Here is a 113,778-nt window from a genome sequence, read left to right as displayed (position 1 = left end):
GCCTTTTCCATGATTGCCTTTTTCCTCTGCGGCCCCGCGGCAGCCGAAGTCGTTGCAACGAAAAGCTATTCCTATTTCGCTATCAAGGGAAAGACGGCCGACGAGCTGGACGATGAGCTGAGCCGCCGCGGCCCGACGGCGAACGGCTCTTCCGCCCGCCATCCCGGCGCCACCAAGATCCGCTTCGGCGGCGAGGCGACTTATATTCAGGAAAATGGCCGCTGCCGAGTGGGCAACGTCAAGGTTACCGTCCACACACAGATCATCATGCCGCGCTGGGGCAACCGCAAGGGCGCGAGCCGCGAGCTGTCGATGATCTGGGATGCGCTGTCGAGCGATATCAGGCGCCACGAGGAGCGCCATGCGGAGATCGCCCGCACCCAGGCGCACGCCATGGAGCGTGAACTCAAGGCGCTGCCTTCGCAGAGCAATTGCGAGGCCATGCAGGAGCTCGTTTCCGATGCTTCGGCTCGCGGGATAGAGGAGCACGACAAGTTGCAGGCCCGATTCGACCGCGTCGAGGCGGTCAATTTTCAGAATCGCATGTTGAGACTGCTCACCAACAGACTCAAGGGCAAGGGCGGCGAAAGATAGGCTCTTTTTGCCTTCGAAGCGAGCAGAGATCGTTAGCTGCCCAATGAAACTTGTGCGAAGCTTGTGGAAGTCCCAGCCTTTTACCGGTCATTTTTCATTCTGGTGGACTCAACCGGAACGCGGTAATATGACTATATTCGAAAGTGCAGTAAGGCAGATGGCTTTCGTGACTGTGTTCTCCTGGCGCGTTCCAAAGCCGCGGGTGTTCCTCCCTCATCCGTAGGTAATGCGCCCGCCTCGCCTCGCCCGCCTCTGGCGTGCGAGGCTCTCTTTTTGGAAAGAGCTGCGATTTTGGGAGTTAGGGATCTTCCTGGTTGGACTGCAGAATTCTGTTGGCTCAAACGGAGTCGGATGGTCGCCGGCTGGCGCGCGTCCTAGCCACAGATCTACGGACAGGCCGGCCGGTCGATCAGGCGGCCCGTTTCAGCCAGCCCCGGTGATTTGCTTGCAGCTCTAAGCCTGCCGTTCCGGCACGTGCACGGTGAGGCCGTCATAGGCAGCCTTCATCCTGATCTGACAGGAAAGGCGCGAGGTCGGGCGCACGTCGAAGGCGAAGTCCAGCATATCCTCTTCCATCGCTTCCGGTGGACCGACGACCTCGGTCCACTGCTCGTCGACATAGACGTGACAGGTCGCACAGGCGCAGGCGCCGCCGCATTCTGCCTCGATGCCGGGCACGGAATTGCGGACCGCATTCTCCATCACGGTGGAGCCTTGATCGACCTCAAGATCGAAGCGCGTTCCGTCAAAGGCGACGATGGTAAGTTTGGGCATCGGGATTATTTCCGGTCTTTCGTAATAGGTGGGCGGATTTTCTTCCGACAATTCGGCGCATCAGTCAACATTGCCGACCCCCGCGAACCTCGCAGATCGTTCGGAGTTCCGCCGTTCTCAATGCGTCATCGAACAGGTCGCAAAAAGACCCGCCGTTCCCTAATGAAACAGCGGGCCTAGGTTCTTCCCGATCTGTCCTGCCTTATCCGCGGCAGAGTTTCAGAATGAAATTCTCGGCGTCGACGACGGCTGCGCCCAATGCCGCCATGGCGGCGACGTCACCATTGTTCTCCTCCACGGCTTCCGCCGACTGCGAAACCCGGAAGGCGCCGACGGAGCTTGCGGCTCCCTTCAGACGGTGTGCCGCAGCACCCACCTTGCCAGACTCGCCGCTTGCGATGTCTTGCAGGCAGGCGCGCGCCTGGCGTGCAAACATCTGGAGAACTTCGATTTCCACCGTCTTGTCGCCCATGGTTTGGCGCGCGAGATGGACAAGGTCGATCGGCCGGATCTTGGAAGGCGAAGGTCCCGCAGAGTTGTCAGGTGCTTCGAACGCGATACTCACTGCTGCCATTTTGCCAATTCTCCCGTCGTAGATCTCCGCGCTTGCTATCGTTGTGCGGTTGGAGAATGGCGATCCCGTTAAATTCGGGCGCATTCGAGATAAAAATCTGGCCATATGGTTAATGTCCCTTAAACATCGCTAAAATATCGGCTTTTAGGGCGCTTCCGAAATTTAAAGGTGTTAACAACAGGTTAAGAGAAGCGGAAACGCAAGGGTTCATTAATTGTATGGGAAGCCCAGATGTGTCACTACGATACTGTTGAGGCGGGCTCATGCCGCGCGCCTTTGCCGACAGAGTGGATAATGGTAGTGTTTTGATACCTTTCGTTTGAAAAATCGGCTATCTACTCTGAAATGACATGCTTATCCGTCCGTCTTGGATGGAAGGCTGGAATGGCGAAGGTTCTTTCCGGGCGCAGGCGGTGGCCCGGATGCGCTGCCGGACCGGCCGGGAATTACGAGGCATATCGGAATGGCGAATAACAAGTACAATGAATCGATCGAGGATAAGGCGTTCAAGGCATTGGACGAGGCGCTTCAGATCGATTTCGGCCAGGAGAACGTGCCGTCTCGCCGCGGCAACGCGCCCCATGCCCCGGAGGCTAATGTGACTGACCCATCCAATGCCCGTAATCAGTCCCAGGAAGAAGCACAACGCCGCCGCGGCCGCGCGGCCCGCACAGGCGACCAACAGGCTCCGCGGGCACCGGCCTTCTCTCCCGCCAACGATGCCAGCCGTAATTCGCCCGCTTCGCTTCTGAAGTCGCTGGAAAACGGCTCCAGCCGCCCTGCCCTGCGCACGGCCGCTCTCGTCTCCATCCTGTGGGTGGTCATCGGTCTTGGGCTGATGTTCATGCTCTATGCGCCGCAGATCGCCCAGATCCGCTCACTCACCGATCTTGCCGCGCTGCCGGGCGTAATCGCCGGAATCGTCGGCATCATCGTGCCCGTGATGATGTTCTATGCCTTCGCCATCATGATCGCGCGCGCCCAGGACATGCGCAACGCCGCCCGCTCCATGGCCGAAGTTGCCCTGCGACTTTCCGAGCCGGAAACCATCGCCTCCGAACGCATCCTGACGGTCGGCCAGGCCGTGCGCCGCGAAGTCTCGGCGATGAACGAAGGCATCGAGCGCACCATCGCGCGCGCTTCCGAACTCGAAACGCTCGTGCATTCCGAAGTGAATGCGCTGGAGCGTTCCTATGCGGACAATGAACTGCGCGTGCGCGGCCTCGTTCACGAGCTCGGCTCCGAGCGTGAAGCGATCGTCAACCATGCCGACCGCATCCGTTCCTCGATTGCCGGCGTCCACGACCAGCTCAAGGAGGAACTGTCGCTTGCCACCGAAGAGATCGCCATCCGCCTTGCGACCTCGGGCGAAGCCTTCGCCTCGCTGATCGATACGCGCGCTGCGGCGATCATGGAAAAGTCGGACAGCGCCATACAGTCGCTCGGCACGCTGCTGGCCGCCAAGACCGATACGCTGCTCCATACGCTGACCGCGTCCGGCCTTGCGATCGGCAATGAATTCGACAACCGCTTGGATGCGCTGACCAATACGATCAACGAACATGGCGAACGCCTGCTCACCCAGTTCGAGACACGCGCCTCGACGATGGATGCGAGCACCGAGCGCTTGAATGCCGCCCTTCAGGAGCGCACCCAGCAGCTCAACGAAATCCTGGTTTCCCGCACCCGCGAGATCAATCAGAGCCTGACATCAGGCGAACGCACGATCGGCGGCACCCTCGACGACGTGCTCTCCAGGTTGAACGCCGCACTCGACGAAAAGGGCGCAAGCTTTCGCCAGAGCCTGCAGTCGACGGCCGACGACGCCGTCATGGATCTCGACGTGCGGTCCGGCTTCTTCGAGGAACGCCTGCAGACGACTGTCGCCCAGCTTTCGACGGCCTTCGACGAACGTGTCGCCCAATTCACCGATGCCTTCGATAAGCGCTCCGGCTCGCTCGACACTAAGCTCATCGAAAGCCTCGCCCGCATCAATGAGACGCTGTCTGGCAACGCAGAGTCGATTGAAAACCTACTCAGCGCCAATATTGATCGCCTGGGCACGGCGGTGACCGACCAGTCGCTGGCGCTGGCAACCGCCTTTGCGACCGGCCAGGAAGTGCTGGAAGGCACGCTTTCCGGCCGCGTGGATGAAATCACCTCCACATTGACGGCCCGCGCCGGCGAGCTTGGCTCGGCGCTGAGCAACGCCACGTCGGAAATCTCGCTGGCGCTTGCAGCCGGCACTTCCGAACTGCAGAACAACCTCGCTGCCCGGACAGCCGAGTTCCGCGATACGCTGCAGACGACCACGAGCGAACTCGCCACCGCCGTCAATAGCGGCACCGAAAAGGTAACGGGGGCATTCGGCGGTCGCGCCGAAGAGCTGAGCGGCGTTCTCGCCGCCCGCGCCGCCGAAATCGCCGATGCGCTAAAGACTGCGCATGCCGACCTTGACGGCGTGATGGCCGAACGTGGCGGAGCGCTGATCGGCGCACTTGCCGACCACCACACCCGCTTCGAGAAAGCGCTCACCAGCCGTTCCGAAGCGATCATAAATACTGTCTCGGGTACGCATGACCGTCTCGCCGAAACGCTTGATGAAAAGGCGATGGCGCTGGCGATCTCGCTGAACGAAACGCAGTCGCGCATCGAAGACACGCTCTCGACCCATTCGGAATCGCTCATCAATGCGGTTTCCGGCACCAATGACCGCCTCGCTGAAACGCTGCAGCAAAATCAGGCTCGTATCGAGGATACGTTTGCGGCCCGGTCGGAGTCCTTCCTTAACGCGGTCTCCAGTACGCATGACCGTCTTTCCGATACGCTCGATGAAAAGGCAATGGCGTTGGCGATCTCGCTGAACGAAGGCCAGGCCCGCATCGACGACACGCTGGCGACCCGCTCGGAGGCGATCATCAATGCCGTCTCCGGTACGCATGACCGCCTAGCCGAGACGCTTGATGAAAAGGCGATGGCGCTTGCCATCTCGCTGAACGAAGGCCAGGCCCGCATCGACGACACGCTGGCGACCCGTTCGGAGGCGCTGCTAAGCGCCGTTTCCAGCACGCACGACCGTCTCGCCGATACGCTCGATGAAAGGGCGATGGCGCTCGGCATCTCGCTGAACGAAACGCAGTCGCGCATCGAAGACACGCTCTCGACCCATTCGGAAGCGTTGATCAATGCCGTCTCGAGCACGCATGACCGCCTCGCCGAAACGCTCGACGAAAAGGCCATGGCACTCGGCATTTCGCTGAACGAGACGCAGTCGCGTATCGAAGAAACGCTGTCGACCCATTCGGAAGCGTTGCTTGGCGCCGTGTCGGGCACGCATGACCGCCTCTCCGAAACGCTCGACGAAAAGGCGATGGCGCTTGCCATCTCGCTGAACGAAAGTCAGAGCCGGCTGGAAGACACGCTAACGGCGGGTACCGATGCTTTCGTCAAAGCGGCCACCGGCACGCATGACCGGATCGCCGCATCGCTCGGCGAAAGCCAGCTCCGCATCGATGAAGCACTCACCAGCCGCGCCGAATCCATCGTCAACGCCGTCGCGAACAGCGCCGACCGCCTGTCCGATACGCTCGATGAAAAGACCATGGCGCTCGCCATTTCGCTCGACGACGGCCAGAGCCGCTTCGAATCCGCGCTTGAAAACCGCAGCAATGCCATCATGGACACCGTTGCAAACGCCGAAGAGCGTGTTGCCGGGGCCTTTGCCGACCGCACGGAAGCGATCCGCGCCGCCTATACGGACAATCAGGCACGTCTGGAAACCGCGCTCGCGGAGCACACCTCCAACTTGTCCGAAGCCCTCGATGCCGGCAGCGTCCGCATGGAAGGCATCATCGGCAGCATGACGGGCCGCATCGAGGATGGTCTTACCGACGCTCAGCAGCGTATGGCCGCCCTCGCCAACGATGCCGCCAACAACGTCGAAGGCGGTCTCGCCGCCGCGCATGACCGTATCCGCACTACGCTTGACGACCGCACCAATGCCATCACGCTGACGCTGACCGAGGCCCATAATCTCATCAACGACACGCTCTCCGAACAGGCGACTTCGATCGGCACGTCGGTTGCGACGAGCATCAGCATGCTCGAAATGTCTCTGGAAGATCGCGAGGCTGCGATCCGCAATGCGATCGATAAGAGCGCACAGACGCTTGAGGATCGCATGCGCGAAGGTGCCGGCCAGATCGCCGGCCGCTTTCAGGAGGCCGCCAATACGATCTCACGTTCGGCCGCCGATTTCTCGGGCCGTCTCGACCACTCCGTCGACAACCTCACGGGCCGCTTCACTGAGACCGGCGCCCGCGTCGAAGCGAGCCTTGCCGCCATCGAGGCGCGTATTGCCGATGGCGTCGGCGGCGTGGTCGACAAGGTCGATGCCGCAGGCAGCCATCTCTCCGGCGTTCTGGATGACGGAATCTCCCGTCTGGGTTCGATCGGTGACGACGCAGCCGAGCGCATCGCCGCAACGCTCGGCACCAGCGCCGCAAACCTGACCGAGGCGCTCGACAGCCGTACCGCCAGCCTGACGGAGGCTTTCGACGGCCGCGCCGCCAGCCTGACGGATGCGCTGCATGCCGGCAGCGCCAACCTCACCAAGGCCCTCGACAACAGCAGCGCAAACCTCACGCATGCTCTCGACAGCCATAGCGCCAATCTCACCCAGGCTCTGGATAGCCGCAGGGCACATCTTGCCGAAACGCTCGACAGCAGCAGTGCGACCATGGCCCAGTCGATCGACGGCCGGACCTCGGCCCTGAGCGACATGATGGATCGCGGCACCGCGCGCATCGAAGAGCGCCTCTCCACCATGGACCGCGCCCTGACCGTCGGTCTCGATGCCGTCAACCGCACGATTGAGGGCAAGGCAGCTGGTCTCGCCGCAAGCCTGCGCAACGCCGTTGCCGAAGCCGCCGAAGGCATGGATGGCGAAGCCGCCAAGTCCTCGGAGCTGCTCAGCCGCACCGGCCAGCAGTTCGCCGAAGCCATGGACGAACGTTCGTCGCAGATCGTCAACCGTGTCGCCGAGGCGCAGAACCGCCTCGCCGGCCAGGCTGCCGCCGTCGCCCAGACCTTCTCCGAGGCCGGTAACGTCATCGTCAGCAAGGTTGCGGAAGCGGAAAACATCGTCAACAGCCAGGTCAGCGCCATCAATCATGCGCTCGCCGATGCCGGCCAGACGCTGGAAGCGCACGGCAATTCGATCCGCTCGACGCTGACCGACGCCGGCAGCCAGATCACATCCAGCATGGCCGAGGTCGACCGCGCGCTGGAGGCCCGCAGCAGCATCATCCGCTCCAGCCTGGAGCAGCGTGCCCGCGAAATCGACACCACCCTCAGCGATATCGACAAGGCACTGGAAGCGCGCGGCAATTCGATCCGCACAACGCTCGAAGAGCGTACCCGCGACTTGAATTCCACGCTTGCCGGCCGTTCCACCGAGCTGACCCGCATCCTGGATGAGACGGCACGGCCGCTCATCGACCGCTATATGGATGCCGGCCAGGAAGCCGCAGCCCGTATCACCGCGGCGGCGAACCTCAGCGCCGAGCGCCTGCGTGCCGAAAATGACGCACTCACCCAGGCTGTCGCCGCCCGTGCCGAAAACGTCGCCAATGCCGTCGCTACCATCGAGAACAGCCTGACGAACAATGTCAACGGCCTCGTCCAGCGCCTGTCGGAAAGCAGCGCCGTAATGGCTGACATGATGACGCGCGCCGCCGATCAGTTGAGCGGCGTCGACAGCCGCCTCGGCGACACGACCACACGCTTCACGGACTCTGCCGCCAAGGCTGCCGAAATGGTTTCGGCTTCGACCCGCCTTCTCGAAGGCAAGGTCGATCGCCTGTCGGATATTTCCGGGCAGACACTCGCCCAGGTCGGCGGCATCATCGGCCGCTTCGACGACCATTCGAAGGTTCTTGGCCAGGCTTCGCAGCTTCTCGCCGCCGCCCAGTCCGGCCTCGTTTCTACACTGGAAGAGCGTGAGACCGCCCTGCAGACGCTGGCAGCCGGCCTCGTGCAGCGTTCGGGCGAAATCGAAAAGACCATGCGCGGCCTTGGCGGAGTGATCGAAGCGGTCTTCGAGCGCGCCGAGCAGCGCTCCAACCAGGTCACTGGTACATTGCGCCAGAGCGTGCAGGCTTCGTTTGCCGATATCGGCCGTGTGCTTTCGGACACCGAGAAGCGCGCAGAGGAAGCCGCATCCAATATGCGCGAAGCGATCAACCGCGCCGGCGAGGAAGCCAATGCGACGATAGACAGCAGCTTTGCCAATGTCGAACGTCGCTCCGGCGATCTCACCAACCGCCTGCGTGGCGGCCTGACGGCCTCGCTGTCGGAAGTCGAGCGCATGCTCGGCGAGGCCGGCCGAGCCTCCGACAATGCGGCGCAAAACCTGCGCGAGTCGCTCCGCGACGCGATCGAGGAAGCAGTCGGCCGCTTCTCGGGCGCGACGGAAGATATCCGCCGCTCCGCTGCCGATATCCGCAACGAACTCGATGCCACCCGCGCGGAGCTGAAGCGCGGCGCCTTCGATCTGCCGGAAGAAGCCAAGGAAAGCGCGTCCGCCATGCGCCGCGCCGTCTCCGAGCAGATCAAGGCCCTGCAGGATATTTCGCAGATCGTCGGCCGCTCCAGCCAGCGTCTGGAACTCTCCGAGCCGGTCGCCCGCACGCTCGCCCAAGCCGAACCTGCACCGCGTGTCACTCAGTCGGTAATCCCGACGGCGCCTGCCCCGCAGCCGGCCCCGACGGCACGCCAGTCGATCGAATCCATGGGCCTGCGCGGCACCATTGCACCGACGCCGGCGCCCGCTCCAGCCCCCGCCCCCGCTCAGCAGCGCCCGGTCGCTCAGGCTCCCCAGCCGTCGCCTGCCCCTGCTTCAGTCAGGCAGGAAGCTCCGCGCACGGAAGCGAGCAGCGGCGGCTGGATCAGCGATCTGCTGCGCGGCGCATCGCGTGAAGAGGCCGAGGAAGCACCGCGTGCGGCCCCGGCCCGCCCGGCAGCGGAGGCCGCCGCTCCGGCCCCTGCTCCTGCCCAGCGCGCCAATGACAGCCGCAACCCGCGCCATGTCGTTGAATCGCTGAACTCGCTCTCGGTCGATATCGCCCGCGCCATCGATCACGACGCCTCAGTCGACCTGTGGCGCCGCTACCAGCGTGGCGAACGAGACGTCTTTACGCGTCGGCTCTACACGCTGAAGGGCCAGCAGACTTTCGACGAGATCAAGCGCAAGTACGACCGCGAGCCGGAATTCCGCACCGCCGTCGACCGCTATATCGGCGATTTCGAAAAGCTGCTCGCCGATGTCGCGCGCACCGATCCGAACCGCACCGTCACGCAGTCTTATCTCACATCGGATACCGGCAAGGTCTACACGATGCTGGCCCATGCCGCGGGCCGGCTGAGCTGAATTCCGGCCTGGAGGGGTGGAACCCAACACGGTGAGACAAAAGGGGTCATCTGTGGATGGCCCTTTTTTATTGCCCCGGCTCCTTCATTCCGTCACAAACATTCCGGATCCGCATTCGCTAAGCCGGATTGCCGGAAGATACGTCAGACCGCGATCCGCCAGACCATTTGCCAAGCCGGTTGCCAAAGCCAATCGCTTGCCACGACAGAGACAGCAGACATTGATGACCAAGACGACTCTCCGGCTCAGGGCCGCCGCCTTCTCGTCCGTATTTCTTCTGGGCGCGTTCTTTCGGGCCGAAGCCGGCCAGGCAAGCTTCCTCGTGGACGTGCAGTCCGGACAGGTCTTGGAAGCGTCCAACCAGGACGATTTGAACTACCCGGCATCGCTCACCAAGATGATGACGCTCTATCTCACCTTCCAGGCACTCCATGAGAAACGCCTGAGCTGGGATCAGAAGATTACCATGTCGGAAAATGCCGAGAGCAAGGAGCCCTTCAAGCTCGCCATCGGCGCCGGCCGCAAGGTCACGGTCAAGGAAGCCGTGGAAAGCATCGTCGTTCTCTCGGCCAATGATTCCGCTGTGGCGCTTGCCGAACAGCTCGGCGGCTCCGAGCAGGCCTTCGGCACGCTCATGACGGACAAGGCCCGCCAGCTCGGTATGGCGAACACCGTCTTCAAGAATCCGTCGGGGCTGCCGGATCCGGGGCAGGTCACCACGGCGCGCGATATGGCGACCCTCGGTGTATCGCTGATGCGCGACTTTCCCGAGGAGTTCAAGCTCTTCTCCATGCGCGGCTTCCAGTTCCGCGGCATGAAACTGCGCGGCCACAACAACCTCATGTACCGCTACAACGGCGTCGACGGCATCAAGACGGGCTTTACCGACGCTTCCGGCTACAACGTCGTCACCTCAGCCGCCAAAGATGGCCGCCGCGTCGTCGGCGTCGTCATGGGTGAAAAGACCGCTAGCCTGCGCGACGAGAAGATGGCCGGCCTGCTCGACAGCTACCTGCCCTCGGCCTCAAGCGCGACGGCGTCGGCAACGGGCGGCAGCGCGACGATGACGGATGCCCAGCCGACGAAGTAGGGCTGTGAGCCTAAGCTGTCTGACGTTCTAATTGTTCGCTGACAGGCGAACCATGTCAGTGGATCACTCCATCAGCCGTTTCGGGAAAGAAATCGCTGCTGTTCTTCCTGGAGTTCGTTCATCGGAATACAGCCGCGCAACCACCCGTAGCTCATGGCTGAGCCGGAAAACGTAGCCGTCTTCGATTTCAAGCTACTTTTTCGAACCGTCCATTGAAGAAGAGAGCCTGGAAAGATACCGCGTTTCTGGCAGCCAAATCGCACGCATTCGAATTGGATTGATTTGTCTACTAGAGTGCAGCTGAAACCGAGAGCGTGGAGTTTCGCGCCCATCGCGGCCTCGTTTCCCTTTAACTCGGTAGCAAGCCTTTCGACAAACGCCTCATACTCGTCCATGGCAAGAGGCAGTGGAGCGGATGCATTGTTGGTAGAATCCTGAGCTTGCACACCTCTCCAGCCCAGAGGGGAGGCCAAGAATACGAACGCCAGAATGCACACTATTCGAAGCTGCGATCGACGAGTCAACGCCCCACCTCCGGCTCCCGGCTATTTTAGATCGATTTCAGCGTCCAGCCGACGATTTGGTCGGTCACTGCCGCAAAGGCGTGGTCCAGCCCCTTCACGAAGCCCGCATTGTCGCCGCCGGCCGAAGACGTGGCGCGGAAGACCTGCTGGGCGCGCACCGTGCCGTTACGGTCGTTGAGGATCTTGACGGAGATTTCCACCACGGCCCTGTTGCCGGAGGAGGCGTCGATCTCGAAGGATCTGATGTCGCTGACCACCTGGTAGTCGATTGCCAGTCCCTGCCCCGGCTTTCCGACGCCACCGAGCTTGCCGGAATTTTCGAAGGCTTCGACGAGCTTCGACTGCACCATCCGCGGCAGCGTATCGCTCCACTGGGAACGTGACAGATACTGGATTTCCGAGGGCGAAACGCGGATGACGATCTGATCGCTGTTCAGCGCCTTCAGGGCCGTCGGATCAGCGATCAGAATCTGCTTGTTCTTGGCCGACGGGCCGGTGCCATCGACCGTGGCTGCCGAGAGATCGTAGGTGTCGTTCTTTGCCGTTGTTCCGCAGCCTGCCAGGAGTGCGGCCGTCAGCGGCAAAATAACCGCCGTTCCGCGGATCCAGGAACGGCGCGACATCACATGCGATAGACCCATATTACGCTACCCCTGACCTCTGTTTTTCTTTCCGCAATTCCGGACGTAAACCGCTACACACTTTTCCTGGAATTGCGCTAGCGCCGCGTGCGCCCATCATATTGCTTGACCGTCGGCCCGCCGAAGATGATCCGCTGCGGGTTCTGGTCGAAATTGGAAATGGCATTGTTCAGATTATTGGCCGTGCCGCGCAGCTCGTTGACGAGCGTCTGGACGTCTTTCAGGCCGCTGCCCGAGAAGCGCTGCAGATTGTCAGCGATCGGTCCGATACGCGAATTGAGGTTATCGGCAACCTTTTTGAAGGATTCGAGCGTCGCACGCGCTTCGGTAAAGAGCGAGTTCGTATTGTCGGAGCCGAGTAGCGCATCGACCTTGATGAGAATGCCGTCGACGCGGGTCGACGCAGAGTTCAGCTTGTTGGCCATCTGTTGAACGTCCTGGATCGTCTGGTCGATGTCCTTCTTTCGGCCTTTGACCGTATCGGTGACATCGCGGATCGAGGCGACCGCAGAGCGCGCATCCTTCGTTGCCTGGGCGATATCGTCGACCGAACCTTTGACCTTATTGGCGTCGATAGCCGCGACCAGCGTATCGACGCGATCAAGCGTCTGCTGGGCCTGCTTGCCGAATTCGTTGTAGGTCGTGACGGTCTGGTCGACCTTGGCGACGAGGCTCTTGAGATCGCCCGAGGCATCGGCCACATCGCGGCTGACCTTCTCGGCGTTGGACAGGATCGTATTGATCTTCTGCGCATCGACCGCCTTCACGAGATCCTCGACGGCGGCAAGCGTCGAGTCGACGCGGCCCGAGACGTTGCGCACCGTGTTGGAGAGGTCGCCGACGCTCTGCAGGAAATTGTCGATATTGCCGGAATTCTTGGCGAGCGCATCCGAGAAGGTTTCGGCATTCTGCAGGGTTTTGGTCAGCGGCCCGCGGGCGTCGCGCACGAAGCCCTGCACGTCGCCGACGGCATCGTTAGCGCGGTCGAGGATCTTGTCGGCTGTTGCGAGCAGGTTGGTCACGCTCGACTGGTCGGCGACGATGACGGCGCGTTTGCCGCTTTCCAGCGCCTGCTGTAAAATGTTCTTGTCTTCCTTGCGGCCGCCCGAAAGCTCGATATAGGCCGCACCCGTCAGGCCCTGAATTTCAAGGGCCGCCTTGGTGGACGGATAGATAGGCGCATCCGAGCGCACCTCGGTGAAAGCCAGCGAATATTGCGGATCGTCCGCATCGATGGAAAGCGTCTGCACCGAGCCCACCTGAATGCCGTTGAAGCGAACGGGGGAACCGACGCTGAGGCCGTTGGCGGATCCCGGGATGCGCACGATCAGCTCGGCCATCGGGCCACTCCGACCATATTCAGCCATCCAGTAGACGAAGCCGAATGCGGCCGCGATCACCAGAACGGTGAAAAAGCCGACGATCGTATAATTGGCTCTGGTTTCCATCGTCTCCGGTCACTTCCCGCTGTCATGCTGCGCCCTTACAGGCGCGTCTTCCTGCGGCACGATCGAACGCGCGCGCTTGCCCTTGAAATAGGCCTGAACCCACGGATCGTCGTAGGCCAGCATGTCGTCGATCGTGCCCTCCACCATTACCCGCTTCTTTCCGAGCACGGCAATACGGTCGCAGACGGAAAACAGGCTGTCGAGGTCGTGGGTGACCATATAGACGGTTAATCCCAGGCTATCGCGCAGATTGGCGATCAGTTCGTCGAACTCCGCAGCACCAATGGGATCGAGGCCGGATGTCGGCTCGTCTAGGAAGACGAGTTCCGGGTCGAGCGCCAGCGCGCGGGCGAGCGCTGCGCGCTTGATCATGCCGCCAGAGAGCTCGGACGGATATTTGTCGGCTGCGTCGGCTGCGAGCCCCACCATGCGGATTTTCAGATGCGCGAGCTCATCCATCAGCGTGACGGGCAGATCGAGATATTCGCGCATTGGTACCTGGATATTCTCCTTCACCGTCAGTGAGGAGAAGAGCGCGCCCTGCTGAAAGAGGACACCGAGACGCATGTCGAGCGCATTGCGCTCCGGCTCGTTCAGTTCGTCGAAATTCTGGCCGAGGATTTTAATAGTGCCGGATCGGCGTGGCAGCAGGCGAAGCACCGTGCGCATCAGCACCGATTTGCCGGTGCCCGAAGCACCGACGAAGCCGAGGATCTCGCCGCGGTAAATATCGAGATTGAGCTTGTCGAGCACCACCTTGGAGCCGAAGCCGACGGTGACGTCGCGTGCCGACAACACGACGTCGCGATTGTCGTTCTTCGTCGTCTCGATCGGTTGCTGATCCACGTCGCCCGCCATGTCAGAAATCGATCGCTGCATAGAACATCGCAAAAAGCCCGTCCATCAGGATGACGACGAAAATCGCTTTCACGACCGAAGCCGTCACATGCTGGCCAAGCGATTCGGCGCTGCCGCCGACCTTCAGGCCTTCGACCGCCGCGACAATGCCGATGACGAGTGCCATGAACGGCGCCTTGATCATGCCTGCAAGCACGGTGGAGAGCGTCACTGCCTCATGCAGGCGCGACAGAAAAGTGGCAAAAGTAATTCCGGAATAGGCATAGGCGACTGCAGCAGCACCCGCGAGCGAAGCGAAGTTTGCAATCACGGTCAGGAGCGGCAAAGCAACCGTCAGCGCCACCAGCCGCGGGAAGATCAGCACGCCGATCGGGTTGAGGCCCATCACCTTCAGCGCGTCGACCTCTTCTCGCATCTTCATCGAGCCGATCTCGGCGGTGATCGCACTGCCCGAGCGGCCGGCGATCATGATGGCGGTCAGAAGCACGCCGATTTCACGCAGCTGCAGAATGCCGACGAGGTCGACGACGAAGATTTCTGCGCCGAAATAACGAAGCTGAAAGGCGCCCTGCTGCGCGATGATCGCGCCGATCAGAAAGGACATCAGCAGGATGATCGGAACGGCCCGCACACCCATATGGTCGATCTGGTTGACGATCGAGGCCGGAGAAACGCCGCTGCCGCGGCCGAACTTCATCTGCGCGCCGCGCACCGCCGATCCCAGGATATACATGGAGGCGGCGACATTGTCCCAGACATCGAAGGTCATCCGACCGATCGGCGCAAAAATGCGCTCGACGACCGAGAGCTTCTCCTTCTGCTCTGGCTCCTGCTTTTCGGGCTCCTTGGAGAAGGTGGCGATCAGCTCGTCGATGTGCTGGTTCGTACCTTCAAAACGAACCGCTCGTCCTGCTTCTTCCTGCTGTTTCTTTAGCCGGCAAAGCAACCAGACGCCGGCCGTGTCGATATCGGTAACATCAGAAAGGTCAAGCGTCAGGTCGCCGCTATTGCTGCGCGCGAGCTTCTCAAAATCCTGCAGGACGAGATGGATGTTGGCGCTGCGCCAATTGCCTTCAAGATGCACATGCTGGCCCGAGCCCTCGGCTCGGTCGTCGACATGCAGCGAGGCGGCGTTGCGTTTCTCGGACTTCAAAATACTTGTGTCTTTCAATGCTTGCAGCGACAGTCGAGACTCGCGAACGTGATATTCGCCGCCCGGCGCGTTAATATACAGAAGCAACGCGCAATTTCCATGCTCGCAGGAGAGCAAATATGCCGCGCAATCTTGATATCCAGATGAATTCATTCCCGATTGCGGGAACTTTCACCATCTCGCGCGGGGCAAAGACCTCGGCGGAGGTGATCACCTGCACGCTGACGGAATCAGGTGCCAAAGGATGGGGAGAATGTGTGCCCTACCGCCGCTATGGCGAGACGACCGAAAGCGTGATGGCGCATATCGAAGCGGCCCGCCCGCTGATCGAGGATGGCATCTCCCGCGCCGCGTTGTTGCATGCAATGCCGCCGGGAGCGGCCCGCAATGCCGTCGATTGCGCGCTGTGGGATCTCGAAGCCAAACTATCAGGCCGGAGCGTTGCCGACCGGCTCGATCTGCGCAAGCTGAAGCCGCTGACGACAGCCTACACGATCTCGCTCGGCGAACCCGATGTCATGGCGGCACAGGCGCGTGAACATGCGCAGCGCCCGCTTTTGAAGGTCAAGGTCGGCACCGACGACGACGAAAGCCGCATTCGGGCAGTGCGTGCTGCCGCTCCTAATTCCACCATCATTCTCGATGCCAACGAAGGTTGGCCGGAAGACAGGCTGGAGCATCACCTTCGCATCGCTGCCGAAGCCAATGTCGCGCTGGTGGAGCAGCCGCTGCCGGCCGGACGCGACGACATGCTGGCCGAGATCGCCCGCCACATCCTCGTCTGCGCCGATGAAAGCGTCCATCACACCGGCGATCTTGCAAGCCTTGCCGATCGCTACGACGCGATCAACATCAAGCTCGACAAGACCGGCGGTCTGACCGAAGCGCTGGAGATGAAGGAGGAGGCCCAGCGGCTCGGCTTCTCCATCATGATCGGTTGCATGGTCGGCACATCGCTTGCGATGGCACCAGCGGTGCTCCTGGCGCAGGATGCCGATTTCGTCGACCTCGACGGCCCCTTGCTGCTTGCGCGCGACCGCGAACCTGGCCTGAATTATGCTGGTTCCCTCGTATTCCCGCCCGAAGGAAGCCTCTGGGGCTGAAGGTAATAGGCGATGATGACAAGGGCGAGCCCGAAGGCTGCGACACAGGCCATGACATAGTAGCTGTCGAGGCCGAGCGCGGAATAAATATAGCCGGAGGCGATCGTCATCAGGCCTGAAGCCATGCCGATATAGAAGAAATAGGCGCCCTGAGCCGAGGCCTCCTGGGTTTCCTGCACCGTCGCGACGATGCGCCGCTGCACGCCGGTATGCACGAAGGCATAAGTAAAGCCGTGCAGGCATTGCAGCGCAAAAAAACCGATGAAGCTTGTCTCCGTCGGGAAGAACACCCAGCGGCAGATGCTGACGGCGCAGCCGAAACGGATCAGCGTCCAGGCATTGAAGCGGCGGTTGAGGCGCCGCGACAGGAAGAAGACCGTCACCTCGGAGGCGACACCGGCGCTCCAGAGAATTCCGACCTCGGTGCCCGAAAAACCGAGCTGGTGCCAATAGATCGAGGAGAAGGCGTTGAGCAGCGCATGGCTTGCCTGCTGGATCGACACACCGAGCAGCAAAAGCAGCAGGTGCGGCTCGCGCAGCCCGCTGCCCGTCGTTGCCGGAAGGTTGATTGGCTGGCCGCGCCGCCGTGTCGGCCCGATACGCGGACAGAAGACCGCCATAGTAATGGTCAGCAGGAAGCCGAAGATCATCACGGGCAGCACCATGCCGCCGCCCCAGCGGCCAACCAATTCTCCGCCGATGAGCGTGGAAATGATGAAGGCGATCGAGCCCCAGACGCGCATCGAGCCGTAATCGAGGCCCCAGCGGCGTACCCCCGAAATCACGATCGATTCGACGACAGGCACATAAGGGGCAAAGGTCGCACCCTGCAGCGCAAAGACGATCAGCACCTGCCAGAAATTCGTCGTCCAGTAGAGCGCGATAGCCGTCAGCAGCGACAGGGCGCCCGACCACAGGAGGACATGCGCCCGCTCCTGCATGCGGTCGGCAAAGACTGCCACGATCGGTGCCACGAGAACGCGCACCACCATCGGCACGGCGAGGATCGTGCCGATCTGATGATCATTGAACTGGTGAGTCGCGAGCCAGACGGGGAAGAAGGGCAGGACGATACCGTTAACCAGTAGCGGCGCGCTGTAGCAAAGCGCGCTAAGCTGCCGGAAGCGCGGTGGCGCTCCCTCACCCGTTAAGGGATTTTGTGCGGGAATCATGATGGACCTGAAGGAAACTATTCGTTGCCTAACACATCCAATCCGACACGACTATTGCGAGAAATAGCCTCACTGAAACGTTTCGGAAATAGTTCGAAACGATTTAAAAAATAAATTGGGCCTATCGCCAAGCGGCAACGGCTAAATTCCTGGTGCACCGGCGGAAGTCGCCGATGCGGTAGGCGCGCATTATTCAGGCAGCCTGTGGGGTGAGGTTGCCCTCTTCAAGCAATTCGACTGATGTCAGCGCCGGCACGTTGCTGGTCAGCGCGCGCCAGGTGATGAGTTCGAACGTGCCGTCTTCATGTTCGGCGATCGCCGTGCAGCTTTCGACCCAGTCGCCGGTGTTGATGTAGCGGATGCCATCCATATCCTCGATCACGGCGTGATGAATATGGCCGCAGATGACGCCGTCGGCGCCGCTCTTGCGGGCTTCTTCTGCTACCACGCGCTGGAACTCGCCGATGAAATTGACAGCGTGTTTGACCTGCAGCTTGGCCCAGGCCGAAAACGACCAGTAAGGCATGCCGAGGTGGCGGCGCACGGCAGCGAGAACGATATTGATGCGGATCGCTGTGTCATAGGCCCAGTCGCCGAGATAGGCGAGCAGCCGGGCGTTGCGCACGACGACGTCGAATTCGTCGCCATGTAGGATCAGATATTTCTTACCGTCTGCGCCGTCGTGGATGATGCGGTCGACGACTTCGATGCCGCCGAAATGCGTGCCTGGGAATGCGCGCAGGAACTCGTCGTGATTGCCGGGGATATAGACCACCCGCGTACCCTTGCGCGCCTTGCGCAAGAGTTTTTGGACCACGTCGTTGCAGACCTGCGGCCAATACCAGCTGCGCTTCAGGCGCCAGCCGTCGACGATATCGCCGACGAGGTAAATCGTGTCGGCTTCGTGATATCTCAGGAAATCCAGCAGGAAATCCGCCTTGGCGGCCTTCGAGCCGAGATGCACATCGGAAATGAAGAGAGTGCGGAAGCGCCGAGGTTCCATCATGTCTATCACAAGCCTTTCCGCTCGTGTCCCATCGTTCTTCGTGTGGTCTTCCAAAATCAGACTCGTGTATCAGGAAGATGACAAACCGCAGGAAAGGCCTGCAAAGCCGCTCAATCCACCGGTTAGAGCCTTCCCGGTCCGAATGCTGCAATCTGAGCAGGGAAGGCCTTCCGTCAGATCGCTGTCGCCAGCAGGTCAAAAAGTTCCGCCGCAGCCATTTCCGTACTGTTCCGACCGGTCGATTGATGTATGGAGAAGTCTCCAAAAGACTTCGAACAACGCTGGAGGCGGCGATGGATCACCAGGAAAAATCCAAAACGGAAAAGAATTCGGCAGGCGGAAGCCTCGACGAACAGGCGCTTTTCTTCCACCGCTATCCGCGCCCCGGCAAGCTGGAAATCCAGGCGACAAAGCCGCTGGGCAACCAGCGCGATCTGGCGCTTGCCTATTCACCCGGTGTTGCCGCCCCCTGTCTCGCGATCCGTGACAATCCGGAACAGGCCGCAGACTATACGTCGCGCGCCAATCTCGTTGCCGTGATCTCCAACGGCACCGCCGTACTCGGCCTCGGCAATATCGGTCCGCTTGCCTCCAAGCCGGTCATGGAAGGCAAGGCTGTCCTCTTCAAGAAATTCGCCGGTATCGACGTCTTCGATATCGAAGTGGATGCCGATGATGTCGAGCAGATGGTTTCCACCGTCACCTCGCTCGAGCCGACTTTCGGCGGCATCAACCTCGAGGACATAAAGGCGCCGGAATGCTTCCGCGTCGAAAAGCAGCTGCGCGAAAAGATGAAGATCCCGGTCTTCCACGATGACCAGCATGGCACCGCGATTATCGTCGCCGCCGCCATCCTCAACGGTCTCGAACTCGCCGGCAAGAAGATCGACGAGGTCAAGATCGTCGCCTCCGGCGCCGGTGCGGCAGCCCTTGCCTGTCTCAATCTGCTGGTGACGCTCGGCGCCAAACGCGAAAACATCTGGGTCCACGACCTCGAAGGCCTCGTCTATGAAGGCCGCGTCGAGCTGATGGACGAGTGGAAGGCCGTCTACGCGCAAAAGAGCGACACACGCACCCTCGCAGACAATATCGGCGGCGCCGACGTCTTCCTCGGCCTGTCCGCTGCCGGCGTTCTGAAGCCGGAATTGCTGGCGCAAATGGCTGAGAAGCCGCTGATCATGGCTCTCGCCAATCCGACGCCAGAGATCATGCCGGATCTTGCCCGCGCCGCGCGGCCAGATGCGATGATCTGCACCGGCCGCTCGGATTTCCCGAACCAGGTCAACAATGTCCTCTGCTTCCCCTATATTTTCAGGGGTGCGCTGGACTGTGGCGCCGAGACGATCAACGAGGAAATGAAGATGGCCGCCGTGCGTGCCATCGCGGCCCTTGCCCGTGAGGAGCCGTCCGACGTTGCCGCCCGCGCCTATTCCGGCGAAACCCCGGTCTTCGGCCCCGACTATCTCATTCCCTCGCCCTTCGATCCGCGCCTCATCCTGCGCATCGCACCGGCTGTCGCCAGGGCCGCTGCCGAAAGCGGTGTCGCGCGCCGGCCGATTACCGATTTCGATGCCTATCTCGACCAGCTGAACCGCTTCGTCTTCCGCTCCGGCTTCGTCATGAAGCCGATCTTCACGGCCGCAAAGGTGGCCGAGCGCAAGCGCGTGATCTTCTCCGAAGGTGAAGACGAGCGCGTGCTGCGTGCCGCCCAGGTGCTGCTCGAAGAAGGCATTGCCGAGCCGATCATCATCGGCCGCCCGCAGGTCATCGAAACGCGCCTGAAGCGCTACGGCCTGCGCATCCGCCCGTTACAGGATTTCGATGTCATCAACCCCGAAGACGATCCGCGCTTTCGCGAATATGTTGATCTCTATCTGCAGCTTGTCGGCCGCCGCGGCGTCATTCCGGAAGCGGCCCGCACCATCGTGCGCACCAACGCGACCGTCATCGGTGCGCTGGCACTCAAGCGCGGCGAGGCCGACGCACTGATCTGCGGTCTTGAAGGCCGTTACGAGAAGCACTTGCGCGATGTGCGCCAGATCATCGGCAAGCGCCCGAACGTGCGCGATTTCTCGGCACTCAGCCTGTTGATCTCGCAACGAGGCGCGACCTTCTTCACCGACACTTACGTCACCTTCAACCCGACGGCTGAGGAAATCGCCGAGGCGACGGTTCTGGCAGCTGAGGAAATCAAGCGTTTCGGCATCACGCCGCGCGCCGCCCTCGTCTCGCATTCGAACTTCGGCTCGCGCGAATCCGAAAGCGCCACCAAGATGCGCAATGCGCTGCAGCTGGTGCGCGAAGCGGCTCCCGATCTCGAAGTCGACGGCGAAATGCATGGCGAAAGCGCGATCTCCGATGAGCTGCGCCGCCGTGTCATGCCGCACACCACGCTGCATGACGAAGCCAACCTGCTGGTCTTCCCGAACCTCGATGCCGCCAATATCACGCTCGGTGTCGTCAAGTCGATGACCGACGGCCTGCATGTTGGCCCGATCCTGCTGGGCACCGCGATGCCCGCCCATATCCTGGCGCCGTCCGTGACCTCGCGCGGCGTCGTCAACATGGCAGCGCTTGCTGTCGTCGAGGCATCGCAGCCGGCGTAACCGTCTGCGAAGCGAGACCGTTGGCTCTGGAATATCAGCGGCGCCGTATTGCTCGGCGTCCCTGATCCGACAGCTCATCCGCCCGTTCGTTGCCTTCGATGCCGGAATGGCCCTTGCACCAGGCAATATTTATCAGGGGATTCTTGGACAGCTCGCCATCAACGGCTTTCCAGAGTTCCGCATCTGATATCGCCCGGTTTCTGGCCTTGCCGTTCGGGTTGCTCTTCCTCCAGCCATTGTTCCTCCAGATAGGTCGCCAGCGGTTGCAGCCTTCGACGGCGTAGACGGAATCGGACCAGATGACTGCTGCTACGCCCGGTGCCGTGCGGCTGATCCAGATTGCAGCCTCGATCACGGCAGTCAGTTCCATCGCATTATTGGCGGTGTCCTCCAGGCTGCCGAAGCCGGACGCGATTTCCACACCGTCGCGATAGGCGACGAAGGCCCACCCGCCCTGCCCGGATCGCGGCTCGAAACAGCCATCCACGAAAACGTGAAGGCCGCGGGTTTCCGGGATATCCGGTGTCCTTCCGGAGAAGTGGGTGCGGTCTGAAATTTTTGTCATATCATCTATTTAGCTATCAACGATCTCCCGCGCGATTGCGGGTGAGGCGGAGGCGAAACATCTGTCTTGCTAGATAAGATCGCAAAAATGCGCTAGGAATTACTCTGAGCTTATTAAGGGAAATAGGTTAGGACAAAGCGCGGTGGATGAAGCCGCAATCGACCGACAGATACTTTTCTCATTCCGGGACGACGTCGTGAAGCGCCGAAACCTGTCTCTCCTCCTTTTTCTGGCTTTCGCGGTCCCGGCGGAGGCGCAGACCAATGCGATCTGCGAGGATCTGCGTGGCCGCCTTGCCGACCTGCCGCAATCGATCGGCAGCAATGAAGCGGAGATGCGCCAGTACGCAGGCGCGCTTGCCGAGCAGAATCTCGAACTGCGCAAGGTGCGCGGCGATCTGCGCCGCTATGGTTGCACGTCGGGCAGCGTGATCGTCGTCGGCGGCGAGAACGCCGGATTCTGCGAGGAGCTCGCGCAGTCCGAAGCGAAGATGGTAGACAATGTCCGCTACCTGCAGGATCGCCGCAACGCGTTGCGCCAGGGTGGTGCCGATCCGGCCCGCGAGGAGCTGATGGCCGCGCTCGAAGACAATGGCTGCAACAGCGACAGCTTCAGCGAACCTGTGCAGGGTGACGCCTATGCGCCGGCTCCTTCGATCGATGAGCAAGCTATGCGCGGCGACACGTTCATCCCGCTCGGCGGCGGTGAACGCTACGGCCTGCCGCGGGCAGAAATGCTCTCGCCGGTCAGCACGATCTGTGTGCGCACCTGCGACGGCGGATTCTTCCCGATCAGCAACAATGCCACCTCGGTCGATTTCGGCCGCGATGCCGCAACCTGTGCCAAGATGTGCCCTGGCGTGGAGACGGAACTCTTTTATCGCGACATTTCCAGCACCGAAGCCGCAAACATGATTTCGACGGCGACGGGCGCCCCCTATGGCGCAATGAAGAACGCCTTCGCCTACAAGACCCGCGCGCCCGGCGAAAAATCCGCCTGCTCCTGCAATCTCAGCGCCTATTACGAGGAAATGCGCAAGAGCCAGACGGCCTCTGCGCCGGTGCCCGAGCCGAAGGGTTCGATCACCACGATCCGCACCGAAGCCCCGAAAGCCGCAAGTGCCCCGCAGGCGCAGGTGCCGGATCGTCCCTATGATCCGGCCGGCAACAAGGTGCGCCAGGTCGGCCCGCAATTCCTGGCGGGTGATCAGGGCAAGATCGATCTCGCCAATCCGGCAACATCAGGCCCTCAGCCGCAGCAGCAATAATGGCTCAGGTCTTTATCTGGCCCCAGCCGTCATGGAAGATGAGTTCGTCCAGCGGCATCCGATGCCGCCAGCCTTTGACCGCCAGTTCCGGCTCGTCATAGAGCCGGTCGACGAACCCCGCGCAGAGCCAGGCAACCACCTCGATATGGTCGGGAATGCCAAGGATCTCCTTCAGATCGCCTTCGCGAAATATGCTGACCCAGCCGATGCCGACGCCTTCGGCCCGTGCCGCGAGCCACAGGTTTTGGACGGCGCAGACGGTGGAACAGCTGTCCATGCGCGGATTATGCGTGCGGCCCAGCACCACGCTGCCGCTGCGCGAGGGGTCGCAGGTCACGCAGATGCCAAGCGGCGCTTCGACGATCCCTTCGAGTTTCAGCGACCGGTATTTTTCCTGCCGCTCGCGCGTAAACATTTGCGCGGCTTCCTCATTGGCCTTGGCGAAGGCGTCGCGCACACGCGCCCTCACCTCGGCACTCTTCACCAGAATGAAATTCCACGGCTGCATGAAACCGACCGAAGGCGCGTGATGGGCCGCTGTCAGCAATCGCATGACGAGGTCGTCCGGCAAGGAATCGGGCAGGAACTGGCTGCGCACATCGCGCCGCGTCATGATCGCGTGATAAACGGCCTCGCGTTCGGCCGCAGAAAAGCTGGATGCCGGGCGAACGGCATCATCAATGGGTCGCATCGTCAAATCCCCAACAACGCAACCGCCCGCCGTCCGCGCGGGTTGGGTCTATCTCGTCAGGCCGGTCTTCTGACTTGGCGTCCTTCGCCTGACCGCAGCCTTCCCGGCCTCGCGGCCAGTGGCGTGATGAGCGGCAAGCGTCGGCCTTACAGCGTTGGGCACGTTCCGGCTTTGCACCGGATTCCCGATTCTCCCGCTTGTAACGGCGGGCACCTGACCGGCGATCTATGGCGTGGAAACGGCGTGGCGGCAAGCGGCACGCGACGACTATTCGAGATACCGGCTCCCGAAGCGCCCGTATGGGGTTCAATTCAGCGGTGGGCACCGGTATCCCATTCTACTTTATAATTTATTCACACATGAAATACACACTGCATCTGCGCGTTCTGGGTTGCAGTGAGGACATGGGCATGAGCGCTCATGATGCGGCCGCCAGCGTCGATGCCCGTATTGATACGCCGGTCGAGAACGTGTCCGACTGAGCCGCATTTCGAGGCCCCCGCGGGATGTTCCAATTTTTGAAGACGATGCCTCTGACAGCGAAGCTGGCGGCGATTATCGTTGCCGTCAATCTCTGCGGCATATCAGCCTTTGCGACGTACACCTGGTTATACGAAACCCGAGCATTGATCGATGGCGCCAAGGCGAACTGGTCCAAGGACGCGGAGCAGTTTGCATCTCTGGCCGCAGGCGGCGTGAAGTGGGGCAAGGCGAATGCCGTTCGAGATGCCTATTCTCTCTACCGCGACGATCCCTCGCTCGACCTTGTTCAATTCTCAGCATTCAATGCGGAACTCATCGCCGTCGATACGTGGACACGCGACGGCGTCAATGGTCTGCCTGCATCGGCAGATCTTGCAAAGCGCCTGAGCGCGAAGCCGGAAAAAACGACGATTGACGACAGCGGAATATCCGCCGGCGTCGTGACGATCACAGCGCCGCTTCCACTCGATAAGTCGGGCAAGGCCACCGGCTACGTCGTCACGAACTGGTCCGTCGAGAAGATCGCGTCCGAAGTCAGGCAGAAGGTCTTCATTTCGGTGCTGACGCAGTCCCTGATCACCGCTATTGCCATTGTCGCATTTCTTCTCGCCATGCGCAGTCTCGTTGGCCGGCCGATCAGGATCCTCAGCGAGCGAATCAGCGCCTTGCAGAAAGGCGATCTCGCCTCTCCCGTCACCTATCGGGAAAATGGCGATGAAATCGGCTTTCTGGCCCGCGCATTGGAAGTTTTCCGTAACGAGGCGATTGCAAAGGTCGAAAGAGAGCAAGCCGCTGCCGAGCAGAGTGCTTCGCTTAATTCCGAACGGGCTCGCAACGCATTGTTGACGGAAGAAGCCAGCAAAACGCAGCGACTTGTCATGACCGCTCTTGCCAATGCGCTGGAAAAGCTCGCCGCGGGCGATTTCTCGATAAATCTCGCCGATCTCGGCCCCGAATTCGATAAACTGCGGCAGGATTTCAACAATATGGTCCAGGCAGTCGCTGCCGCGCTGACGGAGATCAAGACCGCCTCCGTGGCTGTTGAAAGCGGATCGAGCGAACTGGCCTCTTCAGCGGATCAGCTCGCCAAGCGGACCGAGCAACAGGCAGCAGCGCTGGAACAGACCGCCGCCGCTCTGGATGAGGTAACGACGACGGTCAGAACGTCGTCGCAGCGGGCCGAAACTGCCGGAAAACAGGTCGAGGAAACGAAGCGGAGCGCTCATGTCTCGGCGACCGTGGTACGTGATGCCATCGGAGCCATGGACCGGATTCAGACCTCGTCGAGCCAGATCGGCCGCATTATCGGCGTCATCGACGAGATCGCGTTCCAGACCAATCTGCTGGCGCTGAATGCCGGCGTCGAGGCGGCGCGCGCCGGCGAAGCCGGCAAGGGTTTTGCGGTCGTCGCGCAGGAAGTGCGTGAGCTCGCACAGCGCTCGGCAAACGCGGCAAAGGAAATCAAGAACCTGATCACCGTGTCTGGCCAGGAAGTTGCAGCAGGCGTCGGGCTGGTGAACGAGACCGGGGATGCTCTCCTGAAAATCGAGGAGCAGATCAACCGCATCAGCGACAGCATCGCTTCCATCGTTCAGTCCTACCGCGAACAGGCGACGGGCCTGCAGGAAATCAATGGTGCGATCAACCAGATGGACCAGGCCACGCAACAGAATGCGGCAATGGTCGAGGAAACGAACGCCGCCTGCCAGGAATTGCTCACCCAGGGACGCCTTCTGCAGGACTCGGCCGGCAGGTTCACTGTCAGCGCGGCTGCCGCCAGCCTGTATGCTCCCGTTCAGCCGGTCCCTCGTCAACCTCGCCCGGAGCCGAGAGTTTCCGGGAAACGGCATGTAGGAAGTGCCGCGGTTGCCGCTTCTCCCGATGCCTGGGAGGAATTCTGACCCCATCGTCGTTCGATACGCTCATCCCATCAGCCAATAACCAGGAAGGAACAGTTATGAAGAAAGTCGTGACCGCATATCTTATGGCCTGCGCCGCATTTGCCGTCCCCATGGGCGTATCCATGGCGCAGGATGCCAAGCTTGCGCCGATCGCCGACTACGTGACGAGCGACGTAAAGCCCTGGCTTAACGACCCCGCCGTCATCGAAGCCATCAAGGCGCAAAATGCCGCGAATGCGAGCTTGGGGGCAGCCGATATCGACGCCCTCGATAAGAAGTGGCGTGCCGAGGTCGATGGCTCCGACCACACGATGATCGACCGCGTGCTTGGCAACGCATTGTCCAAATTCCTCCAGGAAAAGAAAGCTGCATCCGATGGCAAGATCGCAGAGATCTTCGTCATGGACGCCAAGGGACTGAATGTCGGCCAAAGCGACGCTACCTCCGACTACTGGCAGGGCGACGAGGCCAAGTTCCAGAAATCCTTCGGCGCCGGGAAAGATGCCGTTTTCGTCGATGAGATCGAAAAGGACGAATCCACGCAGGCGCTGCAGTCGCAGGCAAGCGTCACCATCTCCGACGACAAGGGAACGCCGATCGGCGCCATCACCGTCGGCGTAAACGTCGACGCGCTTTAATTTCCTGCATCTGCGAATTCATATCGCCCGGACGCAAGCGGTTCGGGCGATATGCGTAACAGGACCTCAAACACACCTGCTCAACAGCAGCAAATTCTGCGTGACAATTCGCATTGGCATAGTTAGATAGGCGCCATGTCGATTTCGTCCGTTTACGCACCGCGATTTTATTCGTACCGCTGCTTCCAGCGGATGCGGGTCTGTGCGTAACCGAAACTAACGCGACGACAACCCGAACAGCCGCTAGTCTACCTGGCGGCTTTTTTGTTCCGCACGGTATGACCAAACAGGAGAGCATACCGTGACTGACACCATTGATGATCTGCGCATCGTCGAGATCACCCCGCTGACCAAGCCTGCCGATATTATCAAGGAAATCCCACGCACCGCCGCGGTTACGCAGACCGTGACCAGCACGCGCGACACGATCCACAATATCCTGACCGGTCAGGATGACCGCCAGCTGGTCATCATCGGCCCCTGCTCCATCCATGATCCGGCGGCCGCCCGCGAATATGCCTCCCGTCTCGTCGAGCAGCGACGACGCCTCTCCGGCGATCTCGAAATCGTCATGCGCGTCTATTTCGAGAAGCCCCGCACCACCGTCGGCTGGAAGGGCCTGATGAACGACCCGCATCTCGACGGCACCTACCGCATCGAGGAAGGTCTGCGCATCGCGCGCCGCCTGCTGCTCGACATCAACGCCATGGGCCTGCCGGCCGGCTGCGAATTCCTCGATACGATTACGCCGCAATACATCGCCGATCTCGTCAGCTACGGCGCCATCGGCGCGCGCACGACCGAAAGCCAGATCCACCGTCAGCTCGCCTCGGGTCTCTCCTGCCCGATCGGCTTCAAGAACGGCACGGATGGCGGCGCGCGCATTGCGCTCGATGCGATTGTCGCGGCCTCCCAGCCCCACCACTTCCCGGCTGTGACCAAGGATGGCCAGGCGGCAATTGCATCGACGACCGGTAACGAGGACTGCCACATCATCCTGCGCGGCGGCAAGCGCCCGAACTACGAGGCTGCCGACGTTCAGGCTGTCATCGCAGAAGCAGTCAAACTCGGCGTCGACCCGCGCATCCTCATCGATGCCAGCCACGCCAACAGCAGCAAGGATCCGATGAACCAGCCGAAGGTCGTCCGCGACGTCGCCGGCCAGATCGTCGCCGGCAACCACCACATCAAGGGCATGATGATCGAGAGCAACCTCGTCGCCGGCCGCCAGGATCTCGTCCCCGGCAAACCGCTGGTCTACGGCCAGTCGATCACCGATGGCTGCATCGGCTGGGATATGTCGGTCGAAGTGCTCGATGATCTTGCTCAGGCCGTCCGCGACCGCCGCAAGGCTGCTGTCGCGGCTTGAGTGGCACCATCGGTTGCCGCAGGTAAACCCCGCCGCCCATTCACAGGGCGGTGGGGACGTTCGTCAGTGGCAGATCCCTGCTGACTGGCAGGAACGTGGATCAATACCGAAGGTGCCAAGCCGAAACAATTCAAGGCAGCTTAGATCAGAGGAATTGCCTATGCCGACATGGGCGATCCACTGTTGCTGTCCTCTCGTTGGATAATAATCTTTTGTGGAGTAGTAAAATCTCGACGAACAATGCGATGGAGGCGTTCCCGCCGGGAGAACTCCGGCCTTGAGCAATGTCTGCACCGTTTTTTGTTCAGCAGACATGTTCGTCTGAATAAAATTAGTAACGATCGTCTTGATGTTTGGATACTTTTCTATGCAGTCGCTAAACTCTCTGCTGCTATTATCATTGTCGATAAAGACAATGTAACCAGTACTATTTTCGGTCTGCATCTGTTCGTTTGGCTTATTCCCATCCAGGATCGTATAGCCGTGCAGCACGGCGGCTTTTTCGATCAGCGACCTATACTGCCTAACCTGTTCATCCGAATGCTCCGAACAAACTATGAGAGTCTTTGGCGTAGTCTCATCTTTCCAATCGGGCATATTCCATTCGATCGCCCAAGGAGCACTCGCGTTAAGAGGGGATTCGATCGGGGAAACTTCCTGCACCGCCGCAACGGCGTAAGAGTGAGATAAGAGAATGAAGATCGCAAAGATGCATCTAAAGAACATACACAGTCACCAATCCTGCTCGCCGCCGTCCATAGACGCGGATAACGCGATCGCGCGTCACGATTAGACATGATACGCCTAACGTGATTGCAATAGCGGGAAAAATCCGCGCCGCTCTAATATCAAAGGGCGCCACAGATTCCGCGCCGTCAATCCAAATGGCGGTGCGCCGCTCTCAAGATTTCACCGGAAAATACCTGACATAAGCGAATTCATCGCCTTCGGGCGACCAGTTCGGCACATTGATCGTGCCCTGCCCCCCGAAGAGCTCGAACAGCTCCGTCAGATTGCCGCCATCCATATCCATCATCCGCAGCCGCACATTGAGATCGCGCGGATGGTCGAAGACATCAGGGTCGTAGGAAAGGATCAGCACCTTGTCATTGTTGGGCGACGGATGGGCGAACCAGTTGCCGTAATTGTCCGATGTCACCTGCTCAAGACCCGTGCCGTCGGGATGGATACGCCAGATCTGCATCAGCCCGGTACGGCTCGAATTGAAATAGATCCACTGCCCGTCCGCTGACCAGTCCGGCCCGTCATTGCGGCCCTCGCCATGCGTCAGCCGCTTCTCCTCGCCGCCATCGACCGAGATCGTGTAGATGTCGAAGACGTCGTTGCGGATGCCGCAATAGGCAAGCTCGCGCCCGTCAGGCGACCACCCATGCCAGTAGGACGGCAGGTTCTTGGTGATCAGTCGCGGCTTGCCGCCCTCGATCGGCAGGATGTAGATCGCCGACTTGCCGAACTCGGTCTTGTCGGAAATGACGATCTCCTCGCCATCGGGCGAAATGCCGTGGTCGTTGTTGCAATGGACCGCCAAACCGGTATCGACCCTCTCGACAAGATCGCTGCCGTCGAGTCGCAGGCGATAGAGCAGCCCGTCGCCATTGATCAGCAGATAGGCTCCGTCGCGCGAAAAGTTCGGCGCCTCCACCAGAGCTTCCGTCTGCCAGACAACGCGGCTTTCGCCTCTCCTGACGTTGTAGATTTCGACAGAACTGCGCATCTCGCTCTCCCGGATGAGTTTCTAGCGATCCCGGAATCGGTTGGTGATCGGGTAGCGCCGGTCGCGGCCGAAATTCTTCTTGGTGATCTTCACGCCCGGTGCCGACTGACGGCGCTTGTATTCGGCGAGATAGAGCAGATGCTCGATGCGGTGCACCGTCTCGACATCATGGCCGCGCGCCACGATCTCCTCGACCGCCATTTCCCGTTCGACCAGGCATTCGAGAATGTCGTCGAGGACAGGATAGGGCGGCAGCGAATCCTGGTCCTTCTGGTCGGGCCGAAGCTCGGCCGAAGGCGCTTTGTCGATGATATTCTGAGGAATGACCACGCCCGAGGGGCCGAGCGCATCCGGCGGCACATTCTCGTTGCGCCAGCGGGCGAGCGCATAGACCTGCATTTTGTAGAGGTCCTTGATCGGATTGAAGCCGCCATTCATGTCGCCGTAGAGCGTCGCATAGCCGACCGACATTTCCGACTTGTTGCCTGTTGTGACGACCATCGAGCCGAACTTGTTGGAGATCGCCATCAGGATCGTGCCGCGCGCACGGCTCTGCAGGTTTTCTTCGGTAATGCCGCTGTTCGTTCCCTCGAAGAGATTAGACAGCGCCGAGGAAAAGCCCGTCACCGGTCCTTCGATCGGCACGATGTCGTAGCGGCAGCCGAGTGCCTTGGCGCAATCGGCTGCATCCTTCAGCGAGTCTTCGGACGTATAGTGGTACGGCAGCATGACCGTGCGCACCCGCTCCTCACCGAGTGCATCGACGGCGATCGCCGCGCAGATTGCCGAATCGATGCCGCCGGAGAGGCCGAGCACGACATTCTTGAAGCCGTTCTTGTTCACATAGTCGCGGAAGCCGAGCAGGCAGGCGCGGTAATCGGCCTCCTCGCTTTCGGGAATGCGCGCCATCGGCCCCTGCCCGCAATGCCAGCCGTTCTCCGTGCGCTTCCAGGTCGTCACGGCGAGCGCCGGTTCGAACTGGCTGAGCTGGAAGGCGAGCGACTTGTCGGCATTGAAGGCGAAGCTTGCGCCATCGAAGACGAGCTCGTCCTGGCCGCCGAGCTGGGCGGCATAGACCATCGGCAGCCCGGTCTCGATCACCTGCTTCAGCACCACCTGATGACGGATATCGACCTTGCCGCGATAATAGGGCGAACCGTTCGGCACGAGCAGGATTTCCGCCCCGCTTTCGGCCAGCGTCTCACAGACACCGAGATCACCCCAGATATCTTCGCAGATCGGAATGCCGATACGCACGCCGCGGAAATTCACCGGACCCGGCATGGCGCCCTGGTCGAAGACGCGCTTCTCGTCGAACTCGCCGTAATTCGGCAGATCGATCTTGTCTCTGATCGCAATGACCTTGCCGCCATCGAGCACGGCGATGGAATTATAGCGGCCCGTTTCGTCCTGGCGCGGGAAGCCGATGACGACGCCCGGCCCGCCATCGGCAGTGTCGGCCGCAAGGCTCTCCACAGCTTTCCAGCAGGCGCGGATGAAGGCGGGTTTTAGCACGAGGTCTTCCGGCGGATAACCCGAGATGAAAAGCTCGGTCATCATCAAAAGATGTGCGCCCTGCCGCGCCGCATCGGCGCGCGCCTCGCGCGCCTTGGCAAGATTTCCGGCGACATCGCCCACTGTCGGATTCAGCTGGGCGATGGCGATGTTGAACGTGTGGGAGAGAGCATTTTCCTGTGTCATGCCACTCATTTAGTCCGCCCCGTCGCGCACGGCAATAAGCCGCTTGAAAAGCCGTAGCCATCTGCCGCAAAAATTTGATGAAGGCAGAATGGTCTTTGCTCGATCGCGCAGTCAGCCTTGCGTGACGCCGATACGCATTGCAATTTGCAGCGACGGCGGAATACTGCGCCCAATTCGATCCATTCTCGGGGCAATGTCATGTCTAATCTTCCGAATTTCGTCCACCTGCATTTCGGCAAGCCTGCCGAAGAACTGGGCGATATCGAAAAGCGCGTGCTCGCCAAGACGCATGAGCGCAAGATCGTCTCCACCGACGTCAACGCTGCCTTTTTCGCCGAAGCCTCTTTCGGCGAGCGGCTGGCCGATGGCATCGCTCGCGTCGGCGGCTCATGGTCCTTTATCCTCGCTTTCCTCGCCTTTCTTCTTGTCTGGACGCTGATCAACACGATCATTCTGCTGAACAGGGCCTTCGACCCTTATCCCTTCGTCTTCCTGAACCTCATCCTTTCCATGCTCGCCGCCATACAGGCGCCGATCATCATGATGTCCCAGAACCGGCAGGCCGAACGGGATCGTTTCGAAGCCGCCAAGGATTACGAGGTGAACCTGAAGGCCGAGCTTGAGGTTCTGTCGCTACACCAGAAGATCGACATGCGGGTGCTGACGGAACTGACTGCGCTGCGTGAGGATGTCTCCCGCCTGAACGCCATCCTGACAGAGCGAGGTCAAGCCTGATCCCGGGAAACACAGCAGCCGTTAATTCCGCAAAGGAATCTTTGCAAAGATTCATTTGTAATGCTAGCCTGCCGGAATGAAGACACCTGTCCATACACCGGCGTCATCGACATCCCGCGATGTTAGTCAGGTCGTCCCCAGCGTCACTGCCCTGAAGGCAATCGCCCATCCGGTGCGTCTGCGTATGCTTGGCATGCTGCGCATCGACGGCCCCGCAACGGCAACGCAGCTTGCGACGCGGCTCGGCCTCAACAGCGGCGCGACGAGCTATCACCTGCGCCAACTTGCCCAGTACGGTTTCATCGAGGACGCACCGGGCCCGTCCCGCCGTGATCGTTGGTGGAGGGCCTGCCACGAGGTCACTTCTATACGACCGGCGGAAACTGAGGGCGAGGCTTTCGATGTCGACGTTGCCTTCACACAGGCGATCCTTTCTCAGCACGTCAGTCAGATGCAGAAGGCGGTGGAGGAATATGCGGAACTGCCGCTTGCGTGGAGGAACGCCAGCACCGCGAGCGACATCATCATCCCGCTGACATCGGAAAAGGCCGAAGCCCTGACGAAGCGGCTGAACGACCTCCTCATGGAGGCGATGCGCGAAGCGCCGCGCCTCGGCGAACCATTGCCACCGGAAACGGTGCCCTTCACGTTCATGCTGCACGCCTTTCCCTATCCGGGCAGGCTGCCGCATGGTGAGGAAGAGAGTGAGCCGTGAGCCGCCGCCCCTTCATCGCGCTCGCGATAGCCGAAACGCTCTCCATTTCGGGCACACGGCTCTCCGGTGTCGCCATCCCCTGGCTGGTCTTGAGTGCGACCGGCAGTCCCGTACTGACCGGTCTCGTCGCCATGACGGAGATGCTGCCCTATGTCGTCGCCAAGGCTCTCGGCGGCCCCTTGATCGATCGCTTCGGCCCCAGGCGTATAGCCATCATCTGCGACAGCGCCTCGGTGATCGCGGTCGGACTCGTGCCGCTGCTGCATCTTCTCGGCCTGCTCACCATGCCGATCCTGCTTCCGATCGTCTTTGCCATGGGCGTGCTGCGTGGTCCATCGGATGCCGCCAAGCAATCCATGGTCCCCGACATCGCGGAACTCGCCTCCGTGCCTCTGGAGCGCGTAACCGGCGTCGTCGGCGCCATCGAGCGCCTGGCATCGATCGCAGGAGCGGCCGGCGCCGGCGCGCTGATTGCCCTTGTCGGGCCGAGCCAGGCTCTGGCTGTCAACGCCCTCACCTTCGCTTCCGCCGCCCTGGTCGCCGCGATCGGCATTCCCACCTTGCCCCCTGCCCCGAAAGCCGAAGCGGCTGGCGTCTCCGCCTACGGTCGAGAGCTGGCGGAAGGCTGGCACTTCATGCGCCGAGATGCGGTGCTCGTCGCAATCGTGTTGATGGTTGCGACGATCAACCTGCTCGATCAGGCCTACTTTGCCGTCCTGCTGCCTGTCTGGACCCAGGATTCAGGACATGGCCCCGCCTTGCTCGGCAGCTTGTTTGCCGTCTTCTCCGGCGCATCCATGATCGGCGCAGCGATTGCAGCGCTGATCGGCGATCGCATGCCGCGTCTTCTCGTCTACGCCGTCGCCTTCCTGCTCACGGGCTTTCCGCGCTTTTTGGTCTTTGCCCTGGATTCACCCCTCACCCTGATCTTCGCAATCCTCGCCATCGGCGGCTTTGCCTCGGGTTTTCTCAATCCCATCCTCTCGGCCGTGCTCTTCGAGCGCACACCGAAGCCTCTGATAGGCCGCGTCACATCGCTGAATGCCGCGCTCTGCTGGGCGCTCCTCCCCTTCGGCGGGGTCGTCGGCGGCGCATTGGTCGATGCCTGGGGCCCGTCCGCCGCATTGCTTCTCACGGGCCTCGCCTATCTCGCAGCCACGATGGCCCCATTCGCCCATGGCAGCTTCCGCGGCTTCGACAGGAAAAAACTTGCGGATGACCTATTGTGTTCATGAGGTTCGTACAATCTTATGGCGCATCGCCGTCATTATAATTTTGCATCAATTTACGACGTTAACTCCTATCGCCGCCGGGATGGGTCAGCTTGTTCTCGGCAAGGCGGAAAAGCCCGCAAGGGGCGAGCATATCACATGGAGGGGATCATGAATGAACGCAGCATTGCACTGACGGCGGATGCCACGCGGCGGGATGTCCTTCTGGCGGGAGGTGCCGCGGTCGCGGCTTTCACCGTACCCAGAGCCGCGCTTGCCGCAACCAGTTCAACATCAACGGAAAATCGGAGCCAGACCATGCCTTTTATCAAGACCGCGGACGGAACTGAAATTTTCTACAAGGATTGGGGTTCGAAGAATGCCCAGCCGATCGTCTTCCATCACGGCTGGCCGCTCAGTGCCGACGATTGGGACAACCAGATGATGTTCTTCCTTGAAAAAGGTTTCCGCGTCATCGCCCATGACCGCCGTGGCCACGGGCGCTCCACCCAGACGTTCGAAGGAAACGAGATGGACACCTATGCGGCCGACGTCGCCGCACTGACCGATCATCTCGACCTCAAGAATGCCGTCCATATCGGCCATTCCACAGGTGGCGGCGAAGTCGTCCACTATGTCGCCCGCGCCAAGGAAGGCCGTGTCGCCAAGGCCGTCATCATCGGTGCCGTACCGCCTGTCATGGTCAAGTCCGACAAAAACCCGGGCGGCCTGCCGCTCGAGGTCTTCGATGGCTTTCGTGCAGCGCTCATCGCCAACCGCGCTCAGTTTTTCCTCGATATCCCGACCGGTCCCTTCTACGGCTTCAACCGTCCGGGCGCCAAGGTCAGCCAGGGCGTGATCGAAAACTGGTGGCGTCAGGGCATGATGGGCGGCGCAAAGGCCCATTACGATTGCATCAAGGCCTTCTCGGAAACCGACTTTACCGATGATCTCACGAAGATCACCGTGCCGGTTCTCGTCATGCACGGCGACGACGACCAGATCGTTCCCTATGCCGACTCCGCGCCGCTGTCCGCCAAGCTGCTCAAGAACGGCACGCTGAAGACTTATCCCGGCTTCCCGCACGGCATGTGCACCACGCATCCCGAGGTCATCAACCCCGACCTGCTGGCCTTCATCCAGGGCTGAGTTTTCTCTCGAAGACTTGCGAAGGCGCGTCCTTGCGGCGCGCCTTTTGTTTGTGGGGGTAGAGCCTACCTGTTGGCCACGTCATTTTCGGCCTTGAGCATACCGCGCCGGAAGAACGCTGGCCGCATGCTGCTTGCCTTCGTCAAAGCTTAAGCGCGGCCCGCATGTTGCGGAAGGCCATCGGCGATCTCGTAGAAATTGCCCTTGTCGGCACAGAAGATATGGTAGCCGAAGCTGAGCCCGTTCGGTTCGTCGAAAGCGCCGGCCATGATGGAAATGACCGGGCGGCCAAGCCCCTGCCAGAACAGCGCCGAGCCGCACTGCGAGCAGAAACCGCGCCTGGCCTCATCGCTCGACTGATACCAGCGCAGCTTTTCCTCGCCGGCAATCGTAACGGCCGAAACCGGTACGTCGGCCGCAGCATAATAAAGCCCCGTCTGCCGCCGGCACTGTGAGCAATGGCAGCCGACCACGACATCGGGTTTCTCCCGCGCTACGAACCGCACCGCACCGCACAGGCACCCACCCGCATGATATTCGCTCATTTCCGTTCCCCCTGAACTATTCGGAGAGCGACGTCCGTACACCCGGCGGTCAAATCGAAAGCGCTGATCAAAGGCTTCAGGAAAGCTGATGCTTTGCGCACCATCCGCCAATGCCGGCATCGATGCTGTGCCCGTGTCGGCTTAGCTTATCGGTGTGCCCTGATGGAACGCGATCTTCCAGCCCTCATCCGTGCGGCGCCAGATGCTGCACGGATTGACTATTGGCCGCAACGCCGAAAGCCGATTTGACAAGCGCCAGACCCGCAAGTACGAAGTTGCCATGAACTCCGACAGCGCGCACATCTCCCGTTTGAACCGCACCTGCCTGCAGGTTGCCGTTCTGCGCGCTTTTGGCGGACGAGGTCTCCGCGTCCAGCGGTAACGTCCGGATGCCTGTGATGCGTCCGGCGAATTGCTGGACGTAAAGCCCCCACCATTATCTCAGGGCTGCCAGGGAGACAGGCACCGTGCTCAATCTTTTCAATGTCAATTCGCTCGTCCACTGGGAAGAGCGCGAAATCAACATGCGCGACCATATGGTCCGTTTCTTTTCCGAAGAAGTGCGAAGCTTCCTCCGATCGGTCAACCCGGCCTGGGATATCAGACGGGTCGAGGCGCCGGCGCTGACGCCGCGGCCCCTCATTTCGGACGCCTATACCAATGCCGATATCTGGGCGCAGGAGCAACTGACCGAGACCGAAGCACCGCTGGTGCTGAGGCCGGAAACGACGCCCTCGACCTATGTCTACATGCAGCACATTCTCGGCAATCATTCGAGAACGCGTCTACCCCTCTGCGTCTGGCAGGCCGGCCGATCCTACCGGCGCGAACAGGAGCAGCCGACCAAGCACATGCGCCTGAAGGAGTTCTGGCAGCTGGAATTCCAGTGCGCCTACACGGCCGACAGCGGCAACGACTATCATGCCGCCTCGCTCGAGCCCGTGCGCCGCATGGTCGCCGCAATCATACCCTTCCAAACCCGTATCGTGCCCTCGGACCGACTGCCGGCTTATTCGCAGACGACTGTAGATGTCGAGGTGGATAACGGCGACAAGTGGATGGAGGTCTGCTCGATCTCGCGCCGCACGGATTTTCCCGGGCGCTACTGGACGCAGCCGAAAAAGGGCCCGGCTGTGGAACAGGATGTTCTCGTTCTGGAAATCGCCATAGGCCTTGATCGCTGCGTCTACAACTGGGATCTTGCAACGAACCTGTAAGGAAATGCGGACCAGATTCACCGGAATCCGGTCCGCATTGGAAACATAGTGTTAGTTATATGCATTGGCTCGTCTGAGGGAACGGCTTCAGCCCTCAGCACATGTCGCCAAGCAGAGACCGTTCCTTGTGCGGTGCCCTTGACCAGCAAGGCGCGGCTTTCCGGTGCATGCAATATCAGTGGTGCCCGCACGATGGAGGAAAGCAGCCCGTGGAAATTCCCCCGCAATTCCACGTATCCGAAACATCAGGCTGGCTGGTGAACCATCGCATCAATTCCGCCTTGCCCGGCTATCTCATGGTCAGTTCCCGAAGCTTAATCAATGACCTCTCCGAGCTATCGCCCGCAGCCCTTGGCGAACTCGGCCCATTGCTGGCCAAGGCGCAGAAGGCCCTTGGCACGGTGCTCGGCGCAAAACGCGTCTATATCGGCCGCTACGGCCACGCGCCGGGATATCCCATCCATTTCCACATCATTCCAGTCTATGACTGGGTGGAGGAGCTTTTCTGGCAGGACCAGCGCTATCGCCTGCTCCAGACCTTCGCCGAAGGCCCCGGCGAAACCCCGACCGATGGCGCAGAGCTGACCTTCTTCATCTGGCGGGAATTCTGCGAACGGGCCGAACCGCCACCGATCCAGGGACCCTCCGTGGCCGAAACCATTGAACTGCTGAGAAAGGCAATGCAGTGACGATGTTAGCAGACGAAGCCTTCAGCATCGCCGTCGACCATATTCATTGTCGCCTTGCGGGAGAATTTGAGCTTTCCGAAACGGTTGAGGCGGAACGGAAATCCGGTTGGGATCGCTTCCTTGCCAGACACCCCGCCGCTTTCGACGGGCGGCTCCTGCGCATGGCTGCCTATGGCATCGAGAATGGCCGGCTGAACATCACCGCTAACAGCACATGGTTTTCCGCTTACGTGGTGACGCGCCATGCCGGCTTTGCCGAGGAGCACCCCCAGGCCGAGCGCGCCGATCCCCTTGGGCTCACTGTCGTTCTGATAACTGCGGACCAGCAGGTGATTGTCACGAAACGCAGCCCCACCGCCGAGCAGAACCCCGGTGCCCTCTATTTCGTCGGCGGTTACGCGGAGCCCGCGGCCGGCGAAGAGATCGACCTCTTCGAAGAAGCTGCCCGTGAACTCGCCGAGGAAATCGCCGTCACCGATATCGAGCGCTCGGACGCTTTTGCAATCGGCCTCGCCTATGATCCCGTCTTCTGCCATCCGGAGCTTTTCCTGCTGGCCGCAAGCCGGTCGACCGCTGCCGAGATCGTCGACGGCGCCCGTCACGCGCCAGACCGTAACGAGGCGGCCAAACTCTTTGCATCACCGCTGAGTGACATCCTGAACGACGACGAATTTCTGCCCGGCGCTCCACGCACTTGGAGCTTCCTCAAGGCCCAGTCCTTCCTGCAGCACCATTTCCGTCAGCGTCACTCCCTGTAGCCAGGGAGCGGGTTCTGTTCATCACGCCATCGGCGGTGACGAATGGAGCCCGCCCTTGATTGCTTCATGATTCCGGCCGTAACAGCACGTGCTTCTTTCTGCCGACCGACAGGCGGATGACGCCGCCCTCCATATCCGCATGACCGAGCCGCGTGGTTTCATCGCCGACGCCACGGCTGTTGACCCGCACGCCACCGCCAAGGATCAGCCGGCGCGCTTCGCTTTTCGATTTGGCAAGCCCGGCGCTCACAAGCGCGTCCGGCAGCGGCAGGCCCTCACGAAGGGCCTGGCCAGTCACTGTGACAGTAGGCAGCCCTGCGACAGCCTCGCCGTCTTCGAACATGCGCCGCGAGGTTTCCGAGGCTTCTGTTGCCAAATCTGCACCATGGCAGAGCCGTGTCACCTCGTCGGCAAGCATCTTTTTCGCCACGTTGATCTCCGAGCCGCGCAACGCCTCCAAACGTGTGATCTCGTCGTGCGGCAGTTCGGTAAAAAGCCGCAGGAAGCGGCCAACATCGGCATCCTCGGTATTGCGCCAGAACTGCCAGAATTCGTAGGGCGACAGCCGCTCGGCATTCAGCCAGACCGCGCCTGACACGCTCTTGCCCATCTTCGCGCCCGAGGACGTCGTCAAGAGCGGCGCCGTCAACCCGAACAGCGTTCGACCGCCGGCACGCCGCCCGAATTCGACGCCGCTGAGAATATTGCCCCATTGGTCGGAACCGCCGAGCTGCAGCAGGCAGCCATGTTTTTCGGCAAGCACATGAAAGTCATAGCCCTGCATGACCATGTAGTTGAATTCGAGCAGCGAGAGCGATTGCTCTCGCTCCAGCCGCTGGCGCACGCTCTCGGATGTCAGCATCCGGTTGACGGAGAAATGCGGACCGACATCGCGCAGGAAATCCAGGTATTTCAGGCTGCCGAGCCAATCGGCATTGTTGACCATGAGCGCATCGGTCGGCCCGTCGCCGAAGCTCAGAAACCGTTCGAAAATGCGCCGGATGCCGGCGAGATTGCGGGCGATCTGCTCCTCGCCGAGCAAGGGACGCGACGTATCGCGAAGGCTCGGATCGCCGAGGCGCGTGGTCGCTCCGCCCATCAGCGCGATCGGCCTGTTACCGGTCTTCTGAAACCAGCGCAGCATCATGATGGGGATGAGATGCCCGACATGCAGGCTGTCGGCCGTCAGGTCGAAGCCGTTATAGGCTGTGCCGGTCCCTGCGTTGAGTCTGATGTCGAGCGCTTCGATATCAGTGCATTGCTGGATGAAGCCGCGCTCGGAGAGAACACGGAGAAACTCCGATCGAAGCTTGGTGGAAGGCTGAAAATTGATGGTCATAAGGGTCTCCATGAGGGCCGATCAGGCCGGAGACCTTTTGCTGAAACACACGCCGCCGACCGTGCGGCGTTTTTGACGTCAAATAGACGACCGTCGCCGCTCTATGAGAGCAGCGTGTAATACAGGCCGGAAAGGGTCGGTATATGGGTCATGCAGCTTGCATACATGGCGGGCGCCTTGACCACAAGGGCTCCGGTTCTTCCTAAGACTTCGGCAGACTGGGTCGCTATGCCAAGCGCGGAGATGAGGAGTTGGGTCCTCATAGGCAGAAAAAAGCCCGGCACGAGCCGGGCTTCTCTACTCGATTCTCGCTATTCGCTTTGCCTTACGCGTTGGCAGCAGCCATCCGCTTCTCGTCGCGGCCGCCCTTCATGCGCTCCGCCAGCAAAAACGCCAGCTCCAGCGCCTGGTCGGCGTTCAGGCGCGGGTCGCAATGGGTGTGGTAGCGATCCTGCAGGTCTTCGGCAGTCACAGCGCGGGCGCCGCCGGTGCATTCGGTCACGTCCTTGCCGGTCATTTCGATATGGATGCCGCCCGGATGCGTGCCTTCGGCGCGGTGGATCTGGAAGAAGCTTTCGACTTCCGAGAGAATCCGCTCGAAGGGGCGCGTCTTGTAGCTGTTGAGCGTAATCGTGTTGCCGTGCATCGGGTCGCAGGACCAGACGACCTTCCTACCCTCGCGCTCGACGGCACGGATGAGCTTTGGCAGGTTGTCGGCCACCTTGTCATGACCGAAACGGCAGATCAGCGTCAGGCGGCCGGCTTCATTGGCGGGGTTCAGCGCGTCGATCAGCTCGATCAGGTTGTCGGGCTGCAGCGACGGGCCGCATTTCAGGCCGATCGGGTTTTTGATGCCGCGGAAATATTCGACATGCGCATGGTCGAGCTGACGCGTGCGGTCGCCGATCCAGATCATGTGGCCAGAGGTCGCGTACCAGTCACCGGAGGTGGAGTCGACACGCGTCAGCGCCTCTTCGTATCCGAGCAGCAGCGCTTCGTGGCTGGTGAAGAAATCGGTCTCGCGCAGGCTCGGATTGTTGTCCGAAGTGATGCCGATCGCCTTCATGAAATCCATGGTTTCGCTGATGCGGTCGGCAAGCTTGCGGTAGCGCTCGCCCTGCGGGCTGTCCTTGACGAAGCCGAGCATCCACTTATGCACGTTGTCGAGATTGGCGTAGCCGCCCATCGCGAAGGCGCGCAGCAGGTTCAGCGTCGCGGCCGACTGGCGGTAAGCGTCGAGCTGACGCTCGGGGCTCGGGATGCGGGCTTCCGGCGTGAATTCGATACCGTTGACGATATCGCCGCGATAGCTTGGCAAGGAAACGCCGTTCTGCGTTTCCATCGGCGCTGAACGCGGCTTGGCAAACTGGCCGGCGATGCGGCCGACCTTCACGACGGGAAGCTGAGCGCCGAAGGTCAGCACGACCGCCATCTGCAGGAACGCGCGGAAGAAGTCCCTGATATTGTCGGCACCATGTTCCAGGAAGCTTTCGGCGCAATCGCCACCCTGCAGCAGGAAGGCATTGCCTTCGGCCACGTTGGCGAGCGCGCTCTTCAGGCGACGGGCTTCACCGGCAAAAACCAGCGGCGGATAGGTGGAAAGCACGGCTTCCGTCGCCGCCAGCGCAGCCGCGTCGGGATATTCCGGAACCTGTTGGATCGGTTTGCTCCGCCAGCTGCTCGGGGTCCAATTCTGTGCCATGTCGCTCATCTGCTTCCCCATCCGGTTTGATCCCGGATGCCTGCCCGTTAAATAATCCGGCGGCTTATAAACCTTTCACCTCCCCTTGCCTAGTAGGGCACTCGGGGCGCCCTCGGAGAGTTTCCGTCGGCCGCTCGCAGCGCCATTCCGATCACTCCAACATCATGCCGAACCGGCGTTAAGGCGGTATATACCATGCTATTTTCCAGCTAATTTAGATTTCTTATGTACAGAATACCCTAATAAACTAGGGGCATGACATGGGTATCCTTTCGTCCGCTTTCCTGTCGGACCGGTCCGGCAATTTCGGTATCATGACGGCACTGCTGATGGCGCCGCTGGTCGGGGCGGCGGGCCTTGCGATCGATTTTTCCCATGCCTTGAGCCTGCGCAGTGAACTTTACGCGGCGGCCGACGCCGCTGCGGTCGGCGCCGTCTCCCAGAAATCCAGCGCCGCCGCGGCCGCAACCAGCATGGTGCAGGACGGGACGGTCGGCGTCGGCCAGACCGAGGCGCGCGATATCTTCTTCGGGCAGATGTCCCCGGAACTTGCCGCGCTCAACGTCGACACCAGCATAGACGTCACCAAGACCGCCAACAAACTGCGTTCGCAGGTGACGTTCAAGGCGACGGTGCCGACCTCGTTCATGCGCATCTTCGGCAAGGACAGTGTCGATATCAGCGGCACGGCGACGGCGGAATACCAGACCGCCTCCTTCATGGACTTCTACATCCTGGTCGATAACACGCCTTCGATGGGCGTCGGCGCCACGCCCGCCGACGTCACCAAAATGGTCAATCTCACCGCGAACAACAAATCGAACGCCTCATGCGCCTTCGCCTGCCATGAAAGCGGCGCCAACAAGGGTAAGGACTATTATGCGCTCGCCAAGAAGAACAACGTCACCATGCGCATCGACGTGGTGCGCCAGGCAACGCAGGCGCTGACTAAGACCGCCAAGGCCGATACCGAGAATCAGTTCCGCATGGCGGTCTACACCTTCGGCGTCAAGGCAGAGGCGGCGGGACTGACCGAGGTCGTGTCGTTGACGAGCGATCTCGACAAGGTGGGCAACAAGGTTTCCGAAAAGACGCTGAACCCGCAGCCCGGCGACAGCGAATATGTCCTGGACCTGATGACCATTCCCCAGCAGGGCTATAATAACGACACCCAGACGAGCTTCGACAACGCCCTCACCCTGCTCAACAACAAAATCACCTCCGTGGGTTCGGGAACGAGTTCCGCCGACGCGCAGAAGATCGTCTTCTTCGTCTCCGACGGCGTCGGCGACAGCTACAAGGCCACGACCTGCACCGAACCTGTTACGGGTCAACGCTGCCAGGAACCGATCGACATCACCTTCTGCCAAAAGCTCAAGGACCGAGGCATCAAGATCGCCGTGCTTTATACGACCTATCTACCGCTGCTGACCAACGACTGGTACAATAAGTGGATCAAACCCTTCCAGGCCACGATCCCGACCCGCATGTCAGCTTGCGCCTCCCCCGGCTACTATTTCGAGGTCAGCCCGACCGATGGCATCAGCGATGCGATGAACGCCCTTTTCCTCAAGGTCGTCCGGGCGCCGCGCCTGACCGGCTGACCTGACCAGCTGATGGCCGCGCAGGCCTCACACCCGCGCGCCGTCCTTGATACGGTAGCTCGGCGCATACATTGTCACCAGCTCTTCGGCCGCCGTCGGGTGCAAGGCCATGGTGCGGTCGAAATCGTCTTTCGTGCAGCCTGCTTTCAGCGTGATGCCGAGAAGCTGTGCCATCTCGCCGGCATCGTGGCCGAGGATATGGGCGCCGACGACCTTGCGGCTTGCGGCATCGACGATCAGCTTCATGATCATCTTCTCGGCCCGGCCGGACAATGTGGCCTTCAGCGGCCGGAACTGGGCACGATAGACTTCCAGCTCCTGGTAACGCTTGCCCGCCTCTTCCTCTGACAGACCCACCGTGCCGATCTCCGGCTGTGAGAAGACGGCGGTCGGAATCAGGTCGTAGTCCGGCTTGGTCGGATTGTTCTTGTACTCGGTCTCGATGAAGCACATGGCCTCGTGGATCGCGACCGGCGTCAGCTGTACCCGGTCGGTGACATCGCCGAGCGCATAAATGTTGTCGATATTGGTGCGCGAATAATCGTCGACGATGACGGCGCCGCGCTCGTTCACCGCAACACCCGCCTTTTCGAGGCCCAGCCCTTTCGTGTTCGGATCGCGGCCGAGCGCCAGCATGACGACACCGGCATTGAGCGTCTCGCCTTTCATCGTCTCGATGACGAGGCCATTTTCGCCCTTTGTCACCTTCTCCATCACATCCTGGCAGAGGATGCGGATGCCCTTGCCAACCATGGCTTCGTGCAGGCCGCGACGCAGGTCCTCGTCGAAACGCGAAAGGATTTCGGCGCCGCGATAGATCAGCGTCGTCTCGACGCCGAGCCCGTGGAAGATATTAGCGAATTCGACGGCGATGTAGCCACCGCCGGCGATCAGGATCGATTTCGGCAGCTCTTCCAGATGGAAGGCTTCGTTGGAGGAAATGCAGAGTTCGTGGCCGGGCAGCGCGCCATGCGGGTTCGGCCTGCCGCCGGTCGCAATCACGATGGTCCTGGCAGTGACTGTTTTTCCCGTCTTCAGCAGCCTGATCGTATGCGCGTCGACGAGTTCGGCCCGGGTCTCCAGTATCTCGGCATTGGCCCCGGCAAGCCCCTTTTTATAGAGTCCTTCCAGCCGCGCGATCTCGCCGTCCTTGGCGGCCACAAGCTTTTTCCAGTCGAACGAGCTTTCGCCGACCGTCCAGCCGAAGCCGGCCGCATCCTCGAAGTGCTCGTGGAACTGCGAAGCATAGACGAAGAGCTTCTTCGGCACGCAGCCGCGGATCACGCAGGTGCCGCCGTAGCGATATTCCTCGGCGATCGCCACCTTCTTGCCGAGCGAGGCCGCAACGCGCGCACTGCGCACGCCCCCCGAACCGCCGCCGATGACGAAGAGGTCGTAGTCGAAGGATGGCATGATGATCTCCGGAGGGAATCGCTGGATGGGTGGTTCACATATAGGAGAGAGCAGCAGAAAAACAAAAGCCCGGACGAAGCCGGGCTTTTGCGAAAAGTGAGGGCGGCCTTACTGCTTGGCCGGTGCCGGTGCTGCGGCCGGAGCCGGCTGCACCGGGGTGTCGGTTGCCGGTGGCGGAGCCTTGATGACCTTGGAAAGCTCGGCATTGCTCTGCTTTTGGAGGTCGCGGGAAATGCCCTGTGCCCAGATGTCGGCAGCCTTGGCGGTTTCACGCGAAGCGACCGGGCCATCGCGCAACAGCTTCTTGCCGACGTCGGAATTGTAGAAATCGGCAATCGCCTTCAACTCGTCCACCGTGAAGGCCTTGGCATAGGTCAGGGCGGCTTCCTTCTCGAGGTCGGCGCGGCGCGGTGCCAGAGCCAGCGCCTGGGCATCGACGGTCGCGGAAATGACATCCTGATAGTTCGGCGAATCCTGGATGAGGCCGGCCTTCAGACGCTCTGCCAGACCCGGCAGGATATTGTCGTACTGAGTGGTTGCGCCGATGGCGTCCATGGCCGCGCGGGCAGCCTTCAACTGCTCCTCTGAAACCTCCTGCGCTCTTGCGGCAGAGCCGAAGGCAAGCCCGGAAAGAACGATGGTCGCAGCGGCAAGACGGCCAAGACCTGCAATGTTCATCATGAGTTTCTATGCTCCTGTTATCTGTTTGCCTGCAGCGTGCGGGCGCCTGCAGGACCGGCAATGATCGCAAGCGCCGCCATATTGATGAAAAGCCCGTGCTCCACGACACCGGGGATGGAATTCAGCTCCCTCGAAAGCGCCTCTGCATCAGGAATGCGGCCAAAAGATGCATCGATGATGTGATGTCCGCCGTCGGTGGTAAACTCTCCGTCACCGGACTGACGCAACGTCAGTTCGCCGGAAAGACCAAGGCGCGAGGCGGTCTTTTCGATCGCGATGCGCGTCGAAACGAGGCCGAAGGGATTGACCTCGATCGGCAGCGCGAAAGCGCCGAGCGTCTGCACCAGCTTACTTTCGTCGGCAATGACGATCATCCGCGTCGAGGCTGCTGCGACGATCTTTTCGCGCAGCAGAGCGCCGCCACCGCCCTTGATCAGCCGAAGCGCCTGATCGACTTCGTCGGCGCCATCGATGGTGAGATCGAGCTGCGGCAGCTCATCCAGCGATTTAAGGGGAACGCCGAGTTCGACGCAGAGCCGCGCCGTACGTTCGGACGTCGGCACGCCCTCGACCTTAAAACCGGCTGCAACTTTTTCGGCGAGCAGACGAACGAATTCTTCCGCCGTGCTTCCGGTCCCGATTCCGAGGCGCATGCCGTACTCGACATGAACAAGCGCGGCCTCGGCGGCCTTGATCTTCATTTCGCGGGCATCCATGCGCCGCCAGCTCCTGATATTGCGTTGGATGTGCTGTTTACACGGCTCGTATTGCAAACGAAAGCCAAAATCATTGTCTTGCGATTGAAAGCCACGCGTTTCGGCTGCGGCTTTTCTGTCTGCCGTCCAGACGTTGCTTTTCGCCCGTTCATCGCCTACTCCCTGAGAATCCTATCCCGCAAAGAGGCACCACTTTGACCACCGCTCGCGAAAATGCCGGCCAGGCTCTTCCCAAGAATAAAGGCCTCGTCGTCTTCGATCTCGATGGCACGCTGCTCGACACGCATGTCGATCTGGTCGAAAGCCTGAACTACACGATCGCAGCGCTGGATCTCAGGCCCGTCACCTATGACGACCTCACGCACCTTGTCGGCCAGGGTGCCCGTGTGATGATCGAACGCGCCTGCAAGCTGCAGGGAAAACCGATCTCGCAGGAAGAGCTGCCGGCGCTGGTGGAGCGTTTCATCGCTCATTATAGTGCAAACATGCCCGGTCATACCGAGCCCTACCCCGGCCTCGTCGCTGCCATGGACCGCCTGAAGGCATCGGGCTATCGCCTCGCCGTCTGCACCAACAAGCTGGAGGGCCTGGCGACCGGCCTGATCGAAAACCTCGGCCTGACGCATTACTTCGACGCCATCACCGGCGGCGACACGTTCGAACACCGCAAGCCCGATGCGCGGCATCTGACTGGCACCATCGAACGCGCCGGCGGGGATGTTTCCCGCTCGGTGATGATCGGCGATAGTATCAATGACATTGCGGTAGCGAAGAATGCCGCCGTACCCTCCATCGCCGTGCCCTTCGGCTATTCGGATGTGCCGGTGTCAAGTTTGGACCCGGATGTGATCATCACGCACTATGATGAATTGACGGTGGAACTGGTGGAAAGTTTGCTGAAGGGCTCTGCGGCGAAGGTTGCTGTTTGAGGACTGATAGAGCAGACCAAAGCGTTTGCGCTCTTGGCCCCCTCATCCGCCTGCCGGCACCTTCTCCCCGATGGGTAGAAGGGACTTGTGGCAACGGCTCTCCTATCCTATCCGCAAACGGTCTTCATGGAACTCAACCGTGCGGCTTGCTCCCCTTCGCCCCTGCGGGGAGAAGGTGCCCGAAGGGCGGATGAGGGGTCACACGGCACACCCTCTCATTCGCAATTCTCACCTCAAATACAAAACGGACGGCCCAACGGCCGCCCGCCAAACACTCATCCAACGCCAAACGTCAGATCTGCGCCTCACGTGACTTCGTCGTCACATCGAACGCCTTGTTCACATAAGCATCGCGGCCATAAACGTCGTCGAAATATTCGATCACGCCATCCTTATTGGGCCATGCCGTGAAATAGGACACATAGACCGGGATCTTCTGCGGCACCTTCACGGCATGGTTCTGGCCGGTTGCGATCTGCTTGGCAACCTCATCGACCGTCGTGCCGAGAACGGCAGCGGCCATGGCGCGCGGATCGGACAGGCGCACGCATCCGTGGCTGAGCGCACGCATGTCACGCTTGAAGAAGCTCTTCGACGGCGTGTCGTGCATATAGATGGCATGGCTGTTCGGGAACAGGATCTTCAATTCGCCTAGTGCATTGTCGCTGCTCGGCGGCTGACGGACCGAGATATTCTGCGTCGAGCCGTACCAGTCGACACTGGAGGACGGAACGGCATGGCCGCCGACTTCAACCTCGTAGCCCATCTGGTCCAGATAGTTCGGGTCGGAGCGCAGCTTCGGCAACATCTCGTTGATGATGATCGACTGCGGCACGCCCCAGAACGGGTTGAACTCGACCGTTTCGATCTCGTCGTCGAAGAAATAGGTCTGATTGTTCTTGCCGCCGACGACGGTGCGCATCGCAAGCTGTTGCTTGGAGTCGTTATAGTAATAGGCCATGAAGGCCGGCTGGTTGATCATCACATAGCGCGGGCCGAGATCCTCAGGCAGCCAGCGCGCCTGTTCCATGGCAACGACGAGCTTGTCGATCTTGGAGGCGTTGGTGTCGCCGCCGGTCATGGTGCGCACGGTTGCCTGGCCGATCACGCCGTCAGGCTTCAGCCCATGTTCCTTCTGGAAGTCCTCGACCAGCGACACGATCTCGGGCGAATAGTCGCTGCCGCCGGTATAGGCCGCAAACGTTGCCGCATGCGCGGTCTTCAGCTCTTCCGAACCATTCTTCTGGATCGCCTTGACGATGTTGGCGACTTCCGGCGAGCTGTCGCCTGGACGCAGCAGGCCATCGAGCGAAATCGTGATCGGCGCTTCGTTGCCGTCGTCGGCAGCGCGCAGCTTGGCAAGCTCCGCCTTCAGCGCCAGGAACTGCGTGCTGTCGGGGTTGCGGCTGGAAAGATAGGCGGCAACATCCGGGCTCATCCGGGAAAGCTTCAGCACTGGATCGAGCTTGACGACCTTGCGTTGGAAATCATGGTAGCCGGAGAGCTTGTTCGGGTCGACGCGGCCGCGCGTCGTGTCCTGCACATAGGCGAGAACCTTTGAGGAAAGCGCCAGTTCGAACTGCGTCAGCGCCCGGTCGCGAACATCGGGAGCCGGATTGGCCGGATCGATCCTCGGCTCGGAGACGGCATAATCGGCCGGATCGAGGCCGACGCTTGCCGCATCGGCAAGCACGGTCAGCGCAGCCTTGCCGCGCTCGTTGACGCCCTCGCCGGACACCCAGATGAGCGGGTTCTTGCCGTCGCCATAATAGGCCTGCAGGGCCTTGGCGACATCGGCATTGGCGCGAACCTTGGCTTCCGTTAGGAAGTGGCGCTGCGGAGCGCCGTCGGTCGTGGCCGAGCCGGAGACGTCGGCGACCGCGCCGGTGACGACAGGATCGGCAAACTTCGTCGTATCGACGAGCTGCAGCGTCTCAGCCTTGTAGGTGTAGTAGCGCGGGCTGGAAACCTTCGGCATCGCAGCTTCCGGATCGATATCGCCGCCAAGGCCGTTGCGATTGCCGGGATTGCCGCGAACCGGAGCCGAAGGGTCCATGATGATCGTGCTTTGGCCGCTTCTTGCCCGGTCGCCGCGCAGCATGTCCATCAGCGTATAGGCATGCGCAGGAACCGCGCCCATCACGCAGGAAAGTGCCAATGCGGAAACCGCGCTTTTCAAAACGAACTTCATCTTGTTTTCCAGTTCCAGTATCATGCTGTTGTCGAGCAAAAAGGCTCAGATCAATTCTTTCAGATTCCCGGCAGCCGCGGCCCATTCATCAGAAACCGGCCCGCGCAGCCAGCGCTTTCAGCTCAACTTTGTGTGACGGGGTCGAACGCAAGCGCCGCTCGTCAGTTCACACAAAATTATGAAATTATTAGTTAATTTTTTACCGAATTTTCCGGCTTGAGAAAGGGCACCTTCCGCTGCTCTCTGCATTAATTTTCCGGCGTGGCCGAAAGAACACGCTGAAATACGCCAATAAACATGACAATGGCTTTCAATATTTCGCACTGTGTCCGGTTTTCTTGGAGAGCTTTCCACCCTATAAGTCCTTCATCTTCAAAGACTGCCCTTAACAGCATGTGACAGGAAGGCACGAAGCCATGAGTTCCACCCGCACCGAAACCGATACATTTGGCCCGATCGAAGTCGCCGGCGACCGATATTGGGGCGCGCAGGCGCAGCGTTCTCTCGGCAATTTCAAGATCGGTTGGGAAAAGCAGCCACTGTCGATCGTGCGTGCGCTTGGCATCGTCAAGCAGGCGGCCGCACGCGCCAACATGGCGCTCGGCCAGCTCGATGCGGGCATCGGCAAATCTATCGTGGATGCCGCCCAGGAAGTGATCGACGGCAAGCTGAACGACCATTTCCCGCTGGTCGTCTGGCAGACCGGTTCCGGCACGCAATCCAACATGAACGCCAATGAGGTAATCTCCAATCGTGCCATAGAAATGCTGGGCGGCGTCATGGGTTCCAAGAAGCCGGTGCACCCGAACGATCATGTCAATATGAGCCAGTCGTCGAACGACACCTACCCGACGGCCATGCACATCGCCTGCGCCGAACAGATCGCCCACCACCTGCTGCCTTCACTGAAGCATCTGCATGCCGCCCTCGACATGAAGGTCACGGAGTTTAGCCACATCATCAAGATCGGGCGCACGCATACGCAGGATGCGACGCCGCTGACGCTGGGTCAGGAGTTTTCAGGCTACGCCGCGCAAGTGGGCTCGGCCATCAAGCGTATCGAAATGACCCTGCCCGGCCTTTGCGAACTTGCCCAGGGCGGCACCGCAGTCGGCACCGGGCTGAATGCGCCGGTCGGTTTTGCCGAGAAGGTCGCCGAAGAGATCGCCGCCATCACCGGCATGCCTTTCGTGACGGCGCCGAACAAATTCGAGGCGCTCGCCTCGCATGATTCCATGGTCTTCGCCCACGGCGCGATCAATGCGGCGGCGGCCGCCCTCTTCAAGATCGCCAACGACATCCGCCTGCTCGGCTCCGGCCCTCGCGCCGGCCTCGGCGAACTGGCGCTGCCGGAAAACGAGCCCGGTTCCTCGATCATGCCCGGCAAGGTGAACCCCACCCAGTGCGAAGCGCTGACGCAGGTCTGCATCCACGTCTTCGGCAACCATGCAGCGCTCACCTTCGCAGACAGCCAGGGCCATTTCGAGCTCAATGTCTACAATCCGATGATGGCCTATAACTTCCTGCAGTCGGTCCAACTCCTCGGCGACGCCGCCGTCTCCTTCACCGACAATTGCGTCGTCGGCATCGAAGCCCGCGAGGACAATATCAAGGCCGGCCTCGAACGTTCATTGATGCTGGTGACCGCGCTCGCCCCAAAGATCGGCTACGACGCCGCCGCCAAGATCGCCAAGACGGCGCATAAGAACGGTACGACGCTGAAGGAAGAGGCGCTGGCGAGCGGGATGGTGACCCCGGAGGAATATGACGCGATCGTGCGTCCGGAAACGATGATCAGCCCGAAGTGACTGGGCTGGCTGGACACCAGGAAGGCCGGCTCAGCCGGCCTTTTATTTTGGGAAGTATAACCACTGAGGCTTAGCGCCTCACCTCTCCTCCCATTCCTGTACTTGACACAGGAATGGGAGGAGGAGACGCGTCATTTTTGCCGCCGATCTCGCACCCTCCCCAATTGCTTTTACCCCGTCGCAGAATTAGACCCGTTCCAAACTATCCCACCTAGAAAGGTCACTTCGATGGCTGACGATCTCTTCCCCCTTGGCGCCGACACCACCCCCTACCGCAAGATCAGCAGCGACTACGTCTCGGTCGACAGCTTCAAGGGCCAGGAGATCCTCTCTGTCGATCCCGAAGGCATCCGCCTGCTCGCCGAAACCGCCTTCGCCGACATCAACCATCTGCTGCGCCCCGGCCATTTGAAGCAGCTCGCTTCGATCCTCGACGATCCGGAAGCGACCGACAATGACCGTTTCGTTGCCTACGACCTCCTGAAGAACGCCAATATCGCGGCCGGCGGCGTGCTGCCCATGTGTCAGGATACGGGCACGGCGATCATCATGGGCAAGAAGGGTCGCCGCGTCTGGACCGAAGGCGGCGATACCGCTGCCTTGTCGAAGGGCGTGCTCGACGCTTATGAAAAGAAGAACCTGCGCTATTCGCAGCTCGCCCCTATCACGATGTTCGAAGAGAAGAACACCAAGAACAATCTGCCGGCGCAAATCGACATCTATGAGGAAGGCATTGACAGCTACGACTTCCTCTTCGTCGCCAAGGGCGGCGGCTCGGCCAACAAGACCTTTCTCTTCCAGGGCACGCCCTCGCTCCTGTCGCATGACCGCATGCTGGACTTCCTCAAGGAGAAGATCCTTACGTTAGGTACGGCAGCCTGTCCCCCCTATCATTTGGCGATCGTCATCGGCGGCACCTCGGCCGAGATGAACCTGAAGACCGTCAAGCTCGCCTCCACCCGTTACCTCGATGAGTTGCCGACGGAAGGGTCCGAAAGCGGCCACGCCTTCCGCGATATTGAGATGGAAAAGGAGATCCACAAGCTGACGCAGAGCCTCGGCGTCGGCGCCCAGTTCGGCGGCAAGTATTTCTGTCATGACGTGCGTGTCATCCGCTTGCCCCGCCACGGCGCCTCGCTGCCGATCGGCCTCGGCGTCTCCTGTTCCGCCGACCGCCAGGCCAAGGGCAAGATCACCCGTGACGGCATCTTCATCGAGCAACTGGAGACCGATCCGTCGAAATACATGCCGGAGATCGACGAGGCGAAACTCTCCGAATCCGTGGTGCGTGTCGATCTCAACCAGCCGATGGCCGATATCCTCGCCGAGCTTTCGAAGCACCCGGTCAAGACGCGCCTGTCGCTGACGGGCACGATCATCGTCGCCCGCGACCTCGCCCATGCCAAGATCCGCGAGCGGTTGGAAAAGGGCGAAGGCATGCCCGACTATATGAAGAACCACCCGGTCTATTATGCCGGCCCGGCCAAGACGCCCGCCGGCTACGCATCCGGCTCCTTCGGCCCGACGACTGCCGGCCGGATGGACAGCTATGTCGACCAGTTCCAGTCCTTCGGCGGCTCCATGGTGATGCTCGCCAAGGGCAACCGCTCGCGCGCCGTGCGCGAAGCCTGTAAAAAGCACCAGGGCTTCTATCTCGGCTCCATCGGCGGCCCGGCCGCCCGTCTGGCGCAGGATTGCATCCGCAAGGTCGAGGTTCTGGAATATCCCGAGCTCGGCATGGAAGCCGTCTGGAAGATCGAGGTGGAGGACTTCCCGGCCTTCATCGTCATCGACGACAAGGGCAACGACTTCTTCCAGGAGCTGAATCTGGGCTAAGGAAGTGGTGAAGGGCGATTGGCCGCGTGCCGGATCGCCCCTCAAATCCCATATTCTACCGAACCGAAGCCGCCTGAGGCCCGTCGAGATTGATGGCCGTCATGGACGGGGCTGGCTGCTTCTCCATTGCGGCGATATCGGCAGCGCTCAGGACATCCTCTGCCTTCACGCTGGCGAGGATGTCTGTGCTGAAGATGCCGTTGAAAAAGCCGCTCTGCTGCAGAAGGAACGCAACGCCGAATGTAATGGCGAGAGCAAGAATGGCGGGCGAGGTGTGGCGAGACGGTTCCATGAACTCATGCCTTCGGCAGGGGGGCGCTATCTAGCGCCCGTAAATCCGGTTTCTTAAGACAAAATCTGTCACTTAACCCTGCCTGCCAGTAGACCAGACAACAGATACCGAACGTCAACAAAATCAAAACAATCCCTGAAAAGAGAAGAGGATTGAACTTTTTTGATACACCTCGCGCATAGGAGGTGCCTCAATTACAGTAGAACTTACAAATCTTTGAGAAAAATCATAGGGCTGATCGTAGTATTGGCGCTTATCAAACTTATCACATGTAATCTTTGGTATATGTCGCCTTAATCATTTCCCAAGAAATCTAGGATAACAAATAGAAGATTGCTTAAGAGGTGGACGAGGAGTTGCCGGAATGAATACGGCTGTTGTGCCGAAGGTGCAGGTTCCCGATGTCGCGGGTCAGATCACCTATGCCATGCGCTCCATGGGCGTTGCACCCATTCCCCGCAATTACGAACTCTTCTACGAAGCCTATATCGGCTCTAATCCCGCACTCACCCGCGACCTTGCCGCGCTCGGCAGCCAGGCGACGCAGGCCGAGCTCGATGCGCTCGGCGCTCAGCACTGCGCCCACACGGCACCGGCCAAGATATTCGACGACGCCCACAGCCGCATTGCTGGGGAACTGGAAGGCCTGCTGCGGGTGCTGCGCCAGGAGCAGACTTCGCTCGAAAGCTATAACCGGCTGCTCAACGAGACCTGCAAGCGCATCAGTTCCAAGAGCACGACGAGCGCGGACCTCATCGAAAACGCCATCGACCTGCTCACCCAGGCAACCGGCGATACGATCACCCACGGCGAAAAGACCGTCGAAGACATGGTTCAGCGCTCGCAGGAGATGGATCAGGTCCGCAAGGAACTCGACGAATACAAGCGCATCGCCAATACCGACTCGCTGACGCGCCTTTCCAACCGCCGCGCCTTCGACGACAGGCTCGCCGCCGTCTTTAATAACCCAACGTTGCGTCCGGTGACGGCCCTGCTCCTGGCCGACATCGACAATTTCAAGAAGATCAACGACACCTACGGCCATCCAGTCGGTGACAAGGTTCTGGCGACGGTCGCCTCCGTCATCCGCACCAATGTCCGCCGCGATGTTTTCGTCGCGCGCACCGGCGGCGAGGAATTCGCCCTCATCATCGACGGCAACACGCTGGACGAAGTGACGGCGATTGCCGAGCGCATTCGCCGGACGCTGGAATCCACCCCCTTCAAGAATTCCCGCACCCGCGTGAACTACGGCCCGGTCACGGTTTCCATCGGCGTCTGCATGGCCTCGCATGCCGGCGATGCCGGCGACCTCTATTCCAAGAGCGATATCGCGCTTTACAGCGCAAAGAACGCCGGGCGCAACTGCACCGTCGTCTATGAAGACGGCATGCAGAAGGAATTCTCCAAGAGTTGGCTAATCTACAAGTCGTAATATCGGGCGCTTTCCCGGCAGCCTATAGCGTCGTCACGCGCTGACTGGGCGCGCCTCACCCGTCAGCGCCAGGCGGAGGCCGAGACCAAGCATCACGAGCCCGGTAAAGCGCTTCTGCCAGACGAACAGATGCGGGCGGCGGGAAAGCCAGTTGCCGAGACCGCCAGCGCCAAGAGCCACAAGCGCAAGCACGACAAAACCGGAGAGTTTCTGCATCCCTCCGAGGATCAGAAGCTGGGCGGCGACTGGCCAGCCATTGTGCGGATCAACGAACTGCGGAAGAAAAGCCAGCATGAAAACCAGTACCTTCGGGTTCGTCAAATTGCTGACCATGCCCTGACGTAGTGCCGTCCAGCTGGAGACGGGATTGCGTTCGACGGTCGGATCTAGCGTTCCACGCGTTTTCAGCAGAAGCTTTAAACCAAGCCAGATGAGATAGGCGGCGCCAACCCAGCGAAGAATCGCAAAGGCGAGAGGCGAACTCTGGATGATCGATGCGATACCAAGTGCCAAAAGCGGAAGCTGGATCAGCCCCGCGGCAAGGGTTCCGCCGACGGCAGTCAGAAATGCCACACGCCGACCCTGCCCGATGCCACGCCCGATGACCAGCAGCATGTCAGGACCCGGCGAGAGCTGCAGGGCAAGAAGCGCCAGGAAGAACGGGATCAGCGTGCTTGAAACGAACATTCTCGAATTCCTCGGTGTTGGCGGTACTCCGATATCATGTTTGAGGCCTCACTCAAACAAGTCTGCGGCCCCGGCGTTACTCACTGCGACAAGATCCGCAGTGATGGCTCGCCTCACACCACCTCGACCCTGAAATTCAGCCCCTCCCAGCGCTGCGCATCCGTCCAGAAGATCGTGAAATCGATCGAGCCGGATGGAAGCATTTCAGTATGCAGGTCGAAAACGTAGGTGCCGAAGCCCCTGTCTTCGCATGGCGCATCCGAGGCATTTGTCCATTGATCGATCGACCAGCGCACCTTTGCCGGCGCAGGCAGTTCGATGCGAAGAACCCTGCCCGCCGGAATCCGCTCGCGCCGGTCAGTCAGCCGCCAGGAGAAAGGTGCCGGCGCAGGCCTTGCCGCGACATAGCGGGCAAAGGTCTGGGGCGGCATGTCGAAGACCACGCCGTCTCGGAGCGAGCGAAGCAGCTTGATATGTTCGGCATGCGCCCAGACCAGCGGCATGGCGCTGCCGGAGGGGCGACCCAGGAAAAGCTCGCGTTCCGGCACATCCTCGCTATCCCATATCTGTTCCGGCAACAGCCCGCCCTCGCTTGCCGAGGCTTCGAGCGCAGCCAGCATCCGCCGCGCCTCGTCCGCCCGCCCCGCCGCAAGCTCGTAATGAGCGCGCTCGCCGGTCAGCAGCGGCCAGAGCCTGCCGACGCCGCTGCCGGCAAAGGGGGCGCCGCCGACGCGCTCGCCATAGCCGTCGTCATTGTAGCGATACCAGTACGGCCCGGCCGGAAGGTCGCGCCGCAACTGCGCATCGATCGCCGCCACCGTGCCAAGGATGCGCGGGTCATCGGCGGCCCGCAGGCCGAAGCGCACCAGTGCCAGCGCATCCGGGCTTATCAGCAGGTCCGCTTCAACCACTTCGCCGAGATCGTCCCGATTGCGGATCGGAATAAAGTCACGCCACAGTGACAAGCTACCGTCGGTCGCCGAAGCGATGCGCACATAATAGCCTTCGACGCCGAGACGGCGCGACAATTCGGTATTGGTGGCGTAGGTCCACTCCTCGATGCGCTCGTTCCAGCCATCGGCCACCTCGCGCAGATAATGCGCCGCATCCAGCCGCCCTGCCGCTTCCACAGCGTCGGCCGCCGCGAGCAGGCCGGCGATCTCGACGGCAAGCGTGAAGGGCGAATAGCCGGCATCCTCCTCCCAGCGATCCTCCTGCGTGGCGGGACCGTTTCGAACGATATAGCCTGCCGCCGCCTCGATCATCGGCAGGTAGCGGCGGGCCTCCGAGGCACCGATTTCGCCTGACCGCAGCAGCATGTCGTAGAGCAGGATCGGAAAGGCCGTCTCGTCCATCTGGATGCCGTTCCAATAGGGCCGTCCGTCGAGCCAGGCATTCTGCACCCAATGGCCGTCCGCTTCCTGGATGACGGTGAGATAGTCGAGCACCGAACGTGCGTCCGCCGCCGCCCCGGCCGCCAGCAGCCCGCCCGCCGTCTCCACCAGATCGCGTGTCCATACGAGGTGATAGCCGCCAAGGTCGTCATCGCTCTTGTTGAAGCCCCAGGGGATGGAGAGGCTGGCGATGATGGCGCCGGAGGCATCGTCGCGATGGGTGGCAAGCACGCTGGTGCTGACGCGGTAGCGGTTAAGCTTGTCAGGGTCATGCGGTTCGTCGAGCGCCAGCAGACCGGCCTGCCACTCCCGCCAGCCGTTGCGGTAATGCTTCAGTGCCGGCTCCATACCCTGTTCCAGGCTGAGCAGCGTGCGCAGGGCAGCCTCCTCCGGCTGCGTGCCGAAGCCGATGGCGATCAGCGCCCTTCCCTCGCCAGCCTCGATATTAAGTGTTCCCGACAGTGCGATATTGCCCGACGTGGCGCAGCAATAGTCCTGCCGCAGTCCCTCGCCGCGCGACAATGTCTGCCAGCCGTCGGAAAAGCCGACATAGCCCACGGACCGGGCAAGCCAGGGCACCGACGCGGCAATGACGAGCGACCGCCCGGAACCCTCGGCAAAAAGCATCGGCTTGCGTTTGAAATTAGCGTACCAGCCGGTGTTGTCGGCGCCGCCATTGACGAGATGCGGGGCGACCAGCGCATGCAGCCGGTAATCGGAAAGACTGCCCGTCAACGCCTCGAAGCGGATGTCCTGCAGCACCACCTCGCGCTCCGGATCCGAAAAGATCGTCTTGGTGATACGATAGCGGCCGTCACGGGCGGTATTGATGAGCCGGAAGGCCGGAACACCGTCCTCGATCGCCTGCACGCTGTGATCGCAATCACGCTTCTCCTCGGAGAAATAGTCCTGCGCGGTGACGATGAAGCCGAAATCGCGCACGCAGGCCATGTCGAGCCGCGGCGCGTAGATCTCGTTGAGGATGCCATGGCTTGCCGTAAACCAGACGCAGCTCGCCGAACTGACGGATGTGCCGACCGCGCTCTTGTCGCTGGAGGTCCAGCGGGGTTCGATGCCCGGCGCGCCTGGTGGCTCGACGGAACCGGGTGGCAGTGTCGGAAAGGCCAAGTGCTGTTCCTCCGCTTGGGAATGTTCCCCTTGAATGCACTATCCTGGGATGAATTACAGCGATCCGCAATATACCGGCTTGACAGCCGCCGCCGATCTCGCGCCCGATGGAATGGTGCGGGAACGATTGAGGGCACAGCCCGGAGAGGAGCGCCAGCCATGGCTGACATGACGGAAGCACCCGATGCGACGCAGGCAGGCGAGCATGGCAGGAACGCGGCGGCCGCACCGGCGGGCCGCATCGTGCTCGCCGTCGATATCGGCGGCTCGCATGTGAAAGCAGAACTCAGCAGCGGCAGCGAGCGACGCTCGGTCGTATCGGGGCGTGCAATGACGGCGGCAAAGATGGTCGCAGCCCTCACAGATCTCACCGCCGACTGGCACTATGACGTCGTCGCCATGGGTTATCCCGGCCCCGTCGCTGCCCACCGCCCGGCGGCCGATCCGTTCAACCTCGGCCCGGGATGGAAGGACTTCGATTTCGAGGCAGCCCTCGGCAAGCCCGTACGCATGGTCAACGACGCGCTGATGCAGGCGATCGGCAGCTATGAGGGCGGCCGCATGCTCTTCCTTGGCCTCGGCACCGGCCTCGGCTCGGCCATAATTGCCGACAACGTCTGCCTGCCGCTCGAACTGGCGCACATGCCCTATAAGAAGGCGACCTTCGAGGACTATGTCGGCGAACGTGGCCTGGAAAGTCGCGGCAAGGGCAGATGGCGAAAATCGGTCGTCGACGTCGCCGACCGCCTGAGTGCCGCCTTGCTGCCCGACTACATCGTCATCGGCGGCGGCAATGTCGATAAGCTGAAGGAACTGCCACCAAAATGCCGTCGCGGCAACAATGACAACGCCTTCCGCGGCGGCTTCCGGGTCTGGCTGGACGATAGCCTGCGGCTGTGAGCTTCAGGGCGCCGACTTCAGTCCTAAAATCGGAATCGGCTTTCAAAAAGCTCGCCGCCCAGGCTTCGAAGAGTCGCGTGTCCTGCTGCAGTTCTAGCGTTCGGCTGCAACCGGGATCTGATGGACGGCATGGCGTTGCCCGCCTCTCGTCATGACGACGACCAGCGCTACCACAAGCAGGGCGACGAGGCAGCCGGCGATTACGTCGATCACGTAATGATTGGCGCTCGGGACGGCTGAAGCGCCCATTGCGACGTTCAGCATGAAGACTGGATAGCGCAGCAGTCGAATGTCCCACATCGCCCAGGCACAGAGCGTCGCGACTGCCGCGTGAACCGATGGGAACGTCAAGATGCCCGCACTTTCCTTCAGGCTCCAGACAAAACCCGGCTCGTCACGGACGCGGTGGAATTGAGTCAGGAAATGATAGCCGTATGTCTGATCGATATTTTCAAGCGTGTTCGCATCGAATTGGTAATAGGAATAGGTTCCAACCGCCGGCCACCAGATGGAAATTGCACTTGCGGCGAAACACAGGAGCCCGTAAGCGCTGACCATCTGATATGCCCTGACGCTTCTCTTGCACAAGATCAGAACGATCGGCCAGGCCAGCAGCTGATACGAAAACGTCCTGTAGGCCTTGTTGAATATCCAGGCCACAAGAGCATGCGCGTCCACCCATCGCATCAACGCGATCCAGTCCACACCGATCGCTCGGTCCCAAAATGCGAGCTGCTCGTCTGCGAGCGGCAAATTCTGCTGTATTGCCAGGTAGGTCGAAATCGTAATTGGAACGACCAGCAGAAATCCGCAGCCGACGCATTCCGTCAGGTTGCGGAGCTGATGCATTTGCCAGCGCGTGGCTAGAATGCTCACACAGCCTGTGAAGAGAGCAAAATACAGGACGAGGATCGAGGTATCGGCCATGCTGATACCCAGCTTGCTGACCCATGCCAGCAGCAAAACCAACGCATAAGAAGAAAGCGTGATGGCCAGCAGGAAAACTCTTGACCTCTCAGTGTCGTTCATGACCGTTGCCTCCCGGTCGGCAACGTTTAACACCGAGTTGATTGCAAACAGGTAAATTCCGCCGAATAGCGAGATTCATTGCTTTGTCTCTGAGGAATAAGCTCAACGGTTCGCCGGCCGCCATGCGCGCCGTGGCCGGCCATCGGGTGCTGCTTCCCGGCGAAACCACGCCCCGGTCGCGCCTTCAGCCCATGGCGGCACTGATACTGCGGATGCAAGGCCTGGCGAGCCGGCATGGAAGGCGGTTCGAGCGCTGCTATGAACAGGACCTAGATCGCCGGCTGAACCCGTTTTCGCTGAGGCAAGGTCATCGCGATCACACCGGCCATGACGCAGGCAAGCCCAACACCTGCGGTGGAAGACAGTGTTTCCCCGAGGAACAACACGCCGATCGCAACGCCGATCGGCACCCGCAGATAGGCTTGCGCCGTGGCACCGACCGAACCGAGCGTCTGCACGAGACGGAAATAGATCACGAAGGCAAGCGCTGTGGAAAAGACCGAGAGCGCAAGGAGTGCGAGGATGGAATGGAGGCTCGGGCTCAATGTCCAGGGGTGATCGACGGCGATGCTGGTCGGAATGAGGATCACCGCGCCGGAGAGCAGCGAGCCGGCGGCTGGCATGATCGGATCAAGACCCCTGAAATTCCGCCCGAAGACGGCAGCACCCGCATAACAGACCGTCGCTGCGACGATAGCGAGCTGCGCAGAAAGCGCATGTCCGATGCTGCCAAGTGCCCCGACACCTATAATCAGCGCGGTTCCGATCAATCCCGCGGAGACGCCGAACAGCTTGCGGCCCGTCAGGGCTTCGTGCCGGGTGATCAGCGCCGTGATCAAAAAGGCAAAAATCGGTGTTGTGGAATTCAGGATCGCCGCCAGGCCGGCATCGGTCATCCGCTCGGCCCAGGCGATCAGCGTAAAGGGCAGGACGCTGTTGAGGCAGGCCTGGACCAGGAAGTAAGTCCATGTCTGCCGGTCGCGAGGCAGTTTCAGGCCGCGCCAGCGTATGACGGCGAAAAGCAGCAGGCCGGCGACGAGCGTCCGCGCCGCCACCAGTGTTACCGGCGGAATGGTCTCCACGCCGATCTTGATGAAGGTGTAGGAGGCTCCCCAGAGCGTCGAGAGCACCAAGAGCAGCCCCAGTTCCCTCGTCATGCCAGTCTTCCTGTCCATCGCATTCCCCTCTCCGTTCATCCATCCTGCGCTTCTCTTTAGCCGCAGCGCAGGTGGAATGCTTCGATGCCGACCGAACTGTCGACGGAGTCGGCGGAGTGGCGGAACCTCTTTCGGAAATACGCGGTCGGTGTCATAGCTAGTGGCAACGGAGGACGATGGTATGGCTGAAATGACGGTTCTCGCATTTGCGCTTGTGGCATTCATCGGCATCGCCACACCCGGCCCGACTGTGCTTCTCGCCCTGACGAACGGCTCGAGATTCGGGGTGCGCCGGGCGGTACTTGGCATGATCGGCGCCGTCATGTCCGACTTCGTGCTGATCGGCGCGGTAGCTTTGGGTCTCGGTGCGCTGCTGGCGGCCTCGGAGTTCTGGTTCACAGTCGTCAAATGGGTCGGTGTCTGCTACCTCGCCTTCCTCGGCGTCATGCTGCTGCGCTCGAAGGGAACGCTTGACGTCTCGCTGCGCTCCGAAAACGGAAACCCATCCGCTTCATCGGCGGCGATCTCCCTCAAGAGCTTTCTCGTCGCCGTCACCAATCCCAAGGGTTACCTCTTCTTCTCGGCCTTCCTGCCGCAGTTCATCGATCCCTCGGGCGCACTGGTCGAGCAATATGCCGTGCTCGCCCTCGTCTTCGCCGGCATCGACTTCATGGTCATGTTCGGCTACGCGGCTCTCGGCTCACAGGCCGTCCGGCTGTTGCGAAAATCGGGCGCGCTCTGGCTCGACCGGATCTGCGGCGGTGCCTTGCTGACGCTTGCCGGCTCTCTCGCTCTTTATCGGCGGGCAAGTTCATAAGAGGCCGAACAGGCAGGCCTGACGGTCAGCGCGCCCAGGGATCAGCCTGGAGTTCGCCGCCCGCCTGCAAACCTTGCAAAATATCGATTAGCCGCGGCGCCATCTCCCGGATTTCCGTCAGATGAATGGCGGTGAGCCGCTTCAGCGCGTCATTTGCCTTTTCCGTCAGCTCCAGCGTCTGCCGCCGCTTATCGGCCGGATCCGTTTGGCGGGAGACATAGCCTGCGGCAACCAGACGGCTGACGAGTTCGGTTGCCGAATGCGGGGCGATCAGCAGGCGCTCGGCAAGGATGCCGATCGTCATGGCATCTTCGCCGCGGTGGCCGCGGATCGCCAGCAGCGCCTGGTGCTGCTGGGCTGGCAGTCCCTCCTCCTGCGCCGCCGAGGCGCTGAAATCCATGAAGCGGCGCAGCGTGTAACGCAGGTTGGAGAGCGCCTCGTAATCGGCGTCAGTCAGATCGTTCTTAGGCGTCTTCACTATGATCCCCCGCTCTCATTGCATCCATGCGGCCACTTCCATCTGCCGGTGATCCTGCAGCATGCGCAGCGCCTGCATGAGCTCCGGCGCCATTTCACGGATCTCATAGAGATGGGCTGGTGTCAGACGACGCAATAGCTCTTCTGCCTTTGCTGTCAACAGCACGGCCGGCCGCCGTTTCCGTCTCGCGTCGATCGTGACATGGCCGACCTCCTGCAGCAAACGACAAGTGCCGCGGCTTCCGCCGGCGTAAGAAAGAGCTTGTCCGCGAGTTCAGGCAGGCTCATGCGTCCTCCGACGCCGAGCCCCTTGATCGCGACTAGCGCCTGATGCTGCTGCCGCGTCAGGCCGAGCTTTTCGGCCGCCTTCCCGCTGAACTGGCGAAATTTGCGGATCCTATATCTGAGATTGGCAAGCGCCTCGTATTCGATTTCCGATAGAGCGCGGTCTTTGTTCGGCATGGTTCCAGCTCCTGATTTTGGCTGTTGATTTATATCGTACTACGATATATCTGCGGCGAGAACGAAGGCGTCAACAGGACCAGCAATGCCTCCTCAAAAAAACGCACACCGCCCCCATGATTTTATGGGCGGCCTCTCCCGGCGCGAGGCCGGGGATTTCACCACGGACAAGCGTGTCTTGGCTCTCGTCGGCATGGCGCTGATCGTCGGCACCGGCGGCGCCTTTGCCGCCTGGGTTCTGGTCAGCCTCATCTCGCTGGTGACGAACCTCGTCTGGTTCCACCGTTTCAGCATTGCCGCCGTATCGATGGCGCAAGCCCCGCGCTCCGTCTGGATGGTGCTCATTCCCGTCATCGGCGGCCTCGTCATCGGTCTGATGGCCCGCTACGGCTCGGAAAAGATCCGCGGCCATGGCATTCCCGAAGCGATCGAGGCGATCCTGATCGGCGGCAGCCGCATGTCGCCGAAAGTGGCAGTTTTGAAACCCCTCTCCTCTGCCATCTCGATCGGCACCGGCGGCCCCTTCGGCGCGGAAGGTCCGATCATCATGACGGGCGGCGCGATCGGCTCGCTCTTTGCCCAGTGCTTCCATCTGAGCTCGGCCGAGCGAAAGACGCTGCTGGTCGCCGGTGCTGCCGCCGGCATGACCGCGATCTTCGGCTCGCCGATCGCCGCCATCATGCTTGCCGTAGAACTGCTGCTGTTCGAATGGAAGCCGCGCAGCTTTATTCCCGTTGCGGTCGCTGCCTGCGTGTCGATCTGCTGGCGCCCCTTCCTGTTTCAGGCCGGTCCGCTCTTTCCCAAGCAGTTCCATATGGATTTGCCGTGGTGGGGCATCCTGCTCTGCGCCGCAATGGGCATTATCGCCGGGCTGCAATCCGGTATCCTGACGACGCTGCTCTACAAGATCGAGGATCTTTTCGAGGCGCTGCCGATCCACTGGATGTGGTGTCCTGCCCTCGGCGGCCTCTTCATCGGCCTTGGCGGCCTGATCGAGCCTCGGGTGCTCGGCGTCGGCTACGACATCATCGACGGCCTGCTGAACAGCTCCATCCTGCCGGCCGCCGTGCTGACGATCCTGCTGGTGAAAGCCGCGATCTGGCTTGTCGCCCTCTCATCGGGCACGTCAGGCGGTGTGCTGGCGCCGCTGCTGATCTTCGGCGGCGCGCTCGGCTGGCTGGTCGGCCTTTTCCTTCCCGGCGATCCCGGTTTCTGGGCGCTGCTCGGCATGGCTGCCATGATGGGCGGCACCATGCGCGCGCCGCTGACCGGCACCTTTTTTGCCGTGGAACTGACGGGCGATGTCTCTTCGCTGCTGCCGCTGCTTGCGGCAACCGTCTCCGCCTATGCGGTCACCGTACTGCTGTTGCGCCGCTCAATCCTGACGGAAAAGATCGCCCGTCGTGGCCAGCACATCACCCGCGAATACGGAATTGACCCCTTTGAATTTTCCCGCGCCCGCGACATCATGATCAGGCAAGTCGATACGTTCCCAGCCGAGATGACGGTCGGTGACGTGACCAATTTCTTCACGGCGACGCCGAAGACGCACCGGGTCTACCCGGTGGTCGACGGCAAAGGCATCGTGAAGGGTCTGGTTTCGCGCGGCGATGCGCTGAGGTGGCAACAAGATGGCACGCTTGCCGACCAGACACTAGGCGATTTCGTCTCCGACACCTCGCTGCCATTGGCCCATCCCGACGACACGGTCGGTTATGTCGCCGATCTGATGCTCGCAACCGATGCCGGCCGCATCCCGATCGTCGACGCGGAAAACGGAGAACTGCGCGGCCTCGTCGCCCGCAAGGATCTGCTGCGGCTGCGCCATTCGCTGCGGGCCACCGAGACGGAGCGCCGGCCCTATTTCGGACCGCGCCGGCAGGTGAACGAAGGAAACGCGTGAGATAAGCAGCGGTAGTATGAGTGGTGACCGTAACCGTTAGCTTCTGGCGGTTGCGGGCCACGCAAGACTAAGTTGATCCTCGGCATTCGTCTAGCTGGCAAAAATCCCAGGCATTGTCGCGTTGTGTCCTATCTATTGATCGACATGCGTCCGGATTCACCGCCATTTTTCAGTTGGTTACCAGTGAGCAGGCGGGCGATTGCGGTGGCGAACCAAGCCTAAAATAACGCGAAGCTTTTTACTTCTGATGTTGCATAAACGACGGCGCCGCTGGCGCCTCAGAGTGGTGCAAATTTCGACAGATCGACATATTTTGCAGGTAGCGACCATCACGTGCGCACATGATGGCCACACCGCGTTACCGGCCGAGCCAGCGATATTCCTCGATCGAGGCCTTGCCAGTCTTCTTGTCGTAGAGGCAGATCAGGTTGATGTTCTTGACCTTGTTTTTGCCCTTGCCCATCGAGCCGCGCAGCAGCACCGCGACCTTGCCTGTCGCATCGTCGAAGACAACAGGAGCTGTCGCCTCCGGCGTATCCATGCCTGACTGGCCGATGCAGGTGCCGTTCACCTTGGCGAAGAGTGCATTCCACGCGGCATCGCTGGATGCGCCGGCATAATAAGCCGAAAGCAGCATCGCGGCTGCCGCGATCGTGATTTTCTTGATCATTTTCAAGCCCTTGTTCAACGGAAAGGAATCGCCCATCGCATACGATCTGTTTAGTGACGGGCGAGCGCGGCCAAAACAAGGCGGGATGGTTTGCGAGGCGCGAGCCATCGCTTTGGCGTGTTTCTTCTCGGCAGATGCGAGAAGGATGACGATGGAAAGGGCATGCGAGGGGGTACCACACGGCGCGCCTTCTCCTACCTTTTCCTCGGAATGCCTTGCGCCGTGGCACATAGCGAAATGAAAGACATCTCCCATGTTCCAAAAAGTCGATTGCATCATCCTCAGAGTTCCCGACATCGACGAAGGCCTTGCTTTCTACTGCCGCAGCCTCGGCCACAAATTGCTCTGGCGCACGCCCGATGCTGCCGGCCTTGCCATGGCCGATACGGATGCCGAACTGGTGCTGCACACCAAAACCGGCCCGGAGGTTGATCTTCTCGTGCCCGAGCTTGCCCCTGCCTTAGAGCGTTTCGAGGGAGTTGGCGGGAAACGGATCTGCGAACCCTTTGAACTGCCGATCGGCATCGCGGTTGTCGTGCGCGATCCCTTCGGCAATGTGCTGACCATGCTCGATCAGAGCAAGGGCACGTTCACGACCGATGCCGCGGGCAATGTGACGGGTGTGGAACCCTAGCCAGGGCTGAAGGTCCAGACATACCTGAGCTCCGGGCAGTCGTCGGCAGGCGAGAAACCAGCGGAGGAAGGTTGCCGGCGCAATCCGACCGTGCAGCGCCGCGCGCCGGCCGAATCCATTATTCAAGGTTGTGCTCGTGCTTTTCCCGTGCAAGGCTGTTGCAAGCGGGAGGAAACGGCCATGAATGGTGCAGACAGCCTGTGTGATACGCTGCTGGCAAACGATGTCAGAGTGTGCTTTGCCAATCCCGGCACGTCGGAAATGCATTTCGTGGCAGCACTCGACCGCAAGCCCGAGATGCGCTGCATTCTCGGTCTCTCCGAGGGCGTCGTGACAGGCGCCGCCGATGGCTATGCGCGCATGACCGATCACCCGGCCGCGACCTTGCTGCACACCGGGCCGGGCCTCGCCAATGGTCTTGCCAATCTCCACAATGCCCGCCGCGCCAGGATACCCATGATCAACATTGTTGGCGATCATGCCTCTTATCATCTTCCTCTCGACGCGCCGCTGACATCCGACATCGAGGGCCTGGCAGGTACGATGTCCAATTGGGTGCACCGCATCCGCAGCCCGGAAGATATTGTCGGCGCGACGGAGGCTGCCTACCGCGCCTCCTTGTCACCGCCCGGTGTGGCGACGCTCATCCTGCCGGCAGATGCCGCTTGGGGGGATGTCGAAGCGGATCGACCGATCAGGCTGTCCCGGCCGGAGCCTCATGCCGCAAACATGGACAGCGTGCGAGGGATTGCCGCCACCATCAGAGATACGCCCGGCGAGGTCGGCATTCTTCTCAGCGGCGCGGCTGCCCGTGCAGACGCGCTGGAGATCGCGGGTGCAATTGCGGCCGCCAGGGATGTGCGTCTCTTCTGCGAGATGCAGCTGCCGAGGGTCGAGCGCGGACGCGGCCGTGTCGCCCTCACCCGCATCCCCTACCCGATCGACGCCGCGCTGGATCTGCTGGCCGATATCGATGTGCTGGTACTGGCGGGCGCGCCCGAGCCAGTCGCCTTCTTTGCCTATCCGGGAAAGCCTGGACGGCTGGTGCGCAAAGGCTGCAAGGTTCTGACCCTTGCAAGGCATGGCGAGGATCTCAAAGGCGCGCTGGAGGCATTGCGGGACGAACTCGGCGTCCGGCAGTCACTGCCTCCGTCGGGATCGTCAGCCCTTTCCGACGATATCGTTCCTTTCGGACATCTGACCGAGGATGCGATCGCCGTGATGGTGGCGGCGAGACTTCCCGATGATGCCATCGTCTGCGACGAAGGCGTTACCTCCGCCCGCCGCTTCTTCGACCTTTCGGCTGGTGCGGCGCCGCATGATTACCTGATGAACACAGGCGGCTCGATCGGCTGCGGCATTCCGCTTGCAACGGGTGCTGCGGTCGCCTGTCCCGACCGCAGGGTCATCAATCTGCAGGCAGACGGCAGCGCCATGTATACGGTCCAGGGCCTGTGGACGCAGGCGCGCGAAAATCTCGACGTGATCACGATCATCTTTGCCAACCGCGCCTATGCCGTGCTGCATGCTGAGATGCGCAATGTCGGCGTCAACGGCATCGGCGAGAATGCCCGGCGGATGATGAACCTCGATCATCCGGCCTGGGACTGGGTGTCGGTCGCCAAGGGCATGGGCGTTGATGCCGCGGGTGCCCATAGCTGCGAGCAATTTGCCGATCTCTTCGAAAGCGCGCTCAGGCGCCGCGGACCATTTCTCATCGAAGCGATCATCTGAGCTTTTAGGCAAACCGGTTGGCAAGCCGGCCTTTGAGACGTAGCATTCCGGCCTCAAGCCGAAAGCAGAGACCTTGCGACTGCCGATCTATAGCGCGTCTCAATCACTTCCCCATACATCGATCAGCATCTTGAGAAATCGCTCCGCTGCCGGCGACAAGGTGCCGCCGCGACGTCGAACCACGCCGATAGTGCGTGATATCTCGGGATTGCGGATAGGGCGGGTGATCAGAAAAGGATGGTCCTCTCGCGGGGTTGCCATGCGTGGCAGCACAGAAATTCCAAGGCCTGCCTCTACCAATCCGAGTGAGGTGGACAGATGGGTGACCTCGTAGAACCATCGAAGCTTGATGTTCGATTTTGCCAGCGCCGCGTCGAGCAGCGTTCTGTTGCCGCTAGATCGGTGAACTGTAATCAGATGATAGGGCTCCAGTTCCGCCCAGCCGACCCATGGTTTTGCTGCAAGAAGGTGATCCTTGCGCGCTGCAAGCACGAACGGGTCTTCCGCAAGCCGCTCGAAGGTCAGATCCGGATCCGAAGTGCCCATGATATTTATGCCGAACTCGACTTCCCCGCGTGCCACCGCTTGAAGACCGTCGGTTGCCGGCAAATCGAGGATACGAAAGCGGATGTTCGGATACTCCTGATTGAACTGTCGAATGACGGTAGGCAGGAAATAGAATGCTGCCGTCGGGAGGCACGCGATCGTCACCAACCCGCCTCGATTGGCTCCAAGGTCGCGGACAGCAAACAGAGAGCCGTCGAACTCCTCCAGCATGCGTCTGACGAGCGGCACGAGCTCCGTGCCGAGAGCCGTCGCGGAGACATGCCTTGTCGTCCGCTCCAGGAGCGGCGCTCCGATGACCTGCTCCAGTTTTTGAATGCGGCGGCTCAACGCAGGCTGTGACAGATGCAGCGCGTCGGCGGCACGATGAAAGCTCTCCAGTTCCACGACGCTGAGGAAGGCTCGAAGGTCAAGGATCTCGCAATTAATGCTCATTCTGCATCAATCCTCCGATTTTTAGCATTTCACAAATAAACGCTTCTTCCGATAATTGGATCAACTGGAGCCGATTGATACGGCGATGACATAATTCGGATGGAAGCACAAGCGATGAACGACCTGTTGGCGATCCCTTGCGTACTGATGAGAGGCGGCACCTCGAAAGGGCCGTTCTTCTTGGCAAGCGATCTGCCTGCGGCTGCCGATCAACGTGACGAGATCCTGCTCTCCGTCATGGGCTCGGGTCATCCGTTGCAGATAGACGGCATCGGTGGCGGCAATCCCGTCACGAGCAAGGTGGCCATCGTCGGACCTGCCAGCATCCCCGGCGCTGACGTGGATTATCTCTTCGCCCAGGTGCGGGTCGACCAGCAGAATGTCGATACCTCCCCGAACTGCGGCAACATGCTGGCCGCGGTCGGCCCGTTTGCCATCGAAGCCGGACTTATCCCGGTTCGTGGCGAAACGACACTCGTCCGGATCCATAACGTCAACACGGGCAAGCTGATCGAGGCCGAAGTCCCCACTCCAAACGGCAGCGTCTCCTATCTTGGCGAAGCTGCAATCGACGGCGTGCCCGGCCGCGCAGCGCCGATCGCGCTGACCTTCATGGACGCAGCAGGGGCTCGTACCGGACAGCTCTTTCCCACTGGCAAGCCAGTCGATTTGATCGGCGGTGTCGCTGTCACCTGCATCGACTGCGCAATGCCGATGATGCTGATCGAGGCAGGTTCGATCGGAGCGACCGGCTTCGAGTCGGCGGCAGAACTCAATGCTGATAAGGAATTGCTGGGGCGACTGGAAAAGCTGCGCATCGCTGCCGGCGAACGGATGGGCCTTGGCGACGTGAGCAATCAGGTCACGCCGAAGCCGGTGCTCATTTCCCGGCCAAAATCGGGAGGTGACATCAGCGTACGGTATTTCATGCCGCATCAATGTCATCCGTCGCTTGCAACAACCGGCGCCGTAGGGATCGCCACGGCCTGCATCAGCCAGGATACAATCGCCTCGCGTCTGATCGGCCGGCGTGCCCCTCCGGTTGTTCTTTCCATAGAGCACCCAAGCGGCCATCTGGACGTCAAACTATATGAGAGGGACGGCAAAGTCGTCGCCGGAATCCTTCGCACCGCGCGCCGGCTGTTCGAAGGACATGTATTCGCAAAACCTGTCACGCAACTCGGTTGCGCGGCATAATAACCGTGGCCGCCGGGAGGGCGCCACCAACAGGAGGAGAATATCATGCGCAAGCTCATGCTCGCCCTCGCGGCAACCGTCGTGTTTGCCGGTTCTGCGTTCGCGGACCCGGTACGCATCAGCGTTGGCTCTTACAACCTTAACAACCTCCCCTTTCCTGTCGCCCAGGGGCTTGGCCTTTATGAAAAGGAAGGCCTGGAGGTGACCGTCGAAAACTTCGCATCGGGCGGGTCGAAGACGCTTCAGGCGCTTGTTGCCGGTTCGACGGATATCGCCGTCGGTTTCTACGACCATACGATCCAGATGCAGTCGCAGAAGAAGGCTGTCGTGGCGTTCGTGCAGCTCGCCCGCAATTCAGGGCTCGTGCTGGCCGGCGGCAAGAACAGCACTTTCGACCCGGCTAAACCGGAAACGATCAAGGGCGCAAAGATCGGGATTACCTCGCCGGGCTCGTCTTCCGATTTCTTCGTCCGCTATTACCTGCAGCGCCACGGCTTGTCCGCCGCCGACGTCTCACTGATCGGCGTTGGCTCGGGATCTGCCGCCGTCGCGGCCCTTGAGCAGGGCAAGGTCGACCTCCTCGTCAACTACGATCCTGCAGCGACCTTCATCGAGGCCAAGGGCGTCGGCAAGATCCTGATCGACGGGCGCAGCGACGAGGGTGCGAAGGCGATCTATGGCGGGATTTACCCGACCTCCGTCCTCTATGCCACGCAGAGCTATATCGAGGAAAATCCGGAGACCATCCAGAAGGTCACGAATGCGACCGTCAAGGCGCTTGAGTGGATGAATAGCCACTCGGCGGAGGAGATCGTCGACAAGCTGCCGAAAGAGTTCATTTCCGGCGATCGTGACACCTACGTCAAGGCGGTCGAGAACGCGAAGGCGATCTTCTCGAAGGACGGGCGCATCAACGAGGAAGATATCAAGATTCCCCTCGCCGTCCTGAAGAGCTTCAACGAAAAAGTCGCCGCGGCCGAGATCGACCTGACGAAAACTTACACGAACGAATTTGTCGGCAAGGTCCCGAACGTCGCAGCCAACTGACAGGAGGAGGTCATGGCATTGACCGTAGTGAAAAAAACCGCATCCCCGACGGACAGTCCGTATCAAGCAAAGCCGATGGTTTCCATCGACGCGGTCACCATGGCCTTCGGCGCCTATGTGGCCGTGCAGGGTGTGAACCTGAAAGTCTCCGATGGCGAGTTCCTCGCCATCGTTGGTCCAACCGGCTGCGGCAAGAGCACAATACTCAATGCAATCGCCGGCCTGCTGAAACCTGCTGATGGCACCGTATCGATCGACGGTCAGCCGGTACGCGGCGTCCAGAACGACATCGGTTATCTCTTTCAGCAGGATGCCTTGCTTCCGTGGAAGACCGCGATCGAGAACGTGGAGCTCGGACCCATGTTCAAGGGCGTCGGCGCTGCAGAACGTCGCGAGCAGTCGATGAAATGGCTGGCGAAAGTCGGGCTCAAAGGGTTCGAGCACCGTTATCCGCATCAGCTTTCAGGAGGGCAGCGCAAGCGCGTGCAGATGGCCCAGGCGCTGATCACCGGCCCCAAGGTCATCCTGATGGATGAACCCTTCTCCGCGCTCGATATCCATACCCGCCACCTCATGCAGAACGAACTGTTGCGGCTTTGGCAGGAGGAAAGGCGCGCAGTGGTCATGATCACGCACGACCTCGAGGAGGCAATCGCTCTCGGTGATCGGGTCGTGGTGCTTGCCGCCGGACCGCGTTCGCGCGTGATCGACAGCTTCCCCGTCGATCTCGAACGCCCGCGCGATGTTGCGGAAATCAAGCTCGATCCGCGTTTCATGGATCTTTATCGCAACATTTGGTCATCGCTGCGCGGCGAAGTGGAGAAAAGCTATGAACGCCATGACTGAACGCCTCATCCAGATCGCGCTGCTGGTTGCAATTGTCGGCGGCTGGCAGGTCGGTGTCGCGGCCGGCTTCATCGATGTCTTCTTTTTCCCGGCTCCGGTCGACATCTTCAACCAGGTGGTATCCTGGGTGGCGGACGTCAGCTTTTATAGCCATGTCGCCATTACCCTGACGGAAACCGTGCTAGGCTATCTGGTCGGAACGGCATTTGGCGTGGCGGCAGGCGTCTGGCTCGGTCTCAGCCGTTCGACCGCGCGCATTCTGGACCCTTTCATCAAGGGTTTGAACGCGATCCCCCGAGTCGTGCTTGCGCCGATCTTCGTACTCTGGCTCGGCCTCGGTCTCTGGTCCAAGGTGGCGCTTGCCGTGACGCTGGTGTTCTTCGTCACCTTCTTCAACGCCATGCAGGGTGTCAGGGAAGTGAACCCGGTGGTGCTATCGAACGCCCGTATTTTAGGGGCCAGGAGGTCGGACCTGCTCCGCCACGTCTACTTCCCTGCAGCCGCGAGCTGGATCCTTTCCTCCTTACGCACATCGGTCGGCTTTGCCGTCGTTGGAGCGATCATCGGTGAATACCTCGGCTCTTCAGCTGGTCTCGGCTACCTCATCGCTCAGGCGGAAGGCAATTTTGATGCAGTCGGCGTCTTCGCAGGCATCCTGATCCTGGCAGTGTTTGTCTTGATTATCGACAGCATCCTGGACGTCGCCGAGAAGCATCTCATTAAGTGGCGAACGGGCGTTTCGGAACGGCCCGCGTGACGATCTTTAGCAGCGACAGAGAAATATGTTCCAAGCGCTCTTCCTTTACCGAAAAGGGAGAGCGCAGGCGTTCTGCGCAGCCACTGGCAGGGATCGGCTTTCCAGTCGTTAACCGTTTCTCATCGAAGCGATCATCTGAGCTTTCAGGCAAATCGGTTGGCAAGCCGGCCTTTGAGACGTAGCATTCCGGCCTCAAGCCGAAAGCCGAGGCGGATCATGACAGCTTCATCCCTGCAGACCCCACCGCAGATCCTGCTGACCAGCGCCGGACGGGCGTGGAGCGGGCTGGCGGCCGAATTCCTGCATATTCCGCGCGGCATCTCCCGCGTTCCGGGTGGTGACATGCATCGTCTTGGCATTCACTTCGGCCCGCCCGTCAATGCCGATTGCCGCTGTGGCGGCCGACGCATGCGCCGCGTCCAGAAGCCGGGCGATATCGACGTCATGCCGGCCGGCCTCGATGGTTCCTGGGAGGATGATGCCGATTGCCGGATCCTGCGCGTAAGTCTCGATCCCTCGCGGCTTGAACAGGTCGCGGAAGATCTCGGGCGGGATGCCGGCAAGATCGAGCTGCAGCCAAGATTCCAGCTGCGTGACACCGGCATCGAGGCGATCTGCCGGGCGATCAAGGCGGATCTGGAGGCCGATATCCCGTCCGACCCGCTCTATATCGATCTTCTCGCCAACGCGCTCGCCATCCGGCTGATCGAGACGTCGAGCGATGGCGCTCCCCGGCCCGAGATCGGTCGTGAACAAAAACTCTCGGCCCGGCAATTGCGGATGCTGACGGAATTCATCGAGACCCATCTGGACCGGAAGCTGCATCTGACGGATCTGGCTGTCGTTGCCGGCGTCAGCGTCACAAGGCTGAAGAGCCTGTTTCGCAACAGCACTGGCTTTTCCGTGCACCAATATGTCATCCGCCGCCGCGTCGAATATGCACGTGCCCTGATGACGACGACGGATATGGCCGCAAGCGAGATTGCCGTTGCCGCAGGCTTTGCCCATCAGAGCCATATGGCAACGACCATGCGCCGGCTCATCGGCCAGACACCCGGAGAGATCTTGCGCGGAGTGAGCGAATTCCGCCCGAAATTGCAAAGACCAGCCTGAATTTGTGCGACGCCTTCGGTGCGGCCCCCTAGTCCTTGCGCGTCACCAGCAAGGAGAAAGACATGATTGCAATCCTTGGAGCCGCCGGAAAGATCGGTTATTCGACCGCCAAGGCCCTGCGCGAGGCAGGGGTGCCCGTGCGCGCCATCCTGCGCGATCCGACAAAGGCTGACCGCCTGAGCGCCATCGGCTGCGAAGTCGCATTTGCCGATCTGCAGGACGCCAGGGCGCTTGCCGGAGCGATATCGGGTGCCGACAGTGTTCAGGTCATTCTGCCGGCCGACCCGCGGGCCGCAGACATAAAAGCCGATATGCGCCGCTCGATCGAAAGCATTGCCGGGGCATTGGAGGAGGCGCGCCCTGCCCTCGTGCTTGCGATTTCCGATTACGGCGCCCATCTCGGCGAAGGCTTCGCCATGCCGAGCATGTTCTACCTGTTTGAACAGCGCCTTCGCCAGCTGGTTATGCGCCGGATATTCCTGCGCTCGGCCGAGCATATGGAAGGCTGGGGCCGCGTTGCGCCGATAGCGATCGCAACCGGCATTCTGCCGAGCTTTCATGACCCTGTCGAAAAGCAGATCCCCAACGTCTCGGCACAGGATGTCGGCCGCATCGCCGTCGATCTCCTGCTTCGGCCCGACATCGAAACGCGCGAGCAGATCGTCCACGCCGAAGGCCCGCGCCGCTATAGCGCAAGCGACGTGGCCGCAGCGCTGAGCCAACTGCTGGGGCGCACGATTACGGCTCAAGCCCTGCCCCGCTCGCAATGGCGGGAAAGCCTGGGCCGGGTGATGAGCGCCAGCGCTGCCGATCTCCTGACCGAGCTTTACGAGGTTCACAGCCGAGGCGGCCTCATCGATGTCGAGCCGAATGCGCGCGATGTCCGCCGAGGCTCCACCGAACTAATCGACGCGCTCAGACCTGTTGTCGCCGTGCGGTGACTTTAGGAAAGACCCCGCAAGCCGGAACCGGGTGAGGCTGAGGGGATTTACCCCTCAGCATAGGAGGTTCCGATGATCCGCAAACTGAAGTCTGGCGAATATCGTCTCTATTCCCGCAAACCCGATGCGAAGACGCACAAACGCAAGAACCTGGGCACTTTCAAGACCCGGGAGGCGGCTGAGAAACACGAGCGCGAAGTGCAGTACTTCAAGCATCACTAGAGCAACTCAGCAAACGTGCGTAGCGGCAGCAATAGCGCCGTTGTTGCGACAACTGCTCAACATGTTCAGCAGATCGGCTTCGCGTCAGCGGCCCGCCATGCCTTTCGGGTCACCCTGATAAGTAGCACCGCGGTTGGGGTCGCTGTAATAAGTCCGATAGCCGCCGCTCGAATACGTCTCTCGATAGGTGCCATTGAGCTGCTGATGCGTCTGCGAATAGAGATCTCCGTTTCGATAAGTGTTGTAGCCGCCGCCGAGATTCTGCTCTCTGATATAGGTATTGCCTGAACTGTCGGTAGAACACGGAGCCGAGACCAGATCGCAGGAAGCAGATGCGTTCCCGGCGGCCAGCAAGAAAATCCCAAACAAAACTGCTTTCATGCAAACTCCCTTTTTGCGAAAATGAATGCCACGCATGAGAGCAATGTACCCGAAGGGCGAAAGAGAACAAATAGAAAACATTTGGGCTCTGCCTCGCCCCGTCAACCGTTCGGGCCTTGTGACGATCGCGATCATCCGGTTGCTTGCAGCTTCCCTTTGCATCTGGCTTGCGTGAGACCTGTTCGTCGCTGAAGCGAGTTTTCGCCAGCTATTCCCGCACGAAGGCGCTGCGCAGCCAGTCGAGGAAATGACCCGCTGCCGGCGAGAGCGCTCGGCCAGGCTGAATGACGGCCACGAAACCGTTCTGGTAGGTCAGGAATTCCGATCGTTCCACCAGCTTGCCGCTTTTCAGCTCGTTCAGCGCAAAACGTCGCTCGACAAGCGCCACGCCAAGGCCGCTGACGGCGGCGCTGACGCAAAGATACATATGCGGAAAATAGAGCTCCGACTGCGCCGAGATCCTGTATCCGGTCGCCGCCTGCCAGTTGGTCCATTGTTCGCTCAAACTGTCGGGCGAAATGCGGGTCGGGAAGCTGAACTCATCGCCAGTGGCACTGAACGGATAATCCGGTGCAGACACCAGGCCAAAGGAGACCGAGGCGAGCGGGATATGCTCGCGCCTGAACTGCGGCCGCGACAGGCGATCCCAGCTCAGCATGATATCAACCCCGTCTCTCGCCCGGCTCGGGCCGGCGTCGCGCGCGCTCGACGACATCGTCAGCTGCACGCGGCAATTTGGATAGAGGCTGTAGAATTCCGCCAGACGCGGCACCAGCCAGACCATGGCGAAGGTGGCGCTGCAGGAAAGATGCACGCTCGCTTCGTTCCGGCTCGACTTCAGCTCCTGATAGCGCTCCTCCAGAAGATCGAAGGCCCGCGAGACCGTGGTGAAGAAGGCCGCTCCATCCTCATTCAGCCGAAGTCCTGTTCCCGATTTCTCGAAGACGGGAAGCCCAAGCTGCTCCTGCAGAAGCTGCAACTGCTTGGAAACGGCCCCATGCGTACGCCCCAGCTCGTCGGCCGCGCGTGTCACCGAGCCGAGACGTGCAGTGGCCTCGAAGGCCCGGAGATAGGAGAGAGGCGGCAGATGGCGGGCCATGGTTTTCTCATGTGTGAGTTTTTCTAACGGATGAAGTGAGGATAACGCGCTTTTGGAAATTCAGATACTGCCATAAAAACATGATATCCTAGCGAACAGAGCAAAGACCCTCGCATAGATATCCGTTAATAATAGGTGAGTTTTGCCAACAGAGAAAGGAAATTTCATCATGCATATGACAAATACGCTCCGCCTGTGGCGCGAACGCTGGACCGAGCGACGCATCTTCGCCCGCGAACTGGGTACCCTGCCCGACGAAACGCTCCGGGATTTCGGCATGACGCGTGAATCCGCCTACGAGCAGAGCCACCGGCCCTTCTGGCGCGCATAAGCCGTTGATAGGTTCAGCCTGGCAACTGCCGGTGCCATAACAGCTCGACCGGATGGAAGCGCACGAGCGAGATCCGGTGCAGGCGTGCGGCCACCGGTTGCCAGAGGCCCGTCGCACCGCTGATTGCCGCTCCAGCCTCCTCTGGGTTCAACTGCTCGCCGAGCGTGACATGCGGCACCCAGTTATCCGGCAGGTAATGCGGCCAGCACGCCGCCCCCGCAGAGGCGGCCGCGGCATGGAAGTTCCGATGGAGGAGGAGCAGCTCCTCGGAAACGACAGGTGCTGCGAACAGAACTGATGCCGGTCCGGGAAAAAGACCGATGGCAGAAAGTTTGACGCTGGGAGCGCGCATGTCAACGCTGAAGCGGTCGAGCACGTGTGTGAGAGGCTCGGGGTCGAGCCCGTCATAGACGGCAAGCGATATGTGCGGCTCAGCCTTCAAGCGACGAGGAGTGACGACGTCGGGTGAAATACGCTCCATATGCTCGATGATCGGCTGAAGCTCTGCTGCAGCATACGGATCCAGCTCCATGTGAACGGCAAACGGCAAGGCATCACCTGCTGTGTTTGCGGTACTATGTCAGGCGAATGAGAGAGCAACAATACCTGTTCCGGCGCATCCTTGACGCAAAGTCGGGACGCCCGCTTCACGCCGGCGGCATCCTCTCGAATTTCGGCACGGCCGGATCGAGGTGGTCCCAGCCATATCCGGCCGCAGTCCAGGATACCAGTTGCGGCTGGTAGCGGCTTGGATCGTCGAGGCTTGCCGGCGTAACGATGAAGACCTCGGGCATGTCGGGAAAGGTCATGTAGACGGCTGAACCGCATGTCGGGCAGAAGCCGCGCTGCTTGACTGTTCCACCATCGCCGGCGGTCTGCCAGAGGGATGCCTCTCCCTCGACCTTCACCTCCGCTGCCACGAAAGTCAGATGCGATTGATGTCCGGTGCCGCTGGAGCGCTGACACTGCCGGCACTGACAGTCGACCATGACGGCCGGCTCGCCTGATATCTCGTAACGGATCGCGCCGCAGGCGCAGCCACCGATATAGGACTTGGTCATGTCACTTTCCTCCTCGTTCAATGCCGTGTCTGTGAGGACGCCTCTTCGGCGACGACAGCGTCGAGCCGCTCGACAACCTTCTTCCAGCCTTCGCCCATGTTGCGATAGGCTATATCGTTCTTCGGAAGCACGAAGCCGGAATGGACGAGGCGCAGGCGCGTCCCTTCCTCGGTCCTGGCAAGGGTGAAGGTGACAACCGTCTCCAGTTTGGAGCCGTAGCCGTCAGCATTGCTCTCATGGCCGCCCTTCCATGCATAGGACAGGCGCTCATTCGGCACGACGTCGAGCACCTCGCAATGGATGGTACCATCCCATTCGCCGGCCGGTTTGGTCTGAAAGGTAAAACACTTACCGGGCACGGGCGCAAATCCATCAGGCGGCATCAACCAGCGGCCGATCAGCTCGCCGCTGGTCAGCGCCTTCCAGATGATGTCAGGCGCATGCGGGAAGACTTCATCGACCACGATAGCCTGCGTGTCGGAGGCGTGTCTTTCGGGATTCATGGCTTGGTTCATGGGTCGATTTCCTTCAAGAGCTTTCTGAGATCAGTGAAGCGTTCGCGCCAGAAGATGCCGTAATGGCCCATCCAGTCGGCCAGCGGTTCCAGACCGCTTGGCTCGGCGCGGTAATAGACATTGCGCCCCTCCGGGCGCTCGCTGACGAGGCCGGCCTGTTTCAGGGACTTGAGATGCTGGGAGATGGCGCCCTGCGTGACATTGCTGCCGCGGGTCAACTCGACCACGGTGATTTCCTTGGAATTGACGATGCGCTCGAACACGGCCCGCCGGGTGGGATCGGCAAGGGCACGCATGACAGCGGTTATGGCTTCGGCTTCGATCATGAAAAATCCAATAGCAGATACTAATCAATTAGTCAACACTATTGCATCTGAGCGCAATCAAAGACGGGTAATGCAACCCGCATGACGCCTTACGATCTGGTATCGGTAAGGGGCGAACGGACCTCCACACAGGCATCGCCGAACATACCTGCCCTCACCCGTGCTGTTGCCGGTGCCTGGCGATATCAGTGGACGGAACCTCGAACCGGTAGGCGCAGTTATACAGGCGAGCATCTGCGAGATTCACCCCATGTATGTCATCCTTGGCGCATCCGGACATATAGGCTCAGTCGTCATCGACGCCTTGCAGGCGTCGAGCGAGAAAGTCATCGCCGTCGTTCACAGTGCGCAAAAGGCCGCCGCCATAAAGCATGGCGGCGTTGAACCCGTCATTGCCGATGTGGCCGACACCGGGCAGCTTCGCTCCATCCTGCAAAAAGGGCGCCGCGCCTTTCTGCTGAATCCGCCGGGGGATATCAAAGGCGACACGAATGCCGAAGAAATGAAGACCGCCAGGAGTATTGCCGCAGCGCTCGACGGGTCCGGGCTTGAGAAACTCGTCGTGGCATCGACCTAAGCGCTTGATGGCGCCGGCATCGGCGATCTCTCTGTGCTGTATGAATTCGAACGCCTCGTGAAGGCAAGCGGCATTCCGACCGCCGTCAACCGCGGCGCATATTACTTCACCAATCTCGACATGCTTCTGCAGTCTGTGAGGGAGACCGGGCGCCTGCTCACGCCCTTCCCCGCTGATCTGAAGATGCCGATGGTTTCGCCAAGGGATCTCGGAGAGGCAGCCGTCGCTCGCCTCAAAAGCCCGGTTGACGATATCGGGATAGACTATGTCGAAGGTCCCGAGCGCTATTCCTTCGCCGATGTCGCCAACGCGTTTTCATCGCTTCTCGGCCGTCCCGTCACGATAGAGACGATCCCCCGCGAGAAATTCGAGGAATATTATCTCGGGCTTGGCTTTTCATGGGCAGCCGCCCGTTGCTATGCGAAGATGACTGAAGTCACCATCGACACCGGTTTCGAAATGTCCGGCCGTCCCCATCGGGGCGGGACGACGCTGGATAAGCATCTCGAAGCGCTTTTGGCAAAACACTGACGAGTCTCGTAGATACACGGCGATACAAAAAACCCCGTCTGCTGAAACATTTCCTATTCATCCCTCTGTTCAGATAGGCCCGTCGCCCTGTTACGGGTTCACCAGTCTGAGGGAAAGATAGTTAGATGAAGACCACCATGATCATGGCAGCAGGCGCTCTCATCATCGCCGGCGGAACGGGCCTGACGTCGGTTTATGCCGACCAGCCCATCCGGCGCACCGACCTCGTCAAGAACGACATCGACGTGCCCGGTCACGAGGCCTCACAGGTCCGCGTTGATTTCGGCCCCGGCGCCTTTGCGCCCAAGCATCACCATCCGGGCGAAGAGATCGCCCATGTCATCGAAGGCACACTGGAATATCAGCTGGATGGCCGAAAGCCTGTGACGCTCAAGGCCGGCCAGTCGCTGTTCATCCCCACGGGCGTTGCCCATTCGGCGCGGAATGTCGGAGATGGCAAGGCCTCGGAACTCGCCACCTATATCGTCACCAAGGGTTCGCCGCTCGTTGTACCGGTGAAGTAATCAGGCGGAAGATACGAGCCATCGCGCGATTGGCGGTGGCCGGCGACGGCAGACGATCCGCCCGCGACGAGGGTTTCAGGCTTTCTCGACGATCGCTCCCTTTAAACTGACCGCCTGATGACGACTGGCCCAGCTTACTGACTGGACGAAGCGGGCTCATTCTCGTCGTAGAGCCGGACACCCGGGATAGCGGGCAGCCAGGGCTCGCGTCTGACAGTCCATACCTCGACCATGGGCCTGATATTATCAGGTGCCGTATCCAGGGTTCCGACAAAGACTTCCACGCCGTCGTCGAACATGAAGAACAGCCGCGAGCCGCAGATCGGGCAGAAGGATCGCTTGTTGTAGGTGTTGATCTCGCCATCCATCTTGAACTTCGAGCGCCGCCAGTTGGCTGTCGCCGAGAAGATCGAGCCGGTGAGCTTCCGGCACTTGGTGCAGTGGCAGAGCCCTGATTGATACGGCTCGCCTTCGACTTCGTATCGGACTGCGCCACAGGCACAGCCGCCTGTTCTGATAGTGTCCATCGCCCTTGCCTCCTCCGCACCGGCACATGCATCACGCAACATAGCCGATATAGGGCCGAATGCAGCCTGCTTGTCGCCAGCCGTTACCGGTGATATGAGCTCTGCATGGACAGGACCGTGATCAACACCGTCGCGATGATGATGCCGCGCTCATAGCGTGGCGGGTTTCGTGCGTCCATAATGCACCAGTGACCGCCCTCGAGGCGGTCTTTTCATGGGTCGATCCGTCTCGCGGGCGAACAGCCTTCGGAAGGATCAACCGATGAACGAGCCCGATACCTATATCACCACCTCCATCCCCTATGTGAACGCCGCCCCGCATGTGGGTTTTGCGCTTGAACTCGTGCAGGGCGACGCCTATGCGCGCCATTTCCGCCTGCTTGGCCGCAACGTCCGTTTTCAGTGCGGCACCGATGACAACAGCTTGAAGAATGTTCGCTCGGCGGAAGCTGCGAGCGTGCCCGTAGCGGATTTCGTGAACGCCAATGCCGACAGGTTCGAACGGCTCGGGACGCGCCTCGATATTTCCAACGATGAATTCGTGCGCACCTCGCGCGACCCGCGGCATGTCGCTTGCGTGCATGCCTTGTGGAACGCCTGCGCCGACAATGGCGACCTCTATCGCAAGGCCTATGAGGGCCTCTATTGCGTCGGCTGCGAGCAGTTTTACGAGGCGTCGGACCTCGTTGACGGCTGCTGCCCGGAACACCGTGTGCCCCTCGAACTCGTCAGGGAGGAAAACTGGTTCTTCCGCCTCTCACGCCACGGCAACCGGCTGCTGCACCTCATCGAAACCAACGAGCTGAAGATCGTGCCGCCCCACCGGCGCAACGAGGTGCTCGCACTCGTCAGGCGCGGCCTCGACGACATCAGCGTCTCGCGCAGCGCTGAACGGGCGCGCGGCTGGGGTGTTCCCGTGCCTGATGGTGATGAAGTCGTCTATGTCTGGTTCGATGCGTTGGCGAACTACCTGACGGGACTCGGCTACGGCACCGATCACGAACTCTTCGACCGCTACTGGACCACCAGCGGTGAGCGCACTCACGTCGTCGGCAAGGGGATTTCCAAGTTCCACGCCATCTATTGGCCGGCCATTCTGCTTTCAGCGGGTCTGCCGCCGCCGTCGTCGATCACTGTACACGGCTATGTCACCGTCGATGGCCGGAAGATCGGCAAATCGGCTGGAAACGGCATCGATCCTGATGACATCATCAAGGCTTACGGCACGCCGGATGCGCTGCGCTATTACCTGCTCCGGCATGTCCGCTCGGGAGAGGATGGGGATTTCTCGGCCGAGCGTCTGGAAGCTGCCTGGACAGGAGAGCTCGGCGGCCAGCTCGGCAACCTCGCCAACCGGGTGCTGGCACTTGTCTCGTCGGCCTTCGGCGGGGTCGTTCCGCCACTGCAGGAGAGTGATTTCACGGAAGAGGCGGCGCGGCTTCCTGCGAAAGTGACTCAGGCCTTCGATGCTTATGAGCTGCATGTCGGCCTCGCTGATATCTTCGCTCTTGTTGGAGAGGCGAACCGGCGTTTTGCCAAACGCGCGCCATGGGCGGACGCCAAGGCCCTATTGGGTGACCTGACGCCCACGGAGAGGAAGGAGACGGGTGAGCGTCTCGGTGCCTGCCTTGCAGAGCAGGTGTACGGGCTGGCGGTGATTGCGCGGTGCCTTCTGCCCTTCCTGCCGCGATCGGCTGCGGCGTTGCATAGCAGGCTTGGGGTTGAGGTGCCTGATGTTTACAGCGCCCCGCTTGTCGTCGACGGGGTCAGAACGGCCTCGGACACGGTGCTCTTTCCGAGGAGAGTGCCGGGTCAAGCTGACGAACTGAGCGGCTGATTGGGCCGTGAGCCATTCCCAACACAGATGAGGGATGGTGAGGCATCACTACAGGGTCACACCCTCACCTCACCACATCGTCTTGGCGGCGCGCGCCGGCCATTCGCGGTCATAGGTCTCGTGGTCGAAATCACCGACTGCATCCTTCAGCATCTGTCCGGGCGTCGGCAGGTTTGCGGGATCGACGAAGTGGTCGGCGTTCCAGAGTTCGGCGCGCATCACCGCACGGGCGCATTGAAAATAGACTTCGACGATGCTGATGACGACGACAGTGCGCGGATGCTTGCCGTCCATCTCGAAGCTCTCAAGCAGCGCCTCGTCATTGGAAACGACGCCGCGGCCGTTGATGCGCATCACCGTGTTGGAGCCGGGGATGAGGAACATCAGCGAAAGGCGTGGATCGCGCACGATGTTGGAAAGCGAATCGACGCGGTTGTTGCCGCGCCAGTCGGGAAGATGCAGCGTCGTATCGTCAATGATGCGCACCACGCCACCGAGATCGCCGCGCGGCGAGCAGTCGAGACCTTCCGGGCCGACGGTCGCAAGCGCCACGAAGGGCGACCTCTCGATCATTCCGCGATAGAGCGGCGTCAGCGCCTTCGTTACCTTGTCGACGGAGGCCTGCGACAGGCCCGCGCCATAGATTGCGTTGAGCTCTTCGATATTGCTGATGATTTTCATCCGTATCCCGCCCGAGAGCGCCGTGCGTCCGTTCGGACGCACAAAGGACGCTCTAACCTCTTTGAATCTGCGCATCAGGCTGTCCGAAAATCGACTCGGATTTCGCGCCGATGCTGTGGTGCCGGCCGTCTGACCTGCGGCCGGGCGGACGCTACACCGATGCGCGACGCGCCGGAAGCTCAAAAATCGGAATGATCTCAGCATCTTTTTTGATGTCTTCCTCTGCGAGGAAAGCCGCGATCTCGCTCAGCACCGGCTCTGCCGAGATGATGCGCCGGTGGCCGAACCCATTTGCCCAGGACAGGCGCACATGATCGCCGGAAGCCGCATAACGCCGCGCGTGGTCGGCACTGACTTCCTTGTCGTCCTCGGCATGGATGACCAGCACCGGCTTGCCGATGGCTGCGGCAGTCTTTCCCGCATCGAACGCCTCCAGTCTCCGGCCGGTGACGCGCTCCACGACATCCTCGAGCGCGGCCTGTGCGGCCGGTTTCAGCCGCAGCATTCGGCCGAAATCGGTAAACAGCCATTGCATTTCACTCGGCGAGCCGATCAGCACCATACGCTCGGCCGAGACGGGCTTCACATCCGGCAGCATGGCGGAGGCAGAAACCATCAGCGCCGCGCCGCCGAAGGAATGGCCGATAACGGCATCGAAGTGGCCGAAGCGGGCTTCAGCCGCCGCAATCGCTTTGACCGCCAGCCCCATATGCAGGAAACGCCCGCCGGCCCGGCCGTGGCCGGGAAAATCGAGCGCGATCACTTCCGCACCGGTGTCTGCCAGCATCGTCACGAGGTCGGCCATATAGGCCATGCCGGATCCCCAGCCATGGGTGACGAGGTAACGCTTGCGCCGGCCGAGCGCCCCGCCGTTCAGCCTGTAAGCATGAGCGCGCGTACCCTCGACGGGCAGCAGGAAGCGTTCTGAGCCCGCGAGCCTCGCATCACCCGCCGCATGCGTCGCCTTTGCCTTCTCACCTTTCGGCCTGGCGGATGGCGTTCGGCAAAACAGCCGGAAGGCCGCTTCGCCGGCAAGACGCGGGGAGACGGCTTGCATGAGCGAAAATCCGAGGCGGGTGACCTTCAGCGTAAAGTTTGCCATGATGGGATTCCGTTAATGTTCAACACTGAACAATAAAGTACAACGATGAACAAAAATCAATCCCTACCCTGGGATCATCCGCGTTTTCGCAGCTGGATCGCGGTGGCTCGCGCCTGCCAGCTCATGCAGCAATCCCTGGCGCGCTCGCTTTCCGATCTCGACATCAAGCCGCCGCATCTCGATATTCTCGTCAACCTCTATCGCTTCGAAGGCATTTCGCAGCAGGAGCTGGCACGCAAGCTGCTGGTCGGCCGCTCCAACATGAGCATGCTCTTGCCGCAGATGGAAAAGCGCGGCCTGATCGTGCGGCGAGATGACGAACGCGACAAGCGCGTGCTGCGCCTGCATCTCACACAAGAGGGCCGCAAGCTCGCCGAGGAAGCCATGGCCATCCAGACGAGCCTTATCGAACGCACGCTGTCGGCAGAGCCGATCGAGCAATGCATGGCAACAGCCGATTCGATGGAGCGCATTATCGGCGTGTTGCTGCGGGATCTGCGCGACGAGGATTGATGTTTATATTCTCCCGATCAATCTGCCGCAGACGTCGGAGATGGCTCGAGCATAGCCCCTGCACCGCTGCGAGATTGTGTCGGCGCGCTGACGGGTATGGCTGCGGCGCTTCCTCCAGAGCCTATATGTTAGCAGAGCGCTTACGACCATCACTTGTCTATTGATTTCCGTTGCGGTAAATTATGCAAGATTTAGTTGTATCCATTGTGCCGGATCGATAGGCCAATGGCTGCTGAAGCGGTACCTTCGGATGACAACATGATCTGGAACCATCGCATCACACGCATCACTGTCGGTCTGCTGCTGCTGGCACTCATTACTGTCGTCGCATTGCCAGCGATCACCGGCTTTACGAGCCTTGACGGTACGGTCAACGCACGTTTCGCTCTCGTCAATGCACCAATCGACGGCACGATTGCAGAAGAGCCCCTCAAGGTGGGCAGCCCGGTCAAAGGGGGACAGTCTCTCGCAGAGATCAAAAATACGCGCGTCAATCGCGCGATCCTCGCCTCGCTCGAAGCAGATCGCAACACGGCGCTCGACCGCGTCGCAGCGCTGAAAAAGGAACGGGCGGAACTCTCTCAGCTTCGCGAGGAGCTGTCCGCCAGATTGGAAGTCTACAGGCAGACCACCATTGCCAATCTTGAACGCGAAGTCGAAATCCTGCGGAAGAAGGTCGAGGTGTCGCAAGCTCAGGACCTGGTGGCGCAGGTCGACCTCAACCGCCGGATGGAGCTCAAGTCGAGAGGCATTCTTACGCAGAAGCTGGTTGAGGTCGCGCGCGCCGCCGGTGCTGCGACCGGCGGCGAGGTCGAAATCAGCAACTTAACTGTCGATCAATTGCAACAACGGCTCGATGCTGTCCGCCAGGGCATCTTTGTCTTCGGTGACGGACAGAATGATGTGCCCTATTCACGTCAGCGCGAAGACGAGGTCATTATTCACATCAACGACCTGAACTCGCGCATAGCCGAAAATGAGACGCGCGCTGCCGAAGCTCAAAAGCAGTTGCTCGAAGAGAAAAACCGCGTCAGCAGCCTTGAATCCGCAACCGCAATAGCACCGTTCGACGGTGTTGTCTGGAGCAGGAGTATCGTCAACGGTTCGAACGTGGTGCTTAACAACGAGCTGATGCGCCTCCTCGACTGTCGAGAACTGTTTGTCGATATCCTTGTTCCGGAGGTCGACTATGACGACATCTATCCGGACCTTGCTGCGCAAGTCCGCCTGTTCGGCCGCAGTGATGTCTTCAAGGGTACGGTCATTTCTGTAAGAGGCAGCTCGGCGGCTGTCGAAACCGATTCCTTTGCAGCCAGTCTGCCGCCATCGACACAGCGTAACGCCCGCATTCGGGTCCGCCTCGATCCATCCTTCATGAACGGGGATTTTGCGAACTTCTGCCAGGTGGGGCGCACCGTGCAGGTGCGGTTTTCCAAACACGGCATCAACCTGTCAAACTGGGTTAAAAACCTGTGGTTCAGTATCTTGTAGCACTGGTTCCGACCTTTCTCGTTCTGGCCTTCTTCTTCCTGGGGCCGTTCAATTGGTCGCGCCATCGCACCTGGACGCGGACGGTGACCTGCGTGTTTGTGGCAGCAGTCCTACTGCGATACATGTTCTGGCGCTTGACCGAGACTGTTCTTCCCTATCCCAACGACGGTCTGAATTTCTATTGGGTCTGGATCCTGTTTGTGGTCGAGATTCTGGCCTGCGTCGAAGTGGTCCTTTTTTTGATATTGATGAGCCGCTACGTCGATCGGAGCGCAGAAGCCGACAGGCTGGCTCACGTTTTCTTTGCGCGCGACAAGCGTGAACTGCCAACTGTAGATGTTTTCATTCCTACCTATAACGAGCCGCTCGACGTGCTCGAGCGAACCATCATCGGTGCGCGCGCGCTGGATTATCCTGCCGACAAATTAAACGTGTATGTGCTTGACGACCAACGTCGGGACTGGCTCAAGGCCTATTGCGAGGAGAAGAACGCCATCCACGTCACGCGCGGCGACAATAAGCATGCCAAAGCGGGCAATATGAACAATGGGCTGAAGGTCAGCTCGGGCGAGTTTATTGCGATCTTCGACGCGGATTTTGTTCCCTATCGACATTTCCTGCGCCGGACACTGCCCTTCTTTAGCGATGAAAGCATCGGCATCGTCCAGACACCGCAACATTTCTTCAATGTCGATCCGGTGCAATCGAACCTGGGCTTGGAGAATATCTGGCCGGACGAGCAGCGCCTGTTCTTCGACGAGATCGCCCCGAGCCGGGACGCCTGGGACGTCAGTTTCTGCTGCGGGTCATGCTCGATTGCGCGGCGCACGGCCGTCGACGCCATAGGCGGGTTTCCGACGGAGTCGATCACCGAGGACCTGCTGACAACTCTTTCGATGCTCAACAAAGGCTACAAGACACGCTACCTGAATGAGCGGCTATCGATGGGACTGGCCGCCGAGAACCTGACAGGTTATTTCGTGCAGCGCGAGCGGTGGTGTCAGGGGGGTATTCAAACTCTTTACCTGTACAATGGCCCGCTGCGCGGACCGGGATTGACGCTCTTTCAACGGATCATGTTTCTGCCGATGTCATGGCTGGTACAGTATCTGGTCCGCTTCGCGATACTGCTTGTTCCGATCGTCTATCTCTGGCTCGGCCTGCTCCCGCTCTATTTCACGGAGATATCCGATTACGTGTCGCATCAGGTGCCGCTGCTGGCGGCGTATTTTCTGCTTATGCTGTGGATCACGCCGACCCGTTATCTGCCTGTGGTTTCCAGCGCGGTCGGGACCTTCGCGGCATTCCGCATGTTGCCTACCGTCGTCTCCAGCCTGGTGAGGCCATTTGGCAAGCCGTTCAGGGTGACGCCGAAGGGCAGCGGCAACGAGTCGAACCTGTTCGACCGTTACAGTTTCGCCTGGATCGCAAGCCTGATCACGGTCACCGTCCTCGGTCTTGTGGTCAATATCGTGCCGGAAACGTCGCCTATACAAGGTCAGTTTTCGCCGGTCGCCGCCGTTTGGTCAGGTATCAATATCATCGTCATGCTCATCGCCTCCCTGATCTGCTTTGAGAAGCCCCGGCGCCTGTTTCATGCGTTCAAACTCGATGAAGCCGCTAAGGTCGACGATGTCCCCGGTAAGGTCGTAAGTTTGGCCCTGGACAAGGCGGTCGTTGCGGTCCCCGTCACGGCGCGATTTCAATCAAAATCGGTCATGCTGAAGCTGCCCGGCTTCGCCCCGTTCGAAGCAGAACTCGGACAGGTCACTCAGCGAGGCAGGAGCATAAGTCGCGGCGGCGATAAGCAAGCTTACTATCTGCACCTGTATTTCGAACTCAGTGGCGCTGCTCGCGACAACATGATTGTGAAACTCTACACCGGTCAATATTCGCGGGACATCCGCGACATCGACAAAGTCGCCGTCTCCATCAATCTTTTGATGCGGTCCTTCGGGCGAACGCGCACGTTGTAGTAGGCTGGCGTTCGTCCCGACCAGCCGATCTTAGTGCAACGTCGCCGCCGCAGGCCCACGCGTCAGCGATTTGTATTCCCAGGCGGCCACGATGATCAGCACCAGCGCAGCTAGAATGCCCATCACATAGACCTGCATGAAGGGCGCGAGGAAGGCTGAGAGCAGCAGGATGACGATACCGGCAAGGTGGGAGAGCGGCAGGCGCCCGCTGGTGGCGCCCTTGAACCAGAGATTGCCGATCAGGAAGAGCCCCGATCCGCCGAGAACGGAGGCGGCAATGGCGAGATTGCCCGTCTCATGCGGATGCTCGAACATGAATTCCACCGCCACGGCATGGACGATGATGCCGGCAAGGATCGGAATATGCGCATAGGTGAAGGCCTGCCGCGCCAGGCTCCCCGGCGTATCGGCATGCTCGATCCGGTGGGCCGCCCGCCCATGGCCGAAGCGGAAATAGAGCCACCACATCGCGACCGTGCCGATGAAGCCGATCAGGAAGACCGCGCCGGTCATGGTCGAGAATTCCATCTCCGAGAAAGTGCGGCCGGAAACGAGTATCGCCTCGCCGAGGCAGATGATGACAAAGAGCGCGCAACGTTCCGCCATATGCGCGCCGGAGACGTCCCACTCTTCCGTCCTGGATTTGCCGAGGCCCGGCACCGCAAAGGCGAGCGCCGGTCCGCAATATTCGATGGCGAGAGCGATTACCCAGCAGATCAGCCGTGCCTCATGCTCCAGCAGCCCGCCTGATATCCAGAACACGCCGGCAACAGCAAGGTAGGTGGTAATGCGCACGAAATTGATCGTCGCCGAACGGCCGGCAGCCCGCATCGCATAGGTAGTGAAGGCCGAGCGGCCGACCTGCATCAGCACGTAGGCTGAGGCAAACAGCGGGCCCTTCTCACCGAAGGCCTCGGGAATGGAGGCCGAGAGAACGAGGCCGAGCAGCATCAGTACGATCAGCATCGTTCGTACCGGCATGCGTTCAGGGTCCAGCCAGTTCGTCACCCAGGCGGTGAAGATCCACACCCACCAGACGGCAAACATCATCAGCGCTGCCTCGGCGGCACCCAGCAGCGTATAATGGGCAAAGAGCGCGTGCGACAGCTGCGAGATGGAAAAGACGAAAACGAGATCGAAGAAGAGCTCGAGGAATGTGACCCTGCTGCCGGTGTGCCCGTGGGCTCGCAGCCAGCCCTTTTTATGTGTTTCCGTCATGTGCCCCTCGTCTGCCCCTCAGTTTACTGCGATCAGCGCGGCTTTTCCGCCACGTCGCGGCTCATTCCCTTGGCCGCGAGTTCTTCCTCATAGGCCGAGAAGAGCTCGAAGCCGCGCTCGCCGAGTTCGCGCAGATACGTCCATGTATAGATGCCGGTATCGTGCATATCGTCGAAACCGATGCGTACGGCATAATTCCCCGTCGGGATGACGGAGACGATGGCGACGTTGCGCTTGCCGGGCACAGTGACCTTCTGCCCCGGCCCGTGTCCCTGCACTTCGGCAGACGGTGACAGCACGCGCAAAAGCTCGGCCGAGAGATCGTAGCTCTGCCCGTCATTGAAATTTACCACCAGCCTCTGGCGGTCTTTCGAGACCCTGATTTCGGTCGGCCAGATATCGCTCATCATGATGTCCTCTTCTGATGCGAGGAGTAGGCGCTGATCTTTTTCAGCGCAAGCTCGAATTCGCGTGGCGCCGCGGCCTGTTTCCCTTGACGCCACAATAGCATATGCCCACATTGGGACGAGTACGGAGACAGTCGTGAACACAAGAGTCGGAACGATAGGCAATGCCGCCCCGCTGGTAGCGGATGCGGCCCCGATGATCGACCCCTTCGGGCGTGCGGTCACCTATTTGCGCGTCTCCGTCACCGACCGGTGCGATTTCCGCTGCACTTATTGCATGTCGGAAAACATGACCTTCCTGCCGAAGAAGGATCTGCTCACGCTGGAAGAGCTCGACCGGCTCTGTTCCGCCTTCATCGCCAAGGGTGTGCGCAAGATCCGCCTGACCGGCGGCGAACCGCTGGTGCGCAAGAACATCATGTATCTCGTGCGCCAGCTCGGCCGCCAGATTGGTTCAGGTCTCGACGAATTGACTGTTACCACCAACGGTTCGCAGCTCGCCCGCCATGCCGAGGAACTCTATGATTGCGGCGTGCGCCGTATCAATGTTTCGCTCGACACGCTCGATCCGGAAAAATTCCGCAAGATCACCCGCTGGGGCGATTTTGCCAAAGTCATGGAAGGCATCGATGCCGCCCAGAGGGCCGGGCTGAAGATCAAGCTCAATGCTGTGGCGCTTAAGGATTTCAACGAGGCGGAAATGCCCGACATGCTGCGTTTCGCGCATGGCCGAGGCATGGATCTGACCGTCATCGAAACGATGCCGATGGGCGAGATCGAAGAGGACCGCACAGACCAATACCTGCCGCTCTCCAAGCTGCGAGCGGATCTCGAACAGCAATTCACTTTCAATGATATCGATTACCAGACCGGCGGCCCTGCCCGTTATGTCCGCGTTGCAGAGACCGGCGGCCGTCTCGGCTTCATCACCCCGCTCACCCATAATTTCTGCGAGAGCTGCAACCGGGTGCGCCTTACCTGCACCGGCACGCTCTACATGTGCCTCGGCCAGAACGACGCCGCCGACCTGCGCGCCGCACTGCGCGGCACCGAAGACGACGGCCTGCTTCACGCCGCGATCGACGAGGCCATCACCCGCAAGCCCAAGGGCCACGATTTCATCATCGACCGCACCCACAACAGGCCGGCCGTAGCACGACATATGAGTGTCACCGGGGGGTGAGTAACAGCAGCGACCTTCCGGGCCTTTGGCACGGCGCTCCCTCTCCGCCCTCATTCTTGTGACAAGCACAGGAATTGTCTCTCAGGTCCGCGCTTAAATGAGGCTTCGGCTTCGAAGACCAGGTCATACTCCGCCGATTTTTCCGCAGTGCTCATAGCTCGTCAATCCGTTGCGCGTCGTTCCAGAATGTCCAATGGAGATTAGGATTCGGCCAGAGCCTCAACCCATTTTGCCGCAGCTGATCACCGGCACGAAAAAGCCCCGCCGAAGCGGGGCCAAGTCTTCTGATGTCGGATTGTTATCAGTGCCAGGTCTGGTTGTCGTACCAGGTGTCGATGTCGCGGCGGATACGATCCTTTTCGTAACCGTAGCGCTCTTGCAGCTTGCCTTCGAGCTGTTCGCGGCGGCCGTTGATCTGGTCGAGGTCGTCGTCAGTGAGCCTGCCCCACTGTTCCCTAACCTTGCCCTTCATCTGCTTCCAATTGCCTTCAACACGGTTCCAATCCATCACGGTCATCTCCTTCGTTGGACATGATCTGGAAACGATTGGACTGCCTAATTGTTCAAAAGAAAAACCCGCGATCCCGGAGCTTTCCCGGCCGGAATGATTCAATCTAACCAGGAAAGTCTCTCAAACCGCCGGTCTCTCGATGTCATCCTTTAAGCCTGCTTACGCAGCCCTGCCCGCCCAGCGTCCATCGGCACGGCCGTAACCATGCGCCTCGCCTTCGTCGCCGGTGCGGAAGCGATTGACCTTGTCGGAGAGCATGTCGACGCGCTGGCGCAGGCCCTGGATTTCGGCGTTGTTCTCTTCCACCATCGCCGCATTCTGCTGGGTAATCAGCTCGACGTCATGCACCGCCTTGCTGACCTCGTGGATGCCGGTCGACTGTTCGCCGGTTGCCGCTGAAATCTCGGCGACAAGACGCTGAACGCCACCGACATGGCTGATGATTTCGGCAAGCGCCCGGCCGGTTTCCTCGACGAGCTGCACGCCGCTCTGCACCTGGCCGGAGCTTGCCGAGATCAGCTCCTTGATTTCGCGGGCGGCCTTGGCGCAGCGCTGGGCAAGTTCACGCACTTCCTGAGCCACGACCGCAAAGCCGCGGCCCGCCTCGCCTGCACGTGCAGCTTCGACCCCGGCATTCAGCGCCAAAAGATTGGTCTGGAAGGCGATCTCGTCAATCACGCCGATAATGGTGGCGATCTTGTCGGACGAGCGGTTGATTTCGCCCATCGCATCGACGGCTTTGGCAACGACTTCGCCGGAGCGGGTTGCGAAAACCTGCGTTTCGTTGACGGACTGCGCCGTCTGCTTGGCACGGTCGGCGGTGGAGCGCACGACGTCGCTCAAATGCCGCAGCGCCCGTGAGCTTTCCTCAAGAGCGGCCGCCTGCTGTTCGGTGCGGCGCGCAAGATCGTCCGCCGAGGATGCGAGGTTGCCCGTACCGCCCTTGATCTCCACGGTAGCGCCGCGCACGTCGGCCAGCGTCTGGCGCAGCGCCTCGACGGCGTGATTGTAGGTATCGGCCATATCGACGAAATCGGCGGCAAGATCGCGGCGCATGCCGATTTCCAGATTGCCCTCGGCGAGCTGTTGCAGCACGTCGGAGAGTGCGTTCAGCGCCTGCTTTTGCTCAGCCTCGATCCGGGCGCGTTCTGCTTCGCGGCGGCTTGCCTCGTCGGCAGAGAGCGCACGCGCACTTTCGGCCTCCTTCTCCAATCGCACGTTTTCGACCGCAGCGTCGCGGAAGACGGCGACCGAGCGCACCATGTCGCCGATCTCGTCGCCGCGGTTGCGGCCTTCGATGGCAACGTCGAGATCACCATCGGCAAGCCGCGTCATCACGTCGGAGACGCGCTTCAGCGGGCCGCGCAGCGTCTCGACCAGCATCAGCCCGCCGATAATGGCGAGCAACGTGCCGAGGATCATCGCAAAGACGGAAACATTGGCCGAACGCTCGCTGTCCTCCTTGCCGAGTTCCTGCGCCTGGCCGACGAACTGGCGAAGCGAGGCCATGGCGCCGGAAAGGATTTCCGAAGATTGCTGGCGGGCCGCCTTCCAGTCCGCCGCAACCTTCAGCATGTCAGCCGAACCAGAGGTCAGCGAAGCCGCAGCCGGGGCAATCTTGTCCGCAAAAGCCTTCATCACCGCATCATTTGCGCCGAGCGCCGAGATCTTTCCGGCGGTTTCGGTCAGAGCCTTGAGGTCGGCAAGAACCACATCCCGGGCGGCGGCATCACGTGCGCTGAGCATCTGGCTCACATGCACCTGCAACCGGTCGGCACCGTCGCGCACCTGGTCGACGGAGGTCAGAAGCTCGCGCTGTTCGGCAATGCTCTTGTCGAGGCTGACGAAGCGAGCGGACGCCGTATCGCTGTTTTTGGCCGATTGCAGCGTCATCTGGCCCTCGGTATTGACGAAGCCGGTGAGCAGCGGCGCCATGCCGGAGGCTTTCTCATCCGGTGTGCCGTTGCCCTTCAAGAGCGCATCGAGCTTGCCGGCTGTTTCGGCGACCTGCGCGATCAGCGGCTGGCCATCCTTGGAGACCATGGTCTTGGCGATATCGAGTTGTTTTAGGATTTCGGCAATATGCTGCTGGGCGGCCTCGATCTGCTCCTCGGGCGTAAAGCCCATCTGGATGTCGACGCGCATCGCGCCCATTATGTCGGTCAGCGACTTGAAGGCTGCGGAATTGTAGAGAAGCGCCTTGGCGAAGACTTCCTTGTCGGTGAAATCCTTGCGCACCAGATCGGTCTGGCCGCCGGCTTCATCTGCAGCAGCCGAAATCGCCTGCACCGTTTTGTTAATGGCCGCGACGCTTGCATCTTCGCTCTGGCGCAGACCCCACAGCGTCTCCTGCTGCTTGCGCATGGCGGCGGCAAGGCCGCTGACCTCGGCTAGCTGGCTGCGCTGGTCGTCCGTCTTCAGCAGCCCGTTGAGGCGCAGGACGCCGCTCTCCTGCGCATCGATCGCCTTGCCGAAACCGGCCTTGCTCGCATCCGACGGATCGGAGACGAACTCCTGAAGTGCGGCCTGCAGATTCTCGAAATCGGAGATGTTCTCGATCGTCGCGCGCGTCACCGTCATGTGACCGTTCAGGATGTTGGCCGTGTGGTAGCCGAGGATGCCGACGCCGGCGATCAGCACCACAAGCGGGATGACGAACAGCAGGACCTTGGTGACGATACGACGGCTTTGCAGAAGTCGGTCGATGAAGTGCATGGGAAGCGGCGCCTTGAACTGATGGAACCGTCCACTCCGCAATCATTCCGGATGGTTCGGCGGCATCCTCCATCATGGAGAGTGGCCGCATCTTTCGCCGAATCGGTTGATACAACCTTAATCGGTAACCGGAAGATTTGGGAATTATCCTTATATTTCTAATATTTGCCGCAGCTGCAAAAGGATTTGCTTTACCTAACGGCAGGTTGTGGCGCACTGCAGCGTCGAATTATCCTTGGGTGTGACATTCCTTCGATACCCTTTCCGGCCTTTCCCTTCTAAAAGGGCTTGCAAGGGAAGGGAATCTCCAGCATGCCGCGATCACGCAATACCGAAGGCGCCATCTATATGAGCATGGCGATGGCGGGCTTTTCCGCAAGCGACGCACTCTCCAAATCCGTTATAGCCTACATGAATGCCGGCGAGATCATGTTTCTGCGCGGCCTCTTCACCAGCATTCTCGTGTACCTGATCGCCTGGAAGCTGGGTGCACTGCGGCCCTGGCGCGTCATGCTCAAGTCCGTCATTGCGCTGCGCATCGCCTGCGAGATCATCGCTGCCGTCACTTACATTACCGCCCTTGGCATGATGCCCATCGCCAATGCTTCGGCAATCCTGCAATCCCTGCCGCTGGTCGTGACCTTCGGCGCAGCACTCTTCTTCAAGGAGCCGGTTGGCTGGCGGCGCTGGATGGCGATCCTTGTCGGCCTTGCCGGCGTCATGGTCATCATCCGCCCCGGTCCGGAAGGCTTCACCGCCGCCGCCCTGCTCTGCGTGGCCAGTGTTGCCTCCACCGCGGGGCGCGATCTCGCCACCCGCGGCATCAGCAAGGACATTCCCTCGCTGATGATCACGACGGTGACGGCAATCTCGGTGGCAATCTTCGGCGCGCTGATGATCCCCTTCCTCGGCGGCTGGAAACCGGTCAGCGTCACCTCGCTCTCGCATCTGCTGCTCGCCTCCGTGCTTGTTCTGGTCGGCTACCAGTCGGTCATCCTCGCCATGCGTACCGGCGAAATCTCCTTCGTGGCGCCCTTCCGCTATACGAGCCTGATCTTCTCCTCCGTGCTCGGCTTCGTCTTCTTTGCCGAAGTGCCTGATTTCTGGACGCTCGTCGGGGCTGCCATCGTTATCGCGTCCGGCCTCTATACGTTCTATCGTGAGGCCAAGCGCCACGTGCCGCCGGTCGCGCAGGAATCGGCGCCCCGTTCACCCGTGTAAGAGTTCGCCCGTGTGATAGTCCGAGGTATCGCCATGACTGATTTCGTGCTCGACCCATCGACCATTCCGGGCGTCATTCTTGCTGGCGGACGCTCGTCGCGCATGGGCCGCGACAAGGCGGGCGTCACGCTCGGCGGCCGCAGCCTGCTCGATCATGTCCTGTCCCGCCTCTCGCCGCAGACGGCTGAGATCGCCATCAATGCCGACGCGGCCGACGGGCACAACCTGCCCATCGTTCCCGACCGCATTCCCGGCAAGGCGGGGCCGATGGCCGGCATTCATGCGGCCATGATCCATGGCACCGGCTTGCGCGCCACCCATGTCGTCACCGTCTCCGTCGATTGCCCCTTCTTTCCGACCGATCTCGTTAGCCGGCTTGCCGGTGCTGTAAGCCACTCCGAACAGATCGCCATCGCCGCCTCGCAAGGCCGCAGCCATCCGGTCTTCGGTCTCTGGCCGACCGCGCTCGCCGGCGATCTGGAACAATGGGTCAGGATCGACGAGAAACGCCGTGTTCGCGACTTCCTCTTGCGTCATGACGTAACGGAAGTGGCCTTCCCGCTGCATCCGACCCGCGCCAGTGTCCTCGATCCCTTCTTCAACATCAACACGCCTGATGATTTAATGGAGGCCGAACGCTGGCTGGAGGCCCTTCGTGCATGAACAAGATCGGTGGATGAAAGAAGGCGGATGACACAGAAAATCTTCGGCATCGCCGGCTGGAAGAATTCCGGCAAGACTGGGCTCGCGGTTCGCCTCGTCGAGGAATTCACTCGCCGCGGCTACCGCATTTCCACTGTCAAACACGCCCACCACGATTTCGACATCGACAAGGTCGGCGCCGACAGCTACCGCCACCGGCAGGCCGGAGCGCATGAGGTGACGATCGTGTCGGGCACGCGCTACGCCATCATGCACGAGCTGCGCGGAGAGCCGGAACCGAGCTTCGAAGAGATATTGGCGCGGCTGGCGCCCTGCGATCTCGTGCTCATCGAGGGCTACAAGCGCGAGCCGATCCCGAAGATCGAGGCCCGGCGGCTGGAGGCGGCAAGGCGGGATCCGCTTGCGCCTGACGATCCGCATATCGTGGCGATTGCGGCGGATCATGCGGTGGAGGATGCCGGCAGACTGGCGGTATTCGATCTCGATGATACCGTCGCGATTGCGGATTTCGTGGCGCAAACGGTTGGGCTTGCTCCGCCTTCTCCCCAGCGGGAGTCCTGAGGACGGGTCGAGACCCGCGGCTCGACCCTGGTGATGCCTGATAGGACAGATGAGGGGTTGAGCGACAAAGGAGGGAAGGTCTGAGCGGATAGCGAAGACGGTATCTGTTTTTCTGTGCGGCCCCCTCATCCGACCCTTCGGGCCACCTTCTCCTTGCTGGAAAGAAGGGAAGAAGCCGCGCCGCCGAACCCACAAAATAAAAAAGGCGAGGCCTCGCGGCCCCGCCCCCTTCATGACACTCCGGCACTCACTTACCGGTTCTGCGCCACCGGCCGCACCAGCGGCGTCACACGCCTGATGGTCACGCGCCGGTTCTCCTGGTTCGGTCCATCCGTATTCACCTTCAGATAGCGCTCGCCATAACCCTGCGTCGCAAGGTTTTCCGGCGGAATGCCATAGACATCCGTCAGGACATTGGCGACCGATTCCGCGCGCTGGTCCGAAAGGATCAGGTTGCTCTGGTCGGAGCCGACGGCATCCGTATGGCCCTCGATCAGGAAGGTCTCGCTCTTGTCCTTGTCGAGCACTTCGTTGATCGCATCGGCCACCTTGCGCAGCGTACGAGCCTGGCTCATCGGAATTTCCGCGCTGCCGGTCGCAAAGGTCACAGTATCCAGGTCGATACGGCGCACCTTGTCGCGGATACGGGCTGAATATTTCACCTCATTCAGCGAATAGACACGCTCGACGGGTTCCACCGGCGGCTCGCTCAGGAACTCGTAATAGTCACGGTCCGGATCGGTGCTGGTATCGATGATATACTCGTTCAGCGGCACGCGCAGGCGCATCGGCGGCAGGTCGGCGCCCGGGTCCTCGAAGTAGTCGCGATCCGGATCCTCATAGAGTTCGGGCGAATAATAGAGCACCTCTTCCCGGCCGCGGGCATCGACGCGCGAGCGCTGGATAATGTCGCCGTAGCGGTTGCGGATCGTCACGATGCGATAGCCTTCGGGCCGGATGATCGTTTCGCGGTAGCGGTCGTTCGAAAGTTCCTCATAACTCGGCCGTTCGCCATCCCGCAGGAACCGGCGGTCGTCATCACTGCGGACGATGGTGCGGTCGCCGAACTGGATGATGACGCGGCTGTCGTCCGTACGTTCGCCGTAGCGCACGCCATCCGGCTGGGCGAACTGAGGACGGCGGTCGAGGCGCCGGCCTTCTTCACGCGTAATGGCCTCGATCTGCACCGGCGCACGCTGTTGGGTGGCGCTGAGCGACTGGGCCTCGGCATCCGATGTCGGCAGCTTGAAATCCTGGCTCTCGGCGCGTTGGCGGTCGCGGTCGCGACGGCTCTGCCTGCCCTGGCTGCGATCGGCATCCTTGTCGCTGTCGAGGACGGCAGCCCCGTTTTGGACAGGCAGAACGATCGTCTCATTGCTCTTGGCCGGATCCTGGGCGATCTCCTTGCGGCGCTCCAGTTCCTGCGGTGTAACCTTTTCAGGTGCGGGGATAGCCTGTTCGGCCTGCTGCGGCGCACCGGCTGCCGGCTGTTCACCGGATTGCGGCACGATGGCGGCGGGCTGTTCGGGTTGCGGCTGACCGGCTGCGGGCTGCTCGGCGGCAGGCTTTTCCGCGGGCGCAGTCCCTTCGGCTGCAGCGGGCTTTTCAGCCGTGGCGGGCTTCTCCGTCGGAACGGGCTTCTCGCCTGCCGGCTGTTCGGTCGTTGCGGGCTTCTCTGCCGGCAGGGGCGCCTCGCCGGATGGCGCCGCCTGCTGCTCGGTGGCTGCGGGCCGTTTGCCGCCGGCCGGACGCTTGCCGCCCTGCTGCTCTGCCGGCTGTTCCGTGTTCTGCTCGGCGGGCTGCTCCGTCGTTTCAGGTTTCTGGCGCTGCGGGCGCTGGCGCGGCTTTTCCGCGGGCTGAGTAGCCTCGCCGGCAGCCGGGACCTCAGCCGCGGGCTGCTGAGCCTCGGGCGCTGACTGCTCGGCATTCTGCTTACGGTCGCGTTGGCGCTTCGGCTGCTCTGGTTCCGCTGCCTGGGGCTGTTCGGCTTTAGGCTGCTCGGCCTGCGGCGCAGCCGGCTGCTCGGGCTGTGCCTGACGCTGGCGGCGCGGACGCTGCGGCTCCTCGGTGGCTGGCGCCTGCTGGTCAGGTGCCGCCTGTTCGGGCTGGGCCTCACGCTGGCGGCGTGGCCGGGCGGGCTCTTCAGCGGCCGGTGCCTGGGCTTCCGGAGCGGCCTGAGGTTCGGGTTCGCGCTGACGCTTCGGCTTCTGTTCAGGTTCCGGAGCAGCCTCGGCAGGTGCTTCGCGCCGCTGCGGCTTCTCGGCTGGCGCCTCCTGCTGCTGTTGCTGCTCTTCGGCCTGCTTCCTCTTCTTTTTCAGAAGTTCCTCTTCCGAAGGTGCGTCCTGCGCCACCTGGTAGCTACCTCCGGCGACGGCGCCTGCAGCACCGTGCTGGGTTCCGCTGACCGCGGCGTAGGCGCCTGCCGGAGGCACCACGAAGGCAAGGGAAAGCAGCGGAAAAGCCGCACTGGCAAACAATCTGGATTTCATGCCCATCGGGGGTTTCCTCGTCCTTATTCTGACTTCGACCGGAGCTCACTGCCCCGCAAACACGGCTTTTTGTGCATTGCGCGAAACCACAATCGCCAAAATGCCGATTTGTTCCGGAAGCTAGGAAGATCCGCATTAACCTCGCCTGAACGCGGTATTCCGCCTTGGTTCATACACGCCGCCATGCCGGCTGCTGGTTGCACCGCACAATAGCGGGCGGGATTCCTGTTGCAATTTTGCGAAAAAAGGTTTGATTATCGCGGCAAGACGGTGGTGGCACCGTCTAAGTATCCGGCGGCCGGCGAACAACAAAAAGACCCGGAGCCACCAACAGAGAGGATCCTCATGCGCATTTCCACCAAGCTCCTTGCTGCAGCCTCGCTCGCAGCAATGTCTCTTTTCGCCGGCGCGGCTCTCGCCGACGGTGAAAAATACGTGATCGGCACGGACTCGACCTACCCGCCGTTCGAATTCGTCGACGCCAGTGGCACCATTCAGGGCTTCGACATCGATATCACCAAGGCGCTCTGCGCTCAGATGAAGGCCGAATGCTCTTTCGTCAGCACTGACTGGGACGGCATCATCCCGGCGCTGAACGCCAAGAAGTTCGACATGATCGTCTCGTCCATGTCGATCACGCCGGAGCGCCTGAAGCTGGTCGACTTCTCCAACAAGTACTACAACACCCCGCCGGCAATTGCCGTGCCGAAGGACTCCAAGATCACCGATGTTGCCGGTCTCAAGGGCAAGGTGATCGGCGCGCAGACCTCCACGACGCATGCCAACTATGCCGAGAAGCACCTCGCCGATACCGAGCTGAAGCTCTACCCCACGGCTGACGAGTACAAGCTCGACGTTTCCAGCGGTCGTGTGGATGCTGTCATCGACGACGTCGTCGTTCTCTCCGAATGGGTCAAGTCGGACGCCGGCTCCTGCTGCAAAATCCTGACGACGCTGCCGGTCGACAAGGAAATCAACGGCAACGGCGCCGGTATCGCCATCCGCAAGGGCGACCCGCTGAAGGAAAAGCTGAACACTGCGATCGCTGCGATCCGCGCCAGCGGCGAGTACAAGAAGATCCAGGACAAGTACTTCGATTTCGACGTTTACGGCGAATGATAAATTCGCTATCTGGCCGATGAAGGAAATGGCGGAAGGCTTGCTCTTCCGCCATTTTTGTTTGACAAAGGTGGCAAGATCAAAACGGCAAAAGCCGTGAGGGGAATTCTGGCATGGGCGGATTATTTTCCGCGCTCGGCTCCTTCTGGAGCTTACTTGTGCACATTTTCGATCCGCTCTGCGGACCGGTTGGCATCTTCACCTGGTTTGGTCAGTCGACGATTCTTGCCTGTGGCGACACCGGATGGGGCGATGAAATAGCGCTGGGCCTGCAGGTCACCGTTTCGGTGGCGGTCGTCACCTTGCCGATCGGCCTCGTCATCGGTTTCCTCGTGGCGCTCGGCCAGCAGTCGGAAGAAAAGTCGCTGCGGCTTGCCGCCGGCGTCTACACCACGATCTTCCGCGGCCTGCCGGAGCTTCTCACGCTCTTCATCATCTATTACGGCATGCAGATCCTCATCCAGTATCTGCTGGATCTCGCCGGCTACAACGGCCCGCCGGTCGAAATCAACGCCTTCCTTGCCGGCGTGATTGCGCTCTCGGTCGTCTTTTCCGCCTATTGCTCTGAAGTGCTGCTCTCGGCCTTCCGCGCCATTCCCAAAGGCCAATATGAGGCGGGAGACTCGCTCGGCCTGCATTGGGGCCGCACACTGCGCCTTATCGTCCTGCCGCAACTCGTGCGCATCGCGCTCCCCGGCCTGATGAATCTCTGGATGGTACTGCTGAAGGACACGTCCTACGTTTCGATCATCAGCCTCGCCGATATCCTGCGCCAGACGAACGTCGCCGTGCGCGTCACTAAGGAACCATTCTTTTTCTACGGCATCGCCTGCTGTCTCTATCTCGTGCTCGCAATCCTCTCCTCCTTCGTCCTCGCCCATATCGATCGTTGGGCCAGGCGTTCGGAGGTCCGCCGATGAGTTATGCCGAGACGCTCATCCCGCCGCAGCCGGCACCCCGCGCGGTGGCAAAGCCGGTGACGGCATCAAGGCTGATCGGTTACCTGCTCGTCGCCTTTTGGGCGCTCCTAGCCGCGCTGCTGATCTTCACCGTCGTCGCGGGCTGGGATCCGGACAAATTCACCCATTACGGGCCGCGTTACCTCCATGGCCTCTGGATAACGCTGAGCCTGGTCTTCATCTCCGTCATCTGCGGCGCCGTCCTCTCGCTGCCGCTTGCCATGGCACGCCTGTCGAAATACCGGGCGGTGAATTGGCTTGCCTACTGTTACATCTATTTCTTCCGAGGCACGCCGCTGCTCGCACAACTCTTCCTGGTCTATTACGGCCTCGGCGCGTTCCGGCCGCAGATGGAAGCCGTCGGTCTCTGGTGGTTCTTCCGCGATGCCTGGTATTGCGGCCTCTTTGCCATGACCATCAATACCGCGGCCTATCAGGCGGAAATCCTGCGTGGCGCAATCGAAAGCGTGCCGCACGGCCAGCATGAAGCCGCTGCGGCCCTCGGCATCCACAAGGTCATCGCCTTCCGCAAGATCATCCTGCCGCAGGCCTTCATCGTGGCGCTGCGCCCCTATGGCAACGAGATCATCCTGCTCATCAAGGGCTCGGCGGTCGTCGCCATCATCACCGTCCTCGATCTGATGGGCGAAACGCGCTACGCCTTCTCGCGCACGTTCGATTACCAGACCTACCTTTGGGCGGCGATCTTCTACCTTGCCATCGTAGAGGCGCTGCGCCATCTCTGGAACTGGATCGAGCGCCGCCTCACACGCCATCTGAAGCGCTGAGAGATTTGGCAGCACTCACCTGATGTCGCTGCCAACTGATTGAAATTAAATTGAATAGCTCTTTGCTGCAGTAACTGTAAAGCTTCCGTTAACCACTGCGTGGTCTCATATCATGCAGCGCTAATAAGCGCGGAGTGGGAACGAGAAGAAGCGACACACAATGCACAAGGACATGGAAAAGCAGCTTCGGGGTTACGGGCTGACGACCGCCCAGATCCTCTACCGCATGCCGGATCATCCGGCCTTGCTCCAGACCTATATCTGGCAGGACTACGACCTCGCCCCGGACTTTCCAGAAATGCGCAGGTTCCTGAAGTTCTGGCAGGAGAAACTGGACGGGCCGCTGCATTCGGTGCGTTACATTCACCGCAGGCTCATTTCGGCAACGGAATGGCGCTCCCTTAAGGGCGAATTCATATTGCACTGAAATTGCAGTTGCGATGGTAAGCTGTGGGCTCTAAAACGCCCGCATGAACAAAAAGAAGATCGACGAAGAGGCTCTCGCGGAAGCTTATAACCGCGCTCTCGCGCTTGAAAAAGCCGGTGATATCGACGCGGCCGTCGAGGCCTATCAGGACGTCCTGGCAATCGATCCCGACGACCACGGCGGCGCTGCCGTTCGTATCGCCTCCATGGGCCGCGGCGAGACGCCTGTTCGCGCGCCGGACGCCTATGTCGAAACCCTCTTCGACCAGCACGCCGAAGTCTTCGAGGATGTGCTGGTGGAGCAGCTCGGTTACCACGTGCCGATGCTCGTGCGCCAGCGCCTGCAGGATCTGAAGCTCGGTCCCTTCAAGCGCATGCTCGATCTCGGCTGCGGCACGGGACTCACCGGCAGCGCGCTCAATGACCTCTGCGAAGAGATGATCGGTATCGACATTTCGGAAAACATGGTCGTCATCGCCGATGAGAAGGAAGTCTATGAGACGCTCTTCGTCGCCGAGGTCGAGGATTTCCTCGACGACAATGATGAAGAGCCCTTCGATCTGATCACTGCGACCGACGTGCTGCCCTATCTCGGCGCGCTGGAGCCGCTGTTCTTCGGCGCTGCCGAAAACATGAATGCCGGCGGCATCTTCATCTTTTCCTCGGAAACCCTGCCCGAAAAGCTGGCCGACGGCCGCCCCTATATGGTCGGTCCGCACCAGCGCTTCATCCACACCGAGACCTATATCCGCGAGCGGCTGGCTGCTACAGGCTTCGAGCTGATCGAGATCATGGAGATCAACGTGCGCATGCAGGAAGGCCACCCGAGCCCCGGCCATCTGGTGACGGCGCGGTATAACGGCTGAACGCGCCATCTGGCATTTGTCTTTCGTGCTGCTAATTATAGAGCGTCCTTAGCGCGTGCAACCGGCACGCGGCGTTCGTTCAGCACGAAAGGTCATCGCATGGCGCTCGTTCTCTACCAGCATCCGCTTGCTTCCTTCTGCCACAAGGTGCTGATCGCGCTCTACGAGAACGGGACGCCCTTTGAAAGCCGCTTCGTCGATCTCGCCGACGAACAGTCGAGCGCCGATCTCCTGCGCTTCTGGCCGGTCGGCAAGATTCCCATCCTGCGCGACGAGACGCGCGACAGCACGGTTCCTGAAACCAGCATCATCGTCGAATATCTTGATAGCCACTATCCAGGCCCGGTGCCGCTCGTGCCCGAGGAAACCAATGCCGCCCTTCAGGTCCGCCTCTGGGATCGCTTCTTCGATCTCTACGTGCAGGTGCCGATGCAGAAGATCGTCATAGACCGGATACGCCCGCAAGGCTCGGCCGATCCGCACGGCGTCAATGAAGCGCGTGGTCTGCTGTCCCTCGCCTATGACATGGTGGAGAAGCAGATCGAGGGCAAAGCCTGGATCACAGGCGACGCTTTCACCATGGCCGACTGCGCCGCCGCTCCCGCCCTCTTTTATGCGAGAACGCTGGTGCCCTTTACGGAAAAACGGCCGGGCCTCGAAGCCTATTACAGACGCTTGCTGGAGCGCCCCTCCTTCGCCCGCGCACTGAAAGAGGCGCTGCCCTATTTCAAGTTCTATCCCTATAAGGAAGAGCTGCCCGAAGAGTTTCGGCCGTAGACCTGAGCGGCGGGCGGATTAGGCCTTCAAAAAGGCAAGCCGCTCATCGACACGGCCTGGAGCGATCTCCAGGATTTCAGCGCTCACGATACCTTCGGCAACGAAAGGGTCGTCATTCACACGCATTTCAAGCTCCTCGCGCGCAATGCCGTGGGCAAGAATGGCACCGCCTGCATTCGGCTGAAGACTGCCCACCAGCTGAAATACACCGTCATCGAAACCGCGCTTGATCCAGGCATTATGCCCTTCCACGTGCCGCGGCGCTTTGCTCTTATCGGCGAATTTGAGCGTGATGATAAACATCTGAATATCCCTCGGATTGTGTGATTATGATGAAAGAAGATCAGGCGGCGCGTGCGCTACCGGCAATTTGCGCCTCCAGCCAGACGTTCATATCCGCGACCTCGCGGCGTATGAAATTTTCGTCGCGAAAGGCCGTCGCAAGCGACGCGACGCCCTGGCTTCGCATCAGCACATGCATCGAAAGCGAATCGGCGTCTGCCCCCCTGCCGAGCGCAGCAAACTGGCGCGTCAGCCAGTTGCGAAAGAGCATGAAGAGTTTCGCCGCATCGGCTTGGGCCGCATGATCGAGCTTGGCAAGCTCGTTGCAGAGCGTGCCTACCGGACAGCCATAAGCCATGATCTTGGCGCGGTTCATGATGAGGATATTGAAAAAGCTGCGGATACGATCGGCAGGCGTCCCATCTTCGGTTTCCCAAGCGTCAAGCATGACCTGCGTATTCGCCATCCGCAGCGCAATGACGGCATCAAGAATCTCGTCCTTGGTTTTGAAATGATAATAGAAATTGCCCCGCGACAGGCCAACGGCGCTTGCGATATGCGCGAATGACGTCGCCTCGAATCCGCACTCGTAAAAAAGCCGATCCGCAGCCTGCACGATCTGCTCGCGGGTATTCTCAGCGCTCATCGTGATCCCCATCAGTTCTAGGTCAATTGTCCCAGGTGGTTCTAGGACAATTGACCTACGGAAATCAAGCGACTTGTGGAGAAGACGACGGCTGCCTAATGCCCGCCATCGCTGCCGAGGATTGCGGACAGCAGCCTGCCTTCCAGTTCCGCCAGAGCCGGATTGCCGTGACGGCGCGGATGCGGATAGGGAATGGCGAGATCGAGCGCGATGCGGCCCTCCTCCAGCACGATCACCCGGTCGGCGAGATGCACGGCCTCGCTGACATCATGGGTGACGAGCACGGTGGTGCAGCCGAGTTCGCGCCAAACGCGGTTCAGCAATTGCTGCATGCTGATGCGGGTCAAGGCATCGAGCGCGCCGAGCGGCTCGTCGAGCGCAAGAATGCCGGGTTTGCTGACGAGGGCGCGGGCGAGCGCCACACGCTGCCGCTGGCCGCCGGAGAGGCGCGCCGGCCATTCGCCGGTCTTTTCGGCGAGTTGCACTTCGCCGAGAACGGCCTTCGCCTCCTCCAGCGCGCGTTTTTTGTCGATGCCTTCGCCGAGACCGACCGCAACATTGTCGGCGACGTTGAGCCAGGGCAGAAGGCGCGGCTCCTGAAACACTATGCGGGCATTGGGCTCTGTCTCGCTGCCATCGGCACCTTCGAAACGCAGTTCGCCCGCCGTCGGCTCGTCGAGACCCATGAGGATGCGCAAAAGCGTGCTCTTGCCGCAGCCGCTTTTGCCGATGACGGCGACGAACTGGCCGGCAGGAATATGCAGGTTGATGCCGCGCAGCACCCGATTGACGCCGAAGCTCTTTTCGAGGCCGGAAAGGGTAATGGCCGCGGCGCCCTCGCCGGCTGTGGTCGGCCGATGCTCAATGTACTCAGCCGCTTCGACAGGGTGGAAACGCTCATGCGTGATGACGGTCATGATATCTGTCCTATTTCGTGTAGACCGGGTTCCACTTGAGCGTCTGGCGCTCCAGCGCGCGGGCGATGACATCGGCGAGCTTGCCGAGCACCGCGTAGATGACGAGCGACAACACCACCACATCGGTCATCATGAATTCGCGTGCATTGTTGGCCATATGGCCGATGCCCGAGGAAGCGGCGATCGATTCCGAGACGATCAGTGTCAGCCACATGATTCCGAGCGCATAACGCAGGCCGACGAAGATCGATGGCAGCGCGCCGGGGAAAATCACCTTTCGGAACAAGGTCCAGCCGCTCATACCATAGACCTTGCCCATCTCGATCAAGTCGCGGTCGACATTGCGCACGCCGTGATAGGTGTTGAGATAGATAGGAAAGAGCACGCCGAGCGAAGTCAGGAACAGCTTCGATTCCTCGCCGATCCCGAACCAAAGAATGACGAGCGGGATCATCGCCAGGTGCGGGATGGTGCGCAGCATCTGCAATGTCGTATCCGTCAACTGTTCCGAAAGCTTGGAGACGCCGTTGGCAATACCGAGCAGGAATCCGATCGAACCGCCCACGAGAAGTCCGGCAAAGGCGCGCGCTGCACTGACCAACACATCCTCGGGCAATTGCCCGGAAACCGTCGCCGTCCAGAAGGCCGTGGCGACATCGGCCGGAGATGGCATGATGCGCGAGGAAATCCAGCCAGCGGAGCAGCCGAACTGCCAGAGCGCGATGATCGCAACCGGCGCCAGATAGGGCAGCAGCTCGTCGCGTCCGGGCAGCGGCAGGCGGAAACCCGTCCTGCCCTTACCGGCCTCTCCGGCAACCCGCGCAAACGGCGTATCGAAAGTCGACATGGATATGTTCCTCACGCTTTGCTTTAGGCCAATGCCGGCGGGAGATATGCGGTTCCCGCCCGGAATTGCGTTGGGAAACCGGTCCCGATCAGGAGCCGGAAACGACCTTCAGGTTGCCGCCGTGGCTGCCGCCGGCGAAGACCTTCCTGCGGCCGAACTCGTTGTTGAAGCTGAGGCGCTGTTCATCCCTCTCGATACCGAGTTCTGGGAAAAGCAGTTCGGCAACGCGATAGGCCTCTTCCAGATGCGGATAGCCGGAGCCGATGACCGTATCGATACCGACTTCCTGATATTCCCTCAGGCGCGCGGCTACCGTCTTCGGCGAGCCGACGAGCGCGGTGCCCGCACCGGCGCGCACCAGGCCGATACCGGCCCAGAGGTTCGGCGAGACTTCGAGCTTGTCGCGGCGGCCGCCGTGAAGAGCTGCCATACGCTTCTGGCCGACAGAGTCGGATTCCTTGACGAAGCGCTCTTGCGCCTCGGCGATCGTCTCGTCATCGAGATGGCGGATGAGGCGGTCAGCCGCTTCCCATGCTTCTTCGTCCGTCTCGCGCACGATGAAGTGCAGGCGGATGCCGAAGGAGACGTCACGGCCCTTGCCGGCGGCGGCGGCGCGCACCTTCTGCACCTTTTCGGCAACCTGTACCGGCGGCTCGCCCCAGGTCAGATATTTGTCGACACGGCCGACGGCGAAATCGATGCCGGCGTCAGACGAACCGCCGAAATAGAGCGGCGGGCGCGGCGTCTGCACCGAGGGGAAGCCGAGGCGGGCATCGGTCGCCTTGATATACTTGCCGTCGTAGCTCGCGACACCCTTTTCGAGCAGCTCTTCGAAGACATGGAAGAACTCGTCGGCATGAGCATAACGCTCGTCATGCTCCAGATGGATGCCGTCGCCGGCAAGCTCGGCAGGACTGCCGCCGACCACGATATTGAGAAGCAGGCGGCCGTTGGAAATGCGGTCGAGCGTTGTGGCAAGGCGGGCGTAATAGGCCGGAGACGCCGTGCCGGGGCGGATTGCCACCAGGAACTGCAGCTTCTCGGTTTTGGCGGCGAGAGCCGAAGCCATCACGAAGGATTCTTCGCAGGCAACGCCGGTGGGCAGCAATACCCCAGAATAACCGAGACGGTCGACCGCCTGAGCGATCTGCGTCAGATAGCCGATCTCAGGCGCGCGGTTGAGATCTGTGGAGCCGAGATAGGTGCCGTCACCGGATGTCGGGATGAACCAGAGGAAATTGATCGGGTCGGATGAAGCGGTCATGAGCGCGTTCCTTTCTTATAACTGTCTGAAATCGGCGGGATGGCCCGATTGGCGGCTGTTAGCTCGCCTTCGGGTGCCAAACGATATCGCTGACCTTGAGCTGCTTCGGCACGATCTTGAGCTTGTAGAAATCGTCGGCGAGCGCCTGCTGGTAGGTGAGCGCGGCATCCGGAACCAGCGAAACCTTGCCGAGGTCGGCCTGGCTGCGGGTGAGCGTGACGCGGGTGATATCGGCGGGGACGCCGGTGATCTGGGCGAGCGCTTTCACGGTGTCGTCGAGGTTGGTCTGCGCGGCCGCGCCGACTTTGGCGAGCTCATCGATCACATCGACGATCACTTCCGGATTAGCGCTGGTAAAGGTGCCGTTGCCGAGGAAATAGCCCCAATTGTCGAGCAGGCCTTCCGAGGTCGTCAGCACCCGCGTCTGCGGGTCGGCTTCGGTCACCGCGAAGAACGGATCCCAGATCGCCCAGGCATCGATGCTGCCGCTTTTGAAAGCGGCACCCGCATCCGCCGGCGGCAGATCGACTTCGGTAATATCCGATAGAGAAAGCCCTGCCTTGGCGAGAACCTTGAGCGCGAAATTGTGGGCGCTGGAACCACGCTTGTAGGCGACTTTCTTGCCCTTGATATCTTCCAGCTTCTGGATCGGCGAATCCTTTTGCACCAGCAGGCCGTGGAAAGCGGCCGGGCCGCGATAGGCGCCGACATAAAGAAGATCGCCACCGGCGGCCTGCGCAAAGAGCGGCGGCACATCGCCGGATACGCCGAAATCGAGTGCGCCGGCGCCGACCGCTTCGAGCAACGGCGGGCCGGAAGTGAATTCGTTCCACTCGACGGAAACCCCTTTGGCCTCAAGCCGCTTTTCCAGCGCGCCCGAGGCCTTGGCAAGCGGCAGCACGCCGAATTTCTGCCAGCCTATGCGAAGTGTCGTGGCCGCAGCCTTTGCAGAGCGAACCTGCGGCAGGATGGCGGTGGCAGCCGCAGCACCGAAAAGGCCGAGCGTCTGTCTGCGTGTGAACATGAAATCTCTTCTCGTTCCGGTGGTTTTCGGCCATTCCCTATTGCAAACCAATGTCGCGAACCGGCGCGCCTGATCATGCGGAGATACTGACATAGACTACTAATTAGATCGACAATATCAATTTGCTATTCTAACGTAATCTGGAGAATAATTTTGCCCGGTTCCGCGGCATGAGGACGTTCCCATGCCGCAGTTCGTATCACCCTGCCCCAGTGTCCACCCTAAGCTGTGGGACTAGCTCGCCCTTGGATGCCAGACGATATCGCCGGTGATCAGCTTCTTCGGCACGATACCGAGATTGTAGAACTCGTCGGCCAGCGCCTGCTGATAGGCGGCGGCCGCGTCCGTCACAGTTGTCACGCTGCCAAGATCGGCGCCGGGACGCTGCAGCGTCACCCGTGTCACGTCGGCGGGAACGCCTGTTATTGCCGAGAGCTCCTTGATCGTCGCGTCGAGATCGTCCTGCGCCGCGCGGCCGACCTTGCCGAGTTCATCCAGCACATTGACGATGACGGTACTGTTAGCGTCGGCAAAATCCTTGTTGGCGAGGAAGAAACTGTAGGAGTCGACGATGCCTTCCGCCGTCGTCAGGACGCGCGTATCGGGATCGGCTTCCGCGATGGCCAGATAGGGATCCCAGATCGACCAGGCATCGATGCTGCCATTCTTGAAAGCCGCCGCCGCATCCGGCGGCGCAAGATCGACCTGCTGCACATCGTCAGGCTTCAGCCCCGCCTTGCGCAGGGCTTTGACCGTTACGTTATGGGCGCTGGAGCCGCGCTTGAAGACAACCTTCTTGCCCTTCAGATCCTCGAGCGTCTTGATCGGTGAATCCTTGCGCACCAGAATGGCGGAGCCCGCCGGGCTGCCCCTGTAGACGCCGACATAATAGAGCGCACGCCCTGCTGCCTGCGCAAAGAGTGGCGGCACATCGCCAGTCGCGCCAAAATCGAGCGCACCGGCGCCAAGCGCCTCCAGCAGCGGCGGGCCTGAGGTGAATTCCGACCAGTTCACCGTGATCCCCTGATCAGCAAGCCGCTTTTCCAAGGCGCCGCGGCTCTTGGCGAGCGCGAGCACGCCGTTCTTCTGCCAGCCGATGCGGAACTCCGTTGATGCGGCTCGTGCCGGCCGGACCGATGGCAGAATGGCGGTGGCGGCTGCGGCACCGAAAAGCCCGAGCGTCTGTCGACGTGTGATCATCTTTATCCCCTTTTCTGGCAGGCTGGCGCTCCTGCTGCGCCCGCCGGTTCGTTTCGATAGAGTGATCATGATTTAGTCTATAAATTAGATCGACAACTAAATTTATCATATTCGCGATATCTGAAACTTTCCCGACCCCGTTTTGTCGGGCGCGGAGAAATTTTGTTCCAGGAGCGGTCGCTTCTCCTTTGTCAGTGGCTTTCCGTCATCAGCCGTTTCCGCTAATCCTCTGACCCAGTTTGCAAGCGGTTATGGAGGACAGCATATGGCGAAAGTCGCTTTCATCGGTCTCGGCGTCATGGGTTTCCCGATGGCGGGACATCTGAAGACAAAAGGCGGCCACGATGTCACCGTCTATAACCGCACGGCTGAGAAGGCCGCCGCCTGGGTGGAAAAATTTTCCGGCAAATCCGCCCCCACCCCGGCGGAAGCCGCCGAGGGCTGCGATTTCGTCTTCGTCTGCGTCGGCAATGACGACGATCTCCGCCAGGTGACCTCAGGTGAGAACGGCGTGCTCAAGAGCATGAAGCCTGGCTCTGTGCTGATCGACAACACCACGGCCAGCGCCGAAGTCGCCCGCGAGCTCTATGAAGCGGCCAAGGCAAAGGGCGTCGACTTCATCGATGCCCCCGTCTCCGGCGGCCAGGCGGGCGCTGAAAACGGCGTGCTGACCGTCATGTGCGGCGGCGATGAGGCCGCCTACGAAAAGGCGAGGCCCGTCATCGACGCCTATGCCCGCATGGTCGGCCTGATGGGTCCGGCAGGCTCCGGCCAGCTCACCAAGATGATGAACCAGATCTGCATCGCCGGCATCGTCCAGGGGCTTGCCGAAGCTGTGCATTTCGGCAAGCGCGCCGGTCTCGAGATCGAAAAGGTGGTCGATGTCATCTCCAAGGGTGCCGCCGGTTCCTGGCAGATGGAAAACCGCCACAAGACCATGAACCAGGGCAAATATGATTTCGGCTTTGCCGTCGACTGGATGCGCAAGGATCTTGGCATTGTGCTGGCGGAAGCCCGCAGCAACGGCGCCAAGCTGCCGCTGACGGCCCTCGTCGATCAGTTCTACGGCGATGTCCAGGCGCTCGGTGGCAACAGGTGGGATACGTCTTCCCTGCTCGCGCGCCTCGAAAAATGAAAAAGCACTGTCAATGATCTCCCCATCTTCGAGTGCAGCAGAACTGATAGCGCATCTTCAGACGCTGCGCTCCGAAGACAATATTGCCGGCATGGCGCGTTTCGGCATCGTTACCGAAACCGCCATCGGCATTTCCAATCCTGATCTGCAGAGAATCGCCCGGCTCGCAAAGAAGGATCACATCAGAGCGAAGGCGCTCTGGGCAAGCGGCATCCGCGAAGCGCGATTGCTGGCGCTCTATACGTTCGATCCGAAAAGCCTGACGGAAGCCGACGCCCGCACACTTGCCGACGGCTTCAACTCCTGGGAAATCGTTGACTGTGCCGCCGACCTCTTTATCGAGGCTGATCTCGACGCGCTGATCCCGGACTTTGCCGCCGATATCAGAGAGTTCGTCAGGCGGACCGCCTTCGCCATGATCGCCGGTGCGGCGGTTCACCGGAAGAAGGACCCAGATGAAAGCCTGCTTGCCTACCTGCCGCTGATCGAAATTCATTCCGCCGATAACAGAAACTTCGTCCGCAAGGCCGTCAACTGGGCGCTCCGCAACATCGGCAAGCGCAGCCACGCCTGCCGTCAGCCTGCTCTCGCCCTTGCCGAACGCCTCGCCTCAAGCACCGATAAGACGGCTCGCTGGATCGGCAAGGATGCGGTCAGGGAACTGACGAGCGAAAAGCTGCTGGCGCGACTCGGCTGACGAAAGCCTTACTGTGCCGCGATCGCAGCCCCTGCCGCGACGATCTGATTCTGCCTGGACTTCTCGACGAGGAAATCGATCAGCGCCCGCACCGCCGGCGGCATGCCTTTGGCGGTCGTGAAGACCAGGTAGAACTGGCTCTCGACCGTCTGCCACTCCGGCAGCACACGAACCAGCCGGCCGGACTGGATATCTTGCGCGCAGGCATGCTCCAGGATGAGCCCATACCCCACACCAGCGCGTGCGGCATCGAGGATAGCCGTCATGCTGCGGCAGGTGAGTCGCGGCTGATGCCGCACGACCTTCTTCTCGCCATCAGGACCGACCAACTCCCAGGTATGGAAGGACATCCATGTGGTCATGGCGAGTGTCGGCGCATTGCCGAGGTCATCGACGCTGCCGAGTTCGCCCATGCGCTCGACGAGCGAGGGGCTGGCGACGAGGATGCGACGCGCCCGGTCGAGCTTGCGCATCGTCAGGCTCGTCTGTGTTTCCGGCTCGCTCGCCGCGCGGACTTCGACATCGATGCGCTCGTTGATGAGGTCGGTGCGCCGGTCAGAGCCGATGATCTGCAGCTTGATCTTGGGGTAGCGTTCCAGGAACTCGGGCAACACAGCCCCGAGCGAAATATCGATGAGGCCGAGCGGGCAGCCCATGCGCACGATGCCTTGCGGATCGGACTGGGCCTCCGTAACGATCGATTTGGCGCGATCGGTCTCTCTCAGAATTGTCTGGCACTGCTCATAGAAGGCCTGACCGATCTCCGTCACCCGGAAGTGACGTGTGGAACGCTCGATCAGCCGCGTCCCCAGGCAATCTTCCAGACGGCTGACGCGTCTGCTCAGCTTGGATCGGGGGATTTTTAAGGTTCGGCTGGCGGAAGCAAAGCCGCCGCTGGAGACGACGGCTGCAAAATAGAAGTAGTCGTTGAGATCGTCCATTATCGAAGCCTACCTGAGAGCGGTAATGAATGCCAGCCTCTGAAAATGCTCATAGCGCCTCACCTCTCACGTTGCAGCCCCATTGAGCGCCGTGCGTCCATACGATGCACGGAGGACACTGTAACTCTTTGAATCTGCGCATCAGGCTTTCCGAAAATCGATTCCGATTTTCGGACCAATGCTGTCGCGGCATCAATCCGAAGGAGAAAACCATCAGCGGCGCGATTTGAAGGATGAAGTCGCGCAACGAAAAAGGCGCATGTCGCCCATAGATTGGAAACGATCAATCAGAGTCAGCGAATCCGCTGATACTCGCTAAATATGCAGGTGTCGGGGAAAATTCCGCAAAAGCTGCTGAAGGTGAGCCGGCAAGCGTGGCGGCGCTCCGGGTTTCATATCGGCTTTCAACTGCAAAGGACTGGCCCAGCAGGGAAAACCGGACCAGTCCCTCGTTACTGATCGGAGGTCATTCTGATCAGAAACTCGTGGGTTGGGAGACCCCCGGCACGAGGCCGGGGGTTCCGTCGTTCAGATTAGAACGAGCGCTGCAGACGGAAGTAACCGGTGGTTACGTCGTCGCCATCTTCCGGATCCAGGTACTGAACGGAAGCCTTGGCGTAGAAGTTGTCGACGATCTGGTAATCGACCGTCAGACCGACCTTCCAGGCATCGCCGAGACCGTCGAAGTCATCCGGAACAGCCTTGTCGCCGCCGAAGTAGTTGCCGTAGTACTGAACACCGGGGGTGATCTTCAGCTTGTCCGTTGCCTTGATGGCGTATTCGGCAGCAACTGCCCATTCAGCAGCCGAGTAGTAGGAGTTCGGGCCGCTGGAGTAGACAGCAGCGAGGCCGAGCGTGCCCGGGCCGAGTTCAGCCGTACCCATGGCGCGGATTGCGCCGTCTTCGTTGTCGAAGTCCCAGCCGCCGGTGACCTGGTAGCTGAAGGCGCCAGCTGTGCCGCCGATGCCGAAGGCAACGCCGACATTGTTCGGAGCTTCATCAGCCTTGAAGACGCCGTCTTCGAGTTCGTCGACGCTCAGACCAGCGTA

At 60.8% G+C, this 113,778-nt stretch carries 107 protein-coding genes and 1 riboswitch (1 of these 108 only partly in view); of the genes, 54 read left to right on the top strand and 53 right to left on the bottom strand.

Annotated features, from left to right (window positions below; translation table 11 throughout):
- Nucleotides 1–594, top strand: partial view of a DUF922 domain-containing protein gene (locus FHT78_RS17925; RefSeq protein WP_183746768.1) — the 3' portion only. Its footprint begins 36 nt before the window's first position; only the last 594 of its 630 coding nucleotides appear in the window; its start codon lies beyond the left edge, outside the window; its stop codon occupies nt 592–594.
- Nucleotides 595–1,047: 453 nt separating this feature from the next.
- On the opposite strand, the gene FHT78_RS17920 is transcribed toward FHT78_RS17925, so the two are convergent.
- Both FHT78_RS17920 and FHT78_RS17915 read right to left on the bottom strand, forming a co-directional pair.
- The gene (locus FHT78_RS17920; RefSeq protein WP_183746765.1) at nt 1,048–1,368 is read right to left on the bottom strand and encodes a 2Fe-2S iron-sulfur cluster-binding protein; all 321 of its coding nucleotides are present in this window, start codon (nt 1,366–1,368) and stop codon (nt 1,048–1,050) included.
- Between the two features lie 202 nt (nt 1,369–1,570).
- Nucleotides 1,571–1,942 carry an Hpt domain-containing protein gene (locus FHT78_RS17915; RefSeq protein WP_183746762.1) on the bottom strand — a complete coding sequence of 124 codons (372 nt, stop codon included), beginning with the start codon at nt 1,940–1,942 and terminating at the stop codon, nt 1,571–1,573.
- Between the two features lie 463 nt (nt 1,943–2,405).
- Between FHT78_RS17915 and FHT78_RS17910 the strand changes: the two genes are divergently transcribed.
- The gene (locus FHT78_RS17910) at nt 2,406–9,371 is read left to right on the top strand and encodes a hypothetical protein (RefSeq protein ID WP_183746759.1); all 6,966 of its coding nucleotides are present in this window, start codon (nt 2,406–2,408) and stop codon (nt 9,369–9,371) included.
- Between the two features lie 223 nt (nt 9,372–9,594).
- Complete coding sequence (locus FHT78_RS17905) at nt 9,595–10,461, top strand: D-alanyl-D-alanine carboxypeptidase family protein (RefSeq protein ID WP_183746756.1); 867 nt, start codon at nt 9,595–9,597, stop codon at nt 10,459–10,461.
- A 550-nt stretch (nt 10,462–11,011) separates the two neighbouring features.
- Here the strand turns inward: FHT78_RS17905 and FHT78_RS17900 are convergent.
- The 4 genes from FHT78_RS17900 to FHT78_RS17885 all read right to left on the bottom strand — a co-directional run bounded on the left by FHT78_RS17900 (nt 11,012) and on the right by FHT78_RS17885 (nt 15,103).
- On the bottom strand, nt 11,012–11,626 hold the full coding sequence (locus FHT78_RS17900) for an ABC-type transport auxiliary lipoprotein family protein (RefSeq protein WP_183746753.1): 615 nt from the start codon (nt 11,624–11,626) through the stop codon (nt 11,012–11,014).
- A gap of 77 nt (nt 11,627–11,703) precedes the next feature.
- Complete coding sequence (locus FHT78_RS17895) at nt 11,704–13,074, bottom strand: MlaD family protein (RefSeq protein ID WP_183746750.1); 1,371 nt, start codon at nt 13,072–13,074, stop codon at nt 11,704–11,706.
- Nucleotides 13,075–13,083: 9 nt separating this feature from the next.
- Nucleotides 13,084–13,932 carry an ABC transporter ATP-binding protein gene (locus FHT78_RS17890; RefSeq protein WP_183746747.1) on the bottom strand — a complete coding sequence of 283 codons (849 nt, stop codon included), beginning with the start codon at nt 13,930–13,932 and terminating at the stop codon, nt 13,084–13,086.
- Between the two features lies 1 nt (nt 13,933).
- Nucleotides 13,934–15,103: an MlaE family lipid ABC transporter permease subunit gene (locus FHT78_RS17885; RefSeq protein ID WP_183747589.1), complete on the bottom strand. Its 1,170-nt coding sequence runs from the start codon at nt 15,101–15,103 to the stop codon at nt 13,934–13,936.
- 101 nt (nt 15,104–15,204) lie between these two features.
- Here FHT78_RS17885 and dgcA point away from each other — a divergent pair, with 101 nt between their 5' ends.
- Complete coding sequence (dgcA, locus tag FHT78_RS17880; RefSeq protein WP_183746744.1) at nt 15,205–16,188, top strand: N-acetyl-D-Glu racemase DgcA; 984 nt, start codon at nt 15,205–15,207, stop codon at nt 16,186–16,188.
- On the opposite strand, the gene FHT78_RS17875 is transcribed toward dgcA, so the two are convergent.
- Both FHT78_RS17875 and FHT78_RS17870 read right to left on the bottom strand, forming a co-directional pair.
- On the bottom strand, nt 16,140–17,360 hold the full coding sequence (locus tag FHT78_RS17875; protein ID WP_183746741.1) for an MFS transporter: 1,221 nt from the start codon (nt 17,358–17,360) through the stop codon (nt 16,140–16,142). The genes dgcA and FHT78_RS17875 overlap by 49 nt on opposite strands.
- A 193-nt stretch (nt 17,361–17,553) precedes the next feature.
- On the bottom strand, nt 17,554–18,366 hold the full coding sequence (locus FHT78_RS17870) for a UDP-2,3-diacylglucosamine diphosphatase (RefSeq protein WP_183747586.1): 813 nt from the start codon (nt 18,364–18,366) through the stop codon (nt 17,554–17,556).
- Between the two features lie 293 nt (nt 18,367–18,659).
- Here FHT78_RS17870 and FHT78_RS17865 point away from each other — a divergent pair, with 293 nt between their 5' ends.
- Nucleotides 18,660–20,972, top strand: a complete 2,313-nt coding sequence (locus FHT78_RS17865; RefSeq protein ID WP_183746737.1) for an NADP-dependent malic enzyme — start codon at nt 18,660–18,662, stop codon at nt 20,970–20,972.
- Nucleotides 20,973–21,006: 34 nt separating this feature from the next.
- Here FHT78_RS17865 and FHT78_RS17860 read toward each other — a convergent pair whose 3' ends face one another.
- Nucleotides 21,007–21,537: a ribonuclease H gene (locus FHT78_RS17860; RefSeq protein ID WP_183746734.1), complete on the bottom strand. Its 531-nt coding sequence runs from the start codon at nt 21,535–21,537 to the stop codon at nt 21,007–21,009.
- Between the two features lie 196 nt (nt 21,538–21,733).
- Between FHT78_RS17860 and FHT78_RS17855 the strand changes: the two genes are divergently transcribed.
- Nucleotides 21,734–22,804 (top strand): DUF2865 domain-containing protein, encoded by a 1,071-nt coding sequence (locus tag FHT78_RS17855; protein WP_183746731.1) that lies wholly within the window; start codon nt 21,734–21,736, stop codon nt 22,802–22,804.
- 4 nt (nt 22,805–22,808) lie between these two features.
- On the opposite strand, the gene bluB is transcribed toward FHT78_RS17855, so the two are convergent.
- Nucleotides 22,809–23,495, bottom strand: a complete 687-nt coding sequence (gene bluB / locus FHT78_RS17850; protein WP_183746729.1) for a 5,6-dimethylbenzimidazole synthase — start codon at nt 23,493–23,495, stop codon at nt 22,809–22,811.
- Between the two features lie 41 nt (nt 23,496–23,536).
- A riboswitch (cobalamin riboswitch) is annotated at nt 23,537–23,727 on the bottom strand.
- 127 nt (nt 23,728–23,854) lie between these two features.
- Here bluB and FHT78_RS29670 point away from each other — a divergent pair.
- From FHT78_RS29670 to FHT78_RS17830, 4 genes are all read left to right on the top strand, one after another.
- The gene (locus tag FHT78_RS29670; protein WP_281412865.1) at nt 23,855–23,977 is read left to right on the top strand and encodes a hypothetical protein; all 123 of its coding nucleotides are present in this window, start codon (nt 23,855–23,857) and stop codon (nt 23,975–23,977) included.
- A gap of 24 nt (nt 23,978–24,001) precedes the next feature.
- Nucleotides 24,002–25,879: a HAMP domain-containing methyl-accepting chemotaxis protein gene (locus FHT78_RS17840; RefSeq protein ID WP_183746722.1), complete on the top strand. Its 1,878-nt coding sequence runs from the start codon at nt 24,002–24,004 to the stop codon at nt 25,877–25,879.
- Between the two features lie 56 nt (nt 25,880–25,935).
- Nucleotides 25,936–26,517 (top strand): hypothetical protein, encoded by a 582-nt coding sequence (locus tag FHT78_RS17835; protein ID WP_183746719.1) that lies wholly within the window; start codon nt 25,936–25,938, stop codon nt 26,515–26,517.
- A 301-nt stretch (nt 26,518–26,818) separates the two neighbouring features.
- Complete coding sequence (locus FHT78_RS17830; protein WP_183746716.1) at nt 26,819–27,886, top strand: 3-deoxy-7-phosphoheptulonate synthase; 1,068 nt, start codon at nt 26,819–26,821, stop codon at nt 27,884–27,886.
- 63 nt (nt 27,887–27,949) lie between these two features.
- On the opposite strand, the gene FHT78_RS17825 is transcribed toward FHT78_RS17830, so the two are convergent.
- The 3 genes from FHT78_RS17825 to FHT78_RS17815 all read right to left on the bottom strand — a co-directional run bounded on the left by FHT78_RS17825 (nt 27,950) and on the right by FHT78_RS17815 (nt 31,322).
- Nucleotides 27,950–28,612 carry a hypothetical protein gene (locus FHT78_RS17825; RefSeq protein WP_183746713.1) on the bottom strand — a complete coding sequence of 221 codons (663 nt, stop codon included), beginning with the start codon at nt 28,610–28,612 and terminating at the stop codon, nt 27,950–27,952.
- A 175-nt stretch (nt 28,613–28,787) separates the two neighbouring features.
- Nucleotides 28,788–29,621, bottom strand: coding sequence for a PD40 domain-containing protein (locus tag FHT78_RS17820; RefSeq protein WP_183746710.1), 834 nt, complete (start codon nt 29,619–29,621; stop codon nt 28,788–28,790).
- 21 nt (nt 29,622–29,642) lie between these two features.
- Complete coding sequence (locus FHT78_RS17815) at nt 29,643–31,322, bottom strand: NAD+ synthase (RefSeq protein WP_183747583.1); 1,680 nt, start codon at nt 31,320–31,322, stop codon at nt 29,643–29,645.
- A gap of 198 nt (nt 31,323–31,520) precedes the next feature.
- Between FHT78_RS17815 and FHT78_RS17810 the strand changes: the two genes are divergently transcribed.
- The 4 genes from FHT78_RS17810 to FHT78_RS17795 all read left to right on the top strand — a co-directional run bounded on the left by FHT78_RS17810 (nt 31,521) and on the right by FHT78_RS17795 (nt 35,132).
- Nucleotides 31,521–32,057, top strand: coding sequence for a DUF1003 domain-containing protein (locus FHT78_RS17810; RefSeq protein ID WP_183746707.1), 537 nt, complete (start codon nt 31,521–31,523; stop codon nt 32,055–32,057).
- A gap of 76 nt (nt 32,058–32,133) precedes the next feature.
- A complete protein-coding gene (locus FHT78_RS17805; protein ID WP_183746704.1) occupies nt 32,134–32,772 on the top strand; it encodes a helix-turn-helix domain-containing protein in 639 nt (212 codons plus the stop codon).
- Entirely contained in the window at nt 32,769–34,007 is a 1,239-nt protein-coding gene (locus FHT78_RS17800) for an MFS transporter (protein WP_183746701.1), read from the top strand. Before FHT78_RS17805 ends, FHT78_RS17800 begins: the two co-directional genes overlap by 4 nt.
- A gap of 294 nt (nt 34,008–34,301) precedes the next feature.
- Entirely contained in the window at nt 34,302–35,132 is an 831-nt protein-coding gene (locus FHT78_RS17795; protein ID WP_183747580.1) for an alpha/beta hydrolase, read from the top strand.
- A gap of 149 nt (nt 35,133–35,281) precedes the next feature.
- Here FHT78_RS17795 and FHT78_RS17790 read toward each other — a convergent pair whose 3' ends face one another.
- On the bottom strand, nt 35,282–35,677 hold the full coding sequence (locus tag FHT78_RS17790; RefSeq protein ID WP_183746698.1) for a GFA family protein: 396 nt from the start codon (nt 35,675–35,677) through the stop codon (nt 35,282–35,284).
- Between the two features lie 467 nt (nt 35,678–36,144).
- Between FHT78_RS17790 and FHT78_RS17785 the strand changes: the two genes are divergently transcribed.
- From FHT78_RS17785 to FHT78_RS17775, 3 genes are all read left to right on the top strand, one after another.
- Nucleotides 36,145–36,894, top strand: coding sequence for an aminoacyl--tRNA ligase-related protein (locus FHT78_RS17785; RefSeq protein ID WP_183746695.1), 750 nt, complete (start codon nt 36,145–36,147; stop codon nt 36,892–36,894).
- Nucleotides 36,895–37,103: 209 nt separating this feature from the next.
- The gene (locus FHT78_RS17780) at nt 37,104–37,583 is read left to right on the top strand and encodes an HIT family protein (protein WP_183746693.1); all 480 of its coding nucleotides are present in this window, start codon (nt 37,104–37,106) and stop codon (nt 37,581–37,583) included.
- Between the two features lie 2 nt (nt 37,584–37,585).
- On the top strand, nt 37,586–38,341 hold the full coding sequence (locus tag FHT78_RS17775; RefSeq protein WP_183747577.1) for an NUDIX domain-containing protein: 756 nt from the start codon (nt 37,586–37,588) through the stop codon (nt 38,339–38,341).
- Between the two features lie 64 nt (nt 38,342–38,405).
- On the opposite strand, the gene tyrS is transcribed toward FHT78_RS17775, so the two are convergent.
- Complete coding sequence (tyrS, locus tag FHT78_RS17770; RefSeq protein ID WP_183746690.1) at nt 38,406–39,680, bottom strand: tyrosine--tRNA ligase; 1,275 nt, start codon at nt 39,678–39,680, stop codon at nt 38,406–38,408.
- Between the two features lie 325 nt (nt 39,681–40,005).
- The gene (locus FHT78_RS17765; protein WP_183747573.1) at nt 40,006–41,382 is read right to left on the bottom strand and encodes a 3-deoxy-7-phosphoheptulonate synthase class II; all 1,377 of its coding nucleotides are present in this window, start codon (nt 41,380–41,382) and stop codon (nt 40,006–40,008) included.
- 260 nt (nt 41,383–41,642) lie between these two features.
- Here FHT78_RS17765 and FHT78_RS17760 point away from each other — a divergent pair, with 260 nt between their 5' ends.
- Nucleotides 41,643–42,986 carry a pilus assembly protein TadG-related protein gene (locus FHT78_RS17760; protein ID WP_183746687.1) on the top strand — a complete coding sequence of 448 codons (1,344 nt, stop codon included), beginning with the start codon at nt 41,643–41,645 and terminating at the stop codon, nt 42,984–42,986.
- Between the two features lie 27 nt (nt 42,987–43,013).
- Here FHT78_RS17760 and gor read toward each other — a convergent pair whose 3' ends face one another.
- The 3 genes from gor to rpiA all read right to left on the bottom strand — a co-directional run bounded on the left by gor (nt 43,014) and on the right by rpiA (nt 45,796).
- The gene (gene gor, locus FHT78_RS17755) at nt 43,014–44,399 is read right to left on the bottom strand and encodes a glutathione-disulfide reductase (protein ID WP_183746685.1); all 1,386 of its coding nucleotides are present in this window, start codon (nt 44,397–44,399) and stop codon (nt 43,014–43,016) included.
- A gap of 108 nt (nt 44,400–44,507) precedes the next feature.
- On the bottom strand, nt 44,508–45,080 hold the full coding sequence (locus FHT78_RS17750) for a DUF2059 domain-containing protein (RefSeq protein ID WP_183746682.1): 573 nt from the start codon (nt 45,078–45,080) through the stop codon (nt 44,508–44,510).
- Between the two features lie 17 nt (nt 45,081–45,097).
- Nucleotides 45,098–45,796: a ribose-5-phosphate isomerase RpiA gene (gene rpiA, locus FHT78_RS17745; RefSeq protein ID WP_183746679.1), complete on the bottom strand. Its 699-nt coding sequence runs from the start codon at nt 45,794–45,796 to the stop codon at nt 45,098–45,100.
- Between the two features lie 194 nt (nt 45,797–45,990).
- On the opposite strand from rpiA, the gene FHT78_RS17740 reads away from it, so the two are divergent.
- Nucleotides 45,991–46,725, top strand: coding sequence for an HAD family hydrolase (locus FHT78_RS17740; RefSeq protein WP_183746676.1), 735 nt, complete (start codon nt 45,991–45,993; stop codon nt 46,723–46,725).
- A gap of 292 nt (nt 46,726–47,017) precedes the next feature.
- Here FHT78_RS17740 and FHT78_RS17735 read toward each other — a convergent pair whose 3' ends face one another.
- Nucleotides 47,018–48,916, bottom strand: a complete 1,899-nt coding sequence (locus FHT78_RS17735; protein ID WP_183746672.1) for a murein L,D-transpeptidase — start codon at nt 48,914–48,916, stop codon at nt 47,018–47,020.
- Nucleotides 48,917–49,332: 416 nt separating this feature from the next.
- Between FHT78_RS17735 and fumC the strand changes: the two genes are divergently transcribed.
- Both fumC and FHT78_RS17725 read left to right on the top strand, forming a co-directional pair.
- Nucleotides 49,333–50,724 (top strand): class II fumarate hydratase, encoded by a 1,392-nt coding sequence (fumC, locus tag FHT78_RS17730; protein ID WP_183746669.1) that lies wholly within the window; start codon nt 49,333–49,335, stop codon nt 50,722–50,724.
- A 228-nt stretch (nt 50,725–50,952) separates the two neighbouring features.
- Nucleotides 50,953–52,560 (top strand): fumarate hydratase, encoded by a 1,608-nt coding sequence (locus FHT78_RS17725; RefSeq protein WP_183746666.1) that lies wholly within the window; start codon nt 50,953–50,955, stop codon nt 52,558–52,560.
- Nucleotides 52,561–52,615: 55 nt separating this feature from the next.
- Here the strand turns inward: FHT78_RS17725 and FHT78_RS17720 are convergent, their stop codons facing one another.
- Nucleotides 52,616–52,852 carry a hypothetical protein gene (locus tag FHT78_RS17720; protein WP_183746663.1) on the bottom strand — a complete coding sequence of 79 codons (237 nt, stop codon included), beginning with the start codon at nt 52,850–52,852 and terminating at the stop codon, nt 52,616–52,618.
- A 364-nt stretch (nt 52,853–53,216) separates the two neighbouring features.
- Here FHT78_RS17720 and FHT78_RS17715 point away from each other — a divergent pair, with 364 nt between their 5' ends.
- A complete protein-coding gene (locus FHT78_RS17715) occupies nt 53,217–54,287 on the top strand; it encodes a GGDEF domain-containing protein (protein WP_183746660.1) in 1,071 nt (356 codons plus the stop codon).
- A 33-nt stretch (nt 54,288–54,320) separates the two neighbouring features.
- On the opposite strand, the gene FHT78_RS17710 is transcribed toward FHT78_RS17715, so the two are convergent.
- Together FHT78_RS17710 and FHT78_RS17705 are read right to left on the bottom strand one after the other, a co-directional pair.
- Nucleotides 54,321–54,974 (bottom strand): LysE family translocator, encoded by a 654-nt coding sequence (locus FHT78_RS17710; protein WP_183746658.1) that lies wholly within the window; start codon nt 54,972–54,974, stop codon nt 54,321–54,323.
- Between the two features lie 113 nt (nt 54,975–55,087).
- Nucleotides 55,088–57,496: a glucan 1,4-alpha-glucosidase gene (locus FHT78_RS17705; RefSeq protein ID WP_183746655.1), complete on the bottom strand. Its 2,409-nt coding sequence runs from the start codon at nt 57,494–57,496 to the stop codon at nt 55,088–55,090.
- Between the two features lie 168 nt (nt 57,497–57,664).
- Here FHT78_RS17705 and FHT78_RS17700 point away from each other — a divergent pair, with 168 nt between their 5' ends.
- Nucleotides 57,665–58,396: an ROK family protein gene (locus FHT78_RS17700; RefSeq protein WP_183747570.1), complete on the top strand. Its 732-nt coding sequence runs from the start codon at nt 57,665–57,667 to the stop codon at nt 58,394–58,396.
- Nucleotides 58,397–58,489: 93 nt separating this feature from the next.
- Here FHT78_RS17700 and FHT78_RS17695 read toward each other — a convergent pair whose 3' ends face one another.
- Entirely contained in the window at nt 58,490–59,425 is a 936-nt protein-coding gene (locus FHT78_RS17695; RefSeq protein WP_183746652.1) for a phosphatase PAP2 family protein, read from the bottom strand.
- A gap of 269 nt (nt 59,426–59,694) precedes the next feature.
- Nucleotides 59,695–60,600: an EamA family transporter gene (locus FHT78_RS17690; protein ID WP_183746649.1), complete on the bottom strand. Its 906-nt coding sequence runs from the start codon at nt 60,598–60,600 to the stop codon at nt 59,695–59,697.
- A 163-nt stretch (nt 60,601–60,763) separates the two neighbouring features.
- On the opposite strand from FHT78_RS17690, the gene FHT78_RS17685 reads away from it, so the two are divergent.
- A complete protein-coding gene (locus FHT78_RS17685) occupies nt 60,764–61,399 on the top strand; it encodes a LysE family translocator (RefSeq protein ID WP_183746646.1) in 636 nt (211 codons plus the stop codon).
- A 25-nt stretch (nt 61,400–61,424) separates the two neighbouring features.
- Here the strand turns inward: FHT78_RS17685 and FHT78_RS17680 are convergent, their stop codons facing one another.
- The 3 genes from FHT78_RS17680 to FHT78_RS17675 are packed head-to-tail and all read right to left on the bottom strand — an operon-like array spanning nt 61,425 to nt 62,338.
- Nucleotides 61,425–61,877: a helix-turn-helix domain-containing protein gene (locus tag FHT78_RS17680; RefSeq protein WP_348644754.1), complete on the bottom strand. Its 453-nt coding sequence runs from the start codon at nt 61,875–61,877 to the stop codon at nt 61,425–61,427.
- Between the two features lie 15 nt (nt 61,878–61,892).
- Entirely contained in the window at nt 61,893–62,042 is a 150-nt protein-coding gene (locus FHT78_RS29380; protein WP_246715341.1) for a hypothetical protein, read from the bottom strand.
- Nucleotides 62,033–62,338, bottom strand: coding sequence for a hypothetical protein (locus FHT78_RS17675; RefSeq protein ID WP_246715339.1), 306 nt, complete (start codon nt 62,336–62,338; stop codon nt 62,033–62,035). Before FHT78_RS17675 ends, FHT78_RS29380 begins: the two co-directional genes overlap by 10 nt.
- Before the next feature lie 85 nt (nt 62,339–62,423).
- Between FHT78_RS17675 and FHT78_RS17670 the strand changes: the two genes are divergently transcribed.
- On the top strand, nt 62,424–64,241 hold the full coding sequence (locus FHT78_RS17670) for a chloride channel protein (RefSeq protein WP_183746643.1): 1,818 nt from the start codon (nt 62,424–62,426) through the stop codon (nt 64,239–64,241).
- Between the two features lie 358 nt (nt 64,242–64,599).
- On the opposite strand, the gene FHT78_RS17665 is transcribed toward FHT78_RS17670, so the two are convergent.
- On the bottom strand, nt 64,600–64,911 hold the full coding sequence (locus FHT78_RS17665) for a hypothetical protein (protein WP_183746640.1): 312 nt from the start codon (nt 64,909–64,911) through the stop codon (nt 64,600–64,602).
- A 253-nt stretch (nt 64,912–65,164) separates the two neighbouring features.
- Between FHT78_RS17665 and FHT78_RS17660 the strand changes: the two genes are divergently transcribed.
- Together FHT78_RS17660 and FHT78_RS17655 are read left to right on the top strand one after the other, a co-directional pair.
- Nucleotides 65,165–65,545: a VOC family protein gene (locus tag FHT78_RS17660; protein WP_183746637.1), complete on the top strand. Its 381-nt coding sequence runs from the start codon at nt 65,165–65,167 to the stop codon at nt 65,543–65,545.
- Between the two features lie 180 nt (nt 65,546–65,725).
- On the top strand, nt 65,726–67,279 hold the full coding sequence (locus tag FHT78_RS17655; RefSeq protein WP_183746634.1) for an acetolactate synthase large subunit: 1,554 nt from the start codon (nt 65,726–65,728) through the stop codon (nt 67,277–67,279).
- A gap of 99 nt (nt 67,280–67,378) precedes the next feature.
- On the opposite strand, the gene FHT78_RS17650 is transcribed toward FHT78_RS17655, so the two are convergent.
- Complete coding sequence (locus FHT78_RS17650) at nt 67,379–68,278, bottom strand: LysR family transcriptional regulator (RefSeq protein ID WP_183746631.1); 900 nt, start codon at nt 68,276–68,278, stop codon at nt 67,379–67,381.
- A gap of 114 nt (nt 68,279–68,392) precedes the next feature.
- On the opposite strand from FHT78_RS17650, the gene FHT78_RS17645 reads away from it, so the two are divergent.
- The 7 genes from FHT78_RS17645 to FHT78_RS17615 all read left to right on the top strand — a co-directional run bounded on the left by FHT78_RS17645 (nt 68,393) and on the right by FHT78_RS17615 (nt 74,401).
- On the top strand, nt 68,393–69,475 hold the full coding sequence (locus FHT78_RS17645; RefSeq protein ID WP_183746628.1) for a 4-oxalomesaconate tautomerase: 1,083 nt from the start codon (nt 68,393–68,395) through the stop codon (nt 69,473–69,475).
- 45 nt (nt 69,476–69,520) lie between these two features.
- Nucleotides 69,521–70,522, top strand: a complete 1,002-nt coding sequence (locus tag FHT78_RS17640; RefSeq protein WP_183746625.1) for an ABC transporter substrate-binding protein — start codon at nt 69,521–69,523, stop codon at nt 70,520–70,522.
- A 12-nt stretch (nt 70,523–70,534) separates the two neighbouring features.
- On the top strand, nt 70,535–71,368 hold the full coding sequence (locus FHT78_RS17635) for an ABC transporter ATP-binding protein (RefSeq protein ID WP_183746622.1): 834 nt from the start codon (nt 70,535–70,537) through the stop codon (nt 71,366–71,368).
- Nucleotides 71,352–72,125, top strand: coding sequence for an ABC transporter permease (locus FHT78_RS17630; protein WP_183746620.1), 774 nt, complete (start codon nt 71,352–71,354; stop codon nt 72,123–72,125). Before FHT78_RS17635 ends, FHT78_RS17630 begins: the two co-directional genes overlap by 17 nt.
- A 216-nt stretch (nt 72,126–72,341) precedes the next feature.
- Nucleotides 72,342–73,238 (top strand): AraC family transcriptional regulator, encoded by an 897-nt coding sequence (locus tag FHT78_RS17625; protein ID WP_183746617.1) that lies wholly within the window; start codon nt 72,342–72,344, stop codon nt 73,236–73,238.
- 62 nt (nt 73,239–73,300) lie between these two features.
- On the top strand, nt 73,301–74,179 hold the full coding sequence (locus tag FHT78_RS17620) for an NAD(P)H-binding protein (RefSeq protein ID WP_183746614.1): 879 nt from the start codon (nt 73,301–73,303) through the stop codon (nt 74,177–74,179).
- A 72-nt stretch (nt 74,180–74,251) separates the two neighbouring features.
- Nucleotides 74,252–74,401, top strand: coding sequence for a hypothetical protein (locus FHT78_RS17615; RefSeq protein ID WP_113308362.1), 150 nt, complete (start codon nt 74,252–74,254; stop codon nt 74,399–74,401).
- Nucleotides 74,402–74,485: 84 nt separating this feature from the next.
- Here FHT78_RS17615 and FHT78_RS17610 read toward each other — a convergent pair whose 3' ends face one another.
- Both FHT78_RS17610 and FHT78_RS17605 read right to left on the bottom strand, forming a co-directional pair.
- Complete coding sequence (locus tag FHT78_RS17610) at nt 74,486–74,782, bottom strand: hypothetical protein (RefSeq protein ID WP_183746611.1); 297 nt, start codon at nt 74,780–74,782, stop codon at nt 74,486–74,488.
- 208 nt (nt 74,783–74,990) lie between these two features.
- A complete protein-coding gene (locus FHT78_RS17605; protein WP_183746608.1) occupies nt 74,991–75,881 on the bottom strand; it encodes a LysR substrate-binding domain-containing protein in 891 nt (296 codons plus the stop codon).
- 169 nt (nt 75,882–76,050) lie between these two features.
- Between FHT78_RS17605 and FHT78_RS17600 the strand changes: the two genes are divergently transcribed.
- Nucleotides 76,051–76,212, top strand: a complete 162-nt coding sequence (locus FHT78_RS17600; protein ID WP_183746606.1) for a DUF1127 domain-containing protein — start codon at nt 76,051–76,053, stop codon at nt 76,210–76,212.
- Nucleotides 76,213–76,225: 13 nt separating this feature from the next.
- On the opposite strand, the gene FHT78_RS17595 is transcribed toward FHT78_RS17600, so the two are convergent.
- The 4 genes from FHT78_RS17595 to FHT78_RS17580 form a co-directional block, all read right to left on the bottom strand.
- Nucleotides 76,226–76,762: a 2'-5' RNA ligase family protein gene (locus tag FHT78_RS17595; RefSeq protein WP_183746603.1), complete on the bottom strand. Its 537-nt coding sequence runs from the start codon at nt 76,760–76,762 to the stop codon at nt 76,226–76,228.
- A 97-nt stretch (nt 76,763–76,859) separates the two neighbouring features.
- Nucleotides 76,860–77,273: a GFA family protein gene (locus FHT78_RS17590; protein WP_183746600.1), complete on the bottom strand. Its 414-nt coding sequence runs from the start codon at nt 77,271–77,273 to the stop codon at nt 76,860–76,862.
- Between the two features lie 17 nt (nt 77,274–77,290).
- Nucleotides 77,291–77,788: an SRPBCC domain-containing protein gene (locus tag FHT78_RS17585; RefSeq protein ID WP_183746596.1), complete on the bottom strand. Its 498-nt coding sequence runs from the start codon at nt 77,786–77,788 to the stop codon at nt 77,291–77,293.
- On the bottom strand, nt 77,785–78,114 hold the full coding sequence (locus FHT78_RS17580) for a metalloregulator ArsR/SmtB family transcription factor (RefSeq protein WP_183746593.1): 330 nt from the start codon (nt 78,112–78,114) through the stop codon (nt 77,785–77,787). Before FHT78_RS17580 ends, FHT78_RS17585 begins: the two co-directional genes overlap by 4 nt.
- Before the next feature lie 160 nt (nt 78,115–78,274).
- On the opposite strand from FHT78_RS17580, the gene FHT78_RS29375 reads away from it, so the two are divergent.
- The 3 genes from FHT78_RS29375 to FHT78_RS17570 all read left to right on the top strand — a co-directional run bounded on the left by FHT78_RS29375 (nt 78,275) and on the right by FHT78_RS17570 (nt 79,746).
- A complete protein-coding gene (locus FHT78_RS29375; RefSeq protein WP_348644753.1) occupies nt 78,275–78,691 on the top strand; it encodes an NAD(P)H-binding protein in 417 nt (138 codons plus the stop codon).
- A 33-nt stretch (nt 78,692–78,724) separates the two neighbouring features.
- Nucleotides 78,725–79,222, top strand: a complete 498-nt coding sequence (locus FHT78_RS29370; RefSeq protein WP_246715337.1) for a hypothetical protein — start codon at nt 78,725–78,727, stop codon at nt 79,220–79,222.
- Between the two features lie 137 nt (nt 79,223–79,359).
- Nucleotides 79,360–79,746: a cupin domain-containing protein gene (locus tag FHT78_RS17570; RefSeq protein ID WP_246715363.1), complete on the top strand. Its 387-nt coding sequence runs from the start codon at nt 79,360–79,362 to the stop codon at nt 79,744–79,746.
- Nucleotides 79,747–79,880: 134 nt separating this feature from the next.
- Here the strand turns inward: FHT78_RS17570 and FHT78_RS17565 are convergent, their stop codons facing one another.
- Nucleotides 79,881–80,273: a GFA family protein gene (locus FHT78_RS17565; RefSeq protein WP_183746587.1), complete on the bottom strand. Its 393-nt coding sequence runs from the start codon at nt 80,271–80,273 to the stop codon at nt 79,881–79,883.
- A 262-nt stretch (nt 80,274–80,535) separates the two neighbouring features.
- On the opposite strand from FHT78_RS17565, the gene metG reads away from it, so the two are divergent.
- Entirely contained in the window at nt 80,536–82,110 is a 1,575-nt protein-coding gene (gene metG / locus FHT78_RS17560; protein WP_183746585.1) for a methionine--tRNA ligase, read from the top strand.
- Nucleotides 82,111–82,179: 69 nt separating this feature from the next.
- Here the strand turns inward: metG and FHT78_RS17555 are convergent, their stop codons facing one another.
- Both FHT78_RS17555 and FHT78_RS17550 read right to left on the bottom strand, forming a co-directional pair.
- Nucleotides 82,180–82,791, bottom strand: a complete 612-nt coding sequence (locus FHT78_RS17555) for a pyridoxamine 5'-phosphate oxidase family protein (RefSeq protein WP_183747564.1) — start codon at nt 82,789–82,791, stop codon at nt 82,180–82,182.
- A 151-nt stretch (nt 82,792–82,942) separates the two neighbouring features.
- Nucleotides 82,943–83,893, bottom strand: a complete 951-nt coding sequence (locus tag FHT78_RS17550) for an alpha/beta fold hydrolase (RefSeq protein WP_183746582.1) — start codon at nt 83,891–83,893, stop codon at nt 82,943–82,945.
- Between the two features lie 45 nt (nt 83,894–83,938).
- Here FHT78_RS17550 and FHT78_RS17545 point away from each other — a divergent pair, with 45 nt between their 5' ends.
- The 3 genes from FHT78_RS17545 (at nt 83,939) to FHT78_RS17535 (ending at nt 87,873) form a co-directional block, all read left to right on the top strand.
- Nucleotides 83,939–84,406, top strand: a complete 468-nt coding sequence (locus FHT78_RS17545; RefSeq protein ID WP_183746579.1) for a MarR family transcriptional regulator — start codon at nt 83,939–83,941, stop codon at nt 84,404–84,406.
- Between the two features lie 258 nt (nt 84,407–84,664).
- Entirely contained in the window at nt 84,665–85,897 is a 1,233-nt protein-coding gene (locus FHT78_RS17540; protein WP_183746576.1) for an HlyD family efflux transporter periplasmic adaptor subunit, read from the top strand.
- The gene (locus tag FHT78_RS17535) at nt 85,879–87,873 is read left to right on the top strand and encodes a glycosyltransferase (RefSeq protein WP_183746573.1); all 1,995 of its coding nucleotides are present in this window, start codon (nt 85,879–85,881) and stop codon (nt 87,871–87,873) included. The genes FHT78_RS17540 and FHT78_RS17535 overlap by 19 nt, the downstream gene beginning before the upstream one ends.
- Before the next feature lie 30 nt (nt 87,874–87,903).
- Here the strand turns inward: FHT78_RS17535 and FHT78_RS17530 are convergent, their stop codons facing one another.
- Together FHT78_RS17530 and FHT78_RS17525 are read right to left on the bottom strand one after the other, a co-directional pair.
- Nucleotides 87,904–89,091, bottom strand: coding sequence for a low temperature requirement protein A (locus FHT78_RS17530; protein ID WP_183746570.1), 1,188 nt, complete (start codon nt 89,089–89,091; stop codon nt 87,904–87,906).
- A 32-nt stretch (nt 89,092–89,123) separates the two neighbouring features.
- Nucleotides 89,124–89,498, bottom strand: a complete 375-nt coding sequence (locus FHT78_RS17525; protein ID WP_183747561.1) for a DUF971 domain-containing protein — start codon at nt 89,496–89,498, stop codon at nt 89,124–89,126.
- Between the two features lie 136 nt (nt 89,499–89,634).
- On the opposite strand from FHT78_RS17525, the gene moaA reads away from it, so the two are divergent.
- Nucleotides 89,635–90,681 carry a GTP 3',8-cyclase MoaA gene (gene moaA, locus FHT78_RS17520; RefSeq protein WP_183746567.1) on the top strand — a complete coding sequence of 349 codons (1,047 nt, stop codon included), beginning with the start codon at nt 89,635–89,637 and terminating at the stop codon, nt 90,679–90,681.
- A gap of 301 nt (nt 90,682–90,982) precedes the next feature.
- On the opposite strand, the gene FHT78_RS17515 is transcribed toward moaA, so the two are convergent.
- A complete protein-coding gene (locus tag FHT78_RS17515) occupies nt 90,983–91,189 on the bottom strand; it encodes a CsbD family protein (RefSeq protein WP_183747558.1) in 207 nt (68 codons plus the stop codon).
- Nucleotides 91,190–91,351: 162 nt separating this feature from the next.
- Nucleotides 91,352–93,907: a HAMP domain-containing methyl-accepting chemotaxis protein gene (locus FHT78_RS17510; protein ID WP_183746564.1), complete on the bottom strand. Its 2,556-nt coding sequence runs from the start codon at nt 93,905–93,907 to the stop codon at nt 91,352–91,354.
- 312 nt (nt 93,908–94,219) lie between these two features.
- Here FHT78_RS17510 and FHT78_RS17505 point away from each other — a divergent pair, with 312 nt between their 5' ends.
- Genes FHT78_RS17505 through mobB form a run of 3 tightly spaced genes read left to right on the top strand, consistent with a single transcriptional unit; the run spans nt 94,220 to nt 96,352 of the window.
- Nucleotides 94,220–95,128 (top strand): DMT family transporter, encoded by a 909-nt coding sequence (locus FHT78_RS17505; RefSeq protein ID WP_183746561.1) that lies wholly within the window; start codon nt 94,220–94,222, stop codon nt 95,126–95,128.
- A gap of 33 nt (nt 95,129–95,161) precedes the next feature.
- Nucleotides 95,162–95,791: a molybdenum cofactor guanylyltransferase MobA gene (mobA, locus tag FHT78_RS17500; RefSeq protein ID WP_183746558.1), complete on the top strand. Its 630-nt coding sequence runs from the start codon at nt 95,162–95,164 to the stop codon at nt 95,789–95,791.
- Between the two features lie 27 nt (nt 95,792–95,818).
- Entirely contained in the window at nt 95,819–96,352 is a 534-nt protein-coding gene (gene mobB, locus FHT78_RS17495; protein ID WP_183746555.1) for a molybdopterin-guanine dinucleotide biosynthesis protein B, read from the top strand.
- Nucleotides 96,353–96,603: 251 nt separating this feature from the next.
- On the opposite strand, the gene FHT78_RS17490 is transcribed toward mobB, so the two are convergent.
- Nucleotides 96,604–98,847 (bottom strand): OmpA family protein, encoded by a 2,244-nt coding sequence (locus FHT78_RS17490; protein WP_183746553.1) that lies wholly within the window; start codon nt 98,845–98,847, stop codon nt 96,604–96,606.
- A 339-nt stretch (nt 98,848–99,186) separates the two neighbouring features.
- Here FHT78_RS17490 and FHT78_RS17485 point away from each other — a divergent pair, with 339 nt between their 5' ends.
- The 6 genes from FHT78_RS17485 (at nt 99,187) to FHT78_RS17460 (ending at nt 103,776) form a co-directional block, all read left to right on the top strand.
- Nucleotides 99,187–99,960 carry a transporter substrate-binding domain-containing protein gene (locus FHT78_RS17485; protein WP_183746551.1) on the top strand — a complete coding sequence of 258 codons (774 nt, stop codon included), beginning with the start codon at nt 99,187–99,189 and terminating at the stop codon, nt 99,958–99,960.
- Between the two features lie 113 nt (nt 99,961–100,073).
- Entirely contained in the window at nt 100,074–100,880 is an 807-nt protein-coding gene (locus FHT78_RS17480) for an ABC transporter permease (protein WP_183746549.1), read from the top strand.
- Complete coding sequence (locus tag FHT78_RS17475) at nt 100,877–101,707, top strand: ABC transporter permease (RefSeq protein ID WP_183746547.1); 831 nt, start codon at nt 100,877–100,879, stop codon at nt 101,705–101,707. The genes FHT78_RS17480 and FHT78_RS17475 overlap by 4 nt, the downstream gene beginning before the upstream one ends.
- A gap of 160 nt (nt 101,708–101,867) precedes the next feature.
- Nucleotides 101,868–102,134: an usg protein gene (locus FHT78_RS17470; protein ID WP_183746545.1), complete on the top strand. Its 267-nt coding sequence runs from the start codon at nt 101,868–101,870 to the stop codon at nt 102,132–102,134.
- A gap of 43 nt (nt 102,135–102,177) precedes the next feature.
- The gene (locus FHT78_RS17465) at nt 102,178–102,999 is read left to right on the top strand and encodes a class I SAM-dependent methyltransferase (RefSeq protein WP_183746543.1); all 822 of its coding nucleotides are present in this window, start codon (nt 102,178–102,180) and stop codon (nt 102,997–102,999) included.
- A 99-nt stretch (nt 103,000–103,098) separates the two neighbouring features.
- Complete coding sequence (locus FHT78_RS17460) at nt 103,099–103,776, top strand: glutathione S-transferase family protein (protein ID WP_183746541.1); 678 nt, start codon at nt 103,099–103,101, stop codon at nt 103,774–103,776.
- A gap of 18 nt (nt 103,777–103,794) precedes the next feature.
- On the opposite strand, the gene FHT78_RS17455 is transcribed toward FHT78_RS17460, so the two are convergent.
- From FHT78_RS17455 to FHT78_RS17425, 7 genes are all read right to left on the bottom strand, one after another.
- Nucleotides 103,795–104,079 carry a hypothetical protein gene (locus FHT78_RS17455; protein WP_183746538.1) on the bottom strand — a complete coding sequence of 95 codons (285 nt, stop codon included), beginning with the start codon at nt 104,077–104,079 and terminating at the stop codon, nt 103,795–103,797.
- Between the two features lie 40 nt (nt 104,080–104,119).
- Nucleotides 104,120–104,704 carry a TetR family transcriptional regulator gene (locus FHT78_RS17450; protein ID WP_183746535.1) on the bottom strand — a complete coding sequence of 195 codons (585 nt, stop codon included), beginning with the start codon at nt 104,702–104,704 and terminating at the stop codon, nt 104,120–104,122.
- Nucleotides 104,705–104,799: 95 nt separating this feature from the next.
- Nucleotides 104,800–105,621, bottom strand: coding sequence for an ATP-binding cassette domain-containing protein (locus FHT78_RS17445; protein WP_183746534.1), 822 nt, complete (start codon nt 105,619–105,621; stop codon nt 104,800–104,802).
- A gap of 10 nt (nt 105,622–105,631) precedes the next feature.
- A complete protein-coding gene (gene ssuC, locus FHT78_RS17440) occupies nt 105,632–106,468 on the bottom strand; it encodes an aliphatic sulfonate ABC transporter permease SsuC (RefSeq protein ID WP_183746532.1) in 837 nt (278 codons plus the stop codon).
- Nucleotides 106,469–106,556: 88 nt separating this feature from the next.
- On the bottom strand, nt 106,557–107,732 hold the full coding sequence (gene ssuD, locus FHT78_RS17435) for an FMNH2-dependent alkanesulfonate monooxygenase (RefSeq protein WP_183746530.1): 1,176 nt from the start codon (nt 107,730–107,732) through the stop codon (nt 106,557–106,559).
- 58 nt (nt 107,733–107,790) lie between these two features.
- Entirely contained in the window at nt 107,791–108,756 is a 966-nt protein-coding gene (locus FHT78_RS17430) for an aliphatic sulfonate ABC transporter substrate-binding protein (RefSeq protein WP_183746528.1), read from the bottom strand.
- Nucleotides 108,757–108,990: 234 nt separating this feature from the next.
- Entirely contained in the window at nt 108,991–109,956 is a 966-nt protein-coding gene (locus FHT78_RS17425) for an aliphatic sulfonate ABC transporter substrate-binding protein (RefSeq protein WP_183746526.1), read from the bottom strand.
- Between the two features lie 265 nt (nt 109,957–110,221).
- On the opposite strand from FHT78_RS17425, the gene FHT78_RS17420 reads away from it, so the two are divergent.
- Both FHT78_RS17420 and FHT78_RS17415 read left to right on the top strand, forming a co-directional pair.
- Nucleotides 110,222–111,091, top strand: coding sequence for an NAD(P)-dependent oxidoreductase (locus tag FHT78_RS17420; protein WP_183746524.1), 870 nt, complete (start codon nt 110,222–110,224; stop codon nt 111,089–111,091).
- Between the two features lie 13 nt (nt 111,092–111,104).
- Complete coding sequence (locus FHT78_RS17415; protein WP_183746521.1) at nt 111,105–111,788, top strand: DNA alkylation repair protein; 684 nt, start codon at nt 111,105–111,107, stop codon at nt 111,786–111,788.
- Between the two features lie 8 nt (nt 111,789–111,796).
- On the opposite strand, the gene FHT78_RS17410 is transcribed toward FHT78_RS17415, so the two are convergent.
- Nucleotides 111,797–112,729 carry a LysR substrate-binding domain-containing protein gene (locus FHT78_RS17410; RefSeq protein WP_183746519.1) on the bottom strand — a complete coding sequence of 311 codons (933 nt, stop codon included), beginning with the start codon at nt 112,727–112,729 and terminating at the stop codon, nt 111,797–111,799.
- Between the two features lie 533 nt (nt 112,730–113,262).
- Nucleotides 113,263–113,778: porin (locus tag FHT78_RS17405; protein ID WP_183746517.1), on the bottom strand; the 516-nt coding region annotated here is incomplete at its 5' end.

The organism is Rhizobium sp. BK196 (assembly GCF_014193255.1).
GTDB lineage: Bacteria > Pseudomonadota > Alphaproteobacteria > Rhizobiales > Rhizobiaceae > Rhizobium.
Note: the sequence above shows the minus strand (reverse complement) of the source record. Positions and strands in the feature narration are given on the sequence as shown.

Coding starts and splice junctions, on each gene's coding strand:
- FHT78_RS17920 (WP_183746765.1), bottom strand. CDS start 1,368: ATGCCCAAACTTACCATCGTCGCCTTTGACGGAACGCGCTTCGATCTT.
- FHT78_RS17915 (WP_183746762.1), bottom strand. CDS start 1,942: ATGGCAGCAGTGAGTATCGCGTTCGAAGCACCTGACAACTCTGCGGGA.
- FHT78_RS17910 (WP_183746759.1), top strand. CDS start 2,406: ATGGCGAATAACAAGTACAATGAATCGATCGAGGATAAGGCGTTCAAG.
- FHT78_RS17905 (WP_183746756.1), top strand. CDS start 9,595: ATGACCAAGACGACTCTCCGGCTCAGGGCCGCCGCCTTCTCGTCCGTA.
- FHT78_RS17900 (WP_183746753.1), bottom strand. CDS start 11,626: ATGGGTCTATCGCATGTGATGTCGCGCCGTTCCTGGATCCGCGGAACG.
- FHT78_RS17895 (WP_183746750.1), bottom strand. CDS start 13,074: ATGGAAACCAGAGCCAATTATACGATCGTCGGCTTTTTCACCGTTCTG.
- FHT78_RS17890 (WP_183746747.1), bottom strand. CDS start 13,932: ATGGCGGGCGACGTGGATCAGCAACCGATCGAGACGACGAAGAACGAC.
- dgcA (WP_183746744.1), top strand. CDS start 15,205: ATGCCGCGCAATCTTGATATCCAGATGAATTCATTCCCGATTGCGGGA.
- FHT78_RS17875 (WP_183746741.1), bottom strand. CDS start 17,360: ATGATTCCCGCACAAAATCCCTTAACGGGTGAGGGAGCGCCACCGCGC.
- FHT78_RS17870 (WP_183747586.1), bottom strand. CDS start 18,366: ATGATGGAACCTCGGCGCTTCCGCACTCTCTTCATTTCCGATGTGCAT.
- FHT78_RS17865 (WP_183746737.1), top strand. CDS start 18,660: ATGGATCACCAGGAAAAATCCAAAACGGAAAAGAATTCGGCAGGCGGA.
- FHT78_RS17860 (WP_183746734.1), bottom strand. CDS start 21,537: ATGACAAAAATTTCAGACCGCACCCACTTCTCCGGAAGGACACCGGAT.
- bluB (WP_183746729.1), bottom strand. CDS start 23,495: ATGCGACCCATTGATGATGCCGTTCGCCCGGCATCCAGCTTTTCTGCG.
- FHT78_RS29670 (WP_281412865.1), top strand. CDS start 23,855: ATGAAATACACACTGCATCTGCGCGTTCTGGGTTGCAGTGAGGACATG.
- FHT78_RS17840 (WP_183746722.1), top strand. CDS start 24,002: ATGTTCCAATTTTTGAAGACGATGCCTCTGACAGCGAAGCTGGCGGCG.
- FHT78_RS17835 (WP_183746719.1), top strand. CDS start 25,936: ATGAAGAAAGTCGTGACCGCATATCTTATGGCCTGCGCCGCATTTGCC.
- FHT78_RS17825 (WP_183746713.1), bottom strand. CDS start 28,612: ATGTTCTTTAGATGCATCTTTGCGATCTTCATTCTCTTATCTCACTCT.
- FHT78_RS17820 (WP_183746710.1), bottom strand. CDS start 29,621: ATGCGCAGTTCTGTCGAAATCTACAACGTCAGGAGAGGCGAAAGCCGC.
- FHT78_RS17815 (WP_183747583.1), bottom strand. CDS start 31,322: ATGACACAGGAAAATGCTCTCTCCCACACGTTCAACATCGCCATCGCC.
- FHT78_RS17810 (WP_183746707.1), top strand. CDS start 31,521: ATGTCTAATCTTCCGAATTTCGTCCACCTGCATTTCGGCAAGCCTGCC.
- FHT78_RS17805 (WP_183746704.1), top strand. CDS start 32,134: ATGAAGACACCTGTCCATACACCGGCGTCATCGACATCCCGCGATGTT.
- FHT78_RS17795 (WP_183747580.1), top strand. CDS start 34,302: ATGCCTTTTATCAAGACCGCGGACGGAACTGAAATTTTCTACAAGGAT.
- FHT78_RS17790 (WP_183746698.1), bottom strand. CDS start 35,677: ATGAGCGAATATCATGCGGGTGGGTGCCTGTGCGGTGCGGTGCGGTTC.
- FHT78_RS17775 (WP_183747577.1), top strand. CDS start 37,586: ATGTTAGCAGACGAAGCCTTCAGCATCGCCGTCGACCATATTCATTGT.
- tyrS (WP_183746690.1), bottom strand. CDS start 39,680: ATGACCATCAATTTTCAGCCTTCCACCAAGCTTCGATCGGAGTTTCTC.
- FHT78_RS17765 (WP_183747573.1), bottom strand. CDS start 41,382: ATGGCACAGAATTGGACCCCGAGCAGCTGGCGGAGCAAACCGATCCAA.
- FHT78_RS17760 (WP_183746687.1), top strand. CDS start 41,643: ATGGGTATCCTTTCGTCCGCTTTCCTGTCGGACCGGTCCGGCAATTTC.
- gor (WP_183746685.1), bottom strand. CDS start 44,399: ATGCCATCCTTCGACTACGACCTCTTCGTCATCGGCGGCGGTTCGGGG.
- FHT78_RS17750 (WP_183746682.1), bottom strand. CDS start 45,080: ATGATGAACATTGCAGGTCTTGGCCGTCTTGCCGCTGCGACCATCGTT.
- rpiA (WP_183746679.1), bottom strand. CDS start 45,796: ATGGATGCCCGCGAAATGAAGATCAAGGCCGCCGAGGCCGCGCTTGTT.
- FHT78_RS17735 (WP_183746672.1), bottom strand. CDS start 48,916: ATGAAGTTCGTTTTGAAAAGCGCGGTTTCCGCATTGGCACTTTCCTGC.
- fumC (WP_183746669.1), top strand. CDS start 49,333: ATGAGTTCCACCCGCACCGAAACCGATACATTTGGCCCGATCGAAGTC.
- FHT78_RS17725 (WP_183746666.1), top strand. CDS start 50,953: ATGGCTGACGATCTCTTCCCCCTTGGCGCCGACACCACCCCCTACCGC.
- FHT78_RS17720 (WP_183746663.1), bottom strand. CDS start 52,852: ATGGAACCGTCTCGCCACACCTCGCCCGCCATTCTTGCTCTCGCCATT.
- FHT78_RS17715 (WP_183746660.1), top strand. CDS start 53,217: ATGAATACGGCTGTTGTGCCGAAGGTGCAGGTTCCCGATGTCGCGGGT.
- FHT78_RS17710 (WP_183746658.1), bottom strand. CDS start 54,974: ATGTTCGTTTCAAGCACGCTGATCCCGTTCTTCCTGGCGCTTCTTGCC.
- FHT78_RS17700 (WP_183747570.1), top strand. CDS start 57,665: ATGACGGAAGCACCCGATGCGACGCAGGCAGGCGAGCATGGCAGGAAC.
- FHT78_RS17695 (WP_183746652.1), bottom strand. CDS start 59,425: ATGAACGACACTGAGAGGTCAAGAGTTTTCCTGCTGGCCATCACGCTT.
- FHT78_RS17690 (WP_183746649.1), bottom strand. CDS start 60,600: ATGGACAGGAAGACTGGCATGACGAGGGAACTGGGGCTGCTCTTGGTG.
- FHT78_RS17685 (WP_183746646.1), top strand. CDS start 60,764: ATGGCTGAAATGACGGTTCTCGCATTTGCGCTTGTGGCATTCATCGGC.
- FHT78_RS17675 (WP_246715339.1), bottom strand. CDS start 62,338: ATGCCGAACAAAGACCGCGCTCTATCGGAAATCGAATACGAGGCGCTT.
- FHT78_RS17670 (WP_183746643.1), top strand. CDS start 62,424: ATGCCTCCTCAAAAAAACGCACACCGCCCCCATGATTTTATGGGCGGC.
- FHT78_RS17665 (WP_183746640.1), bottom strand. CDS start 64,911: ATGATCAAGAAAATCACGATCGCGGCAGCCGCGATGCTGCTTTCGGCT.
- FHT78_RS17660 (WP_183746637.1), top strand. CDS start 65,165: ATGTTCCAAAAAGTCGATTGCATCATCCTCAGAGTTCCCGACATCGAC.
- FHT78_RS17655 (WP_183746634.1), top strand. CDS start 65,726: ATGAATGGTGCAGACAGCCTGTGTGATACGCTGCTGGCAAACGATGTC.
- FHT78_RS17650 (WP_183746631.1), bottom strand. CDS start 68,278: ATGAGCATTAATTGCGAGATCCTTGACCTTCGAGCCTTCCTCAGCGTC.
- FHT78_RS17645 (WP_183746628.1), top strand. CDS start 68,393: ATGAACGACCTGTTGGCGATCCCTTGCGTACTGATGAGAGGCGGCACC.
- FHT78_RS17640 (WP_183746625.1), top strand. CDS start 69,521: ATGCGCAAGCTCATGCTCGCCCTCGCGGCAACCGTCGTGTTTGCCGGT.
- FHT78_RS17635 (WP_183746622.1), top strand. CDS start 70,535: ATGGCATTGACCGTAGTGAAAAAAACCGCATCCCCGACGGACAGTCCG.
- FHT78_RS17630 (WP_183746620.1), top strand. CDS start 71,352: ATGAACGCCATGACTGAACGCCTCATCCAGATCGCGCTGCTGGTTGCA.
- FHT78_RS17625 (WP_183746617.1), top strand. CDS start 72,342: ATGACAGCTTCATCCCTGCAGACCCCACCGCAGATCCTGCTGACCAGC.
- FHT78_RS17620 (WP_183746614.1), top strand. CDS start 73,301: ATGATTGCAATCCTTGGAGCCGCCGGAAAGATCGGTTATTCGACCGCC.
- FHT78_RS17615 (WP_113308362.1), top strand. CDS start 74,252: ATGATCCGCAAACTGAAGTCTGGCGAATATCGTCTCTATTCCCGCAAA.
- FHT78_RS17610 (WP_183746611.1), bottom strand. CDS start 74,782: ATGAAAGCAGTTTTGTTTGGGATTTTCTTGCTGGCCGCCGGGAACGCA.
- FHT78_RS17605 (WP_183746608.1), bottom strand. CDS start 75,881: ATGGCCCGCCATCTGCCGCCTCTCTCCTATCTCCGGGCCTTCGAGGCC.
- FHT78_RS17600 (WP_183746606.1), top strand. CDS start 76,051: ATGCATATGACAAATACGCTCCGCCTGTGGCGCGAACGCTGGACCGAG.
- FHT78_RS17590 (WP_183746600.1), bottom strand. CDS start 77,273: ATGACCAAGTCCTATATCGGTGGCTGCGCCTGCGGCGCGATCCGTTAC.
- FHT78_RS17585 (WP_183746596.1), bottom strand. CDS start 77,788: ATGAACCAAGCCATGAATCCCGAAAGACACGCCTCCGACACGCAGGCT.
- FHT78_RS17580 (WP_183746593.1), bottom strand. CDS start 78,114: ATGATCGAAGCCGAAGCCATAACCGCTGTCATGCGTGCCCTTGCCGAT.
- FHT78_RS17570 (WP_246715363.1), top strand. CDS start 79,360: ATGATCATGGCAGCAGGCGCTCTCATCATCGCCGGCGGAACGGGCCTG.
- FHT78_RS17565 (WP_183746587.1), bottom strand. CDS start 80,273: ATGGACACTATCAGAACAGGCGGCTGTGCCTGTGGCGCAGTCCGATAC.
- metG (WP_183746585.1), top strand. CDS start 80,536: ATGAACGAGCCCGATACCTATATCACCACCTCCATCCCCTATGTGAAC.
- FHT78_RS17555 (WP_183747564.1), bottom strand. CDS start 82,791: ATGAAAATCATCAGCAATATCGAAGAGCTCAACGCAATCTATGGCGCG.
- FHT78_RS17550 (WP_183746582.1), bottom strand. CDS start 83,893: ATGGCAAACTTTACGCTGAAGGTCACCCGCCTCGGATTTTCGCTCATG.
- FHT78_RS17545 (WP_183746579.1), top strand. CDS start 83,939: ATGAACAAAAATCAATCCCTACCCTGGGATCATCCGCGTTTTCGCAGC.
- FHT78_RS17540 (WP_183746576.1), top strand. CDS start 84,665: ATGATCTGGAACCATCGCATCACACGCATCACTGTCGGTCTGCTGCTG.
- FHT78_RS17530 (WP_183746570.1), bottom strand. CDS start 89,091: ATGACGGAAACACATAAAAAGGGCTGGCTGCGAGCCCACGGGCACACC.
- FHT78_RS17525 (WP_183747561.1), bottom strand. CDS start 89,498: ATGAGCGATATCTGGCCGACCGAAATCAGGGTCTCGAAAGACCGCCAG.
- FHT78_RS17515 (WP_183747558.1), bottom strand. CDS start 91,189: ATGGATTGGAACCGTGTTGAAGGCAATTGGAAGCAGATGAAGGGCAAG.
- FHT78_RS17510 (WP_183746564.1), bottom strand. CDS start 93,907: ATGCACTTCATCGACCGACTTCTGCAAAGCCGTCGTATCGTCACCAAG.
- FHT78_RS17505 (WP_183746561.1), top strand. CDS start 94,220: ATGCCGCGATCACGCAATACCGAAGGCGCCATCTATATGAGCATGGCG.
- mobA (WP_183746558.1), top strand. CDS start 95,162: ATGACTGATTTCGTGCTCGACCCATCGACCATTCCGGGCGTCATTCTT.
- mobB (WP_183746555.1), top strand. CDS start 95,819: ATGACACAGAAAATCTTCGGCATCGCCGGCTGGAAGAATTCCGGCAAG.
- FHT78_RS17490 (WP_183746553.1), bottom strand. CDS start 98,847: ATGGGCATGAAATCCAGATTGTTTGCCAGTGCGGCTTTTCCGCTGCTT.
- FHT78_RS17485 (WP_183746551.1), top strand. CDS start 99,187: ATGCGCATTTCCACCAAGCTCCTTGCTGCAGCCTCGCTCGCAGCAATG.
- FHT78_RS17480 (WP_183746549.1), top strand. CDS start 100,074: ATGGGCGGATTATTTTCCGCGCTCGGCTCCTTCTGGAGCTTACTTGTG.
- FHT78_RS17475 (WP_183746547.1), top strand. CDS start 100,877: ATGAGTTATGCCGAGACGCTCATCCCGCCGCAGCCGGCACCCCGCGCG.
- FHT78_RS17470 (WP_183746545.1), top strand. CDS start 101,868: ATGCACAAGGACATGGAAAAGCAGCTTCGGGGTTACGGGCTGACGACC.
- FHT78_RS17465 (WP_183746543.1), top strand. CDS start 102,178: ATGAACAAAAAGAAGATCGACGAAGAGGCTCTCGCGGAAGCTTATAAC.
- FHT78_RS17460 (WP_183746541.1), top strand. CDS start 103,099: ATGGCGCTCGTTCTCTACCAGCATCCGCTTGCTTCCTTCTGCCACAAG.
- FHT78_RS17455 (WP_183746538.1), bottom strand. CDS start 104,079: ATGTTTATCATCACGCTCAAATTCGCCGATAAGAGCAAAGCGCCGCGG.
- FHT78_RS17450 (WP_183746535.1), bottom strand. CDS start 104,704: ATGAGCGCTGAGAATACCCGCGAGCAGATCGTGCAGGCTGCGGATCGG.
- FHT78_RS17445 (WP_183746534.1), bottom strand. CDS start 105,621: ATGACCGTCATCACGCATGAGCGTTTCCACCCTGTCGAAGCGGCTGAG.
- ssuC (WP_183746532.1), bottom strand. CDS start 106,468: ATGTCGACTTTCGATACGCCGTTTGCGCGGGTTGCCGGAGAGGCCGGT.
- ssuD (WP_183746530.1), bottom strand. CDS start 107,732: ATGACCGCTTCATCCGACCCGATCAATTTCCTCTGGTTCATCCCGACA.
- FHT78_RS17430 (WP_183746528.1), bottom strand. CDS start 108,756: ATGTTCACACGCAGACAGACGCTCGGCCTTTTCGGTGCTGCGGCTGCC.
- FHT78_RS17425 (WP_183746526.1), bottom strand. CDS start 109,956: ATGATCACACGTCGACAGACGCTCGGGCTTTTCGGTGCCGCAGCCGCC.
- FHT78_RS17420 (WP_183746524.1), top strand. CDS start 110,222: ATGGCGAAAGTCGCTTTCATCGGTCTCGGCGTCATGGGTTTCCCGATG.
- FHT78_RS17415 (WP_183746521.1), top strand. CDS start 111,105: ATGATCTCCCCATCTTCGAGTGCAGCAGAACTGATAGCGCATCTTCAG.
- FHT78_RS17410 (WP_183746519.1), bottom strand. CDS start 112,729: ATGGACGATCTCAACGACTACTTCTATTTTGCAGCCGTCGTCTCCAGC.